108 protein-coding genes and 6 pseudogenes (1 of these 114 cut by a window edge) are annotated in these 113831 nt (G+C 66.7%); 68 read left to right on the top strand and 46 right to left on the bottom strand.

The genetic code is table 11. From position 1 onward, the window contains the following. The first annotated feature begins 82 nt into the window (after nt 1-82). Complete coding sequence (locus tag ACRXBZ_RS38795) at nt 83-1489, top strand: tyrosine-type recombinase/integrase (RefSeq protein ID WP_433883323.1); 1407 nt, start codon at nt 83-85, stop codon at nt 1487-1489. After that, nucleotides 1489-1821 (top strand): hypothetical protein, encoded by a 333-nt coding sequence (locus tag ACRXBZ_RS38800; RefSeq protein ID WP_433883324.1) that lies wholly within the window; start codon nt 1489-1491, stop codon nt 1819-1821. The genes ACRXBZ_RS38795 and ACRXBZ_RS38800 overlap by 1 nt, the downstream gene beginning before the upstream one ends. A 2-nt stretch (nt 1822-1823) precedes the next feature. Here the strand turns inward: ACRXBZ_RS38800 and ACRXBZ_RS38805 are convergent, their stop codons facing one another. Further along, complete coding sequence (locus ACRXBZ_RS38805; protein ID WP_433883325.1) at nt 1824-2774, bottom strand: IS630 family transposase; 951 nt, start codon at nt 2772-2774, stop codon at nt 1824-1826. Between the two features lie 6 nt (nt 2775-2780). Between ACRXBZ_RS38805 and ACRXBZ_RS38810 the strand changes: the two genes are divergently transcribed. The 5 genes from ACRXBZ_RS38810 (at nt 2781) to ACRXBZ_RS38830 (ending at nt 7749) form a co-directional block, all read left to right on the top strand. After that, nucleotides 2781-4319, top strand: coding sequence for a hypothetical protein (locus ACRXBZ_RS38810; RefSeq protein WP_433883326.1), 1539 nt, complete (start codon nt 2781-2783; stop codon nt 4317-4319). Then, a complete protein-coding gene (locus tag ACRXBZ_RS38815) occupies nt 4316-6502 on the top strand; it encodes a site-specific integrase (protein ID WP_433883327.1) in 2187 nt (728 codons plus the stop codon). The genes ACRXBZ_RS38810 and ACRXBZ_RS38815 overlap by 4 nt, the downstream gene beginning before the upstream one ends. Next, nucleotides 6499-6957 (top strand): hypothetical protein, encoded by a 459-nt coding sequence (locus ACRXBZ_RS38820; RefSeq protein ID WP_433883328.1) that lies wholly within the window; start codon nt 6499-6501, stop codon nt 6955-6957. The genes ACRXBZ_RS38815 and ACRXBZ_RS38820 overlap by 4 nt, the downstream gene beginning before the upstream one ends. A gap of 97 nt (nt 6958-7054) precedes the next feature. After that, the gene (locus tag ACRXBZ_RS38825; RefSeq protein WP_433883329.1) at nt 7055-7264 is read left to right on the top strand and encodes a tyrosine-type recombinase/integrase; all 210 of its coding nucleotides are present in this window, start codon (nt 7055-7057) and stop codon (nt 7262-7264) included. Next, on the top strand, nt 7261-7749 hold the full coding sequence (locus ACRXBZ_RS38830; protein ID WP_433883330.1) for a site-specific integrase: 489 nt from the start codon (nt 7261-7263) through the stop codon (nt 7747-7749). Before ACRXBZ_RS38825 ends, ACRXBZ_RS38830 begins: the two co-directional genes overlap by 4 nt. Before the next feature lie 54 nt (nt 7750-7803). Here the strand turns inward: ACRXBZ_RS38830 and ACRXBZ_RS38835 are convergent, their stop codons facing one another. From ACRXBZ_RS38835 to ACRXBZ_RS38845, 3 genes are read right to left on the bottom strand one after another with little or no spacing between them, the layout of a single operon-like run. After that, nucleotides 7804-8385, bottom strand: coding sequence for a hypothetical protein (locus ACRXBZ_RS38835; protein WP_433882206.1), 582 nt, complete (start codon nt 8383-8385; stop codon nt 7804-7806). Continuing rightward, nucleotides 8382-10871: a tyrosine-type recombinase/integrase gene (locus tag ACRXBZ_RS38840; RefSeq protein ID WP_433882207.1), complete on the bottom strand. Its 2490-nt coding sequence runs from the start codon at nt 10869-10871 to the stop codon at nt 8382-8384. The genes ACRXBZ_RS38835 and ACRXBZ_RS38840 overlap by 4 nt, the downstream gene beginning before the upstream one ends. Beyond that, entirely contained in the window at nt 10868-12049 is a 1182-nt protein-coding gene (locus ACRXBZ_RS38845) for a tyrosine-type recombinase/integrase (protein WP_433883305.1), read from the bottom strand. Before ACRXBZ_RS38845 ends, ACRXBZ_RS38840 begins: the two co-directional genes overlap by 4 nt. 141 nt (nt 12050-12190) lie before the next feature. Here ACRXBZ_RS38845 and ACRXBZ_RS38850 point away from each other — a divergent pair, with 141 nt between their 5' ends. The 3 genes and pseudogenes from ACRXBZ_RS38850 to ACRXBZ_RS38860 form a co-directional block, all read left to right on the top strand. After that, nucleotides 12191-12697, top strand: a complete 507-nt coding sequence (locus tag ACRXBZ_RS38850; RefSeq protein WP_433883331.1) for a tyrosine-type recombinase/integrase — start codon at nt 12191-12193, stop codon at nt 12695-12697. Further along, nucleotides 12694-13683, top strand: a complete 990-nt coding sequence (locus ACRXBZ_RS38855; protein WP_433883332.1) for a tyrosine-type recombinase/integrase — start codon at nt 12694-12696, stop codon at nt 13681-13683. Before ACRXBZ_RS38850 ends, ACRXBZ_RS38855 begins: the two co-directional genes overlap by 4 nt. Before the next feature lie 109 nt (nt 13684-13792). Beyond that, a pseudogene (locus ACRXBZ_RS38860) lies at nt 13793-14053 on the top strand (ATP-binding protein); the annotation flags it as partial. A gap of 712 nt (nt 14054-14765) precedes the next feature. Here the strand turns inward: ACRXBZ_RS38860 and ACRXBZ_RS38865 are convergent. Continuing rightward, nucleotides 14766-17147, bottom strand: coding sequence for a GH92 family glycosyl hydrolase (locus tag ACRXBZ_RS38865; protein WP_433883333.1), 2382 nt, complete (start codon nt 17145-17147; stop codon nt 14766-14768). Between the two features lie 507 nt (nt 17148-17654). Between ACRXBZ_RS38865 and ACRXBZ_RS38870 the strand changes: the two genes are divergently transcribed. Continuing rightward, the gene (locus tag ACRXBZ_RS38870) at nt 17655-18251 is read left to right on the top strand and encodes a cadmium resistance transporter (RefSeq protein WP_433883334.1); all 597 of its coding nucleotides are present in this window, start codon (nt 17655-17657) and stop codon (nt 18249-18251) included. Nucleotides 18252-18592: 341 nt separating this feature from the next. On the opposite strand, the gene ACRXBZ_RS38875 is transcribed toward ACRXBZ_RS38870, so the two are convergent. Next, entirely contained in the window at nt 18593-23137 is a 4545-nt protein-coding gene (locus tag ACRXBZ_RS38875) for an HAD-IC family P-type ATPase (RefSeq protein ID WP_433883335.1), read from the bottom strand. Then, nucleotides 23134-23400, bottom strand: a complete 267-nt coding sequence (locus ACRXBZ_RS38880; RefSeq protein WP_433883336.1) for a hypothetical protein — start codon at nt 23398-23400, stop codon at nt 23134-23136. Before ACRXBZ_RS38880 ends, ACRXBZ_RS38875 begins: the two co-directional genes overlap by 4 nt. A gap of 282 nt (nt 23401-23682) precedes the next feature. Here ACRXBZ_RS38880 and ACRXBZ_RS38885 point away from each other — a divergent pair, with 282 nt between their 5' ends. From ACRXBZ_RS38885 to ACRXBZ_RS38900, 4 genes are all read left to right on the top strand, one after another. Beyond that, the gene (locus ACRXBZ_RS38885; protein ID WP_433883234.1) at nt 23683-23976 is read left to right on the top strand and encodes a transposase; all 294 of its coding nucleotides are present in this window, start codon (nt 23683-23685) and stop codon (nt 23974-23976) included. Further along, complete coding sequence (locus ACRXBZ_RS38890; RefSeq protein ID WP_433883337.1) at nt 23973-24881, top strand: IS3 family transposase; 909 nt, start codon at nt 23973-23975, stop codon at nt 24879-24881. Before ACRXBZ_RS38885 ends, ACRXBZ_RS38890 begins: the two co-directional genes overlap by 4 nt. A 798-nt stretch (nt 24882-25679) precedes the next feature. Further along, nucleotides 25680-27458: a reverse transcriptase/maturase family protein gene (locus ACRXBZ_RS38895; protein ID WP_433877661.1), complete on the top strand. Its 1779-nt coding sequence runs from the start codon at nt 25680-25682 to the stop codon at nt 27456-27458. A 508-nt stretch (nt 27459-27966) separates the two neighbouring features. Then, nucleotides 27967-28251 carry a hypothetical protein gene (locus ACRXBZ_RS38900; RefSeq protein ID WP_433883338.1) on the top strand — a complete coding sequence of 95 codons (285 nt, stop codon included), beginning with the start codon at nt 27967-27969 and terminating at the stop codon, nt 28249-28251. A 55-nt stretch (nt 28252-28306) separates the two neighbouring features. Here the strand turns inward: ACRXBZ_RS38900 and ACRXBZ_RS38905 are convergent, their stop codons facing one another. Together ACRXBZ_RS38905 and ACRXBZ_RS38910 are read right to left on the bottom strand one after the other, a co-directional pair. Continuing rightward, nucleotides 28307-28783 carry an NUDIX hydrolase gene (locus ACRXBZ_RS38905; RefSeq protein ID WP_433883339.1) on the bottom strand — a complete coding sequence of 159 codons (477 nt, stop codon included), beginning with the start codon at nt 28781-28783 and terminating at the stop codon, nt 28307-28309. A 164-nt stretch (nt 28784-28947) separates the two neighbouring features. Next, a complete protein-coding gene (locus tag ACRXBZ_RS38910) occupies nt 28948-29526 on the bottom strand; it encodes a manganese efflux pump MntP (RefSeq protein ID WP_433883340.1) in 579 nt (192 codons plus the stop codon). A 441-nt stretch (nt 29527-29967) separates the two neighbouring features. Between ACRXBZ_RS38910 and ACRXBZ_RS38915 the strand changes: the two genes are divergently transcribed. The 3 genes from ACRXBZ_RS38915 to ACRXBZ_RS38925 all read left to right on the top strand — a co-directional run bounded on the left by ACRXBZ_RS38915 (nt 29968) and on the right by ACRXBZ_RS38925 (nt 35966). Beyond that, complete coding sequence (locus tag ACRXBZ_RS38915; RefSeq protein WP_433883341.1) at nt 29968-34299, top strand: HAD-IC family P-type ATPase; 4332 nt, start codon at nt 29968-29970, stop codon at nt 34297-34299. 416 nt (nt 34300-34715) lie between these two features. After that, nucleotides 34716-35426: a wax ester/triacylglycerol synthase domain-containing protein gene (locus tag ACRXBZ_RS38920; protein WP_433883342.1), complete on the top strand. Its 711-nt coding sequence runs from the start codon at nt 34716-34718 to the stop codon at nt 35424-35426. A gap of 48 nt (nt 35427-35474) precedes the next feature. Continuing rightward, nucleotides 35475-35966, top strand: coding sequence for a WS/DGAT domain-containing protein (locus tag ACRXBZ_RS38925; RefSeq protein ID WP_433884104.1), 492 nt, complete (start codon nt 35475-35477; stop codon nt 35964-35966). A gap of 29 nt (nt 35967-35995) precedes the next feature. Here ACRXBZ_RS38925 and ACRXBZ_RS38930 read toward each other — a convergent pair whose 3' ends face one another. After that, complete coding sequence (locus tag ACRXBZ_RS38930; protein WP_433883343.1) at nt 35996-36673, bottom strand: hypothetical protein; 678 nt, start codon at nt 36671-36673, stop codon at nt 35996-35998. A gap of 244 nt (nt 36674-36917) precedes the next feature. Between ACRXBZ_RS38930 and ACRXBZ_RS38935 the strand changes: the two genes are divergently transcribed. The 3 genes from ACRXBZ_RS38935 to ACRXBZ_RS38945 all read left to right on the top strand — a co-directional run bounded on the left by ACRXBZ_RS38935 (nt 36918) and on the right by ACRXBZ_RS38945 (nt 38922). Beyond that, a complete protein-coding gene (locus ACRXBZ_RS38935) occupies nt 36918-37292 on the top strand; it encodes a hypothetical protein (RefSeq protein ID WP_433883344.1) in 375 nt (124 codons plus the stop codon). Nucleotides 37293-37576: 284 nt separating this feature from the next. Beyond that, nucleotides 37577-38680, top strand: coding sequence for an inorganic phosphate transporter (locus tag ACRXBZ_RS38940; protein ID WP_433883345.1), 1104 nt, complete (start codon nt 37577-37579; stop codon nt 38678-38680). Between the two features lie 17 nt (nt 38681-38697). After that, nucleotides 38698-38922, top strand: coding sequence for a hypothetical protein (locus ACRXBZ_RS38945; protein ID WP_433883346.1), 225 nt, complete (start codon nt 38698-38700; stop codon nt 38920-38922). A 13-nt stretch (nt 38923-38935) separates the two neighbouring features. Here ACRXBZ_RS38945 and ACRXBZ_RS38950 read toward each other — a convergent pair. Beyond that, a pseudogene (locus tag ACRXBZ_RS38950) lies at nt 38936-39178 on the bottom strand (cadmium resistance transporter); the annotation flags it as partial. Between the two features lie 582 nt (nt 39179-39760). On the opposite strand from ACRXBZ_RS38950, the gene ACRXBZ_RS38955 reads away from it, so the two are divergent. Then, nucleotides 39761-40186, top strand: coding sequence for an SsgA family sporulation/cell division regulator (locus ACRXBZ_RS38955; RefSeq protein ID WP_433884105.1), 426 nt, complete (start codon nt 39761-39763; stop codon nt 40184-40186). A 948-nt stretch (nt 40187-41134) separates the two neighbouring features. On the opposite strand, the gene ACRXBZ_RS38960 is transcribed toward ACRXBZ_RS38955, so the two are convergent. Next, on the bottom strand, nt 41135-41530 hold the full coding sequence (locus ACRXBZ_RS38960) for a response regulator transcription factor (RefSeq protein WP_433883347.1): 396 nt from the start codon (nt 41528-41530) through the stop codon (nt 41135-41137). Between ACRXBZ_RS38960 and ACRXBZ_RS38965 the strand changes: the two genes are divergently transcribed. The 3 genes from ACRXBZ_RS38965 (at nt 41529) to istB (ACRXBZ_RS38975) (ending at nt 44269) form a co-directional block, all read left to right on the top strand. Further along, complete coding sequence (locus ACRXBZ_RS38965; RefSeq protein ID WP_433883348.1) at nt 41529-41717, top strand: hypothetical protein; 189 nt, start codon at nt 41529-41531, stop codon at nt 41715-41717. The two genes, ACRXBZ_RS38960 and ACRXBZ_RS38965, sit on opposite strands and share 2 nt — an antisense overlap. Before the next feature lie 132 nt (nt 41718-41849). Next, nucleotides 41850-43457, top strand: a complete 1608-nt coding sequence (gene istA, locus ACRXBZ_RS38970) for an IS21 family transposase (protein ID WP_433883349.1) — start codon at nt 41850-41852, stop codon at nt 43455-43457. Then, nucleotides 43454-44269 (top strand): IS21-like element helper ATPase IstB, encoded by an 816-nt coding sequence (gene istB / locus ACRXBZ_RS38975; protein ID WP_433881682.1) that lies wholly within the window; start codon nt 43454-43456, stop codon nt 44267-44269. Before istA (ACRXBZ_RS38970) ends, istB (ACRXBZ_RS38975) begins: the two co-directional genes overlap by 4 nt. A 249-nt stretch (nt 44270-44518) precedes the next feature. Here the strand turns inward: istB (ACRXBZ_RS38975) and ACRXBZ_RS38980 are convergent. Next, nucleotides 44519-46095: pseudogene (locus ACRXBZ_RS38980) on the bottom strand (IS1182 family transposase). Between the two features lie 110 nt (nt 46096-46205). On the opposite strand from ACRXBZ_RS38980, the gene ACRXBZ_RS38985 reads away from it, so the two are divergent. The 7 genes from ACRXBZ_RS38985 to istB (ACRXBZ_RS39015) all read left to right on the top strand — a co-directional run bounded on the left by ACRXBZ_RS38985 (nt 46206) and on the right by istB (ACRXBZ_RS39015) (nt 54136). Next, nucleotides 46206-47462: an IS701 family transposase gene (locus ACRXBZ_RS38985; protein WP_433881252.1), complete on the top strand. Its 1257-nt coding sequence runs from the start codon at nt 46206-46208 to the stop codon at nt 47460-47462. A gap of 182 nt (nt 47463-47644) precedes the next feature. Then, entirely contained in the window at nt 47645-49339 is a 1695-nt protein-coding gene (locus ACRXBZ_RS38990; protein ID WP_433883350.1) for a tyrosine-type recombinase/integrase, read from the top strand. Further along, nucleotides 49311-49919 (top strand): hypothetical protein, encoded by a 609-nt coding sequence (locus ACRXBZ_RS38995; RefSeq protein ID WP_433883351.1) that lies wholly within the window; start codon nt 49311-49313, stop codon nt 49917-49919. Before ACRXBZ_RS38990 ends, ACRXBZ_RS38995 begins: the two co-directional genes overlap by 29 nt. 205 nt (nt 49920-50124) lie before the next feature. Beyond that, the gene (locus ACRXBZ_RS39000; protein ID WP_433883352.1) at nt 50125-50709 is read left to right on the top strand and encodes a hypothetical protein; all 585 of its coding nucleotides are present in this window, start codon (nt 50125-50127) and stop codon (nt 50707-50709) included. Between the two features lie 398 nt (nt 50710-51107). Next, nucleotides 51108-51533, top strand: coding sequence for a hypothetical protein (locus ACRXBZ_RS39005; protein WP_433883353.1), 426 nt, complete (start codon nt 51108-51110; stop codon nt 51531-51533). A gap of 348 nt (nt 51534-51881) precedes the next feature. Next, the gene (gene istA / locus ACRXBZ_RS39010) at nt 51882-53264 is read left to right on the top strand and encodes an IS21 family transposase (RefSeq protein ID WP_433877707.1); all 1383 of its coding nucleotides are present in this window, start codon (nt 51882-51884) and stop codon (nt 53262-53264) included. Nucleotides 53265-53284: 20 nt separating this feature from the next. Continuing rightward, entirely contained in the window at nt 53285-54136 is an 852-nt protein-coding gene (gene istB / locus ACRXBZ_RS39015) for an IS21-like element helper ATPase IstB (RefSeq protein ID WP_433880700.1), read from the top strand. 146 nt (nt 54137-54282) lie between these two features. Here the strand turns inward: istB (ACRXBZ_RS39015) and ACRXBZ_RS39020 are convergent, their stop codons facing one another. Beyond that, nucleotides 54283-55593 carry a helix-turn-helix domain-containing protein gene (locus ACRXBZ_RS39020; protein WP_433883354.1) on the bottom strand — a complete coding sequence of 437 codons (1311 nt, stop codon included), beginning with the start codon at nt 55591-55593 and terminating at the stop codon, nt 54283-54285. A 156-nt stretch (nt 55594-55749) separates the two neighbouring features. Here ACRXBZ_RS39020 and ACRXBZ_RS39025 point away from each other — a divergent pair, with 156 nt between their 5' ends. The 3 genes from ACRXBZ_RS39025 to ACRXBZ_RS39035 all read left to right on the top strand — a co-directional run bounded on the left by ACRXBZ_RS39025 (nt 55750) and on the right by ACRXBZ_RS39035 (nt 58050). Further along, entirely contained in the window at nt 55750-55872 is a 123-nt protein-coding gene (locus ACRXBZ_RS39025) for a hypothetical protein (protein ID WP_433883355.1), read from the top strand. Nucleotides 55873-55984: 112 nt separating this feature from the next. After that, nucleotides 55985-57163, top strand: coding sequence for a JmjC domain-containing protein (locus ACRXBZ_RS39030; RefSeq protein ID WP_433883356.1), 1179 nt, complete (start codon nt 55985-55987; stop codon nt 57161-57163). Beyond that, nucleotides 57112-58050: an aldo/keto reductase gene (locus ACRXBZ_RS39035; protein ID WP_433883357.1), complete on the top strand. Its 939-nt coding sequence runs from the start codon at nt 57112-57114 to the stop codon at nt 58048-58050. Before ACRXBZ_RS39030 ends, ACRXBZ_RS39035 begins: the two co-directional genes overlap by 52 nt. On the opposite strand, the gene ACRXBZ_RS39040 is transcribed toward ACRXBZ_RS39035, so the two are convergent. Next, nucleotides 57936-58778 (bottom strand): hypothetical protein, encoded by an 843-nt coding sequence (locus ACRXBZ_RS39040; protein WP_433883358.1) that lies wholly within the window; start codon nt 58776-58778, stop codon nt 57936-57938. The genes ACRXBZ_RS39035 and ACRXBZ_RS39040 overlap by 115 nt on opposite strands. Before the next feature lie 44 nt (nt 58779-58822). Beyond that, nucleotides 58823-59059, bottom strand: a complete 237-nt coding sequence (locus tag ACRXBZ_RS39045; protein ID WP_433883359.1) for a hypothetical protein — start codon at nt 59057-59059, stop codon at nt 58823-58825. A gap of 75 nt (nt 59060-59134) precedes the next feature. Here ACRXBZ_RS39045 and ACRXBZ_RS39050 point away from each other — a divergent pair, with 75 nt between their 5' ends. Continuing rightward, nucleotides 59135-59308, top strand: coding sequence for a mycothiol-dependent nitroreductase Rv2466c family protein (locus ACRXBZ_RS39050; RefSeq protein ID WP_433883360.1), 174 nt, complete (start codon nt 59135-59137; stop codon nt 59306-59308). A gap of 75 nt (nt 59309-59383) precedes the next feature. Here ACRXBZ_RS39050 and ACRXBZ_RS39055 read toward each other — a convergent pair whose 3' ends face one another. Next, on the bottom strand, nt 59384-59734 hold the full coding sequence (locus tag ACRXBZ_RS39055) for an NUDIX domain-containing protein (protein ID WP_433883361.1): 351 nt from the start codon (nt 59732-59734) through the stop codon (nt 59384-59386). A gap of 408 nt (nt 59735-60142) precedes the next feature. Here ACRXBZ_RS39055 and ACRXBZ_RS39060 point away from each other — a divergent pair, with 408 nt between their 5' ends. From ACRXBZ_RS39060 to ACRXBZ_RS39075, 4 genes are read left to right on the top strand one after another with little or no spacing between them, the layout of a single operon-like run. Then, nucleotides 60143-61303, top strand: coding sequence for a glycosyltransferase family protein (locus ACRXBZ_RS39060; protein ID WP_433883362.1), 1161 nt, complete (start codon nt 60143-60145; stop codon nt 61301-61303). After that, on the top strand, nt 61300-62016 hold the full coding sequence (locus tag ACRXBZ_RS39065) for a hypothetical protein (RefSeq protein WP_433883363.1): 717 nt from the start codon (nt 61300-61302) through the stop codon (nt 62014-62016). The genes ACRXBZ_RS39060 and ACRXBZ_RS39065 overlap by 4 nt, the downstream gene beginning before the upstream one ends. After that, nucleotides 62013-63257, top strand: coding sequence for a glycosyltransferase family protein (locus ACRXBZ_RS39070; RefSeq protein ID WP_433883364.1), 1245 nt, complete (start codon nt 62013-62015; stop codon nt 63255-63257). Before ACRXBZ_RS39065 ends, ACRXBZ_RS39070 begins: the two co-directional genes overlap by 4 nt. Continuing rightward, nucleotides 63254-64120: a glycosyltransferase family protein gene (locus ACRXBZ_RS39075; protein WP_433883365.1), complete on the top strand. Its 867-nt coding sequence runs from the start codon at nt 63254-63256 to the stop codon at nt 64118-64120. Before ACRXBZ_RS39070 ends, ACRXBZ_RS39075 begins: the two co-directional genes overlap by 4 nt. Here the strand turns inward: ACRXBZ_RS39075 and ACRXBZ_RS39080 are convergent. Continuing rightward, on the bottom strand, nt 64102-64230 hold the full coding sequence (locus tag ACRXBZ_RS39080; RefSeq protein WP_433878686.1) for a hypothetical protein: 129 nt from the start codon (nt 64228-64230) through the stop codon (nt 64102-64104). The genes ACRXBZ_RS39075 and ACRXBZ_RS39080 overlap by 19 nt on opposite strands. Nucleotides 64231-64322: 92 nt before the next feature. Here ACRXBZ_RS39080 and ACRXBZ_RS39085 point away from each other — a divergent pair, with 92 nt between their 5' ends. After that, nucleotides 64323-64721, top strand: a complete 399-nt coding sequence (locus ACRXBZ_RS39085) for an NUDIX domain-containing protein (RefSeq protein ID WP_433883366.1) — start codon at nt 64323-64325, stop codon at nt 64719-64721. Here ACRXBZ_RS39085 and ACRXBZ_RS39090 read toward each other — a convergent pair. The 14 genes from ACRXBZ_RS39090 to ACRXBZ_RS39155 all read right to left on the bottom strand — a co-directional run bounded on the left by ACRXBZ_RS39090 (nt 64661) and on the right by ACRXBZ_RS39155 (nt 73166). Next, the gene (locus ACRXBZ_RS39090; RefSeq protein WP_433878684.1) at nt 64661-65170 is read right to left on the bottom strand and encodes a P-loop nucleotide/nucleoside kinase family protein; all 510 of its coding nucleotides are present in this window, start codon (nt 65168-65170) and stop codon (nt 64661-64663) included. The two genes, ACRXBZ_RS39085 and ACRXBZ_RS39090, sit on opposite strands and share 61 nt — an antisense overlap. A gap of 23 nt (nt 65171-65193) precedes the next feature. Further along, nucleotides 65194-65577, bottom strand: coding sequence for a DUF397 domain-containing protein (locus tag ACRXBZ_RS39095; RefSeq protein WP_433878683.1), 384 nt, complete (start codon nt 65575-65577; stop codon nt 65194-65196). After that, complete coding sequence (locus ACRXBZ_RS39100; RefSeq protein ID WP_433878682.1) at nt 65574-66461, bottom strand: helix-turn-helix domain-containing protein; 888 nt, start codon at nt 66459-66461, stop codon at nt 65574-65576. The genes ACRXBZ_RS39095 and ACRXBZ_RS39100 overlap by 4 nt, the downstream gene beginning before the upstream one ends. 134 nt (nt 66462-66595) lie before the next feature. Further along, complete coding sequence (locus ACRXBZ_RS39105) at nt 66596-67537, bottom strand: hypothetical protein (protein ID WP_433883367.1); 942 nt, start codon at nt 67535-67537, stop codon at nt 66596-66598. Nucleotides 67538-68512: 975 nt separating this feature from the next. Beyond that, nucleotides 68513-68698, bottom strand: coding sequence for a hypothetical protein (locus tag ACRXBZ_RS39110; protein ID WP_433878680.1), 186 nt, complete (start codon nt 68696-68698; stop codon nt 68513-68515). Nucleotides 68699-68874: 176 nt separating this feature from the next. Next, the gene (locus tag ACRXBZ_RS39115) at nt 68875-69501 is read right to left on the bottom strand and encodes a response regulator transcription factor (protein ID WP_433883368.1); all 627 of its coding nucleotides are present in this window, start codon (nt 69499-69501) and stop codon (nt 68875-68877) included. A gap of 35 nt (nt 69502-69536) precedes the next feature. Continuing rightward, nucleotides 69537-70211: a Crp/Fnr family transcriptional regulator gene (locus ACRXBZ_RS39120; protein ID WP_433883369.1), complete on the bottom strand. Its 675-nt coding sequence runs from the start codon at nt 70209-70211 to the stop codon at nt 69537-69539. Nucleotides 70212-70404: 193 nt separating this feature from the next. Continuing rightward, nucleotides 70405-70620, bottom strand: a complete 216-nt coding sequence (locus ACRXBZ_RS39125; RefSeq protein WP_433883370.1) for a hypothetical protein — start codon at nt 70618-70620, stop codon at nt 70405-70407. Between the two features lie 115 nt (nt 70621-70735). Continuing rightward, on the bottom strand, nt 70736-71293 hold the full coding sequence (locus tag ACRXBZ_RS39130) for a hypothetical protein (protein WP_433883371.1): 558 nt from the start codon (nt 71291-71293) through the stop codon (nt 70736-70738). A 181-nt stretch (nt 71294-71474) separates the two neighbouring features. Beyond that, nucleotides 71475-71792 carry an RNA polymerase-binding protein RbpA gene (locus ACRXBZ_RS39135; RefSeq protein WP_433884106.1) on the bottom strand — a complete coding sequence of 106 codons (318 nt, stop codon included), beginning with the start codon at nt 71790-71792 and terminating at the stop codon, nt 71475-71477. Between the two features lie 5 nt (nt 71793-71797). Continuing rightward, nucleotides 71798-72310 (bottom strand): hypothetical protein, encoded by a 513-nt coding sequence (locus tag ACRXBZ_RS39140; protein WP_433883372.1) that lies wholly within the window; start codon nt 72308-72310, stop codon nt 71798-71800. Next, nucleotides 72307-72438, bottom strand: coding sequence for a hypothetical protein (locus tag ACRXBZ_RS39145; RefSeq protein ID WP_433878674.1), 132 nt, complete (start codon nt 72436-72438; stop codon nt 72307-72309). The genes ACRXBZ_RS39140 and ACRXBZ_RS39145 overlap by 4 nt, the downstream gene beginning before the upstream one ends. Then, nucleotides 72435-72644 carry a hypothetical protein gene (locus ACRXBZ_RS39150; protein WP_433883373.1) on the bottom strand — a complete coding sequence of 70 codons (210 nt, stop codon included), beginning with the start codon at nt 72642-72644 and terminating at the stop codon, nt 72435-72437. Before ACRXBZ_RS39150 ends, ACRXBZ_RS39145 begins: the two co-directional genes overlap by 4 nt. 111 nt (nt 72645-72755) lie before the next feature. After that, nucleotides 72756-73166, bottom strand: coding sequence for an NAD-dependent epimerase/dehydratase family protein (locus ACRXBZ_RS39155; RefSeq protein ID WP_433883374.1), 411 nt, complete (start codon nt 73164-73166; stop codon nt 72756-72758). A 287-nt stretch (nt 73167-73453) separates the two neighbouring features. Between ACRXBZ_RS39155 and ACRXBZ_RS39160 the strand changes: the two genes are divergently transcribed. The 3 genes from ACRXBZ_RS39160 to ACRXBZ_RS39170 all read left to right on the top strand — a co-directional run bounded on the left by ACRXBZ_RS39160 (nt 73454) and on the right by ACRXBZ_RS39170 (nt 75846). After that, entirely contained in the window at nt 73454-73816 is a 363-nt protein-coding gene (locus tag ACRXBZ_RS39160; protein ID WP_433883375.1) for a helix-turn-helix domain-containing protein, read from the top strand. A gap of 32 nt (nt 73817-73848) precedes the next feature. Further along, entirely contained in the window at nt 73849-74757 is a 909-nt protein-coding gene (locus tag ACRXBZ_RS39165) for an IS5 family transposase (RefSeq protein ID WP_433877464.1), read from the top strand. 66 nt (nt 74758-74823) lie between these two features. Further along, nucleotides 74824-75846: an XRE family transcriptional regulator gene (locus ACRXBZ_RS39170; RefSeq protein WP_433883376.1), complete on the top strand. Its 1023-nt coding sequence runs from the start codon at nt 74824-74826 to the stop codon at nt 75844-75846. 158 nt (nt 75847-76004) lie between these two features. Here ACRXBZ_RS39170 and ACRXBZ_RS39175 read toward each other — a convergent pair whose 3' ends face one another. Continuing rightward, the gene (locus ACRXBZ_RS39175) at nt 76005-76163 is read right to left on the bottom strand and encodes a GIY-YIG nuclease family protein (RefSeq protein ID WP_433883377.1); all 159 of its coding nucleotides are present in this window, start codon (nt 76161-76163) and stop codon (nt 76005-76007) included. A 104-nt stretch (nt 76164-76267) separates the two neighbouring features. Here ACRXBZ_RS39175 and tnpC point away from each other — a divergent pair. Continuing rightward, nucleotides 76268-77776, top strand: a pseudogene (gene tnpC / locus ACRXBZ_RS39180) (IS66 family transposase). 13 nt (nt 77777-77789) lie between these two features. On the opposite strand, the gene ACRXBZ_RS39185 reads toward tnpC, so the two are convergent. After that, nucleotides 77790-78260: a GIY-YIG nuclease family protein gene (locus tag ACRXBZ_RS39185; protein ID WP_433883378.1), complete on the bottom strand. Its 471-nt coding sequence runs from the start codon at nt 78258-78260 to the stop codon at nt 77790-77792. Between the two features lie 89 nt (nt 78261-78349). Here ACRXBZ_RS39185 and ACRXBZ_RS39190 point away from each other — a divergent pair, with 89 nt between their 5' ends. The 6 genes from ACRXBZ_RS39190 to ACRXBZ_RS39215 all read left to right on the top strand — a co-directional run bounded on the left by ACRXBZ_RS39190 (nt 78350) and on the right by ACRXBZ_RS39215 (nt 82731). Continuing rightward, nucleotides 78350-78598 carry a hypothetical protein gene (locus tag ACRXBZ_RS39190; protein ID WP_433883379.1) on the top strand — a complete coding sequence of 83 codons (249 nt, stop codon included), beginning with the start codon at nt 78350-78352 and terminating at the stop codon, nt 78596-78598. A 382-nt stretch (nt 78599-78980) separates the two neighbouring features. Beyond that, the gene (locus ACRXBZ_RS39195; protein ID WP_433883380.1) at nt 78981-79337 is read left to right on the top strand and encodes an SseB family protein; all 357 of its coding nucleotides are present in this window, start codon (nt 78981-78983) and stop codon (nt 79335-79337) included. 43 nt (nt 79338-79380) lie between these two features. Further along, entirely contained in the window at nt 79381-79671 is a 291-nt protein-coding gene (locus ACRXBZ_RS39200) for a hypothetical protein (RefSeq protein WP_433883381.1), read from the top strand. 8 nt (nt 79672-79679) lie between these two features. After that, the gene (locus ACRXBZ_RS39205) at nt 79680-80888 is read left to right on the top strand and encodes a putative T7SS-secreted protein (protein ID WP_433883382.1); all 1209 of its coding nucleotides are present in this window, start codon (nt 79680-79682) and stop codon (nt 80886-80888) included. Between the two features lie 16 nt (nt 80889-80904). Continuing rightward, nucleotides 80905-81360: a hypothetical protein gene (locus tag ACRXBZ_RS39210; protein WP_433883383.1), complete on the top strand. Its 456-nt coding sequence runs from the start codon at nt 80905-80907 to the stop codon at nt 81358-81360. Between the two features lie 354 nt (nt 81361-81714). Further along, the gene (locus ACRXBZ_RS39215; protein WP_433883384.1) at nt 81715-82731 is read left to right on the top strand and encodes a hypothetical protein; all 1017 of its coding nucleotides are present in this window, start codon (nt 81715-81717) and stop codon (nt 82729-82731) included. A 177-nt stretch (nt 82732-82908) separates the two neighbouring features. Here the strand turns inward: ACRXBZ_RS39215 and ACRXBZ_RS39220 are convergent, their stop codons facing one another. From ACRXBZ_RS39220 to ACRXBZ_RS39235, 4 genes and pseudogenes are all read right to left on the bottom strand, one after another. Next, a complete protein-coding gene (locus ACRXBZ_RS39220) occupies nt 82909-83646 on the bottom strand; it encodes a helix-turn-helix domain-containing protein (RefSeq protein ID WP_433883385.1) in 738 nt (245 codons plus the stop codon). A 164-nt stretch (nt 83647-83810) separates the two neighbouring features. Next, nucleotides 83811-84614, bottom strand: a complete 804-nt coding sequence (locus ACRXBZ_RS39225) for a class I SAM-dependent methyltransferase (RefSeq protein WP_433882538.1) — start codon at nt 84612-84614, stop codon at nt 83811-83813. Nucleotides 84615-84658: 44 nt separating this feature from the next. Further along, nucleotides 84659-84874: pseudogene (locus ACRXBZ_RS39230) on the bottom strand (HalD/BesD family halogenase); the annotation flags it as partial. A 729-nt stretch (nt 84875-85603) separates the two neighbouring features. Continuing rightward, the gene (locus ACRXBZ_RS39235; RefSeq protein WP_433883386.1) at nt 85604-86086 is read right to left on the bottom strand and encodes an integrase core domain-containing protein; all 483 of its coding nucleotides are present in this window, start codon (nt 86084-86086) and stop codon (nt 85604-85606) included. A gap of 39 nt (nt 86087-86125) precedes the next feature. Between ACRXBZ_RS39235 and ACRXBZ_RS39240 the strand changes: the two genes are divergently transcribed. Beyond that, complete coding sequence (locus tag ACRXBZ_RS39240; RefSeq protein WP_433883387.1) at nt 86126-86326, top strand: hypothetical protein; 201 nt, start codon at nt 86126-86128, stop codon at nt 86324-86326. Here ACRXBZ_RS39240 and ACRXBZ_RS39245 read toward each other — a convergent pair. Further along, a complete protein-coding gene (locus ACRXBZ_RS39245) occupies nt 86303-86647 on the bottom strand; it encodes an integrase (protein WP_433884107.1) in 345 nt (114 codons plus the stop codon). The two genes, ACRXBZ_RS39240 and ACRXBZ_RS39245, sit on opposite strands and share 24 nt — an antisense overlap. Before the next feature lie 303 nt (nt 86648-86950). On the opposite strand from ACRXBZ_RS39245, the gene ACRXBZ_RS39250 reads away from it, so the two are divergent. The 3 genes from ACRXBZ_RS39250 to ACRXBZ_RS39260 all read left to right on the top strand — a co-directional run bounded on the left by ACRXBZ_RS39250 (nt 86951) and on the right by ACRXBZ_RS39260 (nt 89707). Next, entirely contained in the window at nt 86951-87202 is a 252-nt protein-coding gene (locus ACRXBZ_RS39250) for a hypothetical protein (RefSeq protein ID WP_433883388.1), read from the top strand. 180 nt (nt 87203-87382) lie between these two features. Next, nucleotides 87383-89155 carry an IS1182 family transposase gene (locus ACRXBZ_RS39255; RefSeq protein WP_433883389.1) on the top strand — a complete coding sequence of 591 codons (1773 nt, stop codon included), beginning with the start codon at nt 87383-87385 and terminating at the stop codon, nt 89153-89155. Between the two features lie 300 nt (nt 89156-89455). Further along, entirely contained in the window at nt 89456-89707 is a 252-nt protein-coding gene (locus tag ACRXBZ_RS39260; RefSeq protein ID WP_433883390.1) for a hypothetical protein, read from the top strand. A gap of 105 nt (nt 89708-89812) precedes the next feature. On the opposite strand, the gene ACRXBZ_RS39265 is transcribed toward ACRXBZ_RS39260, so the two are convergent. Then, nucleotides 89813-90010, bottom strand: coding sequence for a hypothetical protein (locus ACRXBZ_RS39265; RefSeq protein ID WP_433883391.1), 198 nt, complete (start codon nt 90008-90010; stop codon nt 89813-89815). Between the two features lie 257 nt (nt 90011-90267). On the opposite strand from ACRXBZ_RS39265, the gene ku reads away from it, so the two are divergent. The 6 genes from ku to ACRXBZ_RS39295 all read left to right on the top strand — a co-directional run bounded on the left by ku (nt 90268) and on the right by ACRXBZ_RS39295 (nt 94188). Beyond that, nucleotides 90268-90942: a non-homologous end joining protein Ku gene (gene ku / locus ACRXBZ_RS39270; RefSeq protein ID WP_490885434.1), complete on the top strand. Its 675-nt coding sequence runs from the start codon at nt 90268-90270 to the stop codon at nt 90940-90942. An 829-nt stretch (nt 90943-91771) separates the two neighbouring features. Beyond that, nucleotides 91772-91933, top strand: coding sequence for an acyl carrier protein (locus ACRXBZ_RS39275; protein ID WP_433883393.1), 162 nt, complete (start codon nt 91772-91774; stop codon nt 91931-91933). 268 nt (nt 91934-92201) lie between these two features. Then, nucleotides 92202-92363 (top strand): hypothetical protein, encoded by a 162-nt coding sequence (locus ACRXBZ_RS39280; protein WP_433883394.1) that lies wholly within the window; start codon nt 92202-92204, stop codon nt 92361-92363. Nucleotides 92364-92479: 116 nt separating this feature from the next. Then, nucleotides 92480-93070 (top strand): isochorismatase family protein, encoded by a 591-nt coding sequence (locus tag ACRXBZ_RS39285; protein WP_433883395.1) that lies wholly within the window; start codon nt 92480-92482, stop codon nt 93068-93070. A gap of 77 nt (nt 93071-93147) precedes the next feature. After that, nucleotides 93148-93759, top strand: a complete 612-nt coding sequence (locus ACRXBZ_RS39290; RefSeq protein WP_433883396.1) for a hypothetical protein — start codon at nt 93148-93150, stop codon at nt 93757-93759. A gap of 6 nt (nt 93760-93765) precedes the next feature. Beyond that, nucleotides 93766-94188, top strand: a complete 423-nt coding sequence (locus tag ACRXBZ_RS39295; protein ID WP_433883397.1) for an integrase core domain-containing protein — start codon at nt 93766-93768, stop codon at nt 94186-94188. A 298-nt stretch (nt 94189-94486) separates the two neighbouring features. Here ACRXBZ_RS39295 and ACRXBZ_RS39300 read toward each other — a convergent pair whose 3' ends face one another. Next, entirely contained in the window at nt 94487-95971 is a 1485-nt protein-coding gene (locus ACRXBZ_RS39300; protein WP_433883398.1) for a hypothetical protein, read from the bottom strand. 1754 nt (nt 95972-97725) lie between these two features. Between ACRXBZ_RS39300 and ACRXBZ_RS39305 the strand changes: the two genes are divergently transcribed. Then, nucleotides 97726-99087: a wax ester/triacylglycerol synthase family O-acyltransferase gene (locus ACRXBZ_RS39305; RefSeq protein WP_433883399.1), complete on the top strand. Its 1362-nt coding sequence runs from the start codon at nt 97726-97728 to the stop codon at nt 99085-99087. A gap of 252 nt (nt 99088-99339) precedes the next feature. Here the strand turns inward: ACRXBZ_RS39305 and ACRXBZ_RS39310 are convergent. From ACRXBZ_RS39310 to ACRXBZ_RS39320, 3 genes and pseudogenes are all read right to left on the bottom strand, one after another. After that, nucleotides 99340-99612 (bottom strand): annotated as a pseudogene (locus ACRXBZ_RS39310) (transposase); the annotation flags it as partial. 191 nt (nt 99613-99803) lie between these two features. Next, nucleotides 99804-100424, bottom strand: a complete 621-nt coding sequence (locus ACRXBZ_RS39315; protein WP_433883400.1) for an IS110 family transposase — start codon at nt 100422-100424, stop codon at nt 99804-99806. Nucleotides 100425-100511: 87 nt separating this feature from the next. Beyond that, on the bottom strand, nt 100512-101033 hold the full coding sequence (locus ACRXBZ_RS39320) for a hypothetical protein (protein ID WP_433883401.1): 522 nt from the start codon (nt 101031-101033) through the stop codon (nt 100512-100514). 45 nt (nt 101034-101078) lie between these two features. Between ACRXBZ_RS39320 and ACRXBZ_RS39325 the strand changes: the two genes are divergently transcribed. Beyond that, nucleotides 101079-101285 carry a hypothetical protein gene (locus ACRXBZ_RS39325; protein WP_433883402.1) on the top strand — a complete coding sequence of 69 codons (207 nt, stop codon included), beginning with the start codon at nt 101079-101081 and terminating at the stop codon, nt 101283-101285. 458 nt (nt 101286-101743) lie between these two features. On the opposite strand, the gene ACRXBZ_RS39330 is transcribed toward ACRXBZ_RS39325, so the two are convergent. Further along, a complete protein-coding gene (locus ACRXBZ_RS39330; RefSeq protein ID WP_433883403.1) occupies nt 101744-102205 on the bottom strand; it encodes a response regulator transcription factor in 462 nt (153 codons plus the stop codon). Between the two features lie 56 nt (nt 102206-102261). Next, nucleotides 102262-103635, bottom strand: coding sequence for an IS701 family transposase (locus ACRXBZ_RS39335; protein WP_433878126.1), 1374 nt, complete (start codon nt 103633-103635; stop codon nt 102262-102264). A 1424-nt stretch (nt 103636-105059) separates the two neighbouring features. On the opposite strand from ACRXBZ_RS39335, the gene ACRXBZ_RS39340 reads away from it, so the two are divergent. The 5 genes from ACRXBZ_RS39340 to ACRXBZ_RS39360 form a co-directional block, all read left to right on the top strand. Further along, entirely contained in the window at nt 105060-105269 is a 210-nt protein-coding gene (locus ACRXBZ_RS39340) for a hypothetical protein (RefSeq protein WP_433883404.1), read from the top strand. Nucleotides 105270-105271: 2 nt separating this feature from the next. Then, the gene (locus ACRXBZ_RS39345) at nt 105272-109813 is read left to right on the top strand and encodes an HAD-IC family P-type ATPase (protein WP_433883405.1); all 4542 of its coding nucleotides are present in this window, start codon (nt 105272-105274) and stop codon (nt 109811-109813) included. Between the two features lie 185 nt (nt 109814-109998). Then, a complete protein-coding gene (locus ACRXBZ_RS39350) occupies nt 109999-110385 on the top strand; it encodes a hypothetical protein (RefSeq protein ID WP_433883406.1) in 387 nt (128 codons plus the stop codon). 37 nt (nt 110386-110422) lie between these two features. After that, the gene (locus tag ACRXBZ_RS39355; protein WP_433883407.1) at nt 110423-111670 is read left to right on the top strand and encodes a tyrosine-type recombinase/integrase; all 1248 of its coding nucleotides are present in this window, start codon (nt 110423-110425) and stop codon (nt 111668-111670) included. Then, a protein-coding gene (locus tag ACRXBZ_RS39360; RefSeq protein ID WP_433883408.1) for a tyrosine-type recombinase/integrase crosses the window boundary here: on the top strand, nt 111667-113831 show its 5' portion. 202 nt of this gene lie beyond the right edge of the window; 2165 of the gene's 2367 nt are visible here — the first part of the coding sequence; it begins with the start codon at nt 111667-111669; the stop codon falls past the right edge of the window. Before ACRXBZ_RS39355 ends, ACRXBZ_RS39360 begins: the two co-directional genes overlap by 4 nt.

The following is a 113831-nucleotide window of genomic DNA, read 5'->3' on the forward strand; positions in this document are numbered from 1 at the left end:
GGTGTTTCTAGCGTGGCCGCTCGTGATCTTGAGTTTCTTCTCGTCACAGGGGTGGCGGTCCTGGGAAGTTGAGCATCGGCCGGTGATCCCGGAGGGGATGCCGTTCCTGGTTGATGATGATCTGTTGTTCGAGGACGGCCCGTCCGCGCCGCGTCCGGCGTCGGTGGTGAACCGGTGGTTACGGGAGCTTCCGGCCAGCGGGGCGCCGGCGCCGAGTTCGTGGGAGAACTACGCGCGGGCGGTCAAGGAGTGGGTCGAGTTTCTCGCCGAGCACGGGATCGGGTTGTTCGATACCCGTGAACGGTTGAAAGCCGGGCTGAGCCGGTATGCCGAGCACCGGGCGGCCGGGCCGGTGCGGGCGCGGTTCGCGGCGACCACGTGGGGCCAGCACATGAGCATCCTGTCGCTGTTCTACCGGTGGGCGATCGAGGAAGGGCTCGCGGCCGCAGAGCCGTTCACCTACCGGTCGGCACGGGCGATTTTCGCCGGGACCGGGCGGGATGTGCGGGTGAATCTGGCGGTGCGCCGGACTCCGAAGCCGCACGTGACCATCAAGTACCTGGAGCCGGACTTCATTGAGCTGTTCCGCAAGGGTTTGCGGGGCCTGGCGCCGGACGGTAGCCCTGACACCGGGTTCTCTGGCCGGGAGATGACTCGCAACGCCGCGATCGGCGACCTCGCGCTGTCGACCGGGCTGCGGCTGGGCGAGTTCACGCATCTGCTGCCGTGGGAGATCCCCGCGTTACCTCCGGCGCCGACGGCGATCCCGATCCCGTTCCCGGTGTCGGGCGGGATCACCAAGGGCCGCAAGTTCCGCACCACCTGGATCTCCTACGAGGCCCTGGCCGGGTTGCACGACTATTTGCAGCTTGATCGCGCGGCCGTTACCGATGGTTCAAGCTGGCGGCCACCACGACGCTGGGGCGAACCGCTGCAGGTGAGCGAACCGGATGAACGCGGCGGCCAGATCAACGGAGTCCGCCGGTCCTGGGGCTCGCTGACTCCGGCGGAGCGGCGGAGACTCGTGGCGCCCGCCGGCGGGTCGTGCCTTCTGGCGGTCAAGTGTGATGGTGGCCCGTTCACGGCGTGGGCGACGGTGTTCGAGCGCACCGCCGATCGGATCCGGGCCCGGTTCGAGCCGCGGTTCCCGCACGTCCACCCCCACCGGCTTCGCCACTGCTTTTCGATGCGAACCCTGGAATACCTTGTGACCGGCTACTACCGGCAGGCAGCGAAACTGGTGCGCGACACCGACGCCGACGCGGCGCTGGTGTTCTACCTGACCAAAGCTGACCCGCTGCTGGTGTTGCGAGACCTTTTAGGACACTCGACTGTCTTGACCACGGAAAAATATTTGAAACGCCTGGATACAACCAGGATCTACCGGCAAGCCTACGAAACCGCCGGTACAGAAGCGGGACTCATCGAGGAGGAAGGCACCGCGCAACGGGAAGCCGCCGCCGAGTTCGATGAAGGGGTGGAACTCTGATGCCGACGATGGTAGTCGACGATCCACTGAGCGTCAGGTGTGTGTTCAGCGACGGCAGCAGCGCCGAGTTCGATCTGGCGGGGTTGCCGAATCCCCGGTTGGCGCGCGATCTGGCCGTCGGGCTGGTCGAGCTGATTCATCCGCACGGCAGCGCCGACTCGGCAGGAACGGTCGATGCCTACGCCGGTGCTCTCCGCGCGATGGTTCGCGCGCTCACTCAACAGGGTTTTGCCGGGGACGCGAGCGAACTGAGCCGGGGACGGCTGGCTCAGTTCTGGATGGCTGGCCCCAGCCGCTTGGAAGCGTTATTGATCCGGGTGGCAAATGTATGATGTCAGGCGGCGTAGCGAACTTCGGGTTTGCCGAAGTAGGAGCGAACTCGGTCGGGCAGCTTCTGGAGGCGGTGAAGGAAGGAGCGGACCGCTTGTTTCAACTCGGCGCGGGTTTTCGGGGCTGTGCTGGTGGAAACGGTGCGTTTGAGGTCGGCATTGAGTATCTCGTCGGGGTTGAGTTCGGGGCTGTATCCCGGCAGGAAGTGCATCTCGATCGCCTCAGCGTGCTTGGTGATCCATTGCTGGATGGTCTTGCGGCGGTGGACGGGGTGTCCGTCAACGATCAGGTGGACCTTGCGGTCCAGATGGCGGGTCAGCCGGTCCAGGAACCGCAGGAACACCTTGCCGTTGAACGAGCCGGTGTAGACGGTGAAGTACAGCTCGCCTTTGTTCCCGATCGCGCACATGGCGTTCACGCTGAATCGTTTGCCCGTTTTGCCCACCACCGGTGTCTGGCCCGCCGGTGCCCAGGTGCGGGCTACGGTGGCGTCGGAGCGGATCCCGGTCTGGTCCAGCCACAGGATCTGTGCGCCCTCGCGGCGGGCGCGGGCGGCGATGGCCGGGTAGTCCTCCTCCAGCCATCGGCGTACGGACTCGGGGTCCTGTTCGTAGGCCTTGCGGATCGGTTTCTGCGGCGACAATCCCCAGGAACGCAGGTAGTTGCCGACGGTGCGCAGGTTCAACACGATGCCGTGGCGCACCCGGATCAGCTCGGCCACTGTCTTGCGGGTCCACACCAGGCCGGTCAGCCCGAACGTGGCCGGGGTGTGCTCGGCCACCGCATACCGCAGCTTGCGCTGCCGGCGGGCACTCAACGCTTTCTGCTCGCCGGGCTTGCGACCCCGGCGACGCCCGGTGAGACCCTTCGAGCCACGTTTCCGCCACGCCTGCACCCATCTGGACACCGACTGCGGGGCCACCGCGAACACCCGGGCCGCCTCGACCTGCGTCATCCCACCATGAACAGCAGCGACCACCCTGCGCCGCAGATCCTCCTGCGCCTCAGGCGACAACCTCCGCGTGTCCCGCACACCAGCGATCATGCCAGAACAACGAAGATCACACCTATAAGTTCCCGATCAATAACCCGCGCACTGGTGGAGGGATTCGCCCGGTCCGGCGGCAACCTCGGTGACGGCGTACTGGAGCTGGCAGCAGGCCGACACTTCAATATCCAGCCCAACCGTCGGCCGCTGCCACCTTATCCGGAGACTGAATGGCAGCGTCTCATCACCACGTGCCAAGAGGTGGTCGACGAGTCGTATGCGGCGCACCGCCGCGCGCTGGCCGCGATCCCACGAGGCGACCATCCGGCGGAGTCCGGCTGGACGTGGGAGAACTTCTGCTGGTTGCTGGCGCGGCTCGGCCCGGTCGGCACGCCGGCGTTCGCCCGCGAGATCGGCGTGACGCACAGCGTGTTTCACAACCGCCGGCCGCCGGCCTTCTATAGCGCCTTGCGGGCAGTCTTCCCGCACCTGGATGTCGTCATCGCCTACCGGCTGCTGTTCGGCATCTACTCCGGCATCGTCCCCGACGGCATCGATGATCTGGGGGTCAACGATATCGACTGGGCCGGTGACTCGACGGTCCTGCTGTCCTACGTCAAGCGCCGCACCACAGGCGAAAGCCTCAACCTGCCGCGTCCAGCGGTCCGTCTGCTTGAGCAGTGGCTCACGCACTCGTCACTGCTGCGCGGCCTGGTCGAGCCGGCCGACCGTGACCGGCTGTGGTTGGGGCTGAGTTACATCGGCAAGCCCTTTCTGATTCGTGAGATCGACCGCGTCGCTATTCAACGATGGGTCCGCCGCCACGACCTGCTCGGCACTGACGGCCGTCCGCTGAAGATCCATCGAGCCCGCATCCGCACCACTCACCATGCGATGCGTGAGAAGAGAGCGTGGACTGGCAACGCGCGCGCCACGATCGACCCGAACCACACGCCCGCGGTCGAAGGCGACCGCTACCTGTCGGCGACGACCGCAGGCCAACGGCACACTGTTGAGACGGTCATCGAGGACGCTCAGCACGACCTGCTCCGCCGAGCGCAGCCGCCCACGGTCATCACCGAGGAGGATGCTGTTGCACTAGCAGACGGCTATCCGCAGCTGATCGCAGCGATGAACATCGACGACGACACCATCCGGGAACTGGTCGGCGGTGCCCGCGACGTGTTCACCGCGGCCTGCGCCGACCAGCTCTCCGGGTTGCACGGCCCGGTCGGCAAGCCGTGTCCGGCGCGTCCGTGGGTCTGCCTGCTTTGCCCGCTGTCGGTGTTCGCTCCCCGGCACGTGGTGAATCTGTTGCGGCTCAAGGCGTTCTTTTCACGGCAATGGCAGCAGATGCCCGCCGCGCACTTCATGGCGGTCTTCGGCCCCTACGCGACCCGACTCGATCAAATCCTAGGCCGGTTCACCGCAGCTGAACTAACCGCCGCAGCTTCCGAGGTCGGCGACACCGACGACGAAGTCCCGCTTCGCCCAGAGGAAATCACCGCATGACTACATTCGCCGCCAGTAGCGGCTTCGACGACAGGCCTTCACCGTTCGCAGGCGACGATGTCTGCCTGCGGGCTGGGCTTGCGCTGCCTGATGGGACCCGCCGTCCCTTGTTCGACGACGACTTGTGGGACTTCACCGAGGTCATCGGGCTAGCGGTCCACATTCCCCTGTCGAACCGCCGCTTCAACTTCGCCTTGATCGGCGACCCGCGATGGCGCCTGGTCGCCAAAGAGCTGATCATGGCTGTTCTCGCTCCGCGGCACCCCGCCGTCGCCGAATTGCCGAAGGCATACCGCACACCGCTTCACCTGCGCAGCTGCATCGGACGGCTCAACGAGCTGACCCGGTTCTTCCGCTGGCTCGAACATCGACGCGTCGCCGAACTGGCCGACATCGACACCCACACCTGCGAGGCCTACCTGGCATTTCGGCGCTACATCCTCGACGAGGACGGCAGCGTTGTCGGTGAACAGAGTCCCGCCGTTCGGCGCGCTGCGGCACAGATCATCGTCGACCTGGTCAATTACCGAGACCTGTTCACCGCCGACCGCGTCCGCGGCGACTTTCGGCCCTGGGGCGGCGCATCAGCCTCCGCCGTCGCCGAAATGCGTTCCGGCCGTGACGGCAACACCACTCCCGCCGTCGCCGATGAAATCCTGCAGCCCATGCTCGCGGCGGCGCTGCACCTGGTCCAGGTGATCGGCCCGCACGCGGCCGCCTTGAACGAGCAGATACGCGAATACGACCAGATCCACTCGGCCAGGGCCACAGACTTGGACCGGGCCACCGCGACACCGGTCGACGACATCATGGCCATGTTGGCCAACTACACCACGACCGGCACGCCACTGCCCCAACACGAAGAACGCGAGATCGCCAAGAGACTGGCTGCGGGCTGGTCAGCCGACGACCCACTGTTGCCGGTTGCCACCGGTATCCTGGCCAGGCAGGCCGGTCGACGGCAGATCTTGTCTCGCTGGATGCCGCGATTGCGGGGACCACTCACTGACGCTGTCTCCACGGTCGGGACCGAGAAATTCTTCGTCCGCGACGCCGAAGACGCGCCGACCGCCGACGGCGCGACACGGCCATGGAGCCCGCCGCTGCACCGCTCGGAGGCCGTCGCCGTGGTCGGGATAGTCCGGACCGCCGCGATCATCGTGCTCGCCGCATCATCGGGGATGCGCAGCAGCGAGCTGATGGAACTGCGGGTCGGCTGCCGCCGCCCCGTCGAGGAACCCATCCCCGGGCTGAAGCGCTACCGCATCGCCAGCAAGATCGTCAAAGGTCAACCACTCGGCGGCACCGACGACGAATGGGTCGTGATCGAACCCGCCTTCCGAGCGGTGGAACTCGCCGAACAACTCCAGCCCGACCCGAGCGAAGGCACTCTTCTGTTCTCCCGCTTTGCTTTCAAAGTCCGCTACACCTGGTTCTGCAACTGGGTCAACTCCGCGGCAGGGCAACGCCTCGGCTTGGCCTCGATTCCCGAAGGCCCCGTTTCACTGCGCATGCTCAGAAGAACGATCGCCCTGGAATTGGCATACCGGCCGGGAGGGGTTCTCGCTGCAAAACTGCAGCTCAAACATATTGCAACCGCAACAACGGAAGGCTACGCGGCACGGCCGGGCGGCGCTCAAGCAGAGCTGCTGGCCGAGGTCAACAAGCACGAAGCCGACCGCAATCTTCAGCTGGTACTGGCCGAGTTCCACAACTACCGCAACGGCACCCGGCCTGCCGGCCCCGGCGCCCGCAGCCTGACTGAGTTCTTCGCCAGCATCGACGCGGACCTGAACGCCGAATCGGCTGCCTCGCCGAAGGTTCAGGCCAACGACCGCGACATCCTCAACTTGCTGTCAAAACGGGCCCAGGTGCTGCACCTGGGCCCGGCAAACTATTGCTGGTTCACCGATCCATCCCGCGCGCTCTGTCTCAAACTGGCCGGAACCCCGACCGCGACACGACCCATGATCGGCATGTGTGACTCCGCCCGCTGCCCTCAGGCCACCCACCACCAGGTCCACCGGCCGGTCTGGGCCGAACACGCCGAACGCACCAAGACCTTCCTCGGCCAACTCGGCAAGACCCGCGCCACCGAACGCCAGCGACTGACCACCGACCACACCCGCGCCCTGCGCGTCATCGCCGACATCGACACCGCCGCCAGCAAGGACCCGTCATGAGGATCAGTGCCGCCCAACGCGTTCACAACGAGAACCGCATCCGCGCCGCCATGGACCGACTGCTCCGCGGCGAAATCCCACCCGGCGGAGGCTGCGACATCAAAACCCTCGCCGCCCAGTCCGGCGTCGACCGCACCGCCTTCTACGGCAACCGGCCCTACGCGCACCTACGGGCCGAGTTCGAGCAAAGGCTTCAGCAACTGCAACACGCCGGCCAGACCCCGGACCCGAAAGCCGCGCAGATCGAACACCTGAAAGCAGACATCGCCAAGCTCGACGACCGTCTGGCCCAAGCGAATTCGACGATCGAGCAACTATCCGACTTCCGGACCCAAGCCCTGGCACAGCTCGCCGCCCAGCATGACGAGATCCTCCGACTGCGGGCCGCCGCTGCCCGGAACCCGAACGTCACCCACCTCCCGGCCAGCCGACAGAAGATCATCGGACGGTGCTGACACCACGCTCCGGCAGTGAAGTCGATCACAGGCGGATCGGCATTATCGCCACACACGCGCAAACCCGCGTCGCGAACGCAGCACCCGGAAATCGTCCATGCCAAACGCGACACGAACCCAACCGCACACGGCCACTGCGGACACAAGGCACTCCCTGGCCGGGGAGATGCTGCGCCACGGCGCGGGCCTGGTGGCGATCGGCCAAGTGTTGCGGCATCAGGACCTGGCGACCACCGCGCTCTACGCCAAGGTCGATTTCACCGCGCTCCGGGCTGTCGCAGCGCCGTGGCCAGGAGCGGCTCGGTGAGCCCGCTTCGAGCCGCTTTGGAGGACTACCTGCGGCTTCGTCGTTGCCTGGGACACCAGATGGCCGAGGCAGCCTGGCAGCTCCCGGACTTCGTCGAGTTCCTGGAAGGCCACGGGCAGCGCACCGTGACGATCCAGGCCACCCTGGCCTGGATCCAGTACCGCCAGGGCGAACAGGTCACGACCATGGCGCCACGGCGGATGACCGCGGTGCGCGGCTTCGCCCGATACCTCAGCGGCATCGATCCCGACACCGAAGTGCCGCCACTGGGGCTGCTGCCGCACCGCCAGCGATGGCGCCAACCGTTCCTCTACTCCGACGCCGATATCGCCGCGCTGCTGGCCGCGGCCGCCGCGATCGACCCGCCGCTGCGGGCGGCGACCTATCACACGCTCATCGGACTGTTGGCCGCGAGCGGTATTTTCTCCGCGGGTCCGCCCTGTGGTGGAGGTCGTTTCCTCGCGTTTGCGCAGCTCAGAGGCTGATGGTGATGATGTTATTGGTGCGACAGGTGTGGTGCAAGTGGCTGCTGGGGTTGTTCACCTGTTGGTGTTGGGGGCGTTGAGGCGGGTCATGAGTTCGCGGTTGGCGGCGCGGGCGGCTTCGAGGTCCTCGTCGCGTTCGGCGAGTTGCAGGCGTAGGTCGACGACCTGTTGTTCGAGGTGGGTGATCTGCTGGTGGAGGGCGTCGATGTCGGTTGGGGTGCCGAGTCCGGATTCGCGCCAGGCCTGCTCCCCGAGGGCCTCGGAGAGCCGCTTCTCGAGGTGTTGAACTCGTGTGTTGAGGCGGGCGGCGCGTTCGTGCGCGGCGAGCAGATCGGCTTGCAGCGAGGCCCGGGTGACCGCTGGCCCGGTGCCCTCGTCGGTGGCAGGTGGCTCGGCGTCGGCGGCGTGGATCTTCTCCAGCAGGTCACGGTGTCGGTAGAGAAAACTGCGATCGACGCCCGCGGCGCGGGCGATGGCGGATGCGCCGAGCTCGGAGCCCTCGGCGACGGCGCGGTCGAGGGCGGCCAGGACGCGTTGTCGACGACGTGCGGTGTCGGCGTGACGACCGTCGCGCATCGCTTGGGTTCTCCTGCTTGCCGGCATGGTGTTGACTGGCTGGCTCGTCGTGGCGGTCATGCGGTGGCCTCCGCGGTGGTAGCCGGCGCCGGGACTGCGGCGGTCCGGGCGGTGGGCATGCCGAGGGCAACGGCGTGCGCGGCGCGGTGACGGCGCACCACCGCGACCGCGTCGTGGATGCGGGCTTGCTCGGTCTGGTCCAGGTCGGCGAGGTCACCGTTGATGCGGTTGATCAGCTGCCGGATCCGGGTGATTTCCTCTTGCGTGGGGGTGGCGTCGAGGCGGGCCCACTCGTCGACCCCGTCGACGGTGGCGGCCAGCCGCTCACGGGTGTGCAGCAGGTCGTCGAGGTAGGCCTGTAGGTCGGGCAGGTGCGCAACCGTTGTCCGGAAGTGGGAACAGCCAACACATCGGAAGCGCACCGGGCAGGCTCCGCCCCCGGCCTGCACGTTGGATGGTTCGCTGCAGGTGCCGTAGGGCACGGCAACTTCCCCGATCGCGTAGCGAGCATGTTCAGAGTCCAAAAAGGACTGCGCGTCACGCCAGATCCGGTTGCCGTGCCGGTCGAAGCTGAGCGCGGTGACCGCGTCAACGGCGGCGCGGCGCCGATCTTCCCCGATGCGGTAGTAGCGCCGAGTCGCGCCCCAGTCCCGGTGATCAAGTAGCTCAGCCAGCACGTCGATCGGCACCCCTGCATCGGCATGGCGCTGGGCATAAGAATGCCGCCAGGCATATGGGGTGATCTTGGTCTTGTCGAACTCGGCGCCCTCGCGGGTGCGCAGCATCGGCAGCGCATCAACCCATTCGCGGTGGCGGTTGTCCAGCATGTCGATGCTGATCGCCTTGCGCCCGTCGGGATTACGGCGTGGTGAGGGCAGCAGTACCAGCCGGGCCGGTGGGATAGCGGGGAAGCGGGCCCGAACCCGGTCTTGCTGCTCGGTGATCACCGCGGCGGTGGCCTGGCTGATCGGCAGACGCCGGCCCAGCCGGTCGGCCTTGTGGTTGTCATAGACCAATACGGGGCCACCGTCCTTGTCGCGGTCCAGGCAGTCCAGCGGCAGGCCGAGGATGTCTTCGGGCCTGCGTCCGGTGTCGATACCGAGCTGGGCGGCAACCCTGACATCGACGGGCTCGAGGGTGGCGAGGTTGGCGCACAACGTGGCCATGATCTCCGGCGGCAGGTCCCGGCCGGGCTCACCGCGCTCGGGTTCGGCCGGGATGTCACTACGCCCGAGGGCGAAATCGCCGGGCAGCCCCGCCGCGGGCTGACCGGGCCGGGTCAGGCCCAGGGCGCGGATCCCGGCCAGGACCGCCCGCACGTCGCGGCAGAGGCAGTTCCGGCGGTAGCGGCTGATCTGATCGCTGGATTCCAGGTAGGCCAGCCGATTGAGGAATCCCTCGACGTCCCGGCGGCCCAGCGCGGCAGGATCGCCCCCACGGTCCGATCGGCAGCCGAGATACTCCGAGAGCAGCCCCAGCGCGTTGACCTTGCTGCGGACCCGGGCGGCGCCGCGGCCACGGTGGCGGGGCAGTTGCTCGGCCGCCCACCGCTTGACGGACCGGCGCAGCCACGGCTGCCCGATCCCGAGGAACGACAGGGTTCCGCGGTGACCGAAGATCGCCAAATCCCAGACATCCTTGCCCTGCTCGACACCGGGGTCAGCCAGCGCGCGACGAACATGCTGGGTCAGCGCGGTGAGCAACACCCGAACCGGCTTATCGCGGACAACCTCACCGTCCTCGATCGAGCCGACCTGTTGACGGCGCAGCGTGTCACAGAGCACCCGCAAACTCACCTGCGGGATCTGCGCCCCGCCACGGACACGCTGCTGGATGCCGAACAGCACCTCCACGGCCACCCGAACCGGCAGCGCTCGCAGGTTCACCTGCCCAGGCTCGGCCACACCCGATTCGATGGCCTGCCACTCCCGCTGATCCAGCTCGGGGTCGCTTCCCTGGGCCGCGCGCCAGCGCTGATAGTGGGTATTGCAGTAGCCGCACGCGCCGTCCGCCGCCCGGGTGCACGCCGCCACCTGGCACGGCCGCATCGGCGGGAAAGGTCGCACCCGCGGATCAGCCAGGAACTCCTCCAGCGACCTCCGCGGCCGCCGGACACGGAACTTCTTGGCGTGCGGTTCGCACAACACCGCATGCCGCATCGTCGGCACGCACTGGCATCCCGGCACCGCGCAACGCTCCGCCCGCGCAGGCTCTCCCGGCAGCTGCGCAGCAGCAGCGATCTCCTCGGCGCTCATCCCCAGCCCGGTCAACCGGGTGGAACAGCGGTGACACACCACGCGGAACCTGCTGTGGGCGGTGCCCTCACACCCCTGCGCCCGGCAGACCCGCCTACCCAGCAGCCGATGCTCCGCGGGTGGAGACAACACCCGCATCGCCGGGTCCCACCCCGCCTCATCCAGGAAGTCGCGCTCCACCATCGAGGCCAGGCGCGCCGCCGGGCCGTCCAACTTGACCCCACCCAACACGTGCGGGAACTCACGCGCATCCTCGGCGACCGCGACGGCGCGCGCCACGACGGTGCTCACCGACCCACCTCCGCCTGCTCGCGCGGGCTGGGCACCGCGTCCACCGCAGCCCGCAGGCGGGACGGGTCAGGATGCACGTACACACTCGACGAGGAGACCGCAGCGTGCCCCAACACGTCGGCGACCACATCGATCCCGGCGCCGGCATCCGCGAAATTGCTGCCGGCGGCATGCCGCAACTGGTGCGCGCGGACCGGCCCGTCGAGCCCCGCCCGGCGAGAGGCCGCCGCCATCAGCTCCCCGACCGCGTCCGGACGCATCGGCGCGCCGAGCCGGCCACGGAACAGATTGACAAACACATGGTCACTGTTCCTGGCCTGCGGCACCCTCATGCGTTCGAACTCGTAGGTGTCGAATGCCTGCACGACAAGGAAATCCAGCGGCACCGCCCGCTGACGGCGGGACTTCGCCCACGCCCCGTTCGGATTGTCCTCCCTGCGCACCACGTGCAGATGCGACCGAGACACCTCGCACCCCAGTGCACGCGAATCCATCAGCAAGTGGACATCGCTGCGGCGCAGCCCGCACACCTCCCCACGGCGCAGCCCTGCCCGAGCCATCAACAACACGATCAGCCGGTCCCGCGCCGAGCGGCACGCCCGCAACAGCGCGACAATCTCGGCGTCACTGACCCGATCGATCGTGGTTTCCGGCTCCCGCAACCGATGCCGCGCTCGCAGCCGCCACGCCATCCGCCCCTCCGCATCCCGAGCGGCCTCCGGCAGATCACGGTCGTCGGCCACCTCATAGAGCAGCGACACCAAACCAGCCGAGGCCTGCCCGGCGGCGACCGCGTGCACCACCAAGCCCCGCACCGCGGTCAGGATCGCGTTGATCCGTGACGGGGACCGCGCCAGCGCGGCGCCAGGACCCGCGAACACCACCCCACCGCTACCGGAGGCCTCAGCGCTCGAGGTGTCCGGCCCGGCATGAGCCAGCCAGGTAATGAACAACGCCATGTGTTCGATACCGGCCTGCCAGGACCGCCCCGTGCGGGCACACCACCGCAGGAACAACGCGATCGCATGCGCATACGCCTTCGTCGTGGACTCCGCCCCGTCGCGACCGAACCGCTGCTGCCGCAGAAAGTCATCGGCGACGGCCACCACCTGCAGATCCTCATCCAGTACCGTCCAATACTGCTGGCCGGACGGCAACCTCACCCGGAATGCCCGCATGCGTTTCTCACTCTCAAGTGGACAGTGTCGTGAACGACTACCAGCCACGAGCACCACACCCACGGAGAACCGCCGCACCACCAGCAAGATCACCCGGTTCAGGCGACATCATGCAACAGGGTCAGGAACCCGGGAGAAGGGATGCGGATTGGCGAGGCGATCAACCTCGACCGCGACGACATCGACTGGACCGAAGGCGTGCTGCGCATCCGCGAGTCCAAGTTCGGCAAGTCCCGGCTGGTGCCTCAGCAGACCAGCACCATGAAGGCACTGCGCGACTACGAACTGCTGCGCAACGAGGCGATACCGCGACCCCAGGATCCCAGCTTCTTCCTGTCCCGGACGAGAAAACGACTGATCTACGCCGTCGTCAGCCCGACATTCCGGCACTTGGTCAACGAAGCCGGCGTCGGCACAGCAGCCCCCCACCCTCCCCGCCTTCACGACCTTCGGCATTCCTTCGCGATCCGCACGCTGCTGCACTGGTATCGCACCGACGATAACGTCCAGGCCAGGATTCCGTCGCTGTCGACGTATCTGGGACACCGCGAACCAACCTCCACCTACTGGTACATGTCAGCGGCCCCCGAGCTGCTGGCGCTGGCCGCGGCACGACAGGAATCAGCCTGGAAGGCAGCCCGCTCATGACCCGGATCGCGCCCACGCTGCAAACGTTCTTCACCGACCGGCTTGTCCAGCAACGCGAAGCAAGCCCGCGCACCATCGCCGCCTACCGAGACGCCCTGCGCCTGCTGCTCGGCTTCGTCCAGCAACGAACCGGCACCGCGCCGGCCAAGCTGGACTGGGACGACTTGAACGCGGACACCATCTCCGCGTTCTTGAACCACCTGGAAGACGACCGAGGCAACAGCATCAGGACCCGCAACGTTCGGCTGACCGCGATCCGTTCCCTCTTCGCTTACGCCGCGCTGCAACACCCCGAACACGCCCGGCTCATCCAGCAAGTCCTGGACATCCCGCCGAAACGACACGACAAGCGGGCCGTGAACTTCTTGACTGCCGGGGAAATAGATGCGTTGCTTGACGCCCCGGACCAGTCACGCTGGGAGGGACGGCGGGACCGGGCCATGATGGCGCTGGCCGTTCAAACCGGCCTACGGGTCTCCGAGATCACCGGCCTGAACTGCGGCGACGTCACTTTCGGCGAAGGCGCTGCGGTTCGCTGCGAAGGCAAAGGACGCAAACACCGCGCCGTCCCGGTCAGCGACCCCATCCAAGTCCTATTGCGCTGCTGGCTGGACGAACGCGCAGGCAGCCCCGGCGACCCGCTGTTCCCGACCCGCACCGGCCGCCGCCTGAGCCGTGATGCCGTCGCGCAGCGCGTCGGCACCCATGCCGCGACCGCCGCCGATCGATGTCCATCCCTGCTGCACAAGAGCATCCACCCGCACGTCCTGCGACACAGTTGCGCAATGTCACTGCTTCAGTCCGGGGTTGACACCACCGTGATCGCGCTCTGGCTCGGCCACGCCGGTGTCCGCTCCACTGACGCCTACGTTCACGCCGACATGACCATCAAGGAAAAGGCACTGGCCCTCACGACGCCTGCGACCGCACGCCCCGGCCGCTATCAACCCACCGACAAGGTCCTCGCTTTCCTCGACGCCCTGTGATTATGCCGAGTCCCGCGCCACTGATAACCGCCGCTGCCATGTGTTCGAGCACGACGTTCGTCATAGTCGCGGGTTCGGCATAGGTCGACCTATGCGGACATCGGCATAGATCGACGACATCGGCATGCTGCCCACCGGGCAAGACGCCGCCGAAGCGTTCTACCGGATCACCGACGCCGCCTACGAACGCCGCTCCATCGCAGTCACCAGCAACATCCACCCCAGCGGCTTCGACTCGATCCTGCCCAAAACCCTCGCCACCGCGACAGTCGACCGGCTACTGCACCACGCACACCTCGTCACCACCAAGGGCGACTCCCACCGACTCGCCGAAGCACTCGCCGGCAAGGGGGTGATCCCGTTGAACTGACCACCCCCCGGAGAACCGCTGTCCATCAACCCGGAACGCCGATGTCCACCACCCCGGAGGCCAACTGTCCACCCATCCGGACTACCAAACGTCCGTTGACACCAGGGAAACGAGACGCCAACGCACATCCTCAACGGGCTGCTCATCGACGCGGTGGCAGTAAGCGAAGCCAGCTTGGCTCACGCACTAAGCACCACCCGGTGAACACCGTGCAGGCGGCAACGCCCTACACAGCACGTTGAATTCTGCAGGCCTGATTGGTTCGGAGGTCGAAGTGGGCTGGTGTGAGCGGCTCGGTGCGCCGCGCGATCGGTTCGTCCCGCCCGAGGTGTGGGTCGATGATCCCGTCACGGGCGGGTTCGTCTCGGTGTCCAGGAAGATCGACGAGGCGCGGTGGCGAGAACTGGTCGAGGCCGACGAGCCGATCATCACGCAGGTCGACGACGGCAAGACCCGGCCTGGAGCCGTCGGGTTTCTCCTGATCTCTGCGCCGGGCGCGGTGATCGTGATCCAGGCGGGCATGCCGACTGCTCCCGTCCAGGCGGCTGCGTTTGCCGAGCAGGGCGGGCACCAACGCGTGGTGCCCGCCCTGCTCGGAATCGTGGGGTTGCCCCCAGTGGTGAGCCCGCGGCTTCCTGGGCTGGTGCCCGGAAATGCCTGCTTGTCTGCGCCGTCGTGGCCGCTCCGTGCCGGAGCCGGAGCTCTGCGGCGGTTACCGTGGGTCGATCGGTGCGGTTCCCCAGTCGTGGTTCGGGGTCGCGTCGAGCGTGACCGTGATGTCGCCGCCGTGGTTCAGGGCCGATTCGGGGAGCCAGGATTGCGGGTGGTCGTGGCCGTCGACTTGCACACTTTGCACGTAGAAGTTGGTCGGGGATGCCTGTGGAGCGGTGACGGTGATCGTTGGGCCGCCGTTCCGCTTGATCCAGGCTTTCGGGAACATTGGGCTCGATAGCAGCATCTCGGCTCGGCTCGGGGTTTGCGGGTACATTCCCAGGGTCGCGAAGACGTACCAGGCCGACATCGTGCCCAGGTCGTCGTTGCCGGGCAGCCCGCCCGGTCCGGTCTTGTACACGAGTGATGCCATCGCTCGTACGGTTTCCTGCGTTTTCCACGGCTGGCCCAGGGCGTTGTACAGCCACGGGGTGTGGATGCCCGGCTCGTTCGTCGGGTCGTAGCGGAAGCCGTCGCGGCCGGTCGCCCACGAACCGTCTGGGCGGTGGAAGAATGCGTCGAGCCGTTGCGCGGCACGGTCGTTGCCGCCCATCGCTCCCGCGAGCCCGGACATGTCGTGCTGCACCATCCAGGTGTAGGTGGCGCTGGTGCCCTGCGCGAACCCGAGGTCGGAGGTCGGTGAGAACGGCTCGACCCAGGTGCCGTCCGACCGGCGCGCCTGCTGGTAGCCGCCGTCCGGCGTTGCCGAAGGGTTGAAGGTGTTGCGCCACCAGCTTGCCCGTGGCATCAGCGCAGCGTATTCGTTGGTGCGGCCGAGCCGCCGCGCCCAGTCGGCGAGTGCGAAGTCCGCGGTCGAGTCCTCCAGCGTCTCGGCCGCGCCGCCCCAGCAGTGGCAGGTGTCCTGAGGCGCGTAGCCGAGCCGCAGGTACTCGGCGAGGTTCGGCCGCTGTCCCTCGCACTGGCCGGGGCAACCGGCGTCGGACAGGCCGGAGGGATGGGGCACGGTGGCTTGCCGGTACAGCGAGTCGAAGGCGCCTTGCACGTCGAAGTTGCGGACGCCGAGTGCGTAGAAACCGGCCAGGGTCGGCGCCGACGGGTCGCCGGTCATGACGTGGGTTGGGCCGTTGATGTGGATCCAGCGGTCCCAGACGCCGCCGTTCTGTTGCGCCAGGTTGTAGAGCGACTGCGCGTAATCGCCGGCGATTCCCGGTTCGAGCAGCGCGAGCAGCTGGGTGTGCGCGCGGTACTGGTCCCAGCCGGAGAAGTTGCTGTACTGCGCGCGCTGGCCGGGTGCGAGCCGGTGCACCTGCCTGTCGCTGCCGAGGTAGGTGCCGTCGACGTCGCTGGCGATGTTCGGCTGGAGGAAGGAGTGGTACAGCGCTGTGTGGAACGTCGTGAGCTGATCGGCCGTGCCACCGGCGACCTCGATGGATCGCAGCTGTTTGTTCCACTCCCGCCTGGCCTCGGCAGCCACGGATTCCACGTCGTCGTTCGGTTTCACCTCGCTCGCGAGGTTCTTCCGCGCCGCGTCGAGGCTCGTGTAGGAGATGCCGACGCGCATTTGCACGTCCGTGTCGGAGGCGGTGTCGAAGGTGACATAGCCACCCGAACCGCGCCCCGCGCGGTTGGCACCGGTCAGGTAGCCCTCGCCGCCGCTCGCAGTCGTGGTGTCCGGGCGCAGCTGGTCGTTGACCCACGTGCCGGTGCTCGCGAAATTCCGGTCGAACGAAGCCACGAAGTAGAGCCGGTAGTAGGTCTTGCGGTTGTTCTCGCCGCCGTTGGCCCGGCGCCCGCAAAACGCGCCGGTCAGCACGGAACCTGTGACCGTGCGGGTGGCCGGGTCGATCGTGATATCAGCGTCCTCGCTGCCGTTGAGCGAGTTGGAGACCCGGAACAGCAAGCTGGCCGCGGACCCGCGGGGATAGCCGAACTCGCCGACACCGGCCCTGGCGGTGACTGAGAGATCGGCGCGCGCCCCGGAGTCAAGCGCGACGGTGTAGCGGCCGGGCTGCGCGGATTCGTTGTCGTGGCTGAACTTGCTCGCGTAGATCGCGTCGGTCGTGTCCGCAGTCGGCGACGACGTCACCTCGCCGACGAAGGGCATGATCGGCACGTCTCCGGCCGCGCCCGGATGGCAACCGGCACCGTTGACGTGCGTCAACGCGAAACCGCGCGTGCGGGGGGTGTTGTAGGAGTAGCCGTTGGCGCCGGCGGCGTTGGTCTGGTCGCCGGCGGTGTTGGTCGGGCTCCACGAGATCATCCCGAAGGGCCGGACCGCGCCGGGATACGTGTTACCGCCGTTGGCGGACCCGATCAAGGGGTCGACGTAGCGGACGGGATCGGCGACCTTGGCAGGCACGGCCTCCGCGGTCGCGGGCAGGAGCGTGGCGACCAGCGCCGCCACAAGCAGAGAGCGGATCACCCCATGATCTCATGCGACTGCGTTGGCCGGAACGTGAATTCCACGAAACCACACGGTGGCTGCTGGACGAGTTCCGAGCACGCCGACGGGCCGGCAGGGCGGGAAGAAAACAGAAAACGCGCAGTACCTCCCTCCTGCTCGTCCGCCCCACGGTCGCCTTGACGTGAAGCGAGCCAGCTCGGGCGTCCGCTGAGTGCTGCGGCAACGGCATCGTGCGACAACAACCCTGCGCCCAGTACCGCTACCCGGCCGGTGCGCGACCCTGATTCGATGGTCTGGCCCAGCTCATCAGCCCGTTCACGATGTGGGTGAGTACCTCGTATGCAACATGCCAGAAGCAACAAAAGAGCCAGCGTGCCGGAAAACCAGTGGGCGTCAATGATGTAGACAAGGGGAAGGAATCCTCACGGCGCTGCAGCCGCGCGGCAATCAGTCGTTCGTGTTAGTTGCTAGCGGGCCGTCGTGGTATCGCGGGGTCACTATTTTCCTGTGATGGCTTTGGGTGGCGTGGTTTTGGCTGCGGTTGTGATGTGGGCGGCCACCAACATCGACAACTTGGTCGTGTCGACCGCGTTGTTCTTGCGGTCAGCGCGGTTGGGTAGCCCGCGTCCGTGGCAGATCCTGGCCGGTCAGTACCTGGGGTCGACGTGCTTGATCGCGGTGAGTCTGCTGGCGGCTGTGGGGCTGATGATCGTGCCGGAGTCCTGGGTCGGCTTGCTCGGGCTGTTGCCTCTGGCGCTGGGAATCTATGGGTTGGTGGGAGCTGTGAGGGCAGGCAAGGGGGAGCGGGATCTGCCAACGATGGGTGTGCTGCCGGTCACCTCGATCGTCGTGGCCAACGGTGCGGACAACCTCAACGTCTACAGCGCCGCCTTCCGCGTCTTCCCCGCAGCGCAGAACGTGTTGACCATCGTGGTCTTCCTGGCGCTCGTCGGGGTGTGGTGCCTGGTTGCGTGGTTCGCCACTACTCGAAAGCGGGTGCTCAGCGTCCTCGACCACGTGCGCCGCTGGCTGGTCCCAGCCCTCTACATGGTCATCGGTACCACGATCTTGGTTCGCACCGGCGTGCTCGCTCACATCGCGTGGTTGAGCGGAATCCGCTGACCAGCAGTCGACCAAAATGTCTACTGTGGCCAAAAGATCTTGACGGTTCCCAGCTGATGCCGTTCGATAGCGCCGCCGCGCTGGCGTGTTCGTCGAGTGCTCCCAGACGTAGATACAGCGGAAGTAATTCAACCGTCGTCGGGTCGCACGCACTACTCATGTCGGGTGTCGCGGGTGCGATCTTCCGCTCATTTGCATAATGGGAATAACCGGAATGCCCTGGTGCACGGCCGGAATCAGATCGGCATAGTCCCACGCAATGGCAAGGCGGGGGCAGGGGCAAGCGACCGCTGGGTGCGACGCTCAGAGGTCAGGGTCTGCGATGGTGGACTTCGCGTGGTCTAGCGCATTTCCGGCGTTGTGGTTGTCGGATTGGGTGTGGTTTGCGCTTGAACTCGTGTGAAGTGCAAGGATCGGCTCCTGTGTCCGTCGCGGTCGTGGGGTGCTGTTTTCTGGGCTGCGTTGCTGTGCTCGGTCACGTGCTCTGTTTTCTTGCCGTGCTGCGACGGCATGTTCTGTTTTCCGCGTGGCCGTGGCTGGAAAACGAGGCCGGCTGCGCTGGCGGCGACGGTGCAGCCCACGGCGATGGCCCAGCCGTGTGGCAACAGGGGTGTGGAGCCGAAGAAGTGGCTGAGGCCGGGCGTCTGCACGATGGCGGCCAGTGCCGCCATGGACACGAGTGCGCCGGCCACGACCAGTGGGGTGCGTCCGCGGATGACCAGGGTCTGGCCGAGTTGTGCGCCGACGAGTGCGACAAGGGCGACGGTGTCGGCGTGTCGCCGGGTTCCCGAGATTCGGCCGAGGACCCAAGCGGTGAACGCGGCGGAGGCGGTGATGATGCCGCGCCGGTAGATGTCGCGGTGCAGTGCGGCACCGAGGGAGGCGTCGGGTCCTTCCTCCAGGAGCATTTCCGGCGTGATCTCCGGTGGGGGGCGCACTGCGATCGCCATCGCCGGGATGACGTCGGTGAGGAGGTTGACCAACAGCATTTGGCGGGCGTTCATCGACCCGCCAGGGGTGAGCAGGCCGGTGGCGACGGTGAAGAGAACCTCGCCGAGGTTGCCGCCCAGCAGCAGGGCCAGGGAGTCGCGCACCGACGCCCACATGGCGCGTCCTTCGACGATGGCGTCCACGATCGTTTCGATGCGGTCGTCGGTGACCACGACGTCGGCGGCTTCCCGGGCGGCCGGTGTGGCGCGTTCGCCGAGCGCGATGCCGATGTCGGCGACCCTGATCGCGGGTGCGTCGTTGGCCCCGTCGCCGGTGACGGCGACGACGCGGTCGGTGCGCTGCAGTGCTTGGACGATGCGTGCCTTGTGCGCGGGGGTGGTGCGGGCGAAAACCGCGATGTTGGCGGCCTTGGCGGCCAGTTCGTCGTCGTCGAGGGCGTCGAGTTCGGTGCCGGTCATGACCTGGTGGTCGTTTAGGATGCCGAGTTCGGCGGCGATGGCTTCGGCGGTGCTGGGGTGGTCGCCGGTGATCATGATGATCTGCACGCCTGCCTGCTGCAGCTGGTCCACCGAGGCGGCTGCGGTGGGGCGGACCGGGTCGGCCAGGGCGATCAGGCCCGTCAGCCGGAGGTTGCGCAGGCGGGAGTCGTCGAGGTCGCGGCGGCCGGTGGCGGGCCGTTCGGCGACGGCCAGCACGCGGTATCCCTGGCGCGCCAACCGGTCGAATTCCTCTTCCACACCATGGCGCGCGGCATCGTCGAAGGCCACTTCCACGCCGTCGCGGCGCCAGTGGGTGCACTGGGCGAGCACGACCTCCGGCGCGCCCTTGATGCTGAGCAGGTGGTCGCTGCCGACCCGTCCGAGCACCATGTGGTAGCCCCGCGAAGGTTCGAAGGGGAGTTCTTCGACGAGTTGCCATCCCGAGGTGCCTTCGCTGGGCTGCACTCCGAGGTCGCGGGCACCGTTGACGACCGCGCGGTCGGTGGGATGCGGCAGGATTTCACCGTTGTCGGCCAGCGGGCTGGCGCGCAGTGCTGCGGCGAGGATCTTTCTCTCCGCTGTGGATAGATTTGCGACGTCGCGGGTGGTGGCCCCATCGGATATCCCGCGTAGGGCGATGCGTCCTTCGGTGAGGGTGCCGGTCTTGTCGAAGCACAGCACGTCCGCTCGGCCCAGCGCTTCGATCGTCGAGGAATTGTGCACCAGGGCACCGCGTTTCGACAGTCGCCGGGCTGCGGCCAGCTCGGCGACGGTGGCGACGAAGGGCAGGCCCTCGGGGACTGCGGCGACGGCCAGGCTCACCGCTCGGCCCAGGGCCGCGCCGATGGGCTGCCGTCGAATGAGGTCCGCGACCAGCAGCAGTCCGCCGGCTCCGATGGAGATCGGCACGGTGACCTTGGTCAGGGTCCGCAAGCGCGCCGCCACCCCTCCGGGGCGGTCCGGGGCGCCGTCGGTGCCTGCCGCGCTGCCGGCTTCGGTGGACGCGGCGGTGGCGACGACGACCGCGACGGCGCGTCCGGCTGCGATCGCGGTGCCCTGGTAAAGCATGCAGTGCCGGTCGGCCACCGCTGCCGCGGGTGTGGCGGCGGTGGTTTTGGTGACGAGTTGGGATTCGCCGGTCAGGCTGGATTCGTCGACCTCGAGCCCGTCGGCTTCCAGCAGGCGGCAGTCCGCGGGGACGGCGTCGCCTGCCACCAGGTCGATGACGTCGCCGACTACGAGTTCGTCGGCGGGCACGCGGGTGCGTTTGTCGTTGCGGCGCAACGCGACCGGGATCGCCGTGGCATCCAGGAGCTTGCGCAGAGCGCGGTCGGCGCTGACCCGTTGCACGCCGCCGATCAGCGCGTTCAACCCCAGCACGCCACTGATGATGATCGCGTCGGCGGTCGCTCCGATGGTGGCGGAGATGGCGGCGCCTCCGGCCAACGCGGGGGTCAGCGGGCTTGCCAACTCGTCCAGGCTCGCGAGTACCAGGCTGGTCCGGCCCTGCGGGGAGTGGTCCTGGCGTCCGAGTGCGCGCTGCTGCGCATCAGCGTCGGTCAGACCGTTCGGCGAGCTGCCGAGCAGTTCCAGCACCGTGGACGGAGACATGGTGTGCCAGGGCGTGCGGGCGGTGTCGGACGGTACCGGGCGTCGACCCGCTTGCATACCCCAATATGTTCCGGCGCCGAGGGCCAGCAGCGCACAGGTGGACACGGGCACGGCCGCGCGGGCTTGGCTTCCCGCGGCAGGTCCGAGTGCGGCCAGCAGGGCGCCGCTGGCGGAGCCGATGACGGCGAGCTGGGCACTGCGGCGGCTGACGGTGCGCGCGGTGGGGATCAACCGCAGCAGCGCGCACGCCTCGCCCAGGCCGGGCCCGGTGATCAGGTGCGCGCCCCACGGGGGCGGACCGTGGCCGGCGACGCCGATTCCGAGATCGGCGGCGGCCAGGCCCGCACGACTACGCGTCGAGACCACGGCGACGCCGTGGCCATCGGCCTGCAACTCCCGCACGAGCGTCGCGAGGCCTGCGCCGGCGGGTGTGATGCGATCGGCATCGAATTGCCCCGCAAACCGCGTGTCTGTTCCGGCGAACACAACCGAGCCCACCTCGCGGGCCGCGGCGAGTAGCTCGTCGGTCAGGGGCGCCGATTCCTCCTCGACTTCGACGAGGGCAACCTGGTGCCCGTCGCGGTCGAGTGTGCAGGTGTGCACCCCCGGACCGGCCGCCTGCCGGAACGTGCCTTCCCGCTCCACGTGCGACAGATCTGCGTCGCCCAGTTGCGACAGCGCCCAGCCGTCACGTTTCGCGTCCGCGTGCACCACCACTCTGACCAGGGCGTGGGCCCGCTCCCACAGTCTCGCGATGTCGACCTCGCCGTTGAGCGGAATCACGTCGCGCACACGCTGCGTTCCGGTCTGCACGGCGGCCGCGTCGATCACGACGGTGTCGATCCGGTCCAGCCTCCGCAGGATTCGTGGATCGACCACCAGCGCATGGCGCTCGGAGACCGCGACCCCGAGCTGGGCCGCGAACGCATCGCGGCCCAGCCCGGCCGCTCGTGGCACACCCGCCACCAGAAAGCCCTGTGCGCGCTGCAGGTTTCGTGTTACCGCCAGGGTTCCGAGGAAGGCCGCGGGCCCGGCTACCGCCGATGTGTTCGCTACGCGCTCGATCGGTCCATTGGGCAGCGGTGCCGGGCGGGCGCCGACCTCGACGGGCTCACACCGGTGGTACTCGGGCCGGTCCCCGAACTCGCCTTCCCGCCGCGCCCAGCTTCGCTGCACCGCCTGGGACTCCCGCACCAGGCAGAACCGATGCGCGGCATCAGACAACAAGGTCGTCGGCCGCTGGGCCAGGGTGTTCGCCGCAGCGCCCCCGAGACCGAACAACAAATCCGTGGCCGCCCAGCCCACTCGCGCCTGAACGGCGCCACGGATGCCTTGCACGGCATCGGCGGTGGAGATCAACGCCGGAATCGACGGCGGCACGGCGGGTACCGGCAGCCAGCGGGCGGCCACGGCATAACCCAAGCCCGCCAGGTTCGCCCCCATCACCACCGTGTTGCCGAACACCCTGGCGACATCGCCTGGGCGCACCGCGCCGGCCTCGCGGCGAGGACGCTCGCCCATGCCGCTGGCCTGCTCGGCTTCTTCCACCGCGCTGACCAGTTCAGGAAGCTCGATCGACTCCGGATCGTGCCCGATGATCACCCGGCCCAGCGCCGCGTTGACCTCGGCCCACCGCACACCGGGAAGTTCTTTCAGCCGATCGGTGATCTGCTCGGCCGCCGATTCGGTCCCCGGCTCGTGCACGCCGCGCACCTCGATATGCGCGCGCCCGTCCGCGGCCCACGCCCGCCGACTATCGCCGCCACCCAAGACACCGCGCGCGACGGTCACCGCCGGCGCCGCGAGCTGCGACGCCAGAGCTCTCAACCCACCGAGCGCGGTCACGCGCTGGTGCGGTCCGAGCGAGCCCCGGACCTCGCCGGTGCTGAACCCGAGGTTCCCTCACCGGCCCGCTGCGCGACCACCGTACCGACACCGATCGCAGCCGCCACCGGCCACTCGATCACCGACAATGCCGCCAGCGCTCCCAGGCCGCCGTAATACGCCAACTGCAAGGGTGAGGGAAGGTTCTCCCGCACGCTGTTGACCACGCCCGCGACATCCTCACGACCCGGGATGTGCACCTCCGGACGACGAAACTCCCCCATGCCAAATGGCAGCTTTACCGTGGCAGTCCGCGGGCCACTGGCCTTCCCCGACGCGCCCTGCGAGCGATCACCACGGGAACCACTGGTGCGTCCCGCTTCAGACTTCGCGTTCGGGGGTCTTGTAGCCACGACGTCTCCTCAAGCAGAACCGGCAACGAGTAAGCCGTGAGACTACGTTCGGTGAAGGTCCATTGAAGACTTCACAGCGGGGTTATGCACCGTTCGAGGGAGGGTGATCCTGGGTTTCCCCTCGTACCGTAGAGGCATCGCCGATGAGGAGTGATGGCCGTGGAACGGCGGCATTTCGATCGAGAGTTTCGGGAAGGCGCGGTCCGGATCGTTCGGGAGACGGGCAAGCCGATCGCGCGGGTCGCCCGGGAGTTGGGGATTAAGGAGGGCACGCTGGGTCGGTGGGTGAACCTCGACCGGCGGGCTCGTAAGGGCGACGGGGCGCTCAGCGAGAGCGAGCGTGACGAACTGAACCGGTTGCGTAAGGAGAACGCCGAGCTGGCCATGGAGCGTGATGTGCTCAAGCGCTCGGCCGCCCTCTGGGTCAAGGACGCGATGGGGCGGTGAGCCTCGCTGTCTTGATCGCGGCTCAGAGGGTGGAACACGGTATCCCGCACGCGGTGTCCTGCCGCGCTCTGGGGGTGTCGCAGGCGTGGTTCTACAAGTGGCGTCGTGGTGATCCCTCGCTGCGGCACAAACGCCGGGTGGCGTTGGCGTCGGTGATCGCGTATTTGTTCAGGGTTCATCGCGGCACCTACGGGTCGCCGAGAATCACCGCCGATCTGCGGGAGATGGGCTGGCGGGTCTCGCCCAACACGGTGGCGGTCCTGATGGCCGAGTCCGGCCTGGTGGCCCGGGGCAGGCGGCGACACCGGTCGGCGACCAGGCCGGACCGGAGGGCCCGGAAGGCACCGGATGCGGTGCGCCGGGACTTCCGCCCACCGGATCGGCCCGACGAACGCTGGTGCGGTGATCTCACTGAAATCCCCACCGATGAGGGAAAACTCTATTTGGCAGCGATCCTGGATCTGTATTCCCGCCGCTGTGTCGGGTTCGCCATGGGCGCCCACCACGACGCCGAGCTGGCCCGGGCGGCGCTGTGCGTGGCCATCGCCATCCGCGGCGGATCCGTGCAGGGCGTAGTGTTCCATTCCGACCAGGGCGGCGAGTACACCGGTAACATCTTCGTCGCGGCGTGTCGCGGCGCCGATATCACCCAGTCCATGGGACGCACCGGCTCCGCGCTGGACAACGCGGTGGCCGAGTCGTTCAACTCCACCCTGGAGTTCGAACTGCTCAGCACACGCCGTTTCACCACCCGCAGGCAGGCTCGGTCGGCGGTGGCCGCGTGGATCGACGAGTACAACACCGTCCGCCGCCACTCCACCAACGGCATGCTCAGCCCCATCGCCTACGAACACGCACGAACCACTGAGGCGAACGCACCCCAGGCACCGAGAACGGCGGCATGAAATACCAATCGAGGCGGCTTCGCCGCCACTGTCCACACCAGACCGCGCCGCGCAAGGCTACGGGGCCGCTCCTCCGGCCTCAAGGGTCGCTTCGCGATCGCTACGCGACGGGCCAGCGGCCCGCCCTTGACCCCGGAGCCTCTACGGCCCCTAACGCGCAGCGGCACGGGCAGGACCCACGGCCCCGCCCGCCCCAGCAGCGCGGCGCTGACCACAACCAACAACATCCCTACAAATCAACCCTCTACAGTTTCAGGGGATTGCTGCGCCACGAGGCGCCTTGGATATATGCCCTGCTCAGCAGGGAGAGATTGGAGGTGGATTTCTGGGTCTGATGGCTGACCGGAGCCCGAAAGAGCGCAAGGGAAAATAGCATGCCAGAAAACCAGCGGTCGTGCCCAGGCGTGTGGGGCGGCGCGCTGGGGGACCCGGCGTGATATGGCGAAAGCTGGATTGCCTGAAGCCCAATCTCCAGTTGGTGCAACTGAACGCCCGCCGGAAGAAAACGCCTGAAACCGGTGTCGTCTCATGCGGCAGGGTGTCAATCCACCTGCTGCAACCTTCTGAGGCGAAGCGATGTCCAATGAGGACATTCAAGGAGATGAGTGGGTCGCCTACGTCACGCTAGAACCGTATTCAAGGACGAACGTGGGATCGCCTACGGGGCGCGAGCCCTACGGCGACAGAGTGCCCGTAGTAGTCGCAGGAGTGACGACCTGCCAAGGAGGACGGGAAGGCCGTCCGCAGGGCGAAGGGGCACAGGTGATCGGACACCATCGAGACCGGGAAGGATGCGAAATGCAGAGTGCTGAAACGGTGCTGGGTGTCCTCCGTGAACGCGGCAGGAAAGGTCTGCCGTGCAACGAGTTGTATCGACAACTGTTCAACAAGGATCTGTATCTGCTGGCCTACGGACGCATCTACGCCAACCAAGGTGCGATGACGCCCGGGGTCGGCCAGGAAACCGCGGACGGCATGTCGCTGGAGAAAATCAACGCCATCATCGAAGCAACGCGTCACGAACGCTACCGATTCTCTCCCGCACGGCGGACCTACATCCCGAAAAAGAACGGGAAGCTACGCCCGCTTGGGCTGCCCACCTGGTCGGACAAACTTGTTGGCGAAGTGGTGCGCCTGCTTCTGGAGGCCTACTACGAGCCACAGTTCTCCGACCGATCGCACGGGTACCGTCCCGGCCGGGGCTGCCACACCGCGTTGCGGCAGATCACCAACACCTGGACCGGCACGGTCTGGTTCATCGAGGGAGACATCTTCGACTGCTACGGAAGTCTTGATCACCAAATAATGATCAAGATCCTGGCGGAAAAGATCCATGATGGACGGTTCCTGCGGCTGATACGCAACATGTTACGGGCCGGATACCTGGAGGACTGGGTATACAACACCACCCTCAGCGGTGCGCCACAGGGTGGGACCGCCTCGCCCATCCTCTCGAATATTTACCTGGACAAGTTGGACAAGTTTGTCGAGACCGTTCTTATCCCGCAACACACCCAAGGGCAGCGCAGGGCTCGCAATCCTGCCTACCAGAAAATCAAGGACGGTCTGAAGGAAGCGCGACGACGCGGCGATCGGGCCAAGGCCCGAACACTGCGTGGCCAGCTTCGCCGCCTACCGGCCGGGGATCCCCATGATTCTGGCTATCGGCGGCTGCGCTATTCGCGCTACGCGGATGATCACCTGTTGGGTTTCACCGGACCCAAGGTCGAAGCCGAGAGAATCAAAGATCAGCTGGAGACGTTCCTGCGTGACGAACTCAATCTGGAACTATCCGCCGACAAGACACTGATCACGCACGCCCGGACCCGGGCAGCGCGATACCTCGGCTATGAGATCATCACCCAACATAACGACACCCGCATCACCGGTGGTCGTCGAACGGCCAACGGACAGATCGCGCTGCGGGTGCCACTCGATGTGATCACGGCCAAGAGCGCCCCCTACCTGCGACACGGCACACCGTGGCACCGCAGTCCCATGCAGAATCTCGACGACTACGACATCGTCAAGACCTACGGGAACGAATACCGGGGCATCGTCCAGTACTACCTGCTCGCCATCGACGTCTGGCGGCTCTCCCGGCTCCGCTGGGTCGCCGAGACGTCGATGCTCAAGACGCTGGCGGCAAAGCACAACTCCACGGTGAGCAAGATGGCGGCCCGTCACAAGGCCAAGATCTCCACACCGCGAGGGCTGCGCACCTGCTTTGAAGCCCGCGTCGAACGCGACGGCAAGCAGCCACTGGTCGCACGGTTCGGCGGGATACCCCTTGCACGGAACAGGGACGCAAAGCTACACGACCGCGTCCCCATGCCGGTTCCTCATCCCCGTAAGGAGCTGGTCTCCCGGCTCCTGAAGCGGCGGTGTGAGTTGTGTGGCGATGCGGCCAAGGTGCTCGTGCACCAAGTCCGCAAACTCACACAACTCGGGGAACCCGGCCCAGATCAGCCCGTCTGGGCGGCACTCATGACCAGGATGCGCCGCAAGACCCTCGTGGTCTGCCATCCCTGCCACCAGGCCATCCATCACGGGCACCCCGCCGCGAACGCGGCATAGATCGCTGGAGAGCCACGTACTGGGAAACTAGTCCGCGTGGTTCGGAGGGAGGCCGCGCCGGAAAAGGACCTGCTCAGCAGGAACCTCGCCGCGCGGCCCACCCTGTCCAGGTGATCCACGATGGACGGGGTATGACAACAGAAGCCGTCGTTTGTGGATCTCGTCCCAGCCGAAGCCAAACAGGCGACTCGCGTGCTGGCCAACCAGCTTGGCCGCCGATGGCTCCATGCCAGGCGGGGCGTCGACGCGGAAGTCCTTTACCGCTTTCGGGTTTGTCGTGGGGCCGGTGCCGACCGGGGTTGCCGGGCGCACCCCGCACATCAAACGCTGTGGAAACACAACGTTTGAAGGGACCAAGTGCGGCAACGACCCCGAGCCCCACACGTCTCGACGCGCGGCGCGTTCGTCGTATCCAGGGGTAAAATCGTGCAGTTCGATTGGTCCGGTCCGGACGATGTCGATGTCGATGTCAAGGCTGGCCATGTGGAGTCTGTTGTGAGGAGGGGCCATGGCTACCAAGCAGCGGAAGCCGGCGGGTGATGAGGGGACGACGGTGAACCTCCCCGGTGTCACGGCCGAGTTCCACCGCCCGGATCATTACATCCCAACTCGTGACGATCTTACTGGCGCGGCCGAGACTGTCCGGGGCTATCTCCCATCCGGCCAGATGATCGCCTTCTACGGTGGTCTTGGAGCGCTGGCGGTGTTGTCGGTGATCGAATGGCCGGTGGCGGCGGCGATCGGCGTGGGCGTCGCGGTCGCACAGCGTGCCGGCAGCGCGGCGTCGACGTAATCCGGTTGCAGATTCCAGGCGCGATCGAGCCGCTGAGCATGCTGCGACGGGACTCTCAGGCCACGTGTACCTGTGCGGGCTGCGCCAGTGCGTGCATCAGGCGCAGTCTCATGCTCGGGTGGATCGGGAGATCGTCTAGGGCATCGGTTTCCGTCCACGCGGCGTTGATCGTTTCTTTGTGGTCCGGGCGTGGTTCACCGCGCAGCGGTGTGGCGTGGAAGCACACAGCGAACTGCTGGCGCACCTCACCGCTGGAGTACACCATGACGTGCCCCGGGTCGGTATAGACGCCGGCGAGGCCGGTCACGGTGACGAGGACGCCGGCTTCCTCCTCCACCTCGCGTACCACGGCATCCAGCGCGGACTCCCCGACGTTGACCTTCCCGCCCGGCAGTTCCCAGTTGCGGGTATCGATGCGCTGTACCAGCAAGACCCGGCGGTGGAGGTCGCGTGCGACCGCGAACGAGGTGGGAGCCAGTGAGTTGGCCACGGGGGCGTTCGGGTCGTGGTAGTACTCCGATTGCCGTGGCACACCAACGAGAGTAGACGGCCCGGCAGGTGCGACGCCCGCCGAAATGGCTCGAGCGTGGCCAGGCGGTTTCATTCGTTGATCGGCCGGGTGCCGCGGTCCCTGCGCAGTGGGCTCACGTCCGTCATTCTCGTCGCCTTGGGCCTCTTGCGTGACTGACCGGGTGCTCAGATCATCCCTAGGCCGGTTGCCGCGCTGATTGCGAGGAGGACGGCTCCGGCACAGAGTTCGCTGTGCTTGCTGAGGCGTTCACCGAAGCGGGCGCCCAGATGGGCACCCAGTTCCAGGCCGAGCAGCGACAGGGCCACACTCGCGGTTCCGATGATGATGGCGGCCAGGACGATCGCGGTGTGATACGTGCCCAGGGTGAAGCCGATGATCAGGTTATCGATGCTGAGGGCGGCGCCGACGGCACAAAGCTGCGGCAGCCGCCAGGTGTGGATGTCGGTTCTTCCCGGGTTGGATCGTGAACGCGTCGCCGATATGACGGTGTAGAGCCCGGTGAGGCCCAGCAGGATCGCGCCGGCCATTGTCGTGACCTCGCCGAAGCGCATCGCGGCCTGTTGACCCAGCGTGAGGCCCAGCAGCGGCATTGCTGTCTCGAAGGACCCGAACACACAGGCGACTTTCAGCCGCAGTTGCGCGTCGACGCCGAGCAGGCCGAGGGCGATCGACGTCGCGAAGTTGCCCAGCCCGGGCGACAAGGCGATGACGATGAGTCCCGCCAGCGACAGCACGGCGCTCACGGTAGCGACGACGGCGCCCCGGCGCAGGGCTGTTTCGGGGTTCGCCCGGCGTTGACCTGTCTTACGCTGGTAATTCGGCAACGTGCTTGTGTGTCTGGGAGGCGGGTCGTGGCTACAGCGGCGCCGAACGCAACGTCGGGCGCTGGTGCGTGGCCGGAGCAGCGCTCGCGAGCTGCGACGGCCAGCCTGCCGCGTGGTTGGGGGGACGTGGCCGGTGCGGCCCGTTCGGTACGAGATGGCTTGCCGTGGCGAGAATCCATGGTTTTCTGCGGCGGTCTGGGAGTGTTGTTGCCGCTGTCGGTGATCGAGTGGCCGGTTGCCGCGGCGACTGCTGTGGGGATGCTGGTGGCACAGCGGGCCGTCAGTACACGATCGCCGGAGTCCGGTCTGAACAGGTCAGCGGATTCGGCTCGCACGGGATTGAACGGCTGAGCGTGTTCGATGTTGCGTACGTTGGGTGCGTTGGCCTCGCAGATCGTGGCGCCGGTGGCGGCTGCCGCGCAGAGCATCGTGGGCTTGGGGCGTCGGCGGGCTTGGTCGTCGGAGGGGCGTGCGCACGTCGAGGTGCGCGGTGTTCACGAGCCGGGATCTGAGGATGCTGGCGAGCAGATCATCCGGCGGTTGGAGAAGGTGCCGGGTGTTGCCTGGGTCGAGATCAACGCTGTGGTGGGGCGGGTGGTCATCGGGCACGATCCGGACCTGGTGGGGATCGCCGGGCTGGTGGGTGCGGTGGAGGATGCCGAGGCGGACACCGGCTTGGACGAGGAACCGTTCGCCGCGGTCAGCGCGAGCCACCCGGACAATCCGGCGAAGGTGATTGCCGAGGCGACGATGCTGGGGGCGAACTTGACTGGCGCTGCGATCGCGATGGGGGCCCGGCTGCTGCCGCTGCCCGCGCTGCCGCCGTCTGTTCCGGCACTGGTGTCGACCGGTGAGTCGGTCTCCCGGGTCCGAGGGCCGCTGGAAACGCGGATCGGGAAGACCGCCACTGACCTGCTGTTCGGGCTCAGCAGTGCGATGGCGAACACGCTCGCGCAGCGTCCGGCGAGTTTGCTGGCGGAATCGGGGTACCGGTTCTGCCTGTTGCGGGAGACGCAGGCGGCGCAGCGGAGCTGGGCCCGGTGGGAAGCCGGAACGGGGACGCATCCTGCCAGTCACCGCAGTGCGCCGGTGGCGGTTCGGCGGCGCCCTGTGCCGTTGCCCGATGGCCCGGTCGAGCGCGCCGCGAACGGTTCGGCTCTCGCTGGGCCGGCGGCGTTCGCGGGCATGCTCGGTGTGACGCGGAGCTTTCAGCGTGCGCAAGCGATGTTGGTCGCGGGCGCGCCGCGCGCGGCGCAGGTGGGGCGGGGCGCGTTCGCGGCGCAGCTGGGGTACGGGTTGTCCGAGCGGACGACGCTGGTGTTCGAACCCCGGGTGTTGCGGCGGTTGGACCGGGTCGACACGGTGGTGATCGACGCCGGCGTTGTGCGCACTGGTGTTCGGCTGGTGCATGACGTGATTCCCGCGCAGAGCGATCACGCGGTCGTTGAGCTGTGGGAACGGGCGCACCACTTGGTCGGTGTGACCAAGGCGGATGGAACGCGGCGTGAGGGTTGGTCGCTGTCTTCGGTGGCTCGGTCGCGGTTGCCTTCTGATGTGCGTGGCGCGGCGGGGCCCGGCATTGAGGTGTTCGCGCTCCGCCACGATTCGCGCAGCGTTGCGTGGGTCCTTGCCGCCGAGGAATTGGATCCTCTCGCCGAGGAGTTGGTCGCGGCAGCTCGTGGGGTCGGGTCGGTGGTCGTCGCTGGGGATGGGGGCCGGTTGGCGGCGCGGCTCGGTGTTGATCGCGTGGTTGCGGGTGGGGTGCGGCTGGCTTCGGCTGTGCGGGAGATGCAGCGGGAGGGCCGTGTCGTCGCTGTGGTGTCCTCGCAGGCGCGGGCGGCGCTGGCGGCTGCGGATGTCGGTTTCGGTGTGACCCGTGATGGTGAGGTTCCGTGGGGTGCGCACCTGATCGCGGGCGCGAGCCTGGGGGAGCCGTGTGCGTTGTTGCGCAACGTGTCGACCGCGCGTCATGTCAGCAGGCGCAGCGCGCAGCTGTCGTTGATCGGTTCGGTCGGCGGGGCGGCGCTAGCCGCTTTCGGGCCCGCTATCGGGAGTCAGGCCCGTGCTGGAATTCCGGTGGCCGTGTGCGCGGCGATCGCGCTGGGAGCGGGAACGTGGTGGGGGATGCAGGCTGCGTGGCGCCCGGTTCCGCGCGCCGTGCCGCGCACTGCCTGGCATGCGATGGCGCCCGGCACGGTGCTGGAATTGCTCGACAGTTCACCAGAGGGCCTGACCGATGATGCGGCGCACCAGCGTTTCCCGGATCACGACGAAGGAGCGGACTTCCGCCGGATGGGTGTGCTGCGGGCGTCGCTGGAGGAGCTGGCGAGTCCGTTGACGCCTGCCTTGGCGGGTGGGGCCGCGATCTCGGCGAGCATCGGTGCCGTCGCGGACGCGACGATCATCCTGGGCGTGCTGGGAATGAACGGGTTGATCGGCGGAGTGCAACGTATCACCGCGGACCGTGCGTTGAACAAGTTGCTGGCGGCCAGCGTTGTTCGGGTTGTGGTGCGCCGCAAGGAAAACGTGACGCAGTTGCCCGCTGACCAGCTCGTGCTCGGTGATGTGGTGGAGTTGGTGGCCGGGGATGCTGTTCCGGCCGACTGCCGACTCCTGGAGGCGGACGGGCTGGAGCTCGATGAGTCGAGCCTGACCGGCGAGTCGATGCTGGTCACCAAGACAGTGACGGCGACTCCGGCGGTGCCGGTCGCGGACCGGACCTGCATGATCTACCGGGGCACCGCGGTCGCCGCCGGGCGAGCCGTGGGTGTCGTGGTCGCGATCGGTGCGAACACCGAGGCCGGCAGCGTGATCGGGCCTGAGGTCCGACGAGGTGCAGATGGTGTCGCGGCTCGCCTGCAGACGCTGGCGAAGGTGACGGTGCCGGTCTGCCTGGGAGCAGGTGGGGTTCTGCTGGTCACGGACATGCTGCGGGGGCGTCGGTTGGGGACATCGCTGGGGCGGTCGGTGAGCCTGGCGGTGGCGGCCGTTCCCGAGGGATTGCCGTTCGTTGCCACCGTCGCCGAGCTCGCGGCTGCCCGGCGGTTGTCGAAACGCGGGGCGTTGGTGCGTAACTCCGCGACGATCGAGGCTCTGGGCCGGGCGCAGGTGTTGTGCTTCGATAAGACCGGCACCCTCACCGAAGGGCGGATCGCGCTACGGCGGGTATCCGACGGCGCGTCGAGCCGGTGGCTCGAAGATATATCCACAGTGCAACGCCGAGTGCTCGCGGGTGCCTTGCGGGCAAGTCCGTTGGTGGACAACGGAGAACTGCTCCCGCATCCCACCGATCGCGCGGTCGTCGATGGCGCGCGCGGCGCGGGAGCGTACCCGGCCGAAGGCAAGCAGGGCTGGGTGCCGATCGACGAGACGCCCTTCGAGCCCTCCCGCGGCTACCACGCGGTGCTCGGCACCTTCAGCGACGGCAATCTGCTGAGTGTGAAAGGTGCCCCGGAGATCGTGCTGGCCCAGTGCACCCGGTGGCGCAGACCAGATGGCGACGTGCCGCTGGAGGGTACCGCTGGTCGAGACGTCGAGCGCGTTGCCGAAAACCTCGCCCGGCAGGGCTACCGGGTGCTGGCTGTCGCCGAGCGGGCCGCCTCGGATCGCAGTGATCTCGACGAGTCCCGGATCCGGGATCTGCGGCTGATCGGATTCGTCGTGCTGGCCGACCCGGTACGGCCCACCGCGGCCGCCGCCGTCGCACAGCTCCAGCAGGCGGGTGTCGAGGTCGTGATGGTCACCGGCGATCACCCCAGCACCGCCGAGGCGATCGCCGCCGAACTCAACGCGCTCAACGAACGCCGCGTCATGACCGGCACCGAACTGGACACCCTCGACGACGAGCAACTAGCGGCGGAAGTGACCACCGTCGCGGTGTTCGCGAGGGTCAGCCCGGCACAGAAGGCGCGCATCGTCGAGGCCCTGCAGCGCAACGACCGTGTGGTCGCGGTGACCGGGGACGGCGCCAACGACGCCCCGGCGATCCGGTTGGCCGACATCGGCATCGCGCTGGGGGAGCGCGCAACTCCTGCGGCGCGTGAGGCCGCCGACCTCGTGGTCACCGACGACCGCATCGAGACCATCGTCGACGCCATCGTGGAAGGCCGCGCCATGTGGGCATCGGTGCGCGACTCGCTGGCCATCCTGCTCGGCGGAAACCTCGGCGAGATCGGCTTTACCGTCGTCACCGGTCTGATCAACGGCGGGGGCAGCCTCAACGCCCGGCAGCTGCTGCTGGTCAACCTGCTCACCGACATCCTCCCGGCGATGGCGATCGCGGTAAGGCCACCGCCGACGATCACCGCCGATATGCTGCTGGCCGAAGGCCCCGAAGCCTCCCTGGGCGCGGCGTTGACCCACGACATCTACCGGCGTGCCGCGGTGACCGCCGGGGCCGCGATCTGTGCGTGGATCTTGGGCAGGGCGACCGGAACCCTGCGCCAGGCCAACACGGTCGCGCTCGTGGCGCTGGTCGCCGCCCAGCTCGGACAGACCCTGGTCGTGCGCGGACGGACACCACTGGTCGTGGGGTGTGCGTTTGTCTCGTTCGTGGCCCTGGCCGCCGTCGTCCAGACACCCGGCCTGAGCCAATTCTTCGGGTCCAGCCCGCTACTCCCGCACGGCTGGATGATCGCCGCGGGCATGGCGACCGCCGCCACCGCCATCAGCCTCCTGCTCCAACAATGGTGAACCTCCATGCATGAGCGCCAAGTTCCCCTCACCGCAGCCGTCCTCGGGCCCGACTCGGGACAACTTCCAGCAGGCAAGACGTCGGAGCGCCGAGAACGGTGGACGACTCGCCAGCGGCGACAGCAGCCGCCCGGCCCTCTCCGACGCGCCCTGCGAGCGACCACTACGGGAACCACTGGTGCGTCCCGCTTCAGACTTCGCGTTCGGGTGCAAAGAGGGGAATGAGCCTCTGTCGGCCAACATGGGAGTTTCACAACGAGGTTGCTCGCGACCATTTACCGACACACCCATCTGAGTGACGATCCCAGGATCATGTGCGGACTCCCACGAAAGTGTCTTCCGAGAGCGAGCTCGGAGCAGCAACGAGCACTGTTCGACAGGTCGCGACGGCAGAACGATCACTGGTGGGGTAGGCAATGGCGAGGCAGGCTATCAGCGCGTTGGACATGGTGTTCCTGTGCCTGGAGCGGGAGCTCACGCCTATGCATCTCGGTGCCGTCGCGGTCTTCGGACCTGGTCGGCCGGTCGATGGGGCACGGCTGGTAGAGCTGATCGCCGACCGGGCCTCACGTCAACCCTGCCTGCGGCTGCGCGTCAACAAATCGTGGCTGGTACCCGGCCACGCCCACTGGGAACCCCAGCCCGGCTTCGACGCGGAAAACCACGTATCCGCGCACCACCTGCCCTACCCGGGCGGGGAGCCCGAGTTGGAAACGCTGGTCTCCGAACTCATGAGCTCTCCGCTGGATGTTTCCCGACCGCTGTGGGAAGTCCACGTGATCACGGGCCTCGAGGGCGGTCGCTTTGCTGTGTTCGTCAAGCTCCACCACGCGCTGCTCCGGCTGAGCGAACCGGGGAAAGCGCGCCAGGTGTTCGACGAGACTCTCTCTGCCGCAAGCGACTTCCTGCAGGTGTTGCGTCGGCCTGAGACGGTCGAGATCGCCACGTCCGTGCTCGGCCGCCTTCGGCTGGCCCACCGCTCACCCTTGGCGGCGCCGCACACCGCTGCCAAGCGCGTCGACATGCTCACCCTGCCCCGAGCGGATCTTCGCCGCATCAAGCGTCGCTACGGCGGCACCACGAACGATATCGTGCTCACCATTGTCACCGGAGCGCTGCGGCAGTAGCTGGCCGCCCGGGGACACCCGGTCTACGAGCTCGACCTGCGCGCGCTCATTCCCGCCCAACACCGCCAGACCAACGACTCGGGCAACAACCAGCTCTCCGCCTACCTCTGCGACCTACCCGTCCACGAGCCCGACCCGGCGGCCAGGCTCGCACTGATCCAAAGCTCCATGCGCCGCAACAAGCCCAAGGGGCCCACCCGCGGCGCCGGTGCACTGCCCGTGCTGGCCTCCCAACTGCCACCGCTGCTGCACCAGGTCCTCACTCCGATCGCCGCACACGCCACCCACCTGCTATTTGACACCGTGATCACCAACGTGCCCCTGCCCGACATGGAGGTCTCCCTGGACGGCGCCCGCCTGCACCAGCTCTACCCCCTGGTGCCGTTGCCCGCCGGGCACGCCCTGTCCATCGCCGCCTGTCCCTACCGCGACAACGTCCACATCGGGCTCCTTGCCAACCGAAGCGCACTGCCCGACATCGAAAAGCTCCACTACGCCCTGCCACACGCCCTCGCCGAACTCGACGACCTCGCGCAATGACGCCCCCTGCGTCAACCTCAAGATCGAAGTCAGGCGGCGGCGGGTTCGCTGGTCTGCAGGCCGCCGCCGTGCAGGGCGGGATCGTAGCGTGTGCCGTTGCGCCAGCAGCGCCACATGAGGCGTACCCAGGCTCGGGCGAGGATGCGGGTGCGTGGGGGTGGTCTTTGTCCGGGTGAGGTCGCGCTCCGCAGAGGTTCCCGATGGCGACGCGATCCGCCCGACGTAGGCCGATGAGCTCGGCGCTCTCGATCCCGAGGTCGCCGGCCGGTGGTCAGGTCGGCCGGGCAGGTGCGTCCGCGCGCAGGCTCACGACTGCGTTCGGCGCCCACTGGGTGTGCCAGACGCTGCCATCGCCGCGGCGCACCCGAAAGCGGACACGCGACGACGGTGCGCATCTGGCTCTCGGTGGTGATGTTCTGTTCCACGGCCATCTGGATGGGCCGGTCGTCGGGCAGCCGAACGAGCGCGCGTCCTCCAGTGCGGCGCGGGCGTTGCCCCCTCGCGGCGCGGCCGGCGAGCGGGTCACCGGTGCGGTTCTCGAACACCAACGCCACATCGGCGCCGTCGGTAGTCATGTGGTGGAACTCGGTGGCGGTGTTGTTCTTCCGTCGACCAGGGGTGCCGACGTAGCGCACCACGAAGTCGAACCTGGCTACCTTTACCGCGGCAGCCTTGGGAGCTCCGACGGCGTAGTCGAGACCTAGCACGTTCACCTCCCCAAGGTTGTGGATAACGGTGTGGATGATTTGCGTTCGTGCTGGTCACCGGGTCTGTTGCGTTGTATGAGGCCGAGCGCGGTGTCGCGGATCTGCCCGCGGGGCTACTGTGCGGTGCCCCTGCACGGGGACCATGGGCGTGCCCTTGCCCGGTACGCGCTCGGCGAGCGAGTCGGGGTCCTCGGCGACGGCGATCGGCTTCGCCTGCTCCCATCGCTGCCGGTGGTAAAGGCCATTGAACATCTTCGAGGTGATCCGCGAAGCGGTCGCCGTCGCGCTCGGCCATGACAACGTCGATCGGGCCGCCGTGATAGCCACCGAGTTGGTGCAGGGGTCTTGCCGGGCGAGAGGCCGTCGCACCAGTGAGCAACCAGCTCACCGCGGAGCTAAGCACAATCGGTCCCGCCGCGTGGTTCATGTTCGTCGCGTACCTGGTACCGCTGACGCCCCGGAATGGCTGACCGGTCCGCTCGGCGCGGCCGGTGACGTCCTGGTCGTGCTCGGTGTGGTCTACGCGCTGCTGCGTATCGTCGAGCCGGGTGGACTCGGCTGCTGGGCTCCGCGGAGCCGCCCGGTTTACACGCTGGACTCGCGCCCGGCCGCCGAGTAGCGTTCCGGTCGCCCGGTCACGGCTCATTTGGCCGGGTCCAAGCGACCGTCCCCGCATCCGTCCGGTTCGCCGGTCGGGTGCGGGGGCGCTTTTGCGGGGTGCCGGGTGGCATCGGTAGTCGGGTACCGGCGAACGATGCTCCGGTGGTGCTTCCACGCGAAGGCCCCGGCCGGACGATGTCGATCCCGCAGTGCTACGGATGTGTGAGTGTGGCGCGGAAATCGGGCTCCACCAACAACTTTCTGCCCTCGACATCCCGGTCTGCGCCCGTACAGCATGTGGACATGGACATCTCGTTGGTGCTCCTGGTCATCGTCACCGCCATGGTGTTCGATTTCACCAACGGATTCCACGACACCGCGAACGCGATGGCGACTTCGATCGCCACCCGCGCCCTCCGGCCGAAGGTCGCGGTCGGGATTTCGGCCGTGCTCAACCTCGTGGGTGCTTTTCTGTCGGTTCAGGTGGCCCAGACGATTTCCGGCGGAATCGTCAACGAGGCCCGGATCGGTCCGTCGGTCGTCTTCGGGGGATTGGTGGGCGCGATCCTCTGGAACCTGGCCACCTGGTTGGTCGGGCTGCCATCGAGTTCCTCGCACGCGCTGATCGGAGGGCTCATCGGTGCTACGTGGGTGGCGGCCGGTTCCAGCGCGGTGCACTTCGCCACGGTCGTCGAGAAAGTGATGGTGCCTGCGCTGGCGTCCCCGGTGATCGCGGGCATGGTGGCCATGATCGCCACCTACCTCGCCTATGTCCTGACCCGCCGCACCTACCGATCGGTGCGTGTGGGCGGGTTCCGGGCCGGTCAGGTGGCCTCTGCCTCGCTGGTATCGCTGGCGCACGGCACGAACGACGCGCAGAAAACGATGGGCGTGATCACGCTGACGTTGATCACGGCCGGCGCGCTGCCCGTGGGTTCGCGTCCGCCGGTGTGGGTGATTCTCATCGCCGGGCTGTCCATAGGGGTGGGTACCTACTTCGGTGGGTGGCGAATCATCCACACCGTGGGCAAGCGCATCACCGAGATCGAGTCGCCGCAGGGTTTTGCGGCGGAGGCCAGCACCGCCGCAGTGATCCTTTCCAGTTCGCATGTGGGTTTCCCGCTGTCCACCACGCACGTCGCCTCGGGCAGCGTCGTCGGAGCGGGCATCGGCAAGAAACTGGCCGAGGTGCATTGGGGGGTGGCCGGGCAGATGGTGGTTGCGTGGATCCTGACCTTGCCCGCCGCGGCCGCGATCGGTGCAGTGGCCGGCGGGGTCGCCTCGCGAGGCGTCGGCGGCACGGTGCTCGTCGCGGTGGTCGCCCTCGCGCTGGCGGCAGGCGCCTTTTGGGTGTCGCGACGAAATCCGATCAATGCGAAGAACGTCAACGAAGTTCCCGTGGGCTGAGAGGGGCCGGAGCAGCGATGCACATCAGTTGGGGCGGACTTGGCAGCGTCTTCGTGGTCTCGCTGGCCGTTGCCGTCGTCGTCGTGGTGCTGTTCAGCCTGGGCATCGTGGCCGTAGGGAAGCGCACGGCCGCGTTCGAGCGACACACGTGGTCGCTTGGACCCACCGTGACTGCGGCATTGTGCTTTGCGGCCTGCGTCGTGCTTGTCCTCTACGGTCTCTACCTCATCATCGCGGGCTGACCGACTGGTCTGCTCACAACAACTCGACGAGTTGCACCAGCACCCCGGTCTTGATCAAGATCGCTGCGCCTATCGCGATGAAGACCGAGGGCACCAGCCATTTGCCCAGATGCGTCAGCGCCGACACCACTTTCTTGTTGCTCCCGAGCAACCAGGCTGCGACACACCACACCGCGACCATCACCAGGAACACCGCCACCGACCGCGCGATCCGCTGCGCGTCCAGTGTCACGAACAACGTCGTGTAGACCGAAACATTGTCGGCGCCGTGCGGGGGCCCTGATGGCTACGCTTGACGCCGCCTCGGCGCGGCTGGCACCGCTGCCCGCCGGATGATGGCCGCCTCGCCACCTCCACGCAGCGCCGTCCCGTCGGTCGGGGAGGTCACCGACCGGTGCGTCGGTTCCCTGCGCGTGCGCATGTACCCGGGACGCAGCCGAGCCCGCTTCCAGCGGCCGTCTGCCCGCCACGGCGGGGGATGGATGGTCGGTGACCTGGACTTCCACGACGGCGTCGAGGTCCATGGTGCGCTCTAGCTAGTGGCTGGCTTGGTGCAGTCACGTAGTTGACGAGTTCTGCGGCATTTCCGGGGTGTGAGCAGTAGAGCGGGGGCTTCAGGTTCGTCTGGCGGGACTCCGCGGTCTTGCGTAGTCCAATCGTGGCTTTGAACCAGAAATCGGCAGTGTCCGTGATCCTCGCTCTGGCATCGTCGGTGGGCACGGAGTCGCCGACTCCGGCTGGCGGAGCTGAGCATTGGAGCCGCCAAGGCTGGGGATTAACCGAAAAAGGGAGCGCGATGAACGAGAACATCTGGCTGAAGATGCTTGGGAATGGGGACATGATGGCAAACGATCACAGCACGGTGCTCGCCACCACGGTCTTCAATCTGGTAGCCCCGGCGGGAGTGATCGCGCCGGTCGGTGTGGAACTGGGGTACGACAGCCGCAATCCGTACGAGATCTGTATGAAGCTCAACGTGGGCAAGGACGGTCAGGTGGATTGGGTGATCGCCCGCGACCTGCTGGCCGACGGGCTGGTCGCCGAGGCGGGCGAAGGCGATGTGCGGATCGGCCCTCGACTGGGCCGTCCGGGGTTGGTCATGATCGCGTTGAGTTCGCCGTCAGGGCAGGCCACCTTCGAAGTGAATGCTGATCAGCTTGTGGAGTTCTTGAACGACACCTACGACGCGGTCGCACCCGGTGACGAACATCGGTGGATGAACATCGACGAGACGCTGAGCCGGCTGCTCTCGTACAACCTGTAGTGGCCTGGTTCTCCCGAAGCGCCGTACGCCAGGCGCCGGCCGGGGACCTGGCGGTGCTGAACACCTGGAAACTCCGCCACGCTGCGCTGCATGCGAGGAATGCCGCGGTGTTGCTCGAGTGTTGTGCTGGACAGTTTCTGGGGCAGCAGAGTGCCTTCGTTCGCTTTGGTTCCCGGAGGAAAAGAGTAAGTTTCTGCGCGGTTTCGTTGGTGGCGTGGTTCAGCGAAACGCAGAGTTTTCTTCCGCCGGTTGCGCGACCGGCCGGCAGCTCGCCACGCTGTTTGTACATGCGTCGTTGATTTCGCGACCAGGGGCGTATGTGTCCGGTGAGGTTTCGGGGACATCGCCGGGAGTCGGGGAAAGGGGCGCGGGTGACCGTCGGGGGGTTGCCCGCCCCACCCCGCGCATCGCCGGCCCGGAGGCCCACGATGTCGTTCGCTGGCATTCCCCGCGCACCCTCAAGCTTCTCAACGCGGCAGGCTCCTGCCTGCACTCCCAGCTGTTGCAATCCTGCTAAATTTAATTAGTGCTGCGTCCCTTAATGATCACGTACCGAGATCATCGATCTCGGTGTTGTGATCGGGGGTGGTGGGTTCTGCCGAGGTCGTTGGTGGCGCGAGCGCCGCGAGATGTGGTCGAGGAACGCAAGGTTCGGAAGCTGGTCAGTGCTCGGCATGCTTCGGGTAAATGGATCAGCAGGGTCGAGTCCGTGTGGTCACACCTCAAACGCAGCCTCGCCAACCTCGCTGCCGGCACCATCACCAACCTGGCCACACTGGCCGCACCCGACTCAAACGCATGCAGTATGCGTCAGGCCTCATCGACGGATTCCTCGCCAGCACCGGTCTAGCTGCGGGGCCAGGGAGGTTCCCAGGGCTAGGCACGGGCGCTACCGGTGCTGCGCCGAACAAGGCTCTGGGACGGCCAACGCGGCGATCGTCGGAAGTTTTAGCTGGTCACATGTTGTCCGACCCTCTTGGGTGGAGTGGCGATGACGGGACTGGGGAGGCCGGCACGGACTCTCTCCGGCCGCAGCGCCTGCCAATTCGGCCCACTGCCCTCCGCAGGGCAGCCTGATCCGGCCTTCCAGGCGGCTGTTCGGGTGGCGAGGTCGACGATGTCGTTGCCAAGGGGGACGGTGGCGGCATTGTTCGGGGTGGTGCGGTGGGAGACCGCGCGGATGCGGGCGAGGAGTTCGTCGAGGCCGAGCGGTCTGGTGAGATAGTCGTCGGCGCCGGAGTCGAGGACGTCGACCTTGTCGCGGCCGATGCGGGGACGCGGGCGGCGTTTGCAACTTTCGTTGCGGCGGAATGTCTGCGAAGGGCGCCGCGTTGGCGCTGCCATGGGCGGCGCCGAAGTCCTCATCGGCGGGCTGCTGGTATCGGTTGCGGTGCTGGCGGCGTTGGCCCGCCTTATGTCGATTCCGTACCCGATCTTGGTGCTAGGCGGGGTATTGATCGGGTTCGTGCCGGGCCTCCCGCACGTCGCGCTCGACCCGGAATGTCAGCTGCCACGAACTAGGGACCACTGAAGCGGGTGTTTTGCCATGGTCATGGGACCACTTGGTTGCCACTAATGGGACCACCTGGCGTGTCGTGCCGGGACGGTTCTCGATTGTCCACATGGGATCGATCCAAGTTGATCGACTTGGAGGTCCTGTGGGATGGCGTACCGGGAGGTTGCTGTGATCGAAGTTCGGGAGATGTTGCGGGCCTGGATGGCGGGTAAGGGTCTGCGGAGGGTGGCTGAGCAGGCCGGGGTGGACCGTAAGACGGTCCGCCGCTACACCGATGCGGCGGTGGCGGCGGGGCTGGATCGTGACGGCGGCGAGGATCAGCTGACCGACGAGCTGATCGGGCAGGTGGTGGCCGGGGTGCGCCCGGATCGCCCGGCTGGTCGTGGCTCGGCGTGGGAGAGCCTGGAGACCGAGCGTGAGCAGATCGTGGAGTGGGTCGGCAAGGACCTGACGGTGGTCAAGATCGGGGAGTTGCTGGCCCGCCAGGGGGTGGTGGTGCCGCATCGGACGCTGCACCGTTTCTGCGTGGAGCGCACCGGCTACCGGGGCCGTGGCGCTGGAGACACGGTGCGGGTGGCCGATGGCACGCCGGGCGTGGAGTGCCAGATCGACTTCGCCAAGATGGGGCTGCTGTATGACCCGTCGGCGGGGCGGCGCCGCGTGGTGCACGCGTTGATCTTCACGGCGGTGTTCTCGCGGCACATGTTCGTGTGGCTGACCTTTGCGCAGACGCTGGAGGCCGTCGTGGCCGGGTGCGAGGCGGCGTGGCGGCACTTCGATGGAGTGTTCCGGGTGCTGATCCCGGATAACGCGTCGGCGATGGTGGCCAAGGCGGACGCGGTCAATCCGCAGTTCACCGTGGGCTGGCTGGAGTACGCGCAGGCCAGGGGCTTCGTCACGGACGCGGCCAGGGTCCGCTCACCCCAGGACAAACCTCGGGTCGAGAGGACTGTGCAGTACGTACGCGGCAACTTCTTCGCTGGCGAGACCTTTGTGGACCTGGCCGACGCCCAGGCCCGCGCCGAGACCTGGTGCCGGGACAAGGCCGGGCTGCGGATCCATGGCACGATCCACGCCCGCCCGGCGGAGGTGTTCGCCGAGCACGAGGCCACCGCGCTGCTGCCCGCCCCCGAGACGCCGTATGAGGTGCCGATCTATGTCGAGGTCAAAGTGCACCGCGACTACCACGTTCAGGTTGGCAAGGCGCTGTACTCGGCCCCGAAGGCCTACATCGGCCAGCAGGTCCAAGCCCGCGCGGACGCGGAACTGGTCAAGCTGTTCCACCGCGGCCAGCTGATCAAGACCCATCCCCGGCAGCGCCCCGGTGGCCGCTGCACCGACCCCGAAGACCTGCCCGCCGAGAAGACCGCCTACGCGCTGCGTGACCTGCAGCGGCTGACCCGCGCCGCCGCCGCGCACGGCGAGAACGTCGGCATCTACGCGGAACGACTGCTCGACGACAAGCTGCCCTGGACCCGGATGCGGCAGGTCTACCGGCTGCTCGGGCTGGCCAAACGCTATGGCTCCGGACCAGCCGACACCGCGTGCGGGAAAGCCCTGGACATCGACGTCATCTCCGTCACCAAGATCGCCTCGATGCTGGAGCACGCCACCGAGAACACCCCCACCCCGGCGCCGGCGGCCGCACGAGCGGCCACCCAAGCCCGCTTCGCCCGCGATCCGCGCGAGTTCCGGCGGGTCAAGCCGTACTGGATGAAAGTGATCGACGGCGGAGGGGAGGCGACGACCCGATGAGCGCCACAACGATGATCGACCCAGTCTCACCCGAGCTCAAGCAGGTGCTGCGGGCGCTCAAGCTCGGCAAGATGCTCCACACGCTGCCCGAACGGCTCACGTTGGCCAAACAGCAGCACCTCTCGCACGCGGCGTTCCTCGAGCTCGTGCTGGCCGACGAGGCCACCCGCCGCGACACCCAGTCCGCGCAGCTACGGGCCCGCAAAGCCGGCCTCGACCCCGGCATGCGCATCGAAACCTGGGACGAGTCCGCCGCGGTGCGCTACGACCGCACCCTCTGGAACGAACTCACCAGCCTGCGATTCCTCGACGGGCCCCACGGAGCCTGCCTGCTCGGAGCGGTCGGGGTCGGCAAGACCCACCTGGCCACCGCGCTCGGGCACATCGCCGTCCGCCGCCGCCACAGCGTGCTCATGCTCCGCGCCGACGCGCTGTTCAAACGACTCAAAGCCGCCCGCCTCGACAACAGCGTCGAGGCCGAGATGCGCCGGCTGACCCAGGTCCGGCTCCTGCTCATCGACGACTTCGCACTCCAGCCCCTGCACGCCACCGAGACCGCCGACTTCTACGAGCTCGTCGTGGCCCGTCACCACACCGCGTCCACCGTGCTGACCTCCAACCGCGAGCCTGCCGAGTGGCTGGCCATGATGAGCGACCCCCTCCTCGCCCAATCCGCCGTCGACCGGCTCACCTCCACCACTCACGAACTCGTCATCGAGGGCGAGTCCTACCGGCAACGACAGAAACCCGGACACGCGCCCTCCGGCGCGTCCATTGACACCACCACGACGGGAGACCACGATGCTCACTGAGCCGACCACGTGGTCCCATCCCCGCGGCAATACCCCGGTCCCTTCCTCGTGGCAAATGACACCCGGAAGTCGTGCTAGGAGGCCGCTGAATTAGGCGGTTCTGGGGACAGTCGCCGCAGGGACGGAGGCGAGAAAATTGACGAGCAGTCCCGCAGCAAGCCCCTATCCGCGCGTGGCAGTGCGGTCGGGGCGGGCGAGAGAGCACCTAGACGGGCCGGTGAGGGCCCGGTCCGGCCGGTCGGCCGCTGGTCAGGCGGCCGAGCCCGCCAGAACCCAGACTCCTGCCGTGCGAGATAGCCCGCGGCCCACGAGATTGCGCAGGTTGAGCCCGGCGGTGCGACGAGTGAGCCAGGCATGGTTCTTGGTGGCGCCGCGATAACGGAGTTTGAGACGACGGCCGCCGATGCTGGCGATCTGGGAGATGACCCGTTCCACGTTGGGCCGGAACTTCCGGTACTTCTCTCGCAGTTCGGGCTTGTCTGCCCAGTCACGGCGGGCTTGGCGCAGCAGATCATCTCGTTGGTGCAGAACGATTTTACGGCCGGTCTTGGACTTGGTGCAGCGCGCACGCAGCGGGCAGTCGCGGCACAGCGCGCCGAAGGTCGCCACCCGGTTTTTCTGACTGATCGGGCGGGTGTTACCGGCCGGGCAGCTCACCGTGCCCGCGTGCTCGTCGACGGTGAAGTCGTCGACGGTGAACCCGCCCTCCACCGGCGCTTGCACCGGTTTCGGCTTGATCACAGCCTCGTCGGCGTCGGTGTCGTCGATCGCGCCACGCAGATCCCCTGTGCCGTAGGCGGAATCTCCGTACCACTCGCAGGGATCGTCCTCGGCGTCGAGGAACTCCTCGGCCACCGCCGGATCGGAGTTCTCCGTCCCAGCGGCCTTGGTCAGCTTCTCGTCGGTGATGATCCCGGTCTCGGGCTCGGCCGCCACGTGCGCCCGATCCCGTCGCGGCGGTTCTCCGGCGACTTGCGGGTATGCCGCGCATCCGGGTCCACCGTGGATATCACTCGATCCGGGGCGACCCGCCGCGCGATCCGCCACCGCCCATCAGTGCCATCCGATCCTTCCGCCGGTTCGACATCCTGACCGGCGACCAGCGCCAGCAACGCCACCGCGACCTCCGCATCGCCCTCCAACTCGGCCTCCGTCAACACCGCCACCAGCGCGCCTGCGTCGTTGACCAAGGCCGACACCAGTGCGTCCTTGGCCTGCGGGTCATCCCAGTCAATCCTCGGTTTGCCCGGCTGGCTGTAGTCATGGCCGGTGCACACCTGTGCGATCCGCTCGGCTGCGCCAGGAACCTGCCGGGCCACCCGCCGGATCGCCGCAATCAGCTGGGTGACGGTGTCCTGAGTGGCCACCGCATCAGCCAGGATCGTGGAATCCACCGCCCGTTTACGCCGGCCGCGCAGGATCCCGGTCTGCTCGATGACGTCCTTGACCGCGTCATTGATCCGGTGGGGCCGATCCGACGCCGCCAGCCGTTTGCGCCAGTACACCAGGGTCGAGGCATCAAATCCCTTGTGGTCCAACGACATTCCGGTCGCGACCTTCCACCGCAGATCACACCGCGCGGCGTCGGCGGTCTCCCGATCCGAGTAGTCATGCAGCGTCTGCAACATCAGGACCGAGGCCATCACCGACGCCCGGATCGACGGACGTCCCCTCCCCGAGGGGAACAGGTCCTCGAACTCCCCATCGGGGAACACATCCTGACGATGCTCGGCCAGGAACGCGAACACACTGCCCGCCGGCACCAGATGACCGACCAGCGCGTGAGCGTCCAGCAGTTCCCGGTCGGCACGTTCCACACCCTGCATAAACCGATTCTCCCAGCTCAAGCCCAGATTCCTGGGAGACACGCCGATTATTCAGCGGCCTCCTAGTAGGGCTTTGTTAGTTGTTGATCAGGGTGTGCGATGATCTTGGTGTGCTGGCTGGAGAGCTTGATCAGGTCCGGGACCGCTTGGAGGACTTCGCTGGGGAGTTGTTCACGTCGTTTGCGCGTCGTGAGCAGCGGCTCAACGGTGGGCTGTATCTGCGGGGGTTGATGCTGGACGGGCGGCGGAAGTCGATGCAGCCGATGGCCGAGCGTCTTAATGTTGATCATCAGCGGTTGCAGCAGTTCATCACGTCCTCGACGTGGGATTACGCTGCGGTGCGGCGACGGTTGGCCAAGCGTGCGGTCGATGTGGTGGCACCGGATGCGTGGGTGCTGGATGACACCGGCCATGAAAAAGACGGGGATGCCTCGCCGGGGGTGGCGCGGCAGTACACCGGCACAGCGGGCAAGGTCACCAACTGCCAGATCGCGGTGAGCTTGCACGCGGTCACCGACGTCTGCTCGTCGGCGTTGAACTGGCGGCTGTTTCTGCCGGAGTCCTGGGATGACGACTGCGCGACCGGCGCCGAGGCCGAACGCATCGCCGTCCGGCGGGCGCGGTGCGCGATCCCGGCGGAGGAGGGGCATCTCCCGAAATGGCGTCAGGCACTGGACATGATCGACGAACTCGCCGCGTGGGGACACACTCCGCCGGTGCTGGTCGGCGACGCGGGTTACGGGGACAACGCGACCTTCCGGGGTGAGCTTGCCGATCGGGGCCTGTCGTATGTGATGGCCGCGAAAGCCTCGACCACCGCCCACCCTGCGGATGCCGTGCCGGTGACCGCCGCGTATAGCGGGCGTGGCCGCCGGCCCGTGCCTCGCTACCCGGACCCGCCGTCGACGCTGCGGGGGCTGGCACTGGCCGCGGGGCGCGGCAGTCTGCGGCGGGTGACCTGGCGTGAGGGCAGCAAGAAGACCGGTGGTAATCCCACGGCGAAGATGCGCTCCCGTTTCCTGGCGCTGCGCATCCGGCCCGCCAACCGCGATATCCCCAAAGATGCAGGCGGCAACCTGCCGGAATGCTGGCTGGTGGCCGAATGGCCGCCGCATCAGCCCGCGCCCACCGACTACTGGATCTCCAACCTGCCCGCCGACACCCCGATCCGCACGCTGGTGCGGTTGGCCAAGATCCGCTGGCGCATCGAACACGACTACCGCGAACTGAAAATCGGCCTGGGACTCACCCATTTCGAAGGACGCTCCTTCACCGGCTGGCACCGCCACGTCACCCTCGTCTCCGCCGCGCACCTCTTCCTCACCGAACTCAGGTTGACAAGCCCAAAAGCACCTGGGGCGGCCTGACCCTCTACAAGATCCTCCATGGACTCCAGGTACTGCTGGCCACCTGGACAGGCCGATGCCCCACCTGCCACCAGAAACCACCATGACGATCTAACAAAGCCCTACTAGTGGTGTTCCTGCCGCCCTTGGTGTGTTGACTGAACTACCGGGGGCGTTGCTGCTGGGTGGGGTGCGGCGCGGGGGTGGGATCGTTGCTGTCGCTGCCCGTGATCGGACAGGAAGATCCATCTCGGGATCTGGCGTCGCTGGTGGTGCGGCGGGTGGGGTCGCTGGTGGAGACCGGCGATCCGTGGGATCCGTATCGGCTCGTTGATCCCGACGGTGGTGTGGTCGGGCCGGTGGTCGTATATCTGCGGGAGTTGCAGGCGGCCGGGCGGCCGGCGACGACGCAGCGGTCGTATGGCTTGGCGTTGCTTCGCTGGTTCCGTTTCTTGTGGACGGTCGAGGTGGCGTGGAATGAGGCAACGCGCGTTGAGGCGCGCGATTTCAGCCGGTGGATCCAGATCGCGGGCAAGCCGGCCCAGCCGCATTGGCGATCGCCGGACGCCGAGCCGACGGTCTCGGTGCGGGCTGGGTCGCCGAATCCGGTGACAGGGAAGCAGTCGCCGGGACGCGAGTACGCACCGGCGACGGTGGCGCATTGCGAGAGCGTGTTGCGGCATTTCTATGCACTGCATCTGGAGGCGAGGACCGGGCCGCTGGTGAACCCGTTCCCGCTGGCGCGCACCGGCCGCGCGCACGCTCACCACAATCCGATGGAGCCGTTACGTGGTGAGCGTGCCGGGCTGTTTCGGCCCCGGCTGGTGACGCGGATTCCCCGGCAGATCCCGGACGAGATGTTCAACGAGGTGTTCGCCCGGTTGTCCTCGCATCGCGATCGGGCCTTGGTGGCGTTCTGGATCTCCACCGGGGCGCGGGCCTCGGAGCTGCTGGGCGTGCTGTGTTCGGGCGCGGATCCCGGCCAGCAGCTGATCACTGTGGTGCGCAAGGGATCGCGGGCATTGCAGCCGTTGCCGGCTTCGCCGGACGCGTTCGTGTGGCTGCGGTTGTATCAGCAGCAAATGCACGGCCTCGTTCCCGCGGGCGGTGACGATCCGTTGTGGTGGACGCTGCGGCGCCCGTTCCGGCCGTTGACCTATCACGCCGCGCGGGCGATGTTCGTGCGCGCGAACCAGGCGCTGGGCGCTAACTGGCCTTTGCATGACCTGCGGCATTCGGCCGCGTATCGGCTGGCCCGCGATCCACAGATGCCGATCACCGATCGACGTGCAGTGGGTCCTCGGACACGCTCATTTATCGACCACACAAAGGTATGTCACCCCGACCGCCGAGGACGTCATCGAAGGCGTGCTGGCCCACCACCAGCGCCAGGCCACGCAGAAGGCGGCACCGCCGCCGGCGCAGGATGTGCTGCGTTATCGGCCGGAGTCGCTGGACGTTCTGTTCGGTCGGGAGCGGCCGTGACCACCACGAACGCCCCGGCACCGGCTGCCGGGCAGCCGGTGCGGCAGTTGAACGCGCAGGTGTCGGCGTTGTGGGCGAAGTTTCCGCCCCGCCCGGTCCCGGATGCGTGGGAGGCCAGGCGCCAGGACCGGGGCACGGTGGTGCGCCGCCTGCTGGCCCCACCGTTTGCCGCCGACACCGCCAACAAGCGCTACTACCGGAAAGTGGCGCTGCTGAAGGTGTTGGACTGGTTGGAGCGGTATCCGGGCCGGACCTGGCAGGAACGCTGGAACGCCACCGGTGCCAGCATCGACGGGCGCGTCGACTGGCGGGCCACCGTCCTGCGAACTGCGAGACGCCGGACGGCTCGCGCAGCGGGAGGAGAAGATCAGCTCGTTCCTCGGCATGGGCGTGACCCAACTGGTCTGCGGTGACGTGCTCCGGCCGGATCCAGGCTGGCTGATGGTCACCGCCGCGCCCAGCCAGCTCGGCCAGGAGATGGCCCGGGTTCGCGACCCCGACGGGTTCGCCGCGCTGGCCGCGGCGCGGCAGGCCAGCGCGATCGGCTACTCGACCGCGATCCCCGCGCTGGAACGCGTCGCGATCATCCTGGCCGCCAAGGGCGGCCAGGTGCGGGACATCACGCCAGGGGATTGCCTGGAGCTGCTCGAGACGAGCTACCGGGTGTTTCCTGGCCCGATCACCTCCAGCCGGCACAGCCCGTTCTTCTACCAGCTGCTGCACGCCGTCGGCGTGTTCAGTCCCGAGGCGCCGCCCACCGTCCGGATGTTCAACCCGCGCTTTCAGGGCCAGCTCTCGGCCGAGCAGCTCATTGACCGTTACCAGTTGGCCTGTCGGCCGGTCCGCGACCTGCTGGTGGACTACTTGCGTGAACGTCAGCCGAGCGTGGATTACAACACGCTCACCGGACTGGCCACCGCGCTGGGATTGTGGCCAGGCCACGTCCGAGGCGCTTGTGCTCGTGGACGACGAAGGCGACTGCGACGCCGGTAGCGCGCATCTCACGGGCCAGGGCCACTGCCTTGTCCAGCTCGGGCCGGGTGGTGGCGCGAGTGGAGATCTTCTCGGAGAAACCGGGTGGGCTGAATGTCACCAACGGGTGATCTCCGGGAGATTATGTCAGGAAACCCCGACTGCTGTTCCTCTCAAGCCATAGCGTGACCGGGACGACACACCCTGTCATGTGAAAGGACGTTTCGTGAGCCACTTCTCGCGTGTTACCCGGCGGGCACTGGCCCTGGTGGGCGCCGGTCTGCTGTTCGGGGGGCTTGCCATGGTGACGGCCACCGGAGCGAGCGCCGCACCGGCGGCGGAGATCATCATCATCGACGGTTACACCCAGACGGTGAAGGAATCCGCGGGAACCCCCGTCTTGTGTCCAACCAACCAGGTCCTGCTCGGCAGGGCGCACTACGGCGATGAGAACGGCAACACCACCTACTACTGCGGCCTGATCCTCATCGATGGGCAGCAGGTCCAGGTGAGCGCCCCACACTGGAGCGATTCCCAGCGGGAGAGCAACTCGTTTTTCACAGCTTCGCCCGGCGAGGTCCTGGTCGGCCGCCAGCACTCCGGCGACGAGAACGGCCAGACGAGGTACGCGACCGCCTCCATGAGCGCATGGGGACAACCGGTGGAGCTGACCTCCTACCGCTGGAGCGCGGGCCAGAAGGAAAGCAACAGCTACTCCAAGGCAGGCGAGTACGAAGTCATGGTCGGCCGCCAGCACTCCGGCGACGAGAACGGCCAGACCCAATACCAGTACGCCAGGATCGCTGACTGACAAACCAGCCGCCGCGCATACGTGGGCAACCTCAGGTGTGCAAGCCGAGGCCCTGGCCGTCCAGCCAGGGCCTCGCGCGTGTCACATGGCCGCTGCCCACAGGTGGGTAGGGCCATCGGCCCAGGACCGTTGGTTTCGAGACCGTCAGGTGGGGCGTTACTCGTCGTCCGGTTCCGGGGGTTGCGGCGGTTGTTGGTCGGAGAGACCGCCGAGGTTCAAGCTGATCGACGCGCTTCGTCGAGGTTCATAGCCAGGATTGCCGCCAGCGGCGGCTGCTGTCGAGCCTCGAAGTCCGCTGCCTGGACGGTGCGAGGTCGGGCAGGCCCTCGCGAAGGTCGAGCGCTACCTGGCACCGCTGCAAGCTCGCCATGAACACGGTCAAGGCATAACCGCAGGCAGTGCGTGGCCTATGTCGCCTGGCTCTTGGCAAGCACGCTCAGGATCATCCCGACGCCTTCGCCGATGTCGTCGGCGCCGAGGCCGCCGTCACCGCGTGGCGACGGTCGCTGCCGCGCGCCAAAGCCAGCCCCTCCACACTCAACCAAGCCCTCGCCTCGGTCACGTTGCTCTACGAGAACGGCGCGCAGATGCGCATCCAGGTCAAGCGAGCACGGGTGCCACGCCCCGGCGAGCCCGACGCGCTGACACCCCACCAGCAGGGCAAGGTCGAGCGCGCGGCCGATCGCCGCGGCGCACGCGGCGCGGCGATCAACCGTAGTCCTGCTCTACGCCGGAGCACGAGCGGAAGAATGCGCCCGGCTCGACGCCGGAGACGTTGCGATCACCGCCCGCACCGGCGAAATCCGGTTGCACGGCAAAGGTGACGAAGTCCGCACCAACCCCCTGCCCGCCCGGGCCCGCAAACGTTCTGACGGCCTGGAATCGACGAACGCGGCAACGAACCCGGCCCACCGTGGGTCGGCCAGCGTGGACCATTGAGCGGCTCCGGCATCACGAGCCGGAGCCGCCAAGAAAGCCGTCGTCGAGCAGATCTTCGAACAGTAAGCACCACTGGTCAGCAATGGATCAGTGCTGGTGACGGCGCTCAGGTGAATCTCCCCAGACCTGCTCATTGAAATTCCCCACCCGGCGTGGCTCCGCCGAGACGGGCGGGGCTCCTTCGAGTCTGGCGGTCTCTGACCACACACCAGCTCGAAGGAGCCCCACGTCTCATGCTCACACGGGAGGAAGACATCGACGCGCACGCCCTGCGTGCCCGGGGTTGGACGATCTCGGCGATCGCCCGTCACCTGGGGCGGGACCGCAAGACCATCCGCGCTTATCTGTCCGGTGTCCGCGAGGCGGGGGCGCGTGCCCGCGCGAGGCCGGATCCGTTCGAGCGGTTCGTGGCCTACTGTTCGGCGCGGCTGGCCGAGGACCCGCATCTGTGGGCCACCACCCTCTACGACGAGCTGCACGAGCTGGGCTATGCGCACTCGTATCCGACGCTGACCCGCCAGATCCGCGACCGGGGTTTGCGTCCGGCGTGTGAGCCGTGCCGACCGGCGAAGGGCCGGGCGGTGGCGGTGATCGAGCACCCACCGGGGGATGAGACGCAGTGGGACTGGCTTGATCTGCCCGACCCACCCGAGCACTGGGGGTGGGGTGGATGCGCGCATCTGCTGGTGGGGGCACTGTCGCACTCGAGCCGGTGGCGCGGTGTCCTGTGCCCGAGTACTGATCAGCCGCACCTGATCGATGGGCTGGACCGGGTTACCCGCGCGTTGGGCGGGTTGACCCGGGCGTGGCGGTTCGACCGGATGGCCACCGTCATCAACCCCGAGTCCGGTCGGGTGCAGGCCTCGTTCTCGGCCGTGGCCAAGCATTATGGTGTCGCGGTGCGGGCATGCCCACCGCGGCGAGGTAACCGCAAGGGAGTCGTGGAGAAAGCTAATCATGTTGCGGCGCAACGGTTCTGGCGCACCCTGCCTGACGATGTCACGCCCGAGCAGGCCCAGCAGCGGCTCGAGGCCTGGTGCTCCACGCGCGGTGACACCCGGCTGCGCGCCACCGCGGATGGCAAAGCCAGCGTGGCCACCGTCGCCGCGGCCGAGCCGCTGCGCACCCCACCCGCGGACCCGTTCCCGGCGACCCTGACGGTCACCAGGATCGTCTCGGCGCAGGCGCTGGTGTCCTTCCGCGGCAACCGCTACAGCGTCGCCCCCGAACTCGCCGGCGCCACCGTCACCGTCTCCCACCGGCTCGGCGCCGGCCACGTGGATGTCGCCACCGAGTCCGGGACGGTGATCGCCCGCCACACCCTGGCACCCGAGGGCGCCGGCGTCATGGTCCGCGACCACGGCCACGTCCTAGCGCTCGAGAAAGCCGCCCTGGCCGCCACCACCACCGCGCGGCCGCACCGCAGCAAGCAGCGCATCCCACCCGGACCGGACGCACGAGCAGCCGCCGACGCCCTGCGCGCCCAGCGCACCGACACAGCGCCGACCAGCGGCGTGGACGCCAGTGGTGAGGTCGTGATCGATCTCGCCCGCTACGCCGCCGCAGCCGCCGCCCGCACCACCCTGCCCCCGGCCGACCCGGCCGACGAGAAGTAACAACGAGAGAGGAAAACACAGTGACAGCAACAAAAACAACCTCGAACACGACCCTCGACGCTGCCCCGTCCACACCGGCGCAGGCCAGCCTCTACCAGCAGCTGCGCGGTCACCTCGCGACGCTCAAGCTGCACGCCGCCGCCGAGGCACTGCCCGGTGTCCTCGAGTCCGCGACCGCCGAGGGTCTCACCCTGACCGCCGCCCTCGAACGGCTCTGCTCCATCGAGGTGTCCGCGACCGAGGCCCGCCGCCTGGCCGGCAGGCTGCGCTTCGCCTCGCTGCCCACCCCCGCCACCCTGGAGGACTTCGACTACGACGCCGCCCCCACCGTCGATCCCAAGCTCATCGCCGAGCTGGCCACCTGCCGCTACATCGAGTCGGCCACCAACGTCCTGCTCATCGGCCAGCCCGGCCTCGGCAAAACCCACCTCGCCGTCGGGTTGGCACGCAAAGCCGCCGAAGCCGGCTACCGCACCTACTTCACCACCGCCGCCGACCTGGCCGCCCGCTGCCACCGCGCCGCGATCGAAGGCCGCTGGGCCACCACCATGCGCTTCTTCAACGGCCCGGCCCTCCTCGTGATCGACGAGCTGGGCTACCTCCCGCTGCCCGCCGAGGCCGCCTCCGCGTTGTTTCAGGTTGTCTCCCAACGCTATCTGAAGACCTCGATCATCCTGACCAGCAACCGCGGCGTCGGATCCTGGGGCGAGGTCCTCGGCGATACCACCGTCGCCGCGGCCCTGCTCGACCGGCTCCTGCACCGCTCCGTCGTGCTCACCCTCGAGGGCGACTCCTACCGCCTCCGCGACCACCAAGCCCGCGCCGACACGCTCCGCAAAACCACCACCGGCACCCACCAACCGCTACGCTAACCACCGCCCCCGAGTGGGGAATTTCAGCGAGCAACTCTGGCCAAAATCAATTAGCGGCGTCACTGGTCAGGACCCAAACGTTGCTCACACCGCGAAATATCCGGCTCTAGCGCGTTTCGGTAGCCCTGTCGCGGTTCGCGTGTTGGCTACAGAGTGACGTGCGCGCGCCGGGCAAGCCCCACCAATTCCGGCATTCCGCCTCGCCGTGGCGAGGTGGCCAGGGAGCTGATCAGCCGACGCGCCGAGCTGCGAGTGTGGACCTCGCCGGGTGCGTGGTGCTCAGCGAGCACCAGGGCTCGATAGGCGTGATCGTCGTGGCCGTGCTGCTGCCATACCATCGCGAGATCGACCAGGTAGCGGCCCTTGCGTTCGGTGGTGGGCAGTGCATCGAGGCGAACCTGGCGGGCCGCGTCCAGCGCTGTGGCGGAGTCGCCCAGCTTGAACGCGCTGCTGATCTGGTGGGCGAGTGCGTAGTCACGCGCCTGCTGTAGCTGGTGGTGGTCGTCGATGTGGGCAGCCACGGACGCTGCTTCGCGGTAGCACTCCACGGAGCGTTCCCGGTCACCCCGGACGGCCGCTGCGTATGCGGCCACGCACCACAGTTCGACCGCGTGCCGCCACGTGGCCGGGCAAGCCTGCTGGGCGAGTGGGAGGTCCTCGATCGCGCGGATGCCGACCCGTTCGGCCTGCTCGTAGTCACCGATCCGGCGGGCTGCGGTGGAGAGCACTCGCCGGGCCTGCGCTAGCACCAGGGGATCGCCGGCCTGTTGCGCGCGGGCAACGGCGCGGTCGGCTGCCATCGGCTGCACCCCGGAGACCAGGAGTTTCGCCAGCGCGTGCGCGGTGAGCTGGTAGCTGGCTGAGGCCAGCGCTGCGGCTTCGGTTGTCGGTGCCTCAGTCATGGTCGCTTCAGCGGCGGAGATCAGCCGCGGGAGTTCGTCGGCCAGCCACACGTAGCGGCACGTGTCGTATCCGGCCCGCGCGCGGTCCAGGCGCGCTCGCAACTCGTCCACCGGCATTGGCGCGGCGCTGGCGCCCGTGGTGCTGAACAGGCAGGCCGAGATCCGCTTTTCCAGCAGTACTGCCGGATCCGGCTCGGCCGCCGCAGCAGGTCGGGTGAACGCGGCCGAGACGCCGAACGCGCTGGCCGCGCTGAGGAATGCACGACGGTCCACCGGGCCCTCCGAGGTGCGTATGTCCAGGTTGGACGCCAGGGTAGGCGACTGATCGGCAAGTCCAAACATCGACGGCGGGACACCGAGAACGTCAGCGAGCTGGCTCAGCACAGCGACGTCCCGGATCGGTTGTGCCCCGGTCTCAGCCCTGGAGACCCGCGTCTTGGTGTAGCCGATGCGGCGCCCCAGCTCGTCCTGGGTCCAGCCCTTGGCCTGCCGGGCCTGCCTGATCAGGTGCCCCATGCCCGCCTGCCGCATGCGTGCCTCCAGTGATCGCGTCATGGCTCACCGTAGCGGCGCAGGGGGCGGGTCAAGCTGAAATGCCTGATCGGCAACCGATGTGCGTAACCGGCACAACGAATTCCAAGTGCTGGTCATTTTGCGGTTACGTGGACATCGCCGCCACGACCACACGACCGCAGAGGGAGGTGACCAGGGATGGATGACGACCTGTTGTTGAGCGTGGAGCGGCTGCACCAGGCGCAGAACCGCGATCGCATGGCGATGACCTCGGACGGCAGCGATTCTGGCGAGACCAAGGACCCGCCTCCGGGAGCCTAGGACACCGCCAACCAAAAGGGGTGCGGGCCCTGGCACGGCCGTGCTCTGAGCCCTGCTGGGCCCACACCCCTCTCTCCAATCACCCGCCTGTGTCTTTCGCATGGAGGTCTTCATGACGCTTCGTTTCGTTCGCGATCTTGAGCAGGCATTGGCCTGGGACAGCGCCGGGAACCTGGGGCGGGACTTCGCCCGGGGCGCCTTGCCGGATCCCGAGCTGGTCACGTGGCTGCTCACCCCGCATCGGCTGCTGGACCTGCTGTCCTGGCGGTCTCTGGACTTCCCGCAGGTCCGCGTGTTGCAGCACGGCGCCGACGTGCACACCCGTTCCTATCTGACCACCCGCACGAGCCGCCGGGGCCAGTCGGTGCCCATTGTGGACACCGAAAAACTCGGGGTGCTGCTGGGAGAAGGGGCGCAGGTCGTCGTCGACGGCCTGAACCACCTCGACCCGGCGCTGGAGGCGGCCTGCCGGGCGTTGCAGTGGTGGTGCGGCATGACTACCCAGGTCAACGCCTACCTGACCACCGGAGACGCCGCCGGGTTCGATCTTCACTGGGACGACCACCCGACCGTGATCGTGCAGGTCGCCGGATCCAAACGGTGGGAGGTGCGCGGCCCATCGCGGCTGGCCCCGCTATACCGGGACACCGACCCCAACACCGAACCTCCGGATGAGGTGGTGTGGTCGGGTGTGCTGCGCGCCGGTGAGGTCATCAGCATCCCGCGGGGCTGGTGGCATGCCGCCACCCGCGCCGACCACGACGACGACCGGCTCTCGCTGCACCTGACCTTCGGCATGGCCCCGCACACCGGCATCGACTGGATCTCCTGGCTGGCCGACCTGGCCCGCGACGACGAGCTGTTCCGCCACGACCTCGGACCCGGCACTGACCACACCGCCCTCGCAGAGGCGGTGGCCGGGCTGGCAAGCGAGAACAGTCCGGCGGACTACCTCGTCCACCAGCGGCAGACCGATATCCGGCCCCGGCGCAGCGTTTCCGGCGGCGCGTTCGGCTCAGCCGAGAAGCTGGTGTGCACCACCCCGTTCGCGCCGGACATCGTCGAGACCAGCGAGGCGGTCATGGTGATCGCGGCCGGGCGGCGCCTGCGGTTCGCCTCCACTGCGGCCGAGTGCGTGCGGCTGCTGCTGTCCGGGCGCCCCGTCGATCTCGCCGACGCCGCTGCCACCACCGGCGTAGACGCCCACAAGCTCGGCACTGTGTTGCTGGAGGAGGGACTGTGCACGGAAGCCACCCCCGCCTTGTGCTCGGCCTACACCGCACTCGACTAACGCCTGAGCTGCTGCGGGCAGCGCTGGCGTTCGGCGTGACCACGGTGGACACCGCGCCGCACTACCAGCACGGCACCGCCCACCAGCAACTCGTCGACGCTGCGGAAAACCTGCTTCCCCGTTTCGCTGTGTGCTCGAAGATCGGCTACCACCACAACACCGCAACCGGATGGAACTCCCACAGCCTGGACCCGCAGCGGCTCCGGTCCGCCGCCGAGGCGGCGGTGCGGAGCCTGGGTCAGCCACCGGCGGTGCTGTGGCTGCACAACCCCGAACGCAGCCTGGCCGGCCTGCCGGTGCACCACGCCGCCGACAGGCTGGCCCAGGCCACCGAGATCCTCGCCGACGCCTCCCGGCGCGGATGGTGCCGCAGCTGGGGCATCGCCACCTGGAACCCCGAACAAGTACTACCCGCGGCGACAGCGATCGGCGGTGACTGGCCCAGGCCGGGGCTGGTCATGACCCGCTCCGGGCTGCTAGCACCCTCCCAGGTCCTCACCGCGGCCGAGGAACTTGCCGCGTACTGCCAGGGCAGGTTGTGGGGGATGAGCCCGTTCGGCGGCGACACCCAGGACCCGGTCTGGCGCGAGGTCGACCCACGCCAGTTCCTGACCCCAGGCCAGAAACCCACGCGGTGGCAAGCCGCGCTGCGCCTGGCGCTCGCCGTGCCAGGCGGGGTGGAGCGCGTCGCCGTCGGCACCAGCACCCCGGCCCACCTCACCGAACTGCTCACCGCCCCCGGCCTGGTCGTGAACTCCCGGCGGGTGGCAGGCTACCGGCGGCTGCTGGAACGCCGCAGCGCGGCGGCGACCTCCTCAGCGGCGTGTTCCGCCGGGGCCGACAGCGGCTCGCTGTCCGGAAGCGCCAGCAGCGGGACCAGGCAGTAGGCCCGGCACAGCAGACCCTGCCTGCTGCCCAAGTACGGGGCGAACTCGGCCATGCATCGCTGCGCCACACCGGGCGCGGCCAACGAGTCGGCCCACACCCGGGCGTGATCCAAGCTCACTGGGCCGCGTCCGAACTCTTCCCAATCCAGCAGGACGAGCTCCGGGGCCGTCAGGTTGGCAAAGCCCATGTCGCCGTGGATCCCGCCCCATGCGGTCACCGTAGTGTCCACATCGGAACCGAACACCATGGTGATCCGGTCGGTGAACCGCTGCTGAGTCACCGTCTGCTGCGGCAACGGCACCGCCGTGGTCGCCACCGCCTCCAGCGTCCACGCCAGGTCACGCCACCAGCCATCGGACAAGCCGGGGTCGGCGGTCAGAGTTCCGGCCGGAATCACCGCAGGCTGCGCCACGAACTCGAGCTCGTCAGCGCGCCACACCAGCCCGTCGGCGTCCCAGCGCACACCGCGATGCCACGCCGGGCGGGGAACCCGCACCAATGCGGAGGCCGCAACTACACCAGGCACCCGCTCCACCGCCGGGTGATCGGCCGGCCAGACCTGAAGCCGCACCCACGTGCCGCGCTCCGACGGCGCACCCCACGTCCGGCGTTTGGCCACAGCCCGCGAAGCGTCCAGCCGAACCCCGAGTTCACGTTCGGCACGAGCGATGGCGTTCGCGCACTCTGTCCGCCGCAAGTCCGGCGGCGACACCCCAGTCCCGCTCACCCCGCTGAGCCTAAAGGACACCGGGATCCGGTGGTGATCCACGATCAGATGTCGTCCCCGGTCTGCCGAACTACAAACTCGACACGTTGCTGGCGCATTTCTCCATCCAGCATCCGGCGGATCGCCACAGGGCCTACGCTGACGTCGACGTCACCGCGCAGGTTTTCCTCCGGCTCGTCAGCGCCGCGGACGAGAACGCGCAGCCCAGCGATCTCGCGGCCCTGGTCACAATCGCCGGACGCACGGCCAAATGCAACATTCAGTGCAACATCCCCGTCCAAAGTGGGACTGTTCGAGATCTAGCCTCCCAGTAGGGGAGGGCACAGGCAAAAGCGGTCTGAGATAGGACGATGCTCATGTCGGAGATCAAGCAACAACCCGACCGCGACGAGGTCCCGTTCTGGTTCGATCCGCTGTGCCCCTGGGCATGGATCACCTCGCGCTGGCTCCTGGAGGTCGAGCAGGTTCGACCGGTGCGCGCCGATTGGCGGATCATGTCGCTGGCCTACCTGAACCTCCAACAGAGGTGAACACCGATCGCGCAGCCTCGGCCGTGCGAACTGTGAGCCGGGCTGCTGTCGACCGGAAGGGCTCAATGGGTCCGGTCAACCGATCCGGGGCGGCGCGCTGACCGCTCGTGCAATGCGGTTCCCGACTAGGCGCTCGGCCGCGGTGAGCGGGTACCAGGCGGCACCGGTCACCTCGGACTCCTGGATGCGCCCCACGTCCGCATGTGCCGTCGTGAAGGAGTATCCGATGTCGAGGTGGTAGTGCTCCGGCTCGTTCTTCTCTGGTCGTGCCGGAACGGGGCCGTACTCGATGTAGACGGGCGTTTGCAGGGCTGGGAAGACCTTGCCGGGGTCAACACCCGTCTCCTCCGTCATCTCGCGCGCTGCCGCGTCGATCAGTGCGGTATCGGTCGGCTCAAGGTGGCCTCCATTAGGAACAATCCGCATGTCTCAGACCTCTTCCTGTCTCACCAACCTCGGGTGAGGCCGCCGAGAGGATCCGCCGCGAACCGCGCGGTGAGTGTCTCAGAAGTCGGCAGGAAGCGTTGTCTTTTCGTGACCATCGCAGCCGGGTGCAGATGCCTGTTTCAGTGGCCGAGCTGGTCAGAGGCCGCGGAGTCGTCGGTTATCGCAGCCCTCTGTTGGCCGAGGCGGGGAGATGGCGACCGGCTGACCGCTGTGTCGTTACCTCTCGCCCGACGTGAGCCGGCCAACAGTACGGGGGCTCCGACACGTCCATTCGGGTGTCGTCGGGCGCGCTGAGGTCGTCGACCCTTGCCTCGTCTCCCGAACAGCGCAACACTTCCGACAGTTCTGATCACTGAACTGTTCATTTCTTGGAGAGGTGTGGGGTCAATGCCAGGGTCGTTGCTGTATTTGCTCAACGTGTCGAATCCGGATCGGCTGTCGTCGGATTCGGGGTGGATCTTCGCGTCGGTGCTGTTGCCCGCACTGGTGGATGCCGGTGTGGAGGTGTCGATCGGCTGCCCAGCCGAGCTGCCGGATGCGCGGGTGCGGTCGTTACGGACCGGGGTGCCGTCGACGAAGTACCGGGCGCGGTTCGCGCTGGACATCGACGAGGTCGTCAGGCTGCTGCGGCAGACACGGCCGGAGGTGGTGTTCGCCAACCAGGTCGAGACGGCACCCGGGGTGCGGGCGGCGATGTTGGAGACCGGCTGCGCCGATCATGTGCTGGCCGGGTACTGCCACTATGTGCCGTTTCACTTGGACGCGGCGGGGGAGATCGTGCTCGATCCGTCGCTCGGTGACGCTGATCTGGGTATGTCGGTGGCCCTGTATTTCCTGTCCGGACTCCGTGCCTGTGACCGGGTGCTGGTGCACTCGCGGACCTCGTTTGAGTGGATTCTCGGCGCGGCGGCGCAGCTCGGCGTCGATCTCGGTGACCGGCTGCGGGTCGTGATGCCGGCCCGCGACCCGCGCGTGGTCCGCGACGGTGTCCTTACACCGCCCGCCGGTGAGCCGGTTGCCGTGTACAACCACCGGCTCTACGCGCACTACGGAACGGGCCGGTTTGTCGACCTCGCCCGCCGTCTGACCATCGAGAACGCCGCGCGGATCCGGGTCCTGGACTTGTTTGGCGCCCGCCGGCGCGGACGCACGACGCTGGATTCCAGCCCGGAGCGCTACCGACGGGAACTGTCTGGTGTGGACGGTGTCGAGGTGGTCAGCGACGGCGGCGACCGCGACCGCTACCGCTCGATGCTGGCCGACGCGCGTTTCGCGCTCGCTCCGTTCCGGCCCGGGGTGATCTGGTCGATGTCGGTCATCGATTGCCAAGCGATGGGTGTGCCGGTCATCGCGCCGCGTCTGGGCTGGCTGGCCGAGGCCGTCGACCCTGAGCTGCTGTTCGACGACGTCGGCGAGGCCGTCGACATCGCGCGCCGGTTGAGTAACGACACCGAGTTCTGGATCCGCCACAGCACGGCGGCGCGGGAGTTCACCGATGTCCTCACCCCGAAGGCGACGGCGTCGCGGATGCTGGAGGTGCTCGTATGAACACCGAGCGCGTGTGCGTGCTGCTGTCCTACGACGAACCCCGCGCCGAGGAACATCACCAGCGCCTGGCCACGGTCTTCGGTCACGTGATCCGCGTGCACGGGGTCCGGGGAATGCGGCGGGCCTACCGCACGTGCGGGGAGAGGGCTACCACGGAAGAGTTCTTCCTCGCCGACGCCGACCTTGCCATCGACTCGGCTTTCGACCCCGATTCGGTGTCGCCGCTGGGCGTGCGGGCGCCGATGCGAGTGTGGCGGACCCGGAACCCCGTCAACAACCTGGTGTATGGCTACGGAGGTTTGAAACTCTGCCGCCGCAGCGCGTTTCGGGCCTTGCCGCTGGCTGGGGGCGCGGCCGACGTGCTGGCCGATCTGCCCGGCGCCCCGGAGTTCAGTAGGGAGATCGCGGGCGACACCGCGTTTGACGCCAGTCCCCGGCATGCTTGGCGGGCGGGATTCCGCGAATGCGCGATGCTCACCCACGGCTGCGACTACGGCCGCATCACCACCGACCAGGCGGCCGAGTGGCTACAGGCATGGACCGAGATCGGCCGCGGCCCCTACGGTCGATGGGCTCGGCAGGGCGCCGCCGACGGGATCGCGTTCGCCCGTGAGACCGGTGACGATGCGGCGGAATGGGCACAGATCAACGATCCGCATTGGCTCGACGCCCGCTTCACCCGCCTGCACGCCGCTACAGAAGCCGCCTCATGACCGGCGAGAACGCGCCGCTGGTGCTGATCGAGCGTGACGCAACCAGCATGGGCGGGCATTGGTATCGCGCCGCATGCGCCTTGACCCGTGCCGCTGGAGTCCAGGACCGTGCGGTCACGGTGCTCACGCTCGACGGGGTCGACGCCACCGCCCGCGACGCCTTGGTCCAGACGGGCGCGACGGTGCTGACCGCTCCACCGGTTCGGGCACGGGGCGCTCGGGCGCTCTGGCGTCTCGCCCGGCTGATCACGCCCGCCGGCGCGGCCGCGCGACGACTTCCGGGACACCGGCGGTTCCCGCACCAACTGACCCTGCTCGCCCGCGCACTGGCCGAAGCCGCCGCCGTCCGCGTAGCGCACCGCGAGCCCGGGGCGGTGCCGGTGGTGTTGACCGCCAGCGAAGGACTCCCTGGCCTGGCAGCGCTGCTGGGCGGGCCGCATGTGCGGATCGTGCACGACGTCATCACGACCGCCGACCGCCCGCTCCGCCTGCTCGCCCGCGCCACACGCCGGCACGCCGACCGTGTCGTCACGCTGTGCCCCACGCACGGCATCCGCGCGAAACTCGCCGCCGAACACCCCGGCCTACCGGTGGTCGTGCGGCCTTTCGCTCTCCACGAGTATCGGGACCGCCTCACCGACGACGAACGCACCGAAGCCCGCCACGCGCTGGGGCTCGGCGATCAACAGACTGTGGTGACGTTGGTCGGCGGCTGGTGGCCGCACAAGGACCTCGACATCATCGAGCACGCCTTGCGTGAGCTTTCCAGTGCTCCGGTGGTTCTGGTCGCCGGAAGCCCGCTCGAGGAGAACCGATTGGCACGCTGGAAAACGATGCTGGGGCCGAGGCTGCACGTCCGGCACCAAGCCTTCGACGAGATCGCGCTGCGGACGATCTACGCGGTGACCGATCTCCTGCTCGTCGCCCGCCGTCCGGGTGTGGTCACCGAATCCGGGCTGGTCTGCGATGCCCTGCGCTACGGCGTCCCACTCGCGGTCTCCGACCACGACCCCGACCTCACCGGCCGCCTGACACGGCTCGGTATCCCGCCGTGGCTGCACGTGTTTCCCGCCGACGATCCGACCGATCTTGCCCGCGCGATCACGGCCGCGGTCACGGCACGACCGCCTCGCCCAGGCCCGGCCACTCCAGCGCTGCTGGGACTGGCCACCCCGGACGAGACGCTGGACTACTACACCATTCTGCTCGGCAGTCTGATCACACAGGACGGTGCGCGATGAAAGGCCCGGTCACGATGATCGCCGTCATCGGCCCCGTCGAACCCGCGCTGCTGACCGCGTGGTGCGAACACTACCGGGGGCTCGGGGTCGACGACTTCGCGATCGCCCTGCACGCCCCCGACGAGACCAGCAAGGATCGGCGCGCGGAACTGGTGACGGTGCTACGCGAACACTGCGGGAAAGGACCGCTGGTGCTGGCCGACGGCCCGTGGCACGAGCAGCTCAACAGCGACCTACGCGACCGGCTCCGTGCGCATGTGCCCTACGGCTGGCACTTGCTGGCCGACGCCGACGAATTCCAGCACCACCCCGGCGGGCTGTCGATGTCGATCGCTACCGTCGAAGCCGGAAACGGCGTTCTCGGCGGGATTCTGCTGGACCGTCTCGCCGCCGACGGCGGCTTTCCACGATGGTCGCCGGAGGTCGGGCTCGATCAGACCTATCCGCTCGGTGGGCTGCTCACCCACTACCTACTGCGCGGCGACCCACGCAAGATCGTGCTCACCCACCCCAGCGTCCCTGTCGCCTCCGGTAACCACCGCGCGCCCGGGTATCGCCCGCCCGCCGGCTCCACGATCCCGGTCCACCACTTCAAATGGCGCCATGGCGTCGAGGCCGAACTCCGCACGCGGGTCCGCCACTTCACCACCGGCACCTGGCGAGAGACGACCCCAGCGGTCCGGACCGAGGCGCAGCGCCTGCTCGATCACCTTGACGCCCATCTCGGCCGCGTGGATGTCACCGGAGACACTGTCGGTTTCACACCCGTGACCCTCGACCGGCTGCCGAGCTGGTGGCGTGCTCGGGTGCTGGACGTCGTCCAAGGGTGGAGCCCACCGCACAGTCACTCCGAAACAGGGTGACTCGCCGAGGCCTTCGCCGCCTTGGCGTCGGCGAGCACATCAGATCCGCTGCCCACCCACATGAAAGAGGTTCCGGTGCTGTCCCGGCTTACCCGTTCGTCGATGTCCACGTGCTACTCGTCCGCGACGGCGAGCTGCTGCTGAGTCAGCGCCGAGGTGGCGATTTCGACAGGTTCTGGCACGCGCCGTCGGGAAACTCGACGTGGGCGAGGACGTCCTGCACGCGGCGGGACGCGAGGCCGCCGAAGAAGTGGGCGTGCTCATCGACCCGGCCGATCTCGAGCACGTGCACACCGTGCACGTCGCCGGTTCCGGCCCGGATTCACGCATCGGCCTGTTCTTCACCGCACGGCAGTGGATCGGAGAGCCGACCAACCGCGAACCGGACAAGTGCTGGTCACTCGGTTGGTTCGCGCTGGATGCCCTGCCCCGCGACATGGTCCCGTACCCGGCTGCCGGGATCGAGGCCTACCGCACGGCACCCGGTTCGGCTGGCCTACATCCACATCGAGCCCGACGCTCGCGTAGAGCGGTGCCACGTCAGATCTGCGGCACGATCTCCGCAGCCTCGTCCGCGGTGGGCTCCTCGAACCTGGAATAGAAGTCATCGAGCGCGCCCGGACTGATGTTCAACACCTCGGCGTTGTCGTCGGCCTCGGTGTTGCGCTGGGAGAGCCGGGCGAGCAGAACGTCCTTCGGCGCCGCGAAGTACAGCAGCGTCCACGACGCTCCCGCGTCGTGGACGAGCTTCTTGTAGGCATCCCGGTTCGCTCGCGTCCACAATCCGTGATCGAACGCGACAGACCTGCCTTCACGCAGCAACGTCACCATGCGGTCGGTCAGCTCGGCCAGGATCGGGGCCTGCAGCTCTCCGTGGCGCGGGTGCGGGTAGTCGATGCCGTAGCGGCCATGCCGCTGCGCGAGCACCTCATCCACGCTCAGCCGGATCACGCCCTGGTCTTCGAGCCGCCGCGCGTAGGTCGACTTCCCCGAACCGGGAAGCCCGACCAGCAAATACGCCGTCGGGGCAGAGGAGGAAGGATCGGTCATCACGGGGTCCTCACATCATCCTCTTACGCCGCGAGCGTGCGTTCGTAGCCGTGGTCACGGACTTCGCGCAGGAACGCGTCGCGTTCGCCTGCGGTGAACCGTAAAGTCACTCCGCTTCTCGGGTGCCATAGGTGCCAGACAGCCCAGACCGGCCCGGTCCGGCCATCGACGAGCACCTCGCCGGTGATGGTCCGCAACGGGCCCGTGTCCACGGCATCGTCGCTGCGGACACGGCCGAGGAAGGACCGCCATTCATCCAGCGTGAGAAGCACAGTGGGACCATCTGGGCGTTTCGAGTCGCCGACGAGGACACCGTCGGCGACTCGTGCCCACTGCACGCAGTTGTCCGCGTCGTTGGAATAACGGGACGTCAGCCAGATCAGGGTCCGTGTGTGAGGCTGGATCATGCTGTTGCTCCTTGCTTGCTGCCCAAATCGGCGGCGATCCGGGTCAGGAAGTCCTTGCTTGCCTCGGGGTCCAGGGCTGCGTGGTGAAGCCGGTCGTAGAGGTTGCTGTAGCGGTCGAGTTGTTCCTGGTCGCCCAGGGAGGTCAGCACGAGATCGATGGTCACCGTGTCGACCGCCGCGACCCGCGGATCGCCCGGATCGGGGTAGGTGTAGAGGGAGAACGCGGCACGCGGGATCGCGTAGTCGTCGATGGTCGCGTCCACCGGCAGCACCCGCACCGTCACCTTCTCCTCGGACGCCGCCGCGATGAGATGTTCGACCTGCGGAACCATCACGTCCGGGGGCGCGGGCAAGCGGCGCAGCGCAACCTCGTCGAGGACCACCTCGTACGAAGGCCCATCCGGACGGCGCAGCATCCGTTGGCGGGTCTGCCGGGCCTCGACCGCGCGCTCCGACGAGAACGTCACCGATCCCAGCGCAGAACCCGCGACCTGCCGTTGGTACGCGAACTCTGCGGTCTGTAGCAGGCCGGGGATGAAGGGCTGGAACTCGCGGATCGTGGCCGCGCCCGCTTCCAGGTCCGCGTACAGCGCCTGCCGGGTGCCCATCGCTTTGCCGTACCCGGACCACCAGCCGCGCTCGGCGGCGTCGCGAGCCACCGCCATGATCTCGGTCCACCGGTCCTCGCTGACGCCCAGCTCGTCGAGGATCTTCATGACCACCGCTTGACCGTCACGGATCGTGTGCCCGTTCTCCAGCCGCGTGATCTTCGTCCGCGACTGATCGATCCGTTTCGCCAACTGCGCGTGCGTCAGCCCGGCGGCATCCCGCAACTCGTACAACTCCGCGGCCAACCGCTGCCGCCGCACATACGGACTGATCACCAGCACTCTCCGAACACCGGGCGCATCTGAACAGTTCATTACCCTGCGCACGGGACGTTACCGCACGACACGCGCCATGTTCACGCCCCGCCGTGTTGCGAGAGGATCGCCGGCGTAGCTCGGCGTCCGAGTAGTTACTCCAGCCAGGGGCACGACGCAGGCAGGGCGGCGATCCGGCGCTCTGCATTGGCAGACGATTTCTTCTTCAGCTCGAGATTCTCGTAGTAGAGGTTCGCGGTCACCGTGGCCAGCGCATCAAGCTTGCCCCGCAGTTCGGTCGCCCTGGTGCTGGCCTCCCGTAACTTTCTGCGCAAGTCGGCGATCATTTCGTCACGCTGGGCCTCTCCCGGCAAGGCGAGTGTGGTGCGATTCGCCAAAGCCCGCCGAGCGGCGTGCTTGAGCTGCAGCCCGAGCGCGATCTGTCGAGCCAGTGGGTGAAGCGCCGCCCAGGGTCCTGGAACGTGGCGACCGCGGCGTCCATGCGCACCCTTTTCCGGGACTCTACTGCGGTGAACAGCCATGGTTCGCAGTCGAACACCTCGCGAGTGAGTGCGTTGACTTCTACCAGGCGCCGCAGCAGTCCGGGGACATCCCACACTCCGCGGCCCGGATACGACTTGTCGCCGTGCGCCTCGGGCATCCTGTCGGTGGTGTCGGCCAGGCGAAAAGTCGGCGCGGATGCTTTCAGTGCGTTGCTTGGCCTGGACGATGCGTACGCCTTCGGCGCTGAACTCCAGGTCGGGCACCTGCAGAGCGTGCAGCTCCTCGGAAGTGCAGTCGGTCATCCCGAGCAGAAGCAGGACCCGGAACGGCTGGAGATCGATCTCCCGGGGGAACAGCATCTGGTGCAGGCAGCACATTAACCCAATGCCAGGCCAGACGCCGGTGCTCTGGGCGAACTCGCGAAGTTCCGAGGGCCAGTTGGGGTGCAGGGGAAGGTTCTCGTTCAGTGTCTGGCTATCCACCAGCCCGTGGCGCGTGGCCCAGATCAGGTTCGGCAGCTCCAGCCAGCCATGTCGGCGCGGATCCCGTCCGGCTTCCAGCAGCTGATGTCCGCGGGCGAGGCGTTTCTCCATCGGGCCTTATCGGTGCACAAATGCCACGCTGAGCGGCTCACGACGACGGCGAGGTCGGGTCTCCGGGTGCTGCCGCAGCGATCGCCGGGCGGACCGCTTTCTGGTGGCTATGTTCGGGCTATGTTCCGGAGGTCGTGCCGGGATTGGTATTGATGCCGAACCCTCCGCGTTGCACGGGGCCACCGGAGACCGGGATGCTGCCCTTTCGACCGATCACCGGGGCCGGTTCGCCAGGAGCCGCGACCGGTGTCGTGAAAGTGCCTCCGCCAGTGATCCGGTCTCCGACCTTCGGTGCGGTCTGGCCGTTGGCGCGGTAGTAATACCAGAACCGCTGCGGTGACGGGTGCACACCCAACACCGGTGTGCTGCCGGTGTATTGCGCGGGTGCAGTGTCACAGTCGGAGTCGTCCAAGCGTTTCTCGCTCCGAGGGTCGACGCAGATCGATCGGAAGTCATACTCGCGCGGCTGTGGTGGCGTGACCGGCGGAGCCGGCGCACTCCTTGACGGTGGTGGCAGTGGCGGCACGGCCGGTAGGGACGGTTGCGCGGGCATGCAGGCCGAGGCCCCGTACAGCCCGGCGACCAGCGGAACGATTTTCAACGCGGGTAACGTCCCTCTCAGTCTCATTCCCATCAGTTCGTCCGTTCGCTTTCTCTTCGCAGTGTTGGCCGGGTACCCAAGTAAGAAGAAGGCGGCACGCTGGCCTGGTCGTTGCGGCCGCCAATGACGTAACCGACCACGACGGGGCACCGGACCGGATGGCCTTGGGCTGTGAACGCGGCAGGGAGATACGGGATCTCGGCCTTGCTGATCGCACCAGCTCGCCCGCGCCGGCCGGGTGCCGCGTGATGCCGGACCCCGGAGGTACCGACATCAAGCGGCCATCAGGCGGGGAGCCGTCTCGCCCACAGGACCCGGCGCGACGAGACGACTCGACCCTCACAGGCGTGCGCCAGTGATGCGGGATCCGCACCTCAGCGCTTTTGTAAAAGCGCCCCGATAGGAGCGATGAGCTGTGCCGCGTCGTAGGTGGTGGCGGAGAATGCTCGCGCGAAGGAGTAGAACTCCCCCATGTTCATCCGCACCTGCGCGACCAGGGCGAGTATGCCCACGCACAGAACCACTACGAAGATCACGGCTCCGATGGCTTTCTCAAGCATGCGACCTGTTTTCGGTTAGAGAGCCAGCGCGGAGCACTGCGCTCCGCGCTGGCGCTTCATCAACTACTGAAATCGAAGGGGCAGCGCCCGCCCTAGCGGTCGTTTCTACGATCCACGCGAAGCAGGCAGGCGCCTCGGTAGCGATTAAGAATAAAAGTAGCTCCTCATCGATTGGCTCATTTTGAAATAGGCAATGTTTTACCCCTGCCTGCTGGCGTAGGTCGATTTGATGACCGAGTCAGCGTCAGCTCGACGTGCTCTAATCCGGACTCGTAGGCGAACACGGCAAAATAATGTCGGTTCTTGAGGTTCAGTTTGTTTCTGATCTCTTTTAGGCGCGATTTGACGCTATCCTCTTCAATGTATTCGAGTTTTGCGATTGCATGGTTGGTCAGCCCTTGGGTGACGAGTTTGATTGTTCTTATTTCCCGATCATGCAAGAGGTTTACCTGACCTGGATCAAAAGGAGTGTCAATCAAGTTGAAGGGGGCGTCGAAAACTGCGCGCATGTACGTTACGTTGACCTGTTGGTGCACCCAACTGGGGGACGCGAACCCAGTCTCGTATAGTGCCGCGACGAGGTGGGTGCGGTCCCGTGCCCTAAGATCGCGGCGGATTCTGCAAAGATGGGACTTGACTGTGTACGCGCTTAAATATCTTTCTCTTGCGATCTCGTCGATGTTGTAGTCACGAAGCAGGCTCAGGGCGATACGGCGTCGCGCGGGAGTCAGACGAGAAAGCTGGCTCGGACCCCATTCATCCGGTTTCCATGAGGGGCGTTTGTGGATATGCATTCCGGTCATTTGTTCTGATGTTGTCGTTCCTGTTGTGGGGCTGATCAGTGGCAGCGGCGGGCCAGCCGCTCGGGGTCGAGGATGAGCACGCTCTTGCCCTCGAGCCGCAGCCAACCGCGGCGCGCGAAGTCCGCCAGCGACTTGTTCACGGTCTCCCGCGAGGCGCCGACGTACTGCGCGATCTCTTTCTGCGTCAGGTCGTGGGTGACTCGCAGCAGGCCTGCTTCCTGGCTGCCGAAGCGCTGCGAGAGCTGCAGCAACGCCTTGGCAACGCGGCCCGGCACGTCGGTGAGAATCTGGTCGGACAGCATGCCGTTGGTCCGGCGCAGCCTGCACGCGACGACTCGCAGCAGCTGCTCGGCGATCTCCTGACGCTTACCGATCCATACCTGGAGGGCTGAGCGGTCCATGCTCAGTGTGCGGACCGCGGTGACCGTGGTCGCCGTCGAGGTGCGCGGCCCCGGATCGAAGATGGACAGCTCGCCGAACATGTCCGACGGGCCCATGATCGCCAGCAGGTTCTCGCGGCCGTCGGGTGACTTGCGTCCGAGCTTCACCTTGCCGGAGGCAATGATGTAGAGCCGGTCGCCCGGCTCGCCCTCGGCGAAGATCACGTGTCCCCGCGGGAACTCCACGGGTTCCAGTGACTGGGCCAGTGCCTCTGCCGCGGCCGGCTCAACGCCCTGGAAGATGCCGGCCCGGGCCAGTGTCTCGTCCATCACCGTTCCTGCGGTGAGCCAGTGGTGTCGCGTTCTGTGGTGGGGTGCTGGGAACCATGTACGTCAGCAAGGGCAACGCGCCATCGGTACATGCGTGTGGTCAGGAAGTAGCTGCAGATGAGATCGGCGAGAATGTAGCTCACCCCGACCACGACGCCTATGGCTGTGTGCGACCAGTCCAAGACGACCGAGATCATCGTGATGCCGTAGACCAAGGCGCACGCTCGCTGAAAAGCCACTGGGGCTGGGTGATCTGGTTGCGGGCGTTGGTGGCGTCGCGGGGCTGTCGCGCGCCGAGACCGCTAATGCGGTGCGTGACCACGGTGCCGATGCGCACGATGACGTCGGCCGCGAGGAAAAGCCCTCCGAGCCATGTGTGCTGGGGAGCAGTGAAGAGTCCGATTTGCATTGCCATTTTCCTGAAATTGGAATTGATTTTGTCGGCGCGGCTGTTCTGTTTGTCGTATCTTTCCCCGCGCCGGTCATGATGTCAGTAAATGCGGCAGCTTCAGATGCCAACTGCTTCAGCTCTTCAATTGTTCCTCTTCTTCTTGTTTGCTGCTGCCCGGCACAAGTTCGCCATCATCGCGAGAAGCCAAGAAAAATTCTTGCGCCTGCGGCATAAGTAAAAGAACCAGCGCGAACATCCCCAAAACGTTAAGCGCGAGCGCGACGACCGTACTGTAGCTGGGTTCCGTAAATACGGTATCGGAAATAAGGAGACTACGGCAGACGTTATATCCAGAAAAGGCCGCAACGATGACGATCGCCGAGTGTTCCCGGCGCATCAATGCGAATGCCGACGGCAAGACGATAGAATTTGCTACACAATCGATCGCAAGTATTTTCACGGCGTGAAAATTTGGGTCCAGTACAAGGCAGGCGATCCCAGAAGATATCGAGACCAGCGCGCATGCCACCCAAATCCATTTGACAGCCCGCACACTCAGCGGAGGGCTGGTCGCCTCATGCGTTGATTTGATGGGTCTTTCTCCAGACATTCTCGGGTTTTGAACCTGGCTGCTGGCACACCGTTGTGCCAGCAGCCAGTCACGATCCGCGATCCCGCCGTATGACGACACCAGAGCGGACCGAGATTTGGACGACCCTACGGGGTCACAATGCTATATTCACATTCTCGCCGAAGTCTTTCGGCAGCGTCCAGCTCACCCGATGGCATACCCAGGGGATATGCCATGGGAACAATTCCGAGGCCGACGATCGGTATCCACAAGACACCGACCGCCGCGTCACTTGTCTTCTTCATTTCTTCCCCCGCAGCGCGGCCAACCGCTGGTTGAGCAGCTCATCAAGTTCCGGGATGGTGCGCCGCTCCAACAGCATGTCCCAGTGAGTGCGCGGTGGCTTGGCCTTCTTCTGCTCCGGTTCGCTGCCGTCGATGCGCTTCGAGGCGGTGCCGTGCATGCGACACTCCCAGGTCGGCGGCACGTCGGCGTCGCCGGAGAACGGCACCGCGAACTTGTGGCTCTGGGGACAGGAGTACTGGACCGTCCGGCATGGGGCTGCACCCTGATCGCCAGGTCTGGAAAGACTGGTGTGGTAGCCACGATTCCCAGTCACAGCCGTCACGCGACCTCCCCCAGTTCGTGCAGCGTGGTGCACTCCACGACCGACGTATCGCTAGACTTTCGGCACGTCCCCGGCAGATAGCTGCTGCCGGGGACGTTCTCTGTGCCGGTCCTGGTTGGCGGCCCGGTCATCGAGAATTCAAGTGCCTTGATGTGCCGCACCAGGTTCGGCATCCGCAGCGTCGACACCGTCTCGATGGCGTGCCGCCCCGACACCGATTCCTCCGCGTACGGACGTAGAGCGCGCGGTTCGACAAGATCATCGACCCATGCCGGAGCGCTGGCCAAACACGCTAGATGCGGCTGGTAGCGCGGCCAGCGGGCCGCGGGGAGATACCCGGTGCAGGTCTCCAGTTCATCGGCCAGTTTGTGGCCGCACGCCAGGTCACCAGCCCCGGGCAGGCGGCAATGCACCACAGACTCGCTCGGGCTCGCCGCCCACTCCACTGCCTCGATCTCGGCTACCTTCTCGGAGAACGACCGAGGCAGGGACTTTAGCAGGCGGTTCATTCTTTTCCCTCCGCAAACAGATGCTGGGTTTCCGTTTCAGCCGGGCCGGTGATCAACCACCACAAACCCGCTCCCAAAGCTCCGGCAAGGCCCACCACGACCAGCAAGGCGAACGCCAGATCGTTCACGCCCCCACCGCCTTGCGCCGTGCGCTCTGAACGGCAGCGATCTGGACGCCAATCGCGACGTACAACGCCTCAGCCTGAGTGGTGTCCAGCAGCCGCTCTTCACCTGCCACACGTAGCCACACGGTCGACTGGGTATGCCCGACCACGACGTCACGATCCTGGCCAGTGCGATCACGGCACGTCACGGCTCTCAGCTCGTTCAACATGCTTTCCTCTCCTTGGGAAACGGTTGGGATGCCAGGACGGGGACACCGGCACCCCGGCCGCGTTCGGGGATCTCCCCGCGTCGCGGAAGAACGACGCGGGTGGCTGCCTACTCAGGCGATCGATGCTGAAACCACGGGCATGAACCGTGACGACACGTCTCGGTGGAAAGCAGCGGCGGCTTCGGCGACAGTGATCGTGCCGTGCACATTCACCTCCGCATCGACCGCGGGGCACCGCACCGACTCCGGCACACCGACCTGCGCAGCCAGGTGCACGACGACATGCGGAGCGAACTCGACGATCAGCTCAGCCAGCCGGTTGGTTCGGATGTCACACTCCTCGACACGACAGGACACCGGAGAGCGCCACCACGGCCGGCGGCGATCCACCGACACCACCTGCGCCCCCGCCCGGCACAGTTCCTCGACCACCCGGGATCCAATGAACCCTGATCCACCGGTCACCAGGACGCGGCGACCACCGAGTTGCCTATCCAGCACGGGAAGCTGTGGCGGTGACATCGTGGACCTCCTTGTTTCGATGAATCCGCGGGACACCCTGCGGGTGTGGACGTGAACCCGGCCCGTTCGCGGCGAGAAGAGCTGCCAATTCCCTTCGCACCTGCCGTGGTTGCAACCGAGGGACCTGCCCTCCCGCCCTGGGATGAGACCGCACCCGCCCTCGTCAGCGGCAGGGGTGCTCACATCAGGTGCAAACCGGTTTGCATGCGGTGCAAAACCTCTGGCCACTCCCCGTTCACGGGGCTAGGGTTGGTCGGCGGCGCGATCTCGGCTACGAGCGGAAACGAATGGGTGCGGGCAGAACCTCATGGGCGGCGAGCGAGGCTCCGGGCGAGCTGATCCGCCGCAAGCGCAAGGAAAAGGGTCTAACGCTAGTCCAGCTCGGTAAACTGGCCGGGTTTTCAGCCGCGCAGGTCTCCCGCTATGAACGTGGTGTGTCCGCGTTGACGGACGTGGCGGTGCTGCGGAGCTTCGCCGACGCTCTGGGAATCGCACCACAGGCGCTCGGACTCACATCCGGTCCGGCCGGGAACGGACACGCGATCGCACCGGCCGACTATCCGCGCCTTCCCACGTCTAAGAGACTGTTGGGTAACTGGGGCGACACTGAGCGTGGCGTGATGTTGATCACGGTCGGTGTGTCGAGATGACAAAGAGATCATCCCCGCCGTGATCTTGTTGTGTGTGCAACTGCGATACCGGCGGGGATGATCGCCGCCCATGTTATCCGTCCAGTCTGACCGATGAGGTGTGGGCGGTCCTGGAGCCGTTGATGCCGGTACGAGACCGCCGAAAGGGCGGTATGGCAAGGAAATACGACGATCGCCTGGTGCTGGACGGGATCTTCTACGTGCTGCGTTCGGGTTGTCAGTGGCGGATGATTCCCCGTGATCTGCTGCCCTGGGACGCGGCCTATCGCTGGTTTCGGGACTGGAGTGCCGACGGCACGATCGACCGTGTCCACGACGCGCTGCGCGATCAGGTTCGGCGCCAGGCCGGACGCACGGCGGACCCGTCGGCGGCCGTGCTCGACGCCCAGTCCATCAAAAGCAGCGAGGGAGGGCAGGAACGCGGGTTCGATATGGGCAAGAAAACGACAGGCCGCAAACGGCACCTGGTCGTGGACACCCTCGGCCTGCTGCTGGTCGTCATGGTCACCTCCGCATCGGTGCAGGACCGCGCGGAGCGCGGCGGGCGCGAGATCCTGCGACGCCTGGCGGCCCGGTTCCCCTCGATCGCTCTGGTGTGGGCCGATGGCGGATACGCCAACTCCGTCGTCAACGGCCTGCTGGCCTGGGCGAAGGAAAAACTCGGACTGGTACTGGAAATCGTCAAACGCAGCGACGATGTCAAGGGGTTCCAGGTGCTACCACGTAGGTGGGTGGTCGAACGAACTTTTGGGTGGCTGATCCGCAACCGTCGCCTCGCCCGCGACTACGAACGCCTGACCGCGAACTCCGAAAACATGATCAAACTCGCGATGATCCGCCTCATGGCCACCCGGCTCGCCGGCCAGAGCATCCGGTGGTCCAACGCCACCGAACGCGAAGCCGCCCGCCGACTCACCGCCGAAACCAACATCGCTGCGTAACCACCCAGTTACCCAACAGTCTCTAAGGTGCAGGAGAGATCCGGACGAGAGGACGGTGAGGACCCGGTGCGGAGACGGCAGTTGCTGGCGAACCTCGCAGTCACCGCCGCAACCGCCGCAGGCGCCCCGCTCCTAACAACCACCGGCGGGCCGGTAAGCGAAGCGGCACTGGGCCCCGTGCTCATTACGCGGCTACGCGACGCCATGCTCGGCCTGCACCCCGGCACGGATAACCCGCTCCCGCCCGGGGTGGATCTCGCACGGGCCTACACCGATTTCCGCGCATGCCGCTACGGCAGCCTCGCCACCCGCCTACCCCGTCTCCTGCACGCGGGCCATGCGCATGCTGGCGGTGATGGCAATACGCTGCTCGCGCAGACCTACCTGCTAGTGGTGCGCGTGCTCATCAAACTCGACGACCAGCAACTGGGGTGGATGGCCGCCGACCGTGCCCGGCAGTACGCCGAGGCCACCGGCGACGCACTCCTCGTCGCCGAAGCCGCCCGCCATCTCGCTGTCCTGGCACGCAAAGCCCGCTGGTACGAGCAAGCGATGAACATCGCCCTGACCGCAGCCGAGCACCCAGAACTGCGACCCGGCGGACCGGAACACGCCGCCGGACGCGGCTTGCTCATCCAGTCGGCGGCGTACACCGCCGCGAAATGCGGCGACGCAGCCGGCATGCGGGAACTGACCACCGAAGCCGCCACCATTGCCGACGGTCTCGGCAGAACGCTCCTACCTGATCACGGCGGCTTCAGCACGACCACGGTGCGGCTGCACCTGATCTCAGCGGAACTATCCGCCGGCGACCCCGCCGCCGCACTCACAGCCGCACGCATGGTGGCCCCGCAGACCCTGCCCAGCACCGAGCGCCGCGCCCGCTACTACACCGACATCGCCACCGCCTTCGCTCAGTGGGGACGGCGTGAACAGTGCCTGCGTGCACTCCTGACCGCCGAATCCCACGCCCCAGAAGAGACCCACCTGAGACCAGCAGTCAAATCCCTGGTCACAGGCTTGCTGGTCTCCGGACGCACCAGCGCCGAGCTGCGCGGGCTAGCCGCCCGCGTCGGGGTGCCCGCATAACGCGGGAGTCGGCACCAACCACATGCGATAATTGCCGAGCTCAAGTCGGAGGTCTCGTGTCACCACAGCTTTCGGTACGTGGGCTTCGGCCTGCCGGCTGGAGGCATCGACCTACGTACGTTCATGGCATCGAACGAGCGACATGAACGTTGCTGCCGTCAGTTCCGGTTCATACCGTGCGCGCGGCTGTCGAGGGCGAGCTTCAAGAACGACTCCCGCAGCAGGATCGTCTCTGCCTTCGTCTTCGAGTCAAAGATCTCCAGGATCGAGTACTGGAAATTGTCGACGATGTGCCCGTCGCCTAGCTCGGCTCGCAAGTCCTCAAGCTCCCTGTGTCCATTCAAGGGTCTGGTTGAGCTGGGGTTGTGGTTGCGGGCTGGCTGGCTTGATCTTGCAGGGTTGATCGTTGATCATTGGGGTTGTGTCCGGACCGGAGCAGCCCGCGCCCTCGTATGACGAGTTGGTGTCCTTGGTTGAGGGCTTGGTGCCTCGGGTTGAGGCCTTGGAGGCAGAAAACGCCCGGCTGCGGGCGGAGAACGCTGAGCTGAAGCGCAGGTTGGGTACGGATTCGACGAATTCCTCAACGCCGCCATCGCAGGACTCGCTGGCAGCGAAGGGGAAACGCCGCGCGCAGCGCTCGCAGCGGGTGCGGTCGAAGGACCGCAAGCCCGGTGGCCAGTAAGGACATCCAGGGTCGGGTTTGGTGCCGGTGGTCAACCCGGATCGCAGCGAGACCGCGCCCGAACCGACGCGATGTTCGGGGTGTAGTGCGGATCTGGCCGAGGGCCGGGATGCGGGGATGTCCTGGACGCAGGTCTGGGACACCCCGCCGATCCGGCTGCGGCGGGTGCAGTACCGGCTGCCGAAGCGGCAGTGTGGCAGTTGCGGGAAGACCACGACCGCGGCGGTGCCTTTCGGGCAGGCCGGGGCGGTCTGCTACGGGCCGAACGTCAACGCCGCGGCGGTCCTGCTGTCCTCGACCGGGAATGTGCCGGTGGAGCGCACCGCGACGCTGATGGAAGCGCTGCTGGGCGCTGCAGTGTCGACCGGGTTCGTCGCCCGCGCGCACGAACGCGTCGCCGAGGCGTTGGATCAGGCAGGATTCGATGAGGCGATGCGTGCCGTGCTGGCCGCCGAACCGGTGCTGTGCGCGGACGAAACACCGGTCAACATCGCGTACCCCGACACTGGCGAGGACGGCCAACCGGTCCCCGGCGCCCCGCACGTGGTCTGTGTGCGCACCCCGGATGAACGGCTGGTGTGGTACCGGGAACTGCCGGCACGCACCAAAAAAGCACTGCGCACCCTCGGGCTTTTCAGCAAATACACCGGGTATCTCGTCCGCGATGATTACACCGCCTGGCACCAGTTCGACCCCACCCTCGCTGGGGTGCAACAGTGTGTGGCGCACCTGTTCCGCCACCTGCAAGGCGTTCTCGACCTGCACCTCACCCAGCAGGGATGGGCGGCAACGGTCCGCAAGGTGCTGCGCGAAGCGCACACCGCCGTCGCCGACGCCCACGCGGCCGGGGCCGATCGCCTCGACCCCGACCTGCTGGCCGATCTGCGTGCCCGCTACGACAAGGCCGTCGCTTGGGGAATCGCCACCAACCGCTACCGCGACTGGGACAAAGGCAACCACCCTGGCTACAACCTCGCCACCCGACTGGCCGGCAAAGCCGGCCAAGTCTGGCTGTTCACCAGGGTGTTCGCGGTGCCTTGGACCAACAACGCCTCCGAGCAAGCGCTGAAAAGCCCGAAATTGCATCAGAAAGTCTCCGGCTACTGGCACACCCTGGCCACCCTGGCCCGGTTCTGCCGAGTCCGTTCCTACCTGACCAGCGCCACCAACCACGGGCGACGCGCCATCGACGCCATCCATGCCGCCCTCACCGGCAACCGCTGGATGCCACCAGTCACCCCAGCCTGACCACAAAGATCAACTAGCCAGGCATTCGAATTTCGACCCTGAATGGACACCTGTTGCCGCCGGTCAGGTTTCTCAGGTGCGCGTAGCCGGACCACCGCTGCCACAGGCCGCTCGCCTCGCCCGAAGCAGATCCCACGTATAGCCGGCCGCTGCTTAGGTCGGTGATGACATAGACGCCCTTCACGCTCGAAAGGGCGTCCTTCCAGCTCGGCTCGTCGTTCGCGATGATGCGCTGGAGCTCGTGGTGCATGAGCCTGACGTTCTGGTAACCGGGGAACGTGCCGAGCTTGGTGTCCGGGGCCAGCTCGTAACCCTCGGGGTTGAGCTTGCTGTCCTGCACTGTCTCGTACCAACGCAGATATAGGTCCCTGCCGACTGGTCTCTCCAGCTTGACGATCAGTCGCTTGATGTACTCCGAGTGCTGGGCGAGCGGCGTCAGCTCGTACCCCGGCCCGCCGATGAGTTCGGGGACGACCGCGCTCACCTGGAAGAAACCTCCAAAGATGAAGTATTGGGGACCGTCGGTCATATCGAGATGACAGCGGAACAACGACCGACGAACGGATGCCAGTCATGATCTTGATGGGTTTTCTGGCCAACGCGCCGTGGCCAGTAGGGCTCGCAGCGGCGATGCTGCTGGCACTGGCCATCGAGCGATCACGAAGAAAAACCTACAAATCGGTCCTCTCCACCGCCCCTGATGGAACCCTGCTGATTGACAAGTCCCGACGTGGCCGGATGCTCATCATCGTGCGCGTGGCTGATTCCCGCCTCGGCGAGGGTGAACTGGCCAGGGTGGAGAGAGATGCCTGCAGTCGATGAAGACCTACGGCGTGACTTCGAGGCGTTTATGAAGGAGAACGACAGTTCTTTGTCGTGAGTGCATGATCGCTCTCGCGTTCGGGCTGTGACCGCCTGCTAAGGCCGCTGAGGCTTGCGCGGGGATGACCGGCACCGTCGGTCATCCCCGTTTTCGTTCATGTCGGCTCATGTCGACCTGGAGAGGAGCTGCTTCAGTTGTGTCTCGCAGCGGTATCGACTGAGCCGAGTAAGCTCGCTGGCCGATGACGATGATGAGCTCCCGAGAGCAATTGGCTTGGTGCGGTTGACCGTGTCACAGGTGTACGGAACGTCTACGGCGGCGTCGCTGCGTTCGCTAACCTCGCTGAGCTGGTCATGCAAATGGAAGTTCGGGAGGCGTGTGGTGGTCGCAGACCCGGTCGGCCTTGTCGGCATGGCGCATGCCGTGCGTACCGGTGAACTCAGCCTCGATGAGTTCGTCGCCGCACTACAGCACGAAACGCTCTACGTGCAGCGTCCCGAGCGGCCCGGGGTGTTCGTGGCTGAGCTCGACGACGGCGAGCAGTGGGCGAGCGTGTTCAGCACTCCCGAGCGAATGGCGCTTTTCACCGGAACGGCAGAGTGGGCGAGTCTGCGGGGCGATGACTTGGTGAGCCTGCTCCCGGTGGGCGTCAACGTGGTTCTTGACCCGTCGGAACCGCACTCGGTGGCCGTCGAATCCATCCACTTGCTCAGGCAGTTGCTTCGTCCAGCAGGTTGAGCCGCCACTCAGACGAGTGCCCGGAAGGAAGGAGGACGGTGACGTGGAAGGGCAGTTCGGTGTCGATCTGGATGCTTTGGTCAGTGCCGCAGTCGGCGTGCAGACGCTGATGGACGAGTTGGCCAAGCAGGACATCAACGACGTCGACCCCGATCCCATCGTCGTCGGACACGACGGCCTCGCAGACACACTCCGTGATTTCTGCGACCGCTGGGACCACGGGGTGTTCTACCTGATCAAGGACGGCGAAGAACTGGCTAAGCGACTCGACGAGACCGCAGGCGAATACCTGCGAATCGACCTCGGCATCGCCGAAAACCTCAACGGAAACTGACGAAACGCATGGCGACAGCCGAGCTCGGAGAAACGACCAACCCGCGTCTGCTCGTCCCCGGTAACCCCGAGATCCTGCAACGTAGTGCCGACACCTTGACCCGCATCGGCAACGCGCTCGTCCAGGCCGGTGAAGGATTACGCAAGCTGGATACGGGCGGCTGGCACGGTCCCGCTGCAGACGCCTTCCACGAGTACTTCGACGGAGAACCGGCACGCTGGCTTGCCAGCGGCGACGCGATGCACCAGGCGGCGCGCGCCTTGACCGACTACATCGCGGTCTTCGGCTGGGCGCAGCGCGAGGCCGAGCAAGCCGCGTTCGTGTGGGAACACGGCAAGAAACTCTCCGAGGATGCCTACGCCAAGTACCGCGGTGACGTCGCGAGAGCCGAGGCCCAGGCGCGCCAGACTGGCTCGGCACCGCCGTCGTTACCGTGGAACGACCCGGGCCAGGCACTCCGGGACGCCGCCAACGATCAGCGCAACCGGGCACGCCAGCAACTCAAAGAAGCCGGCGACCGAGCTCAAGCGCTCGTCGCCGCGGCTCGTGATCAAGCCCCTGCTGCCCCGAACCTGTTCGAGCAAGTCGCAAGCTTCGCCGGAGAGTTCGGAAAGGGGGTCGGTGCCGCCGCGACCGAAGCAGCCAGCTTCATCGGCACGATCTCACCCACCCGCCTCATCACCGATCCCGCCCAGTACGGCAGAGACATGGCCGCCCTCGGAGACGGGGTCAAAGCAGCAGCGACGAACCCGGTCGCCTTCGCCAAAGCAGCAGTGGACTGGGACACGTGGTCGCGAAACCCCGGGCGCGCACTGGGAAAACTGGGCTTCGACGGGTTGCTGACCGCCGGAAGCATCGGCGCCGGTGCCGCAGTACGGAGCGTCCGCGCCGGCAAGGCCGCCGAACGCACCGCAGAAGCCGTCGACCACGGGCCGCCCGCATCCAGTGCTACCTCCGGCCGTGACCTGGCGATCGGGCTAGCCAAAGAAAGCCAGATGTCGGAAAAAGGCGTGGCGATGGCCGGCGCCGGCACCAACACGCCCCTGCGCGACGCACCCCGGCTCGCCGCCGAACACGGTGGACAGCCCGAGGAATGGATCAAGAAGTCCAGCACCAGCTACACGGACAAAGAAGGCCGCACATTCGAAACACACTGGTACGAACACGGCCCGACCGGTAACCGGGTAGAATTCAAACACAAATTCCCCAACGAGTAAGGAGGACAACGAGATCGTGGATATCGACCAGTTCCTCCTCGCAGCTGCGCGCTACCGGCTCGACATGGCCGACGCCGACGAGGTAATCGCCGCTGCGTCGAGCCTCACTGGCACGCCCGCCGTGCCGGATGAGGCCTTGGCGATCTCTGCGCTGACGCCAGTCGACACTCGTCGTGAGGAACTTCAACCACTGGTCGACCAGGTACTGACCGGTCTCGGCGCGCGGCCGCTCGACGATCAAACCGCCGCGGCCACCGTGGCACGCAGCGTCGCCGCCGCCATCCGGACAGACCAGGTCGAGCCCTACGACGGAGCACGGCAACTATGGCGCCTCGCACGCAAAGTCCCGGCCGCCGAACCATCACTGACCGGGTTCATTCACCTGGCAAGCGAGTGGGAAGACGTACCCGACCAGCGCGCCGAGATCGAGGCCGACATCAAAACCGAAGCCGGCAAACTCGAACAACCCTGACCACACCAATTCACGCGCCCGGAAAATGACTGCTGAACGTTTCTTAGGCGACTGCCAACTTTGCAGGACTTGAGCGATCGCTGTTGTGGACCAAGGACAGGGCCTGCCTGTCGGGGGACTGTGGGATAAACGAAGCCCGTCGCGAGTTCGATGGCCAGTGTTCTAGTTTGGCTGCCAGGCGCCGCGCCTGATCACCGGACCCGGCGGGAGGCTCGTCGAGTCGGCGATGAATGAGCTCTACGGCCTCGTCGCTCGTCAGGGCGGTCACCGGGATCGGGTTTCCCAGGCGGGCGTTGCCGTCGATGGTCGTGATGAGCACGTCAGCGTCGGCCAGTCGTACGGATGGCGGTCATCGTGCAGAGCATGGTCACCGCCGAACAGGCCGGCGTCGCCGTCACCGACGGACGCGAGGTTCAGGTCGAGCACGTGGCCGGGGGCGCCGAGGCGCTGGTCAGTGGGCAAGCGGAGCCCGAGCACTCCGTCATCGCCGTGCCGGTGACCGACCCGAGCACCCCAGCCGAACATGCCGCGGACATGGCGGCCCGGTTGCGCGACGTCGTCGGTGGGGAGGCCGACGTCGAGTGGGCCTGGGCGCACGGGAAGCTTCACGTGCTCCAGGCGCGGCCGGTGGCAAGCCCGGCGGCGAACGCGGCCTCGCCTGTGCAGCGCAGCGCCGAGCCTGTACTGGAAACGTGCTCGCTGTACGGGCCGCAACCGCCCGCCGTGGTCCTACCTCTGGATGAGGTCGGCGATCTCATCGGCCACTACCGCCGCAAGCGCCGCCGCCTGTACGAGGTGGCTGACCGGCACGCGTGTGGGCCTGGCACGGCGCTGGTGTTGCGCTACAACGCCCTGGGTGTGGACGGCGCGGGGTGGGCCGAGGTGGTCGGCCGGCTCGGTGACCAGGTCGTCGTCGACGTTACCCCGCACCAGAGGCAGCAAATCGTTGCCGGCAAGGAGCTGGCCGGGTACTTGCGTACGCTGACCGCCGACGACCCACAGCGTCTGCGCAGCGTGGTGGTGCGCGCGTTCATCGACGGGGACGCGGCACTGGTCAGCGAAGTCACCGACGCCGGGGTGCGGCTGGACTACACCCTCGATGGGCTGCTGGCGCTCAACCGCGGCTGGGCAACCACGCGCGAGGTGCAGTTGGACCACGACGGGTACACCGCCGACATCGCACTCGAGACGTGCCCTGTACCGTGCCAAAACCCGCTCCGGGTGTTGACCAGCGGTTTTGTTGATCGGTGTCAAGCGGCTCGAGTGTATTCGTTGATCAAGCCGTTGAGGACCTTGCGGCGCTGGATGGGCTTGTTGAGCGAGATCACGGCGGTCGGATCGTGCTCGGGTGGATGTTGGTCGAGGCTTTGATGTGGACGATGGGCGTTGAAATGGTTCGAGTATTCGGTCAGCACTGTCAGGGCGTGTCGTTCGTGGTAGATCAGGAGCCGGTCGGTGCATTCCTCGCGGGCGGTGCGGACATCGCTCGGCGTAGCAGTTCGCTCGTGGTGTCTGTGGCGGAGTTTTGATGACCTTGATGTCCTCGGACTATTTGGTGTCGCGGTCGCGGATGAGGAACCGGAATGACGAGGCTCGGTCGCCGAGGTCGGTCAGGAGGTTGCGGGTGACCTGCGCGGTCCAAGTGCCAGTCGGATGCGCGGTGACACCGAGTATGTGCACGGTGCGAGTACGGACCTCCATCACGAACAGGACATACAGCCGACGAAGAGTGATGGTGTCGACGTGGAAGAAGTCGACGGCGAGCAGTCCGGATGCCTGCGCGCGGAGGAAGCTGCGCCACGAGGTGTCCGCCTCGCGCGGAGCGGGGCCGATACGGGAGTTTCGGAGGATGCGGCGGATCGTGCCCGCTCCGACGTGATGTCCCAGTCCGACGAGTTCGCCTTGGATGCGCCGGTGGCCCCATCTGGGGTTTTCCTGAGCCATGCGGAGGATCAGATCGCGGACTTCGGTGGTGATCGGTGGGCGACCTGATCTCTGCGGATACGTCCATTTCTTCGCGATCAGGCGTCTGTGCCAGGTCAGGAGCGTGGTGGGTGTGACGATCCGTCGCAGTCGCAGGGTGCGGGGGAGTAGGCGAGCCAATGCGGACAGGACGGCTCGATCCGGCCACGATAAGCGAGGCCGACGGCCGACCTGGCGGCGTAACACCGCCACTTCATGCCGTAGGACCAGGATCTCGACATCCTTGGCCGCGGTACGCCTGGCGAGCAGCCCCAACCAACCGAAGACGGTCACCGACGCCATGTACATCAGTCGAAACAGCACGATCCGCGATCATGGCCTAATCACAACGATCAGCGAAACCCCAGGTCACCGACTGGGTGTGGCGAAAGCTGGTGGTGAGCCTGCGGAAACCCGTGGCAGTGTGCTTGATCTGCGGGCACGCCATCGCCATCGAGCTGAAGTTCCTCGACTTCGTAGGTTTCTTCTCAGTCGTGGCGTGGTTGGAAGAGGTGGAGCCGGGCGTAGAGCCAGCCGTCGGCTTCCAGTCCGCTCGGATCCACTCCGGCGGCCGACAACGTCTCCAGCACCCGCGATTGTTCCTGCGCGGAGGCGAACCGGCGCTGTTTGAACATACCGGGTACGGGAACGTTTTCGTATCCCAACGCCGCTAGGCCGTCTGCAATCGGTTCTATCGGAAACATCCGCAGCACGAAGTGCGCCATCCAGGGCCGGTGCCGCCGGGCGATGCTGGCCAGCGTCCGTTCGCCGACGTAGCCGATGCAGCCGGTCGAAATCACCAGATCCGTTCCGGTGAGAAGCACGCGTTGCTGTTCGGTGGGGTCGTGCGCTTCCAGATCCGCGTGCACCGCATCGTCGAGGAACCCCGCCGCAAGCGCATACGAGAGGGCCGGTTCGGAGTTGTCGAGTCCGACGAATCGGACGTCCTTGAGCTGACTTCGCGAACGAACCAGATTCCGGTCGCGGGCCAGCAACCAGTCGCGATCTGCCGTGCGGGCATCAGTACGGCAGTAATGCTCATTGAGCTCGTCGATCGTGGCGTCACATTTCAACAAAGCCGCGTTGATGCCGTAGGAACAGCCGAGGTCGAGGATGGTAGGCGCGCGAACCCCGTGGGATTCCCGGTATTCCTGGATGACCTTCTGGAAATACGGCTTGGCCAGCTGCGGAATGCAGTAGTCCAGCTCACGCAGCGTGTTGAAGTAGGCGCGTGGATCGGGCTGTGTGTAGATCTGGTCGAGCAAGATCTTTCCGGTGACGTCGAACTGCACGGACCGTCCTCCTCACTTCTGGCAGTCGCCGACTGGTCTGGCACTCAATCCAGCAGCTGGCCGCTCCGCACCGCGTGTCCCCCAGCGGCCAGGTGTGCAGGCAGCACCCGGCCGAAGATCTGCCGCGTCCGCGACACGCTGCTGCTGCCCGCTGCCATGGTGCCAGCATGCTCGCTGAAGGCGGAGATCGCCGTATGGCCAGCCGTTTCGCCTTGCACCGGTGTTACTCGGTGTAGCGAGTAACGGCCTTTGAACAGCTGGTGCGCACTCAGCGACCTGCAAGTTTCTTCGGTGACTTCGTGGTGGAGTGCGGTGCTGAGGTCTCGCCTGGCTTGACCTTGACGGAGGTGGCCGTGTCGGCGGTTTCGCCTGCCAGGGCCACGTGATCTGCGGCGCCCGCGGATGAATGGTCGTGATTCATCCCGAACCGCCCTTACGAGGTTCCCTGCCTATGACGTGACCGGTGCATCAGGTCGGCTCAGGGAGCGGGTTGCACCGCGACGACTCCGACGTCCAGGGGAGAGCGGTGGCGGTCGTCGACGGCGCACACCTACTACTACACGGCGAGGAGGCCGGTTGCGCCAGGCGTAGTAACCCGAGTTCGAGACGTCCTGGACGCGGCAGGCGACCTGAACCGGGTAACCCTCTGAAGTCATCATTGCGATGGCCTCGAATATTCCTTTGTGGACACATCCTTTCTCGGGAACTCAGTGGCGCGCTTGGTGACGGCCAGTTCTGTTTCGAGTTTGGCGATGCGCCGGCGAGGAGATCTTTCTGGTCTGTGCTGGTGATACCGGGTCGCTGATCGGTGTCGATCAACTCCTGGCTCCGGCAGAGATAGATCGTCTGACGACGGCATCGAGATCCTGAGCGATCGGACGACCGGCGGCGACCAGGTCAAGCACCGTGCGACGAATGCCGGACATGGTCACCGCCTGTGCCGTGCCAAAACCCAGATTATGGGCCTGACCTGGGTTTTCTGGTTGGTATCAAGCGGCTCGGGTGTACTCGTTGATCAAGCCGCCGAGGACCTTACGGCAGAGGATGGGAGGGTCGTTCGAAATCACCGTCGTGGGATCGTGCGTAGGTGGGTGTTGGTCGAGGCTCTGATGTGGACGGTGGGTGTTGAAGTGGTCCGCGTACTCACATAGCACCGTCATGGCGTGCCGTTCGTGGTAGATCAGGAGCTGGTCGGTGCATTCCTCGCGGACGGTGCGGACGAATCGCTCGGCGTAGCAGTTCGCCCGAGGTGTCCGCGGTGGGGTCTTGATGACCTTCACATCCTCGGACGCGAGGACCGCCTCGAACTCTGGTGTGTACTTGGTGTCGCGGTCACGGATGTGGAACCGGAATGATGCGGCTCGTTCGCCGAGGTCGATCAGGAGGTTACGGGCGACCTGGGTGGTCCAGGCGCCGGTCGGGTGCGCGGGGACACCGAGAATGTGCACGGTGCGGGTACGAATCTCCGTCACTAACAGGACATGCAGCCGACGAAGACTGATGGTGTCGACGTGGAAGATATCGACCGCCGGCAGCCCGGATGCCTGAGCGCGCAGGAAGCTGCGCCACGAGGTGTCCGTTCCGCGCGGGGCCGGGCCGAGGCGGGACTGCTGGAGGATGCGGCGGGTCGTTCCCGCGCCGACGTGATGCCCGAGGCCGACCAGCTCGCCTTGGATGCGACGATGGCCCTATTTGGGATTTTCGCGAGCTAAACGGACAACCAGATCGCGGATTTCGGTGCTGATTGGCGGGCGACCTGTCCGCGAGGGATACGTCCACTTTTTGGCGATCAGGCGCCGGTGCCAGGCCAGGAGCGTGGCGGGGGTGACGATCCGCCACAGTCGCACGCTGCGAGGCAGGAGACGGGTCAGCGCGGACAGGAGGGCGCGATCCGGCCACGACGGACGCGGGCGTCGACCGACCTGGCGGCGTAACACCGCCACTTCATGTCGCAACACCAGGATCTCGACGTCCTTGGCCGCGGTACGCCGGGCGAGCAGCCCCAGCCAACCGAACACCGTCATCAGTGCCATGTACACCAGTCGAAACACCATGATCCGTGATCATGGCCTGATCACAGAGCTCGACGAAACCCCTGGTCACCAACCGAGGGGCAAGTTATGGCACGGTACACGCTGGCGGCGGTCGGCAACGGTGATGGCCGGGGTTGTCCGGCGGTCGGTGGGTGCGGCAGGGTGCAACACCGGTTGCCCCGTTGTCGTGGGCGCTGATCCTCCTGGATGCTCGCGGGGATGGGACATGATCGAAGTCATCGACGCCCGAGCGGCTCGGCGGACCTGGACGCCGGCCGGCTGGCCTGCCCTTCGTGAGGCGGGATGCTGCGGCCGTGGGGCCACGCCCGCGAGCGCACGGTCGTCGCGGCCGACGGCGCGGTCACGGTGCGACTGGACCGGGCCGGTGCCGAGTCGGCGGCTGAGCCGCGCCCGAACTGCCGGACCATCCCCGCGTGCGGGCGGTTCTGCCGCCGCTGCCAATACGCGCAGCGAGCGCTGCTGTCGGATGTGGTGGATGAGGGCGCGGGCTCGGGTCGAGCCGATGCCGAGTTTTCGGCGGAGCGTGTCGGCTGAGATCGGACGTTGGTACAGGTTCCAGTGTTCGGCGTCGAGTCGGTACGCCTCATCGCACAGCGGGTCATCATCCTCGGCATGCTGTGTTTTAGGGACGGCGTCGACCCTGGTGGTTAATTCTCGGGTTGGGTGAGGGTGTGTTGGGTAGGCCCGGGATGATGATCTTGCGGCAGTCTTGTGGTGTCTGGCCGCAGGATGGAGATCGTGGTGTCGGTGCAGCCGCAGCCCTGGCCGGAGCCGGTCCCGGAGATCGCCGCGGCGATCCGGGCGATGTACAGCGGGCGACGTGAGGTGCCGTTGGCTGTGCAGGTCCGTGATCAGCTCGGTGAGCTGTTCGCGGACGCTGAGTTCGCCACGGCGTTCGGGGCTCGTGGCAAGCCCGGCTGGTCGCCGGGCATGCTCGCCATGATCACGGTGCTGCAGAAGGCGGAGGATCTGACCGACCGACAGGCCGCCGACGCGGTGCGCACCAACCTCGTCTGGAAATACGCGCTGGGGCTGGAGTTGACCGACCCCGGTTTCGACCACACGGTGCTCAGCGAGTTCCGTGCCCGCGTTGTCCGGCACCGGCTGGAGGAGAAGGCCCTGGACCTGCTGCTGGCGGTGTTGCGGGACAAGGGCTTGGTCACCGCTGGTGGCAAGCAACGCACGGACTCCACGCATGTGATCGCCGCGGTGCGGGACCTCAACCGGCTGGAGTTGGCGGGTGAGGCGGTGCGGGCTTGTCTGGAAGCCCTGTCCGCCGCGGCCCCGCATTGGGTGGCCGAGGTGCTCGACGTTCCGGGCTGGAGCCGGCGTTACCAGCAGCGGATCGACACCTGGCGCTTGCCGGCCTCGCAGACCAAGAAGGACGAACTCGCCCTGTCCTACGGCAAAGACGGCTTCACGTTACTGGCAGCCGTCTACGCGCGCGCCTCGCCGACGTGGCTGCGTGAACTCCCGGCCGTGGAGATCCTGCGCGTGGTGCTGGTCCAGAACTACACGCGCACCGTGGCCAGGAATGGACGAGAGGTGATCAAGCGGCGGGGGAATGACATCGATAAGGATGGTGGTCTCCCGCCCGGCTGTCGGCGCTTGACCTCACCCTACGACACCGACGCCCGTTGGGGCGTCAAGCGGGATATGTTCTGGAACGGCTTCAAGGTCCACATCAGTGAGACCTGTGCGGCTCCCGCCCCGACGGAACCCGCCGAGGATGCCGGCTGTCGCTGTCCTGCCGCGCAGAAGCCGAATCTGATCACGAACGTCGCCACGACCGACGCCACCGTCTCTGACAGCACGATGCTCGAACCGATCCATCAGGCTCTGCGGAAACGGGATCTGCTGCCCGACGAGCACTACCTTGATTCCGGTTACCCGTCCGCCGAACTGATCGTGGGGTCCCTGGAGAACTTCGGCATCGCGCTGATCACCCCTGTGCTGCTGGACCGCTCCCGCCAGGCCAAGGCCCACGAGGGATTCGCCGCGTCGGACTTCGCCGTCGACTGGCAGGCCCAACGGGTGACCTGCCCGGCTGGACAACTCAGCTCGTCGTGGACTCCTTGTGTCCAAGACGGGGTCCCCAAGACGGTGGTCACGTTCTCCAAGACGGTCTGTGGCTCCTGCCCACATCGGGCGCAGTGCACCACCGCGAAAAGCGGACGCCGACAGATCTCCTTACATCCCAGGGAGATGACCGAGGCACTGCGACGGGCCCGCGCCGAGCAGGAGACCCAGGACTGGCAGAAGGACTACGCCCTCCGCGCGGGCGTCGAAGGCACGATCCGCCAGGCCACGGCCGTCACCGGACTACGCCGTGCCCGCTACCGAGGCCTGGCCAAGACCCACCTCGACCACGTCTACTCAGCCGCCGCACTGAACCTGATCAGACTCGACGCTTGGTGGAACGGCCACCCGCTCGACCGGACCCGCACCAGCCACCTCTCCCGCCTCGAACTCAGCCTGGCAGCCTGAACCAATTAACCACCAGGATCGGCGTCTGCACTGTTGTTATCTGGAGGTCCGCTCCGGCCTCAGGCATGCGAGCACTTTGGGGATCCTGTTGGTGTGCCTGACGAGTATCCGGGAGCTGTGAGGCACTGATCGCTCGAGACGATTTGGCTGCCGCCCGCGGTGTTGTCCGGCGTTCTGGATGAGGACGTGGAGCCCTGTCGGCGGCATTGACGGTGAGCACGCCCAAGAGCTTCGTCGCCGGCGGCAGAATGAACACCACGCGCGCCCGCCCAGCACAGGGCTGACCGCTCCTGATCCGTCATGTTCACCGTGACGGCAGCACATCGCCTGGCCGTCCGTCGACTATGGACGATCCAGGACCACGATCAGCACGGACATGTCGTGGGATCAGTGTGTCCGCAGTTGGTCACCGGCACGGAGGGCGAGGGCCGGCACGATGAGCATGACGGCGTCACCGTGAGCACGAACGGTGCCCTGTTCGTGTTCATCTACAGCGCCGCCGTCATGTTCATTTTGAATGCCGGGCAACACGCGCCAGCCTCCGACGCGTGATCCGCGCTGAGAACCAGCCTCGCTAGGCAACTACGTCGTCGACGGTGTCATCGCCCGCATACGCGCCGCGGACCCCGTCGGCACCTGGCGCGAAGACGACCGTGGCTACGTCGATGCACCACTCGGCCCGTCCTTGACCGACCTGGAAATGCCGAACGCTTCCTTGCACCAGTACAGCAGGAAAGGCTGGCCGCCGCCCAGCGCCCCTGTCCTGTTGTCCTTGCCCCTGTATTTGAGAAGTGAGCCGCGAGTCCCGGCCTCGTCGTCCTCGGCCTCACAGTGGGCAGTGTCGTCGGTGGCCATAGTCTTCTCCCCCCAGATCGGTGGCAGACAACGGCAATCAGTGCCGGTCAGTGGTTCCCCTGATGGGATACCCGTGTAACGGCGGCAGAATCACCGAGGTACCTGGTCAATGTGCGCCCAGCGGACGGCGGTGTTGCTCTACGCCGTACTCCCGGGCTCCATCGCGTGTGGCAGGACGTTGCACTTGATCGGGTGATCTCGGGGTCGACAACCGACGAGTGCCAAACGTGCCTCACTCGACGACATGTCGCTGACCAGTGGAAACCCTGTCATCCCTCCAGATAACTTTCGGCCTCGTGGCCATACCGGTGCAGGTCTTCAGTGCGACCGAGGACCACACGATCCGTTTCACCAGATCCAGCGCGGAACCGCCCGACCGGGTGCGGCACAAGCGCGTCAACGAACGCACCGGCGAAGAGGTCCCCTACACCGAGATCGTCAAGGGCTATCCCACCGAGCACGGCTGGGTGGTCGTCGAGCCCACCGAGCTGGAGGACATCGCTCCCGGCCGCAGCCGGTCATTGGAGGTCGTCGACCTCGTCGACCTCGACCCCATCTACGTGCGTGACACCTACTATCTCGCTCCCGGCGCTCCTGAGTACGGCAAGGTCTTTGCGTTGCTGCGAAACGCGTTGTGCAAGGCCCACCGAGCGGGCATCGCAACCTTGGTCCTGCGCAACAAGCAGCACCTGGCTGCCTTGATACCTGGGGAGACGTTCTGCAATCTCTGCTTACTCCACTGGGCTGACGAAATCCGCGATCCGCACCAGCACCTTGGCGGCATCCTGCCCGAGCAGAAAAACGGCTCCCAAGGTGAGCTCGACACCGCGGTTCAGTTGATCGAGACCATGGCGATCGGCTGGGACCCGTGCGAATACCGGGACACCTACCAGCAGAAGGTCCGCGAGCTCCTCGACGCCAAAGCGGGCTGACGAGCCGATAGAGAAGGCCGTGCCGCCACCACGCTCGACGGCCGTCGCCAACCTCATGGACGCCCTGCAGGCCAGTGTCGAACAGGCCCGGGCCGCCAGGACTCGGCGCAAGACGTAATAGGCAGACTCGCACGAAGGACCAGTACGTCCCAATGCCCGGTGCGACAGGTGTCGCACCGGCAGGTACCCGCCCCTTACGCCTTGTGAACTGCACTTACACCTGATAATCGGGTCAGAAACGGCCGCGCACCCCATGAGAACGGCGCTCTCCGGGTACCGCGAGTGTTGCGGGGTACATCCGCGCAGTTCAGAAGCGGTCCAGGTGATCATACGAAATGCGACACGTGTTGCGCACGTTCGCCACGCCGTTTCAGTCGAGATGCGGGAGCCGTGGTCGAGCAGGCGGTAATCCACCAGGAAAGAACCCCAACGATGGCCAGGATTGAGTTCGGCGAAATCGGGCTGGACCTCAGCTGACCAACGCCGTCGGGCCCGGAGGGAGCTGTTCGGGCCCGACGGCGATGAGCTGGTGGCATGGGTCATTCGATCGCGCTCACACCGGGAACCGGTCGGTATTCGAGGTGTGCGCTATTCCTGCGCGTGATCGGAGCACGGGCTTCCCCCGGCACTAGCTGCTGCTGGAGTGGCGCTACCGCCCTACCGGGTGGGTGAATGCCGCGCGAGCCTCTTCGCGCCCGTGCGCTCCGACCCCCATGATCACTCCCACATGCGGACCGGCGGACGGGAGCCCCACGGTGTCGACCATCGAGGATCGGGTCATCAAGATCACCGCCGAGAACTTGGGCGTCAAAAAGGAGCACATGGACTCATGGCCCTACTCGTCGACGACCTCGGCGCTGACGAGCTGGCCGTGGTGGAGCTGGCGGAGGCGATCGAGGGGGAGTTCGGCATCAAAATCACCGAAGCCGACGTGGAGAAGTTGCGGACCGTGAACGACGTCGTCCGCTACGTCCAGTACCACATTCGGTAGTCCCGCGACTAGCACGGGGCCGCTGACCTTCGGCGTTCGCCGGGCCCGCCGCGACGACAGCCGTTGGCAAGCTCGCGCTGCCCGTTGAGCCGGCACCCGCTCGCGAGGTCGAGGACCAGGCGGCGCTGCTGGTCGGTGCACCGGGTGTTGCTGCGCGCCGAACGCGGTGGCTTCGCCGTGACTGGCACGCAGGTGTACGGCGTCGACCAGCAGCGCCGCCTGGTCGAGCTCGACACCGTCGAGGCCCGCTCAACGAAGGACGGGCGCCGTGCTGGCGATGGTGGCCGCACTGGCCCTGGGGATGGGGACGACCGGTACGGCTGCTGCCACCGGGGAGTTCAAGGTCAACGGCGAGACGGTGCTGACCGACCCCGAAACCAACAAGTGCCGATGTAGCTACTTTGTGCATCTGACTCGGTACGTTGTGTAGTTTTCTTGTAGGGTTCGTTCGCCGTGGCCCGAGCATGCCCCGTCCTCGCGTCGTGGGCGGGCCCTTCACCCGTGCCCCAGTGCCGACCAGTCCTCCATCGAAAAGGCGGTTACCCCTTGAACCGAGCTTTGATCGTCATCGACGTGCAGAACGACTTCTGCGAGGGCGGCAGCGTTCCCGTGTCCGGCGGCGCGGACGTGGCTGCTGCCATCGCCGACCTCGTGAACCGGCAGACGGGCTACAGCCTCGTCGTCGCCACGCGCGACCACCACATCGACCCGGGCGACCACTTCTCTGAGCGCCCGGACTTCGTGCACTCCTGGCCGCCCCACTGCGTGCAGGGGAGCGAAGGCAGCGAGTTCCACCCGAACTTCGAGCCCGTCGTCGCATCGGGTGCCGTCGACGAGGTCTTCTACAAGGGCCACTACGCAGCCGCCTACAGCGGGTTCCTCGGCATCAACGAGGCCGGGAGTTCACTGGCCGATTGGCTGCGCGAGCACGACGTCCGCCAGGTGGACGTCGTCGGCATCGCCACCGACCACTGCGTGCGGGCCACGGCCCTGGACGCGGTCCGCGAGGGCTTCGAGGCGCGGGTCCTGCTCGACCTGACCGCGGCCGTCGCCGCGAAGACCACCGACGCGGCCGTGGAGGACCTGCGCAAGGCAGGCGTGAAGCTCACCGGCAGCCCGATGCTCGTGAACGACTGAGCAGCCGTCAGGGCACACGACAGCGCAGGCACAGAGTCACGTCGGGTGGTGATATCCGTGCCCTACAGTCCCCGGCCATGCCCGCCTTGCTCGCTGAGCAGTACGAAGCCCTCGCGCACGAGGTCGCCGCGCTGGTCAACACCTACGACCAACTCGCAGAGGAACTGGAGGCCAGGGGGGAGACGGTCCCCACCGACGAGGATGACCGGATCGAGAACTCCATGCGCGCGATCGGCGAGCGTCTGAATGCTGATGGCGGCCTCCCTCTGATGCGGGCCGTCGGGCACCGCGCCGCCGAACTGGGCTGCTCCGGGCGCACGCACAGGGAAACTCCGCACCATCACTCCGATCTCGTCATGCAACGTCGTGCAACGGCCACGACAGCCTCAGAGATGCGGCGGAGAACCCGATTTCACTCGATCAAGCGCAACGTCCTGCCACACGTGGCGGAGCCCGGGAGAACAGGCCGACCCGCGCCAGCAGGGAACGCGGCGGGCATCGACCCGGCCCCGCGTCGCTCCGGCCCAACCTGGCGCGAGTTCCTCACCGCGCAGGCCGAGGGCATCATCGCGGCAGACTTCCTGCACGTCGACACCGTGCTGGGCAGGAGGCTGTACGCGCTGGCGTTCTTCGAGCACGGCACGCGGCGGCTGCACATCACCGGCGTCACCGCCTATCCGACCCGGTAGTGGGCCGTGCGGCAGGTCCGGAATCTCGCCGCCGACCTGGGCATCCGTTTCGGGTCCTTGCGTTTTCTGCTGCGCGACCGCGACGGGAAGTACTCCCGCGCCTTCGACGCCGTCTTCGAAGCCGAGGACGTGGAGATCCTCAAGAGCGCCCCGCGGGCACCGCGGATGAACGCTCATTGCGAACGGGTCATCGGCGGTCTCAGGCGCGAAGTCCTCGACCACGTCTTGGTCCTGAACGAGTTCCGTGCCCAGCGTGTGCTTGCCGCCTACCAGCGGCACTACAACGGGCACCGGCCCCCTCAGGCCCGCAACCAGCTACCGCCCGACGCTCACGACCACCCCGTTGCCGTGCATGACCTCGACGCCCGCCGGGTCGTGCGCACCCGAGTCCTCGGCGGCGTGGTCAACGAGTACCGCTACGCAGCCTGACGTGCGGCGATGACTTTTCGAGCGGCACAGGGTGTTGCGGTCGCACAGCGTGCCGGCAGTACGGCCTCGGAGTAGCCCGGTTACCGATGGTCCCGTTGCGAATGACTAGCGCATCCGCCGCGTCCGGGAGGGTGCTGAAGAGGCATCGGTGTTCGCTGCCTCCGGATACGAGTAGTTCGGCCGATCCTTCGACGGTCGGGACTGCGGCGCACGATCCCGGGTGCGGGCACGGCATCCGCGCCCGCATCGTCGGTCTCGCAGGCTGATCAGAGACCGCCTACGCCGTAGCAGTCATCCGTCAGTTGAGTGTCCACATGTCACCGTTCGCTGTGGTGGTTGTTTCGTTGGGTCTTGCGGTTGTTGTTGTGGGAGGGGTTAGTGAGGCGACTCGTCGCGCGGCTAGCCAGCCGATGACCAGGGCGCTGGCGGCGGCGAGGTTGACTGGGCTGATCGTGAGTCCCAGTGTGAGACGCCGCCAGAGCAGACCGCCGGTACGGCCGGTGAGCAGTAGGAGTCCGGCGACTACGGCGCTTGCTTTGGCCAACCGCGTGGCGGAGATCTCGGTGTGACGGGCTTCGGGAAGCGCGGTCAACATCCGCCACACGCCGGGCAGTCCGTTGCTGGCGAGCAGGTCCGCGTCCCAGGCGACCAAGCCGTCGTCGTGCGCGATGGCGAGCGCGATGTCGCTGTTCGCCAGCCCCTGGACCACATCCGATCGGGCCGTCGCCCCGGAGGTGTGCCCGGTCGGGCAGGCGATAGTGAGCACCACATGGTGGTCGTCCTGGAGGTGGTGCACCGTTTCCGCCAGAGAGTGGCTGGTGACCTCATCGATCAGCGCCGCCAGTTCCGGACGACCCGGGTCTCCTGCCAGCACCACCCGCAGGTTCGCCTGGCGGGCAGCGCGCAGCACGGCGTCAGCGTGCGGATCGAGTTCCCAGCCGACCAACACCTGGCCCGTTGTCGTCCCGTCCATTGTCGCCGTGACCCAGTCCGTCTCCGCAAGATCGGGCAGGCGGGACAGCCGCATCCGCGCCTCTGAGGAGCCCGATGATTCGACAGGCGTCAGCACGGCGCTCGCCGCCTGCCACAGCCGTTGCCGGCTCCATTCATCGGCGGTGGGCTGGACATCCCACACGACGCGACGTTTCCCGCACAGTGCACTGGGATGCAGCACCACGGTGTCGACCGTGGCCAGCAACCGCAGCCGCTCGGGGGCGCGCACCAGCACACCCTCCTGGGCCAGGCACCGGCCCAGCTCTGCTTGGAACGCGCTTGGCCCGAATCGGGCCGCCCTGGGTGAGCTTGCCGACACGGTCTGGGCTGCCACGTTGATGTTGGGTGCCACCACCCAGCTGGCCGCAGCCGCGAGCAGTCCGGCGTTGACTATCTTCCTGCTGTAGATCTCCGATGCCGACTCTCGCGATGGCCGTTGCCGCCGTGGTGGTGCCGGAGAACTGCCTCGCGTTGGGGCACAGAGCTCATCGTGCATGGCGTGAAAGGCTGCCACCCGATTCGCCGCCTCGGCCAGCTGATTCGCCCGCAACGCCGTATCCAACAGCAGTGTCACGGGCTCCTGACCGAGGCCGTTGACTGCGGCATGTACGGTGGCTCTCAGGATCTCCGAACCACGCCGCCCCGCTGCTCGACGCAGCGTTGTGCGCGCGACCGGATGCTCTCGCAGCAGCACGTTTGCGGCTTTGACCCAGCGGGGTAGCGGCGGTAGCAGAAGCATCCGCCCGACCACCGCGGCGGTCACTCCCACGGTGTTGAGCGCGATTGTCATGGCGGCGATCCGGACATCACTGAGATCGCCTGGGTGTGCCGACCGGGCGCCGTCTTGCTCCCGCATGGTCAAGCCGCTTTGTTTCGCAGCTGCGGCAATGGTGTCAACGGCCTGGTCTGTGGCCGCGTCGTCGACGCACTGAACTACCAGGCGTCGCAAGCCAGGGTTCCAGTACGCCAAGCGCACCTTCGGAAGGCCGGCGAGTTGTTGTGCTATCGCCTCAGCTTCGCGCTTGGGTACCTCCCCACCGTTCCTGCCGCGTGTGGCGAGGGGAACGTGCACCCACCCGTTCCGGTGCCAAACTGCTGGGTGTGTGCGTGGCACGATCGCGTCACGCACGACGTCCCTCGCTCGAGCTGCGGAGGTCGCTGCTCCTGACGCGGTTTTCACGGCCCCTCCGGCCGCTTGAACCGCGGTTCCAAGTTGATCAGCTACTGCTAGCGAAGTGCCGATCACGACACCGACACCGGTGATAGAAAGACTTGCCACTGAACGCAGGATCATTGGTGTCTCCCCCCGGTCGGCCGGGCTCGGCGAAGGTCACCAGGAGTCAGGGACGACTCGATGCTGCCGCCGTGTTCGAAGGACGCCAGCTTGTCGAGCACGAAGGTGAGTACCTCCGCATGAGCGGCGCACTGCGCCCGGCGGGTTTCCGCTCAGACTCGCCGCAGCTGCCGAGGTTTTCGGCGGCCAGTAAGGGTGCATCCATACGCACCGCGACGCGGGAGATGCCGCGCAGGTTGTCCAGGTTCCCCCTTTTTTTGGTGACATACTCCCCGAGGGCCGACAGCGGCGTCGGCTCGCCCGCGAGGCGTTTACGAGGGCGTTGCAGCCCACCATGGCCTACGTCGCCAGCGCGGTGAGCGAAGTGAGCCGACGGTCGGGACATCTCGGCCCAGCAGGCCGCCGAGGAAGTTGCTCTTGCCCCGCTTGGCCTCGCCCACCACCCACCCGCAGTTATCTCACACCGACATGACCGCCGCGAGCCGGGAACAGCGCGGTTCATCAGGGCTGGCCACCGCGCCCACGAAGCCACCTCCGCAACACTTCGGCGGTCACGGAGGTAAACGATGCGCAGCGGTGTGCGTCGCTTGCCATGACACGTCGTCGAGTGCGGCACTCGTGTGCCCGAACGGGGACCCGGGCGAGCGGCTGCCAGGAGGTCGAGTCGTCCGCCTGCCGGCACAGCGCGAACTGCCCGCCCGGGGTGTCAGCGATCAGCATGGACGCTCTGTGCGACGCGCTGGAACGACGAACCTGCGCAGGCGCGGTCCTCAAGGGGCCTGCGGCCGTCGGCGAAGGTCAACGGCTCATGGACAGCGCCCACTTGCCCGGAAATCGTCGTGATCGAAGCCACCATCAACGTGGCCACAGTCCTGCAGCCCGTCCAGGGTCCATGTCGAGCGGGACTGGCCATGGGAAGTGCGAGCTCGTCAGGCCACGATCTTGCGGAGCACCGCGGAGACCAGCGCGAAATCGTGTAGGGCTACCGCATGACGGCTGTGTCAGCATCGGGGATGTACGACGAGATCGTCCTGGCTACACGACGACCGCGGGATGAGCCTCTGTCGGCCAATACGGGAGTTTCACAGCGAGGGTTGCTCGCGACCACTTCCCGACACACCCGTCTGAGTGACGATCCCAGGATCATGTGCGGACTCCCACGAAAGTGTCCTCCGATAGCGGGCTCAGAGCAGCAACGAGCACTGTTTGACAGGTCGCGACGGCAGAACGATCACGGTGTGGGGTAGGAAATGGCGAGGCAGACTATCAGCGCGTTGGACATGGTGTTCCTGTGCCTGGAGCGGGAGCTCACGCCTATGCACCTCGGCGGCGTCGCGGTCTTCGGACCTGGTCGGCCGGTCGACGGAGCACGGCTGGTAGAGCTGATCGCCGACCGGGCCTCACGCCAACCCCGCCTGCGGCTACGCGTCAACAAAACGTGGCTCATACCCGGCCAGGCCCACTGGGAACCCCAGCCCGGCTTCGACGCGGAAAACCACGTAGTCGCGCACCACCTGCCCTCCCCGGGCGGGGAGCCCGAGTTGGAAACGCTGATCTCCGAACTCATGAGCTCTCCGCTGGATGTTTCCCGACCGCTGTGGGAAGTCCACGTGATCACGGGTCTAGAGAGCGGCCGCTTCGCGGTGTTCGTCAAGCTCCACCACGCGCTGGCCGATGGCGCGAGTGCCGTCGAGCTCGGCCTCGGCCTGCTGGACGGCTTCACCCCGGAGGACACCCCGCCCCAGCACACGAGCCCGCCGAGTAACCTCGGCTCCGCTGCCTCAATGCTGAGCAACCCGGGGAAAGCGCGCCAGATGTTCGACGAGACTCTCTCTGCCGCGAGCGACTTCCTGCAGGTGTTGCGTCGGCCTGAGACGGTCGAGATCGCCACGTCCGTGCTCGGCCACCTTCGGCCGGCCCACCGCTCACCCTTGGCAGCGCCGCACACCGCCGCCAAGCGCGTCGACATGGTCACCCTGCCCCGAGCAGATCTGCGCCGCATCAAGCGTCGCTACGGCGCCACCACGAACGATATCGTGCTCACCATCGTCACCGGAGCCCTGCGGCAGTGGCTGGCCAGCCGGGGACACCCGGTCCACGAGCTCGACCTGCGCGCGCTCATTCCCGCGCAACACCGCCAGACCAACGACTCAGCCAACAACCAGCTCTCCGCCTACCTCTGCGACCTACCCGTCCACGAGCCCGATCCTTCCGCCAGGCTCGCATTGATTCAAAGCTCCATGCGCCGCAACAAGTCCAACGGGCCCACCCGCGGCGCCGGTGCACTGCCCGTGCTGGCCTCCCAACTGCCACCGCTGCTGCACCAGGTCCTCACTCCGATCGCCACACACGCCGCACACCTGCTATTCGACACCGTGATCACCAACGTGCCCCTGCCCGACATAGAGGTCTCCCTGGACGGCGCCCGCCTGCACCAGCTCTACCCCCTGGTGCCGCTGCCCGCCGGGCACGCCCTGTCCATCGCCGCCTGTCCCTACCGCGACAACGTCCACATCGGGCTCCTTGCCAACCGAAGCGCACTGCCCGACATCGAAAAGCTCCACCACGCCCTCCCACACGCCCTCGCCGAACTCGACGACCTCGCGCAATGACACCCCCTGTGTCAACCTCAAGATCGAAGTCTGGCTGCGGCGGCGGGTTGTTCGCTGGCCTGCAGGGTGCCGCCGTGGAGGGCGGGATCGTAAGGTGTGCCGTTGCGCCAGCAGCGCCACAGACGCGTACCCATGCTCGGGCGAGGATGCGGTGGCGTGGGGGTGGTCTTTGCCCGAGGCGCGGGCGCGGTTGTAGATGTCGGCGGCCCAGGGGCTGGAGAAGCGGCTGTTCGCGGCGAAGGTCGTAATCGCTTGACGCAGGCGTTTGTTGCAGGCCCAGCGAAACGACACGCCGCATTGTTTGCCCGAGGCTTTGGTGACCGGGGTGATCCCGGCGAGGGCGGCCGCTGCGTACGGGCTGTCGAAGGCGTCTCGGGCGTCGCCCCACTCGGCGAGGATCTGGGCGGCGTTGATGGTGCCAGAGCGGGGGAAGGACCGGAAGATTTCCCCGTCGGGGTGGGCATTCATCGTTTCGTCGATCGAGCGGTCGAGTGTCTTGATCGCGGTGTCGAGCGCGGTCAGCATCGCGACCTGGGCGAGCACGGCGTCACGCGCGCCGTTGCAGACAGCGGGGTCGGTGGTGCCGGGGGGTGCCGAGCGCAGACGGGCCAGCAGCACCGCGGCGGGTTTCTTACCGGAGTAGCCCTGCGCGGCGCAGAACGCGGCGAGCCGCTTCTCCCCAATAGTGGCGGCCGACGCGGCGGTGGGGAACTTCGTCAAAAACGCCAGCGCGATCGCGGATTCGAGGTTGGCAAGATCGCTTTGGCGCCGGGCCAGTGCGTATCCAGCAGTGCGGCGAGCTGGTTGGTCGCAGCAACGCGGGCCTGCACCAGGTCGGTGCGGGTGCGGACCAGGACCACAGTACGCAGGGCCTTGGTGGAACCCGAGTACGGCACCGCTGGACGCAGCCGATGGAAACGGACCCGCAGGTAGTCCGCGATCACCGCGGCGTCACCGGGATCGCTCTTGGCGCCCGAGAGCACCTCGGCCTCACGCCAGGTCTTGATCGCGTTCGGCTTGACCGGCACCACCTGATGCCCGGCCTCCAGCAACGCATCCACCAGCCGTCCGTCCGGGCGTTCGACCGCAACTGGCACCTGCTCGGCCTCGCCGAGTTTTCCAAGCCAGGTGGCCAGTTTCGCGAATCCGGCCGCGGTGGCGGCTTGGCGGAGCACGGGTGAGTAGGCGCGGCGGTCGAGGCGGGCGGTGATCTCTTTGTCGTGGTTTTCGATGGTGCCGCCGGTGGTGAGGAATCGGCGTTGGAGGGTGTCGGGTGTGGCGGTGGCGTAGCCGGGAAGGCGTCGGCGTAGCGCGGCGCAGACGGTGTGGGCGAGCACGGAGAGCACGACGTCGAGGTCGACGTTGAGTGGGACCGCGCCGGCGAGGGCGTCCAGGCCGAAGGAGCGGATGGCTTCGGCGAGGCGTTACTCGATGGCCATCCGCCGGGCGTAGGCCTCGATCACATGTTTGGTGGGGGTGTCGGATTGGTTGGTGATCAGGATGGTGGGTTCGTCGTGGCCGAGCCCGGTGATGGCGAGTTGGCGCAGCGTGCCGGGGTAGGCCGAGAGTGTGGCTGCGGGGTCTTCGATCACGCGGACCCGGCGGGTTTTCCCGCCCGCGCGGGCGACGGTGAGAGGTGTCCAGTCCTTGGCGGGCAGGGAATGCAGGTGCTCGGTGAGTTTTGGGGTGCGGGCGCGCAGGGTGATGAAGCCGATGCCGCGGGCGTCGAGTTCGGCGAGTTGGGCTTGAGTGGTGACCTTGGAATCGAAGATCAATAGTTTCGGGTCCGCTGCGGAGACCTCGCGCCAGTGGTCGGCGAAGGCGACGATTTCCCTGTTCTGGCTGGCTTTGGCCAGATCGGCGTTGGCGTAGAGCAGGGTGTGGGTGGCGGCGTCTTCGGCGAAGAAGGTCAACACCGAGCGGGTGCGCTGTGAACGTCGTGGCACGTAGTGCTTTTCCAGTGCGGGATCGTCGCCCCAGTGCATGACCGCGTGGAAGTCGAGGTTGATTGTCTCGCCGTGCGCGAGCCCGGCAGTGAGGCTGGCTTTGTCCAGCGCGGCAAGGAATCGTTGCTGCCGGGCGTGATCAAGCCGGTAGGAGTAGGTGGTCAGCGCGGTGGCTTTGGGCAGGCTGGTCAGCCCGGCGAACAGTGCCGCACCAGCATCGGTGGCGATGTCGTCGACGTGGGAGATCCTTGATCACGCGGGCTCCAGGATCCCGGTCTGGAGGACACCCACCGCCGAGTGATGGCTGAGGACACCGATCACTCGGATCGGACCGGTGACGGTCTGAGGCGGCCACAGGTGGCGCCAACTTTGGCCGGACAAGTCGGTCCCGGACTCGCCGGTAAAGACATGCGGGTCGTGTCTGGCTCGTCGTCGCCATCTCGACCAGCGCAGGATGAGGTCGGTGCTGTGCCGTATCGGGTGGGTGATGCGCTTGAACCCAGGTCAACGGGATCAGGTGCTGGTCTCCTGGAGAAGATCGCCTTTTTCTTGTCTTGCTGGAGCATCAGGAGAAAGCCCGCTGCGGCCATGGACAAAGTGGCGTGGCGGTACCAGGCGGTGTAGCCGCGGACCTGCTCTGCGGTGATCAAATTGGCTAGCGGATAACACTGCGGGTATGTAGGCGGCGACCTGGCCCCATGCACACGCGTTCAAATGATCCCTACACGAATCGCGAACGAGACGGCGTGTGCGCGGTTTCGGAGCCCGTGGCGCTTTATGACCTGGTAGAGGATGTTCTTGATGGTGCGTTCGGAATAGGCCAGCTTCTGCGCGATCTCTTTGAGATCGAAGCCCTCGGCGACCAGGCGCAGGACGTCGACCTCGCGGCTGGCAAGCCCGTGCGTGGTCAAGTCGCGGGGAGCGAGCACTTCGTTTTGGACGCGCAGGAAATCGTCGACCAGCATGCCTTGCAATGATGGCGGGAGGACTACTCCGCTGTTGCCGACTGCGTGGATGGTGTGCAGGAAGGCGCTGGCAGAGAAGCTGGCGCGCCAGAGTATGGCGCGGACGCCGTGCTGCACGGCGGTGGAGATGTATGGTCGCCAGTCGCCTTCCACGATGAGCAGGAAGCGTTTAACGGCTCCGGAAGTCAAACTGCGCAGTGCATCCATTGTGCTTGCGCCAGTGGTTTCCTGGACTAGTACGGCAGCCGCACTTTCCGGTTGGGCTATGTTCGCTGGTCACGACGTAGTCGGGCGCGGTGATGGAACCAGCGGGCGCGAGCTTGGTGTCGGCGTCGCCACCAGACCCAGTGCAGGTGGTGGGTTTCGGGGTGGAGCCGACGGGTGACCAGTGTGAATAGTCGTTTGATCTCGGCGACAGTGAGTGCGATCAGGCCGGGATCCTCGGGTGGCTGCTGATCGGGCGTGGTGGGCAAGATTGGTGCTGGAGCTCGGGTTCTGGCTTGGGCTGCGGTGATGGCGCAGACGGCGAGCGCGGCCAGAGTGAGTACGATGTGCCGCAGCAGTGCGGTGTAGAGGCGGACCTGGGAGTGATCAAGTCCGAAGTGGTCTTTTCCGAACTCGAACCCTTCTTCGACTGGCCAGCGCAAGCATGCGACCCGCACGAGGGTCATCAGCGTGATCGGCCGTCCAGCGGGAACGTGACAGTAGTGGTAGGCCAACTCGCCGGTCTGCAAGTGTTTGCGTATCAACAGAAAGTGGCGTGGGCTCGCGGTCGCGATCCAGGCCCAGGCGTACATGCGTTCGCCTTTCGACCCGGTCACCGAGCAGACCTGCCAGGCCCGCTCGTGCTCGCGGCTGGCCAGGTGCGTGGCCACGGTAGCGTCCGCGCGTATCCGCTCACCCGTTGGCAACTCGATGGTGAAGGCGCACCCGACGCGCATCACGTACCCGATCTCGTTGTCCTCCAAGAAAGTCCGTAGCGGGCCCGATCGGCCATAGACCTCGTCGCCCGCCACCCACGGTGGTATCGTCTCATCCGAGATCATGTCAAAAAGAATGTCTTGCGCCAGTTGCGGTTTCGTTCGGAACTCGGTCTTGTCGGGAACACCGAGCGCGACACGGCGATCAGGATCGTCGAGCTGTTCGGCCGGCACATAGATACGGGCACCGACCAGCGCGTGCCCGCCGGGGGTGGCGTACGAGCAATAGACTGTGTTCACCCCATTCGCGACCCGGCCCGCGCAGCCCATGTACTGCCGTTTGGCGCCCGCAGTGCATTCCCCCTGTTTCTCCTGACCGGACTCGTCCAGCGCCACCACCCGCAACGGCTGGTCTCCTAACTGGTCGACCACGAACCGTCGCACCACCCCCTGAACCTGATCGTGGTCCCACACCGCGTGATTGAGCAGCCGCTGCATCCGATCCGGAGTCCGGTCTCCCGCGTGCTCGGCGATGGTCCACCCGTTCTTGCGCGGCAGATCACTCATCAACCCGGACATGTACTTCCTGGCCTGCCCAAACGGCTTCGCCCGCGCGAAACACGGCCTCAACCGTCCGTGCAGCACCTCCAGGTTCGCCACCGCACGCGCACCCTCTACCATGACAGCCGCAGCCGCCTCACGATCTTCTTGCGTCACAACATGATCATCGCGAGGCGGCTGCCCGCCTGATTAACCGGGCCCCCTCAACGCCCCTGACCAGCCAAGATCACGAAAGTGCGGCTGCCGTACTAGAACGACCACGTCGGCGTCGGCCGTTCCGGTCTGCGAGAGTCGCCGATCCTGGTTTATGCAGCTGGCCAGGCCGGCATGGGCGAGGTTGTCCGGAGCATGGAGGGCCACACGGATTTTCGCCGCTGCCGATCCGCTTACGCCTGATTCCCTCGTTTTGCAGTATGAGTCCGCGGTTTGCTGAAGTTCGGTGCTCTTTTCGGCGGCGAACCCAAGGCGATACCCTTGCCGCGTGGGCGCAGCCGACAGGGGCGCTGTGCTAATCGGCGACCCGATTGAGCCGCCGGCAGACGTGCGCATCAGGTCGTCTTCTGCCAAGCGTCCATTGGCTACCCTCCGGCAACTCTCAATCCCGCATACGGGGGCGGGAACCGGCCTGACATCCCGCGGGCCCGGGTGCCGGTCATGCCGACTCTCCCGGGCCGCGATGGCGACCGTGACACCGGGCGCACAGCAGCGTACGACCCAGTGTCTCGCCGGTGGTGCCGACCAGCTCGGCGACCTGTGCCGAGGTGTGGCCACAGCGCTCACACACCCAGCCTGGGGCGGGTTTCGGGATGCTGGCGTGAACCTTGATCCGCGTCGAACTCACCGCAAGTCCCTCCGCAAAAGACGCCACGCCACACCAGGCGTGGCGCGGCCAGGGCTCAGACGAGGGGCTGTCGTCCTGGCTGCGTTGCCTGGCATCGGCACTCCCATGAGCGCTCAGGGTCATGGGTTCTGCTGTGCTTCAGTAGAGCGAACGGGCGACAGCGATCGTCCGCATGGCTGAAGTTTTATGAAGGACGACGAGGGGGTCAAGTAGCTGGAGCAATGGTTACCTGGGAGTTTGCGCCGTGGTAATCCGCGCAGCGGCGCGGTCCGGCCGAAGCGGCAATGAATGAATCGGACAATCTTCGCAATCCGCGCCTATTGTGGTGGGTGGTGGAGACTTGTCGATGTGACCGAGCGCGAGTTGCGGGCCGGATCCGGGTTCGAGCGTCGGTTCATGGTGCTGCCCGACCTTTCGCGCGGGTAGCACCATGAAGGCCTCGTTGTTCGCTCGAAGGTGTATGGCGAAAGATTTCGGCCATTCAGAGTGATTTTGCTAGCCATACACTCTGGGCTCACCTTGTTATCCAATTCCGCTGGGAGGTGTTGTGGCTGCTCAAAGCAAGACCCCAACGTCGGAACGCGCCCGGTCCGGTGATTCACCGAGAGGTGAACAGGCGCAGAGCACAGCCAGGAAAACTGGGCGTGATTCCCACGAGACGGCGGCGGGTCTTCCGTTCGTCACAGCGAAGTTCCAGAGGTTGAACGTTCGGATTCCCGATCGCGAGGATCTTGCGAAGGTGGTCGACACCGTCCGGACGCACTTGCCTTCGGCTGCGCAGGCGGCCTACTACGGGGGGCTGGGAGCGCTGGCGGCGTTGTCGATCATCGAATGGCCGGTCGCGGCGGCCATCGGGATCGGGACGGTGGTGGCACAACGCTCCCGCAGCGGTAGCTCAGAGTCGCCGCGGTCACGAGCGCAGTCGCGTTCTGAAAACGCGAACGAATGACCATGCTCGGTACGTTGCGTGCGCTGGCGGCGTATGTGTCGGCGCCGGCGATTCAGGTGGCAAGAGCGGTTACCGGCGACAGCTGCGGCCGACGGGCGTGGATGACTGATGGCCGGGCGCACATCGAACTGCACGGGGCCAGCGCACCGGGCAGCGAGTCCGCTGGTGAGCGGATCATCGACCGGCTGGAGCAGCTTCCCGGGGTGGAGTGGGCGCGAATCAACGCCGCACTCGGGCAGGTGATCATTGCCCACGACCCGGAATTGATCGAGTTTGCCGAGCTGGTCAGCGCGGTGGAGGAAGCCGAACGCACGTGCGGAATGGCCGATCGCGTCGGCAGCGAGACGAGGGTCCAGCACCCGGGCAGCGGGGTGCGGACGCTGGGCAACCTGGTGGTGATGGGTACAAACCTGGCAGGTCTGGGTTATGCCCTGCTGGCCCGTACGCTTGCGGTGCCTGCCCTGCCGCCATCGGTCCCGGCGGTGATCTCCACAGCGGACTCGGTGCAGCGGATCCGAGGCGCTGTCGAAGCACGGCTCGGCGATTCGGTGGCGGACTGCCTCTTCGGTCTCGGTGGTGCCTTCGCCAACACGTTGGCGCAGCGTCCGGCTACGTTGCTTGCGGATTCCAGTTACCGGTTCTGCTTGGTGCGCGAGTCCCAAGCAGCGCAACGGTGCTGGGTGCGGTGGGAGTCCGAGTTCGCAGCGCGTCCCGAATATCACCACTGCGAGCCCTTCGAGGTGGAACCCCGGCCGGTGCCGCTGCCCGACGGGCCGGTCGAACGCGCGGCCCAGATGTCCACGATGGCCGGTGCGGGAGCATTTCTGGCGAGTCTGAGCCTGACTCGCAATGTCTTGCGGGCACAGGGATTTCTGGTAGCGAGCGTGCCCCGGGCAGCCTCGATCGGCCGGGAGTCCTTCGCCGCGCAGATCGGATTCGGGATCGCGGAACGCAACGCGCTCGTGCTTGATCCACGCGTTCTGCGGAGGCTGGACCGGATCGACACGGTGGTGATCGATGCGTCCGTGTTGCGGACCGGAATGAGGATCGTTGTCGACGTGACGCCCCTCGACGGCGCGGTGGACACCGCCGAGTTGTGGGAGCACGCGCACGCCCTGGTCGTCGTGGCGGAGCACGGAGGAGCGCAGCAGGACGGCTGGAAGCTGGCAGGAGTGCAGGGGCCGGACGGATTGCCTGCCGAGCTGTGGGAGAAGCTCGAGCAGAATGCGGCCAGAGGCGTGCAGGTCTTCGCGCTCAACAGGGATTCACGGATGCTCGCCGTGGTCCAGGTCGAAGAGGAACTGGATCCGCTGACCGACGAGCTGTTGACCGCTGCCCGCGGTGCAGGTTCGGTAGTGCTCGCCGGGTGCGACACGAGCCTGCGGGAACGGCTCGATGTCGATCGGGTCCTCCCGTCGGGCACGCACCTTGCTGCGGCCGTCCGGGAGCTGCAGGCCGAAGGCCGTGGTGTCGCGGTTGTCTCCCCGCGCAACCGTGCGGGATTGGCTGCCGCCGACATCGGAATCGGCGTCACCGGCAGCGGACCCCCGCCATGGGGAGCACATCTGATCACCGGCGGCAGTTTGGGCGAATGCTGCGCTCTGCTCAGGTTGATTCCCACCGCCCGCACGGTGAGCAAGCGCAGTGCGCAACTCGCGGCGATTGGCTCCGCGAGCGGCGCCCTGCTCGCAGCGCTAGGACCGGCCGCTGGCAGCCAGGCCCGCGCAGCGGTGCCCGTGTCCACGTGCATGCTGCTCGCCCTCGGCGCCGGAATGTGGTGGGGCATGCAGGCAGCCCGACGCCCAGTGCCCGTGGCCGTTGACCGCACACCCTGGCACGCCATGTCCCCCTCGACGGTGCTGGCACTGGTCGCCAGCTCGCCGGGCGGCTTGACTGACGAGGACGCCGGGCAACGCGCCCGGGAGCAGGAAGCTCATTCCGAGCCCAAGGAAACGGGCCTGCTCTATGCATCGCTGGAGGAATTGGCAAGCCCGCTCACCCCGGCTTTGATGGGTGGGGCGGGGATCTCGGCGAGCATCGGAGCTGTCGCCGATGCCGTGATGATCAGCGCGGTGCTGGGATTGAACGCCCTGATCGGCGGGGTGCAGCGGATCAGCGCTGACCGCGCTCTCAGCAGACTCCTCGAAGCCAACACGACGCCGGTCGCGGTGCGCCGCAACGGCGATCAGGTCCGTGCGCCCGCCGAGCAGTTGGTGGTCGGTGATGTCATCGAACTCGTGGCAGGTGACGCGGTTCCCGCGGATTGCCGACTGCTGGAAGCCGACGGGCTCGAGGTCGACGAATCCAGTCTGACCGGGGAGTCCCACCTGGTTTCCAAGAGCACGACAGCCACGCCTGCGGCAGTCGTAGCCGACCGGTACTCCATGCTGTACCAGGGCACGGCGGTCGCAGCCGGGCGTGCGGTAGCCGTCGTCGTAGCGACCGGCATCGGTACCGAGGCCGGAGCAGCCGGGAATTCCGACGAGACAACGGAGCACCCCGGCGGGGTGGCCGCGCGCCTGCGTGCCTTGGCCAAGGTCACCGTGCCGATCTCGATCGGAGCCGGGGTCCTGTTGCTGGTCGCCGATCTGGTGCGACGCCAGCCCTTCGCGGTGTCCCTCGGGCGAGCGGTGAGCCTGGCGGTCGCGGCGGTTCCCGAAGGCCTCCCGTTCGTCGCGACCGTTGCCGAGCTGGCCGCAGCCCGCCGGCTGTCCCAGCGCGGCGCCTTGGTGCACAACGCTTCGACCATCGAGGCGCTGGGACGTGCGGACGTGCTCTGCTTCGACAAGACGGGCACGCTCACCGAGGGACGCATCACCCTACGGGGCGTGTCGGACGGTGTCACGAGCCGATCCGTCGAAGAACTGTCCATGTGGGACAGAAAGATCCTTGCGGCGGCGTTGCGAGCCAGCCCGTTGGTCGAAGACGGTGAACTCCTGCCACACCCGACTGACCGTGCGGTCGTCCTAGGAGCGCGCGGCGTCGGTGTGCACCCGTCCGAAGGCGCGGACGGCTGGCAGCTTGTCGAAGAGCTGCCTTTCGAACCGTCGCGCGGCTACCACGTGGTGCTCGGACGGGTCGGCGACGAGCACCTGCTCAGCATCAAGGGTGCGCCGGAAGTCGTGCTCGCACAGTGCACGCACTGGAGCCGCGAAGCCGGCGACGTACCGCTGGATGACGCCGGACGCCTCAGCGTGGAAAAGGAGTTCGAGCGGCTGGCACGGCAGGGCTACCGGGTGTTGGCGGTCGCGGAACGGTCCGCCTCCGGTCGCCGCGACCTCGACGAGTCGCGCGTTCGCGACCTGCGACTGGTCGGCCTGATCGCACTCGCCGACCCAGTACGTCCCACGGCGGCCGCAGCCGTGGACCGGCTCCAGCAGGCCGGCGTCCAGATCATCATGGTCACCGGCGACCATCCCAGCACGGCCGAGGCCATCGCGGCCGAGCTCAATGTCCTCAATGGACACCGAATCATGACCGGGCCCGAACTCGCGGCTCTGGACGACGATGAGCTCACGGCCGAGGTGTCCGAGATCGCGGTGTTCGCCAGGGCCACTCCAGCGCAGAAGGCCCGAATCGTCCAGGCCTTGCAGCGCCTCGGCCGGGTGGTCGCGGTGACCGGCGACGGTGCCAACGACGCCCCCGCCATTCGTCTGGCCGATGTCGGCATCGCACTGGGAGAGCGTGCTACGCCCGCAGCCCGGGAAGCCGCGGACGTCGTCGTCACCGACGACCGGATCGAGACCATTGTCGACGCCATCGTCGAGGGGCGCGCGATGTGGGCGTCGGTGCGCGACTCGTTGGCGCTGCTGCTCGGCGGCAACCTCGGCGAGATCCTGTTCACCCTGGCCACCGGCATACTCAGCCCCGGTGGCTCGATCAACGCACGCCAGATGATGCTGATCAATCTCCTGACCGACGTGTTGCCCGCGATGGCCATCGCGGTTCGCCCGCCACCGGAGATCACGCCCGAGATGCTGCTGGCCGAAGGACCGGACGCCTCTCTCGGATCGGCTCTGATCCGGGACATCTACCAACGCGGCATGGTCACCGCCGGCGCAGCGACCGCCGCATGGCTCCTCGGCCGGCTTACCGGTACCCGCAACCACGCGGACACCGTCGCGTTGGTCGCACTGGTGGGAGCCCAGCTCGGACAGACCCTGGTGGTGCGGGGCCGCACACCGCTGGTCGTGGTCAGCAGCCTGGCCTCGATGGCCGCACTCGCAGCGGTGGTGCAAATTCCCGGGATAAGTCACTTCTTCGGATCCACCCCGCTGTGGCCCCACGGCTGGGCCATCGCGCTGGGCTGCACCGTGGTCGCCAGCGCGATCAGTGTCGCGCTCCAGTCGATGCCCAGCCACCGGAACAGAACTGTGCGATCAGGTGGCGACGATCACGTGGAGGTCGCGGACGGCCGAGTAACGCGCCGGTTGGAGCTGGCGGATCACGGCGAGGAAAAGCAGCCCGTGGTGCGCGTGCCTGCTGTAGCACTTGCTCGGGCTGGCGACGCGCCGGACGGCGATCGCCGGTCAGGAGTGCCGTAGCGCTGCACAGGACGTGCCGCACTACGCAACAGTCGACGGGTTCCTGAGTTGATCACTGCGTCACCCGTGCGCCTGTTGTCCCTGGACCAGCAGCTTCGAGTGAAGCCGTCCGCCTGTGCCCCACTTTGAGGTTTCCTCATTCAGTGTGACATGATCCGCTCTGTTGTGATGGATCTTCATTCTGCGTGAAGTTGAAGGGGTGCGGGTCGGGCCTGGCTGTCGTGCGCGACCTGCGCGAGCATCGGGCGCCGTCGAGCCCGGAGGAACTCGCGGACTTCGAGACGGATGTGCTGGCCGGGTTCGTGCTCGCGCGGGCCTCGGCCGGGCTGGTCGACAGCACCATCCGCAACGACACCAACCACCTGGAGCTGATCCGGGAGTGGTTCGGCCGACCGTTGTGGGAGATGCAACCGCCCGACGCGGACGCCTACTTCGGCAAGGTCTTGCGGGATGCGAAGCACTCGACTCGCGCCGGCCGATCCGCAGCCCTGACCGTCTACTTCCAGTTCCTACCTATTGACCGGACTACGGGGCAACACGCCGTGCCGGTGGGTGCGGTGGCCGTGCCTTGATCGGTAGAAGTCACGCAACTTCTTTGAAGGAGGATGCGTGGCAGGATTCGTTGAGTCCGAGCGGGACCTCGGTTTGATTCGATTGCCGCGGTGGGGCCGTGTCGTTCAAGCCGCTGATGTCGTGCCGTGGCAGGTTGTTGATCCAGACGGTCGGCCGGTGGAGCCGGTCCAGCGGTTTCTGCGGGACTTCGTGGCCCAGGGCAACCGGCCGGGCAGTGTCCGCAGCTATGCCTATGTCCTGTTGCGCTGGTGGCGATGGCTAGTCGCCGTTGGTGTGGACTGGGACAAGGCCACATCGTCCGAGGTCCGTGACTTGGTGCTGTGGCTGGGGCAGGCCGCCAAGCCTCGCAACTCGCCACGGACGACCTCGATCGGGACGGCGGGAACGGTCAACCCGAAGAGCCGGAAGCGCTATCTCGGTGATCAGTACGAGCCTCGGACTGTTCGGCACGGCAACGCTGTCGTGCGGAGCTTTTACCAGTTCTGGATCGAGCTGGGTGGCGGGCCGCTGGTCAACCCGGTGGTCCTGGATCGGGGCGGTCGGCGGCCGAACGCGCATCACAACCCGCTTGAGCCGTTTCGAGCCGAGGGGCGACTCCGTTACAACCCGAAAGTCCCCAAGCGCAAACCAAGGGAGATGCCCGACGAGCGATGGAACGAGTTGTTCGCTGCGCTGCGGTCGAACCGGGACCGGGCGATCCTCGCGGTGGCGGTCAGCAACGGCGCCCGTGCGAGCGAGCTACTCGGCCTGCGGGGTGTGGACCTGGACTGGGGCGAGCAACTGGTGCGTGTGTTCCGCAAGGGAACCGACGCCGAGCAGTGGCTGCCGGCCAGCTCTGAGGCGTTCGTGTGGATCCGGCTCTATCTGGCCGAACTTGGTTCTCTGGAACAGAATGAGCCGCTGTGGTGGACACTGCGCCGCCGCGATCACGGCGACGGACTGCGGCGACAACCGATGAACTACGAGGCATTGAGAGCCGTGTTCCGGCGGGTCAACGTGTTGCTGGGCACCAACTATTCGATGCACGATTTGCGTCACACTGCCGCGATCAGGATGAGCCGTGACGAAGCGTTGTCCATGCGGGATGTCCAGACGATCCTCGGGCATGTCCACCTCAGCACTACGGCGGACGTGTACCTGGTCGAAGATGAAGCACAGGTGGTCCGACGGGTTCAACAGCACTTGGTCGACCGCGAGCAGAACGCTCAGCAACTGCCGCCTCCGATGGCCGTCGGTTACGACGACGGTGACCTTTCGGTTCTGTTCGGAGGGCGCTCGCAATGACATCCACGATCGCCTCGGCAGAGCCATGCGGCGTCAAGCGCCATCTGGTCATCCACGAGCACCTGCTTGAACGGCACCGGGTCGGCCCGGTGGACCACCTGTCTGTCGAAGGTGTCCTTGCCTTACTGCCCCAGTTACCGATCTGGCCGACCACAGTCGGCGATCGCAACAGCAGGATCAGGGGCGCCACCACCATCCTGAACTGGCTACTCACCGGTCCCGGCGCGGGGTGGCAGGAACGGTGGGTCGCCCTCGGCGCTGACAATGATCTGAGTTGGATCGACACGCTGGCTCCCGAAGACGGCCGATCAGCGGTGACCCAACGCCAAGAGCGCGTTGGCGGGCTGGCCTGCCTGCTGCTGTGCCGGGTTGTGTTGCCCAGCTACGACTTTCTGGCCTGTTACCAGTCGACGCGCCTGTTCGATTGGGTACGGCAGATTATGCGGCCTGACGTATTCGCTGTCCTCGAACAAGCCGCGACCGAGCGCGGGTTCGGAAGTCATGACCGCAGCGACGCTCTGCGCGTGATCAGCAAGATTGTGCTGCACACGGGCAAGAATGTCGACGAGTTGACCGCCGATGACGTGCTGGAAGTGTTCGCCTGGAGCGTTCACGATCGCCCTCGCCGCAAGGAGGTTCCCGGCCTGCATACAGCCTGGGACCTGCTCAGTGTGATTGGCGTTACTCCGGCCGAGGTCACGCTCCGCGGCGCGCTGCGGCGCGGGCAACGAACTACTGCGGACCTGATCGATGCTCACGACATCCGCTGTCGCCCAATCCGCGATGTTCTCGTGCGTTACCTCGACGAGCGCCGCTCAGCGCTGGACTACAACTCGCTGAGCAACCTGGCTGGTGTTCTGGCCGGCAGCTTCTGGGCCGACATCGAAAAACACCACCCCGGCATCGACACCCTGCACCTGTCGGATGAAGTCGCCCGCGCGTGGAAAGAGCGGGTGCGCATCGTCACGATGGCCGACGGAAACACGAGGCATCGCAAGGACATCCACCGCATCCTGATGCGAGTGCGAGCGTTCTACCTGGACATCCAGCAGTGGGCTCTGGAAGACCCGGGTTGGGCGCGGTGGGCGGTGCCCAGCCCGGTGCGCAAGAGCGACACCCAGGGATACGAAAAGGCGAAACGGAAACGGCAAGCCACGATGCACCAACGGGTCCGCGAGCGCCTCCCGCATCTGCCGCTGCTGGCCGACACCGCCGAACGCTGTCGCGCAGAAGTGACCGCCCTGCTGGACGCGGCGAACGAGTGCGAACCGGGCGAAGTGTTCGACCACGCCGGTGCCCGCTACCGCCGAATCCCTTGGAAAACCGCCGACTACACGCCCCGCAGTCGAGGAAATCTCTCTGTCGGCGTGGAAAATCTCGCCACTGGCGAGACGATTAACCTAACCCGCCGGGAAGACGAATCGTTCTGGGCATGGGCGATCATCGAAGTTCTCCGACAGTCGGGCGTTCGCCTGGAAGAACTACTAGAGATCACTCACCTGGCGCTCGTTTCCTACAAGCTTCCCGACAGCGGCGAGATCGTTCCGCTCCTGCAGATCGTGCCCTCCAAGAGCAATGAGGAACGACTGCTGCTAGTAAGTCCAGAATTGGCGAGCGTCCTGGCCACCATAATCTCCCGACTCCGCGCCGACAATTCCGGAACCGTCCCCCTCGTCGGACGTTACGACGCCCATGAACGTGTCACAGGACCACCTCTGCCGCATCTGTTCCAACGCGCCCTCGGCCCCCGACGCGAGGTGATCAGCGCAGGCACGGTTTACAAGCTCATCAACACGGTGCTGGCTGCGACCGGCCTCCGCGACGCGACAGGGCAGCCACTCGTCTATCGGCCGCATGATTTCAGAAGAATGTTTACGACCGCAGCCGTGACCGGTGGGCTTCCCATTCACATCGCTGCTCGGCTACTTGGCCACAAGAGTATCGCCACCACGGAAGCGTACATGGCCGTGTTCCAGGAAGACCTCATCCGCGCTTACAGATCATTCCTTGACAAGCGGCGAGCCACCCGACCGCCTGAAGAGTACCGTGAGCCCACCGAGGAAGAATGGCAGGAATTCCAGCAGCATTTCCACGCTCGCAAAGTCGCGCTCGGTGAATGCGGCCGGCCATACGGATCTTCTTGTCAGCACGAACATTCTTG

Origin of the sequence: Saccharopolyspora hattusasensis, from assembly GCF_050972075.1 — a bacterium.
Lineage (GTDB): Bacteria > Actinomycetota > Actinomycetes > Mycobacteriales > Pseudonocardiaceae > Saccharopolyspora > Saccharopolyspora hattusasensis.

What these genes read in the sequence shown, in the direction of transcription:
- ACRXBZ_RS38965 (WP_433883348.1), top strand. Translation starts at nt 41,529, where the DNA reads ATGGGCGGCGCCGAAGTCCTCATCGGCGGGCTGCTGGTATCGGTTGCG.
- ACRXBZ_RS39125 (WP_433883370.1), bottom strand. Translation starts at nt 70,620, where the DNA reads ATGCAAATCGGACTCTTCACTGCTCCCCAGCACACATGGCTCGGAGGG.
- ACRXBZ_RS38885 (WP_433883234.1), top strand. Translation starts at nt 23,683, where the DNA reads ATGGCCGTGGAACGGCGGCATTTCGATCGAGAGTTTCGGGAAGGCGCG.
- ACRXBZ_RS39030 (WP_433883356.1), top strand. Translation starts at nt 55,985, where the DNA reads ATGACGCTTCGTTTCGTTCGCGATCTTGAGCAGGCATTGGCCTGGGAC.
- ACRXBZ_RS39070 (WP_433883364.1), top strand. Translation starts at nt 62,013, where the DNA reads ATGACCGGCGAGAACGCGCCGCTGGTGCTGATCGAGCGTGACGCAACC.
- istA (WP_433883349.1), top strand. Translation starts at nt 41,850, where the DNA reads ATGGCGTACCGGGAGGTTGCTGTGATCGAAGTTCGGGAGATGTTGCGG.
- ACRXBZ_RS39065 (WP_433883363.1), top strand. Translation starts at nt 61,300, where the DNA reads ATGAACACCGAGCGCGTGTGCGTGCTGCTGTCCTACGACGAACCCCGC.
- ACRXBZ_RS39290 (WP_433883396.1), top strand. Translation starts at nt 93,148, where the DNA reads ATGCCCGCCTTGCTCGCTGAGCAGTACGAAGCCCTCGCGCACGAGGTC.
- ACRXBZ_RS38995 (WP_433883351.1), top strand. Translation starts at nt 49,311, where the DNA reads ATGGGCGTGACCCAACTGGTCTGCGGTGACGTGCTCCGGCCGGATCCA.
- ACRXBZ_RS39140 (WP_433883372.1), bottom strand. Translation starts at nt 72,310, where the DNA reads ATGAACCGCCTGCTAAAGTCCCTGCCTCGGTCGTTCTCCGAGAAGGTA.
- ACRXBZ_RS38955 (WP_433884105.1), top strand. Translation starts at nt 39,761, where the DNA reads ATGATGGCAAACGATCACAGCACGGTGCTCGCCACCACGGTCTTCAAT.
- ACRXBZ_RS39250 (WP_433883388.1), top strand. Translation starts at nt 86,951, where the DNA reads ATGCTGCGGCCGTGGGGCCACGCCCGCGAGCGCACGGTCGTCGCGGCC.
- ACRXBZ_RS39155 (WP_433883374.1), bottom strand. Translation starts at nt 73,166, where the DNA reads ATGTCACCGCCACAGCTTCCCGTGCTGGATAGGCAACTCGGTGGTCGC.
- ACRXBZ_RS39110 (WP_433878680.1), bottom strand. Translation starts at nt 68,698, where the DNA reads ATGCTTGAGAAAGCCATCGGAGCCGTGATCTTCGTAGTGGTTCTGTGC.
- ACRXBZ_RS38895 (WP_433877661.1), top strand. Translation starts at nt 25,680, where the DNA reads ATGCAGAGTGCTGAAACGGTGCTGGGTGTCCTCCGTGAACGCGGCAGG.
- ACRXBZ_RS38825 (WP_433883329.1), top strand. Translation starts at nt 7,055, where the DNA reads ATGCCAAACGCGACACGAACCCAACCGCACACGGCCACTGCGGACACA.
- ACRXBZ_RS39275 (WP_433883393.1), top strand. Translation starts at nt 91,772, where the DNA reads ATGGCCCTACTCGTCGACGACCTCGGCGCTGACGAGCTGGCCGTGGTG.
- ACRXBZ_RS39090 (WP_433878684.1), bottom strand. Translation starts at nt 65,170, where the DNA reads ATGACCGATCCTTCCTCCTCTGCCCCGACGGCGTATTTGCTGGTCGGG.
- ACRXBZ_RS38920 (WP_433883342.1), top strand. Translation starts at nt 34,716, where the DNA reads ATGGCGAGGCAGGCTATCAGCGCGTTGGACATGGTGTTCCTGTGCCTG.
- ACRXBZ_RS39025 (WP_433883355.1), top strand. Translation starts at nt 55,750, where the DNA reads ATGGATGACGACCTGTTGTTGAGCGTGGAGCGGCTGCACCAGGCGCAG.
- ACRXBZ_RS39260 (WP_433883390.1), top strand. Translation starts at nt 89,456, where the DNA reads ATGTTCACCGTGACGGCAGCACATCGCCTGGCCGTCCGTCGACTATGG.
- ACRXBZ_RS39055 (WP_433883361.1), bottom strand. Translation starts at nt 59,734, where the DNA reads ATGCGGATTGTTCCTAATGGAGGCCACCTTGAGCCGACCGATACCGCA.
- ACRXBZ_RS38835 (WP_433882206.1), bottom strand. Translation starts at nt 8,385, where the DNA reads ATGACCGCCACGACGAGCCAGCCAGTCAACACCATGCCGGCAAGCAGG.
- ACRXBZ_RS39345 (WP_433883405.1), top strand. Translation starts at nt 105,272, where the DNA reads ATGCTCGGTACGTTGCGTGCGCTGGCGGCGTATGTGTCGGCGCCGGCG.
- ACRXBZ_RS39190 (WP_433883379.1), top strand. Translation starts at nt 78,350, where the DNA reads ATGATCTTGATGGGTTTTCTGGCCAACGCGCCGTGGCCAGTAGGGCTC.
- ACRXBZ_RS39020 (WP_433883354.1), bottom strand. Translation starts at nt 55,593, where the DNA reads ATGACGCGATCACTGGAGGCACGCATGCGGCAGGCGGGCATGGGGCAC.
- ACRXBZ_RS39265 (WP_433883391.1), bottom strand. Translation starts at nt 90,010, where the DNA reads ATGGCCACCGACGACACTGCCCACTGTGAGGCCGAGGACGACGAGGCC.
- istA (WP_433877707.1), top strand. Translation starts at nt 51,882, where the DNA reads ATGCTCACACGGGAGGAAGACATCGACGCGCACGCCCTGCGTGCCCGG.
- ACRXBZ_RS39105 (WP_433883367.1), bottom strand. Translation starts at nt 67,537, where the DNA reads ATGGAGAAACGCCTCGCCCGCGGACATCAGCTGCTGGAAGCCGGACGG.
- ACRXBZ_RS38810 (WP_433883326.1), top strand. Translation starts at nt 2,781, where the DNA reads ATGAACAGCAGCGACCACCCTGCGCCGCAGATCCTCCTGCGCCTCAGG.
- ACRXBZ_RS39050 (WP_433883360.1), top strand. Translation starts at nt 59,135, where the DNA reads ATGTCGGAGATCAAGCAACAACCCGACCGCGACGAGGTCCCGTTCTGG.
- ACRXBZ_RS39075 (WP_433883365.1), top strand. Translation starts at nt 63,254, where the DNA reads ATGAAAGGCCCGGTCACGATGATCGCCGTCATCGGCCCCGTCGAACCC.
- ACRXBZ_RS38850 (WP_433883331.1), top strand. Translation starts at nt 12,191, where the DNA reads ATGCGGATTGGCGAGGCGATCAACCTCGACCGCGACGACATCGACTGG.
- ACRXBZ_RS39160 (WP_433883375.1), top strand. Translation starts at nt 73,454, where the DNA reads ATGGGTGCGGGCAGAACCTCATGGGCGGCGAGCGAGGCTCCGGGCGAG.
- ACRXBZ_RS38845 (WP_433883305.1), bottom strand. Translation starts at nt 12,049, where the DNA reads ATGCGGGCATTCCGGGTGAGGTTGCCGTCCGGCCAGCAGTATTGGACG.
- ACRXBZ_RS39120 (WP_433883369.1), bottom strand. Translation starts at nt 70,211, where the DNA reads ATGGACGAGACACTGGCCCGGGCCGGCATCTTCCAGGGCGTTGAGCCG.
- ACRXBZ_RS39060 (WP_433883362.1), top strand. Translation starts at nt 60,143, where the DNA reads ATGCCAGGGTCGTTGCTGTATTTGCTCAACGTGTCGAATCCGGATCGG.
- ACRXBZ_RS38945 (WP_433883346.1), top strand. Translation starts at nt 38,698, where the DNA reads ATGCACATCAGTTGGGGCGGACTTGGCAGCGTCTTCGTGGTCTCGCTG.
- ACRXBZ_RS38820 (WP_433883328.1), top strand. Translation starts at nt 6,499, where the DNA reads ATGAGGATCAGTGCCGCCCAACGCGTTCACAACGAGAACCGCATCCGC.
- istB (WP_433881682.1), top strand. Translation starts at nt 43,454, where the DNA reads ATGAGCGCCACAACGATGATCGACCCAGTCTCACCCGAGCTCAAGCAG.
- ACRXBZ_RS38960 (WP_433883347.1), bottom strand. Translation starts at nt 41,530, where the DNA reads ATGGCAGCGCCAACGCGGCGCCCTTCGCAGACATTCCGCCGCAACGAA.
- ACRXBZ_RS39095 (WP_433878683.1), bottom strand. Translation starts at nt 65,577, where the DNA reads ATGATCCAGCCTCACACACGGACCCTGATCTGGCTGACGTCCCGTTAT.
- ACRXBZ_RS38940 (WP_433883345.1), top strand. Translation starts at nt 37,577, where the DNA reads ATGGACATCTCGTTGGTGCTCCTGGTCATCGTCACCGCCATGGTGTTC.
- ACRXBZ_RS39205 (WP_433883382.1), top strand. Translation starts at nt 79,680, where the DNA reads ATGGCGACAGCCGAGCTCGGAGAAACGACCAACCCGCGTCTGCTCGTC.
- ACRXBZ_RS39150 (WP_433883373.1), bottom strand. Translation starts at nt 72,644, where the DNA reads ATGTTGAACGAGCTGAGAGCCGTGACGTGCCGTGATCGCACTGGCCAG.
- ACRXBZ_RS38800 (WP_433883324.1), top strand. Translation starts at nt 1,489, where the DNA reads ATGCCGACGATGGTAGTCGACGATCCACTGAGCGTCAGGTGTGTGTTC.
- ACRXBZ_RS39300 (WP_433883398.1), bottom strand. Translation starts at nt 95,971, where the DNA reads ATGACAATCGCGCTCAACACCGTGGGAGTGACCGCCGCGGTGGTCGGG.
- ACRXBZ_RS39245 (WP_433884107.1), bottom strand. Translation starts at nt 86,647, where the DNA reads ATGGCACTGATGACGGTGTTCGGTTGGCTGGGGCTGCTCGCCCGGCGT.
- ACRXBZ_RS38900 (WP_433883338.1), top strand. Translation starts at nt 27,967, where the DNA reads ATGGCTACCAAGCAGCGGAAGCCGGCGGGTGATGAGGGGACGACGGTG.
- ACRXBZ_RS38815 (WP_433883327.1), top strand. Translation starts at nt 4,316, where the DNA reads ATGACTACATTCGCCGCCAGTAGCGGCTTCGACGACAGGCCTTCACCG.
- ACRXBZ_RS38855 (WP_433883332.1), top strand. Translation starts at nt 12,694, where the DNA reads ATGACCCGGATCGCGCCCACGCTGCAAACGTTCTTCACCGACCGGCTT.
- ACRXBZ_RS38915 (WP_433883341.1), top strand. Translation starts at nt 29,968, where the DNA reads ATGTTGCGTACGTTGGGTGCGTTGGCCTCGCAGATCGTGGCGCCGGTG.
- ACRXBZ_RS39305 (WP_433883399.1), top strand. Translation starts at nt 97,726, where the DNA reads ATGGCGAGGCAGACTATCAGCGCGTTGGACATGGTGTTCCTGTGCCTG.
- ACRXBZ_RS38880 (WP_433883336.1), bottom strand. Translation starts at nt 23,400, where the DNA reads ATGGGGGAGTTTCGTCGTCCGGAGGTGCACATCCCGGGTCGTGAGGAT.
- ACRXBZ_RS39330 (WP_433883403.1), bottom strand. Translation starts at nt 102,205, where the DNA reads ATGGATGCACTGCGCAGTTTGACTTCCGGAGCCGTTAAACGCTTCCTG.
- ACRXBZ_RS38805 (WP_433883325.1), bottom strand. Translation starts at nt 2,774, where the DNA reads ATGACGCAGGTCGAGGCGGCCCGGGTGTTCGCGGTGGCCCCGCAGTCG.
- ACRXBZ_RS39115 (WP_433883368.1), bottom strand. Translation starts at nt 69,501, where the DNA reads ATGACCGGAATGCATATCCACAAACGCCCCTCATGGAAACCGGATGAA.